The sequence below is a fragment of the Cronobacter dublinensis subsp. dublinensis LMG 23823 genome (assembly GCF_001277235.1).
Lineage (GTDB): Bacteria > Pseudomonadota > Gammaproteobacteria > Enterobacterales > Enterobacteriaceae > Cronobacter > Cronobacter dublinensis.
This window is the reverse complement of record NZ_CP012266.1, coordinates 1204815-1320157: the sequence shown is the minus strand read 5'-3', so window position 1 is coordinate 1320157 and position 115343 is coordinate 1204815. Positions and strand designations below refer to the sequence as shown.

The 115343-nt window shown below is 56.8% G+C and carries 107 protein-coding genes and 1 tRNA gene (2 of these 108 cut by a window edge); 55 read left to right on the top strand and 53 right to left on the bottom strand.

The genetic code is table 11. From position 1 onward, the window contains the following. The 12 genes from holA to lipA all read left to right on the top strand — a co-directional run. Positions 1 to 997, top strand: partial view of a DNA polymerase III subunit delta gene (gene holA / locus AFK67_RS06025; protein WP_007710659.1) — the 3' portion only. The gene continues 35 nt to the left of window position 1, outside the view; the window shows 997 of its 1032 coding nt (coding positions 36-1032); its start codon lies off the left edge, out of view; the stop codon is at positions 995 to 997. Beyond that, entirely contained in the window at positions 990 to 1661 is a 672-nt protein-coding gene (nadD, locus tag AFK67_RS06020; RefSeq protein ID WP_007710662.1) for a nicotinate-nucleotide adenylyltransferase, read from the top strand. The genes holA and nadD overlap by 8 nt, the downstream gene beginning before the upstream one ends. A 239-nt stretch (positions 1662 to 1900) precedes the next feature. Next, complete coding sequence (rsfS, locus tag AFK67_RS06015; RefSeq protein ID WP_007710664.1) at positions 1901 to 2218, top strand: ribosome silencing factor; 318 nt, start codon at positions 1901 to 1903, stop codon at positions 2216 to 2218. A 3-nt stretch (positions 2219 to 2221) separates the two neighbouring features. After that, positions 2222 to 2689, top strand: coding sequence for a 23S rRNA (pseudouridine(1915)-N(3))-methyltransferase RlmH (gene rlmH / locus AFK67_RS06010; protein WP_007710667.1), 468 nt, complete (start codon positions 2222 to 2224; stop codon positions 2687 to 2689). Between the two features lie 26 nt (positions 2690 to 2715). Beyond that, complete coding sequence (mrdA, locus tag AFK67_RS06005) at positions 2716 to 4617, top strand: peptidoglycan DD-transpeptidase MrdA (protein WP_007710669.1); 1902 nt, start codon at positions 2716 to 2718, stop codon at positions 4615 to 4617. A gap of 1 nt (position 4618) precedes the next feature. Beyond that, the gene (mrdB, locus tag AFK67_RS06000) at positions 4619 to 5731 is read left to right on the top strand and encodes a peptidoglycan glycosyltransferase MrdB (protein ID WP_007756038.1); all 1113 of its coding nucleotides are present in this window, start codon (positions 4619 to 4621) and stop codon (positions 5729 to 5731) included. 10 nt (positions 5732 to 5741) lie between these two features. After that, entirely contained in the window at positions 5742 to 6926 is a 1185-nt protein-coding gene (gene rlpA, locus AFK67_RS05995) for an endolytic peptidoglycan transglycosylase RlpA (protein WP_038884016.1), read from the top strand. Between the two features lie 143 nt (positions 6927 to 7069). Continuing rightward, a complete protein-coding gene (dacA, locus tag AFK67_RS05990; protein ID WP_032966265.1) occupies positions 7070 to 8284 on the top strand; it encodes a D-alanyl-D-alanine carboxypeptidase DacA in 1215 nt (404 codons plus the stop codon). 104 nt (positions 8285 to 8388) lie between these two features. Then, positions 8389 to 8652, top strand: coding sequence for a DUF493 family protein YbeD (ybeD, locus tag AFK67_RS05985; protein ID WP_007710678.1), 264 nt, complete (start codon positions 8389 to 8391; stop codon positions 8650 to 8652). A 78-nt stretch (positions 8653 to 8730) separates the two neighbouring features. Beyond that, complete coding sequence (gene lipB, locus AFK67_RS05980) at positions 8731 to 9372, top strand: lipoyl(octanoyl) transferase LipB (RefSeq protein ID WP_007710680.1); 642 nt, start codon at positions 8731 to 8733, stop codon at positions 9370 to 9372. A gap of 320 nt (positions 9373 to 9692) precedes the next feature. Beyond that, entirely contained in the window at positions 9693 to 10688 is a 996-nt protein-coding gene (locus tag AFK67_RS05975; protein ID WP_007710683.1) for a YbeF family transcriptional regulator, read from the top strand. A 191-nt stretch (positions 10689 to 10879) separates the two neighbouring features. Further along, complete coding sequence (gene lipA, locus AFK67_RS05970) at positions 10880 to 11845, top strand: lipoyl synthase (protein WP_038884019.1); 966 nt, start codon at positions 10880 to 10882, stop codon at positions 11843 to 11845. Positions 11846 to 11935: 90 nt separating this feature from the next. Here the strand turns inward: lipA and tatE are convergent, their stop codons facing one another. Both tatE and AFK67_RS05960 read right to left on the bottom strand, forming a co-directional pair. Further along, complete coding sequence (gene tatE, locus AFK67_RS05965) at positions 11936 to 12139, bottom strand: twin-arginine translocase subunit TatE (RefSeq protein WP_007756030.1); 204 nt, start codon at positions 12137 to 12139, stop codon at positions 11936 to 11938. A 124-nt stretch (positions 12140 to 12263) separates the two neighbouring features. After that, positions 12264 to 13052 carry a deaminated glutathione amidase gene (locus tag AFK67_RS05960; RefSeq protein ID WP_007710688.1) on the bottom strand — a complete coding sequence of 263 codons (789 nt, stop codon included), beginning with the start codon at positions 13050 to 13052 and terminating at the stop codon, positions 12264 to 12266. Positions 13053 to 13138: 86 nt separating this feature from the next. Between AFK67_RS05960 and crcB the strand changes: the two genes are divergently transcribed. Beyond that, positions 13139 to 13522: a fluoride efflux transporter CrcB gene (crcB, locus tag AFK67_RS05955; protein WP_007710690.1), complete on the top strand. Its 384-nt coding sequence runs from the start codon at positions 13139 to 13141 to the stop codon at positions 13520 to 13522. Between the two features lie 251 nt (positions 13523 to 13773). Here crcB and cspE read toward each other — a convergent pair whose 3' ends face one another. Together cspE and pagP are read right to left on the bottom strand one after the other, a co-directional pair. Further along, complete coding sequence (gene cspE / locus AFK67_RS05950) at positions 13774 to 13983, bottom strand: transcription antiterminator/RNA stability regulator CspE (RefSeq protein ID WP_002439184.1); 210 nt, start codon at positions 13981 to 13983, stop codon at positions 13774 to 13776. A 190-nt stretch (positions 13984 to 14173) separates the two neighbouring features. Further along, positions 14174 to 14752: a lipid IV(A) palmitoyltransferase PagP gene (gene pagP, locus AFK67_RS05945; RefSeq protein ID WP_007710693.1), complete on the bottom strand. Its 579-nt coding sequence runs from the start codon at positions 14750 to 14752 to the stop codon at positions 14174 to 14176. 488 nt (positions 14753 to 15240) lie between these two features. Between pagP and dcuC the strand changes: the two genes are divergently transcribed. After that, a complete protein-coding gene (gene dcuC / locus AFK67_RS05940; RefSeq protein ID WP_032966267.1) occupies positions 15241 to 16602 on the top strand; it encodes an anaerobic C4-dicarboxylate transporter DcuC in 1362 nt (453 codons plus the stop codon). A 107-nt stretch (positions 16603 to 16709) separates the two neighbouring features. Beyond that, positions 16710 to 17516, top strand: a complete 807-nt coding sequence (rna, locus tag AFK67_RS05935) for a ribonuclease I (protein ID WP_007710697.1) — start codon at positions 16710 to 16712, stop codon at positions 17514 to 17516. Positions 17517 to 17535: 19 nt separating this feature from the next. Here rna and AFK67_RS05930 read toward each other — a convergent pair whose 3' ends face one another. From AFK67_RS05930 to AFK67_RS05900, 7 genes are all read right to left on the bottom strand, one after another. Beyond that, positions 17536 to 17820, bottom strand: a complete 285-nt coding sequence (locus AFK67_RS05930) for a hypothetical protein (protein ID WP_007710699.1) — start codon at positions 17818 to 17820, stop codon at positions 17536 to 17538. Between the two features lie 77 nt (positions 17821 to 17897). Continuing rightward, positions 17898 to 19574, bottom strand: coding sequence for a glycoside hydrolase family 13 protein (locus tag AFK67_RS05925; protein ID WP_007710701.1), 1677 nt, complete (start codon positions 19572 to 19574; stop codon positions 17898 to 17900). Continuing rightward, positions 19574 to 21232, bottom strand: a complete 1659-nt coding sequence (locus tag AFK67_RS05920; protein ID WP_007710702.1) for a glycoside hydrolase family 13 protein — start codon at positions 21230 to 21232, stop codon at positions 19574 to 19576. Before AFK67_RS05920 ends, AFK67_RS05925 begins: the two co-directional genes overlap by 1 nt. A gap of 9 nt (positions 21233 to 21241) precedes the next feature. Further along, positions 21242 to 22354: an ABC transporter ATP-binding protein gene (locus AFK67_RS05915; protein ID WP_007710704.1), complete on the bottom strand. Its 1113-nt coding sequence runs from the start codon at positions 22352 to 22354 to the stop codon at positions 21242 to 21244. A 3-nt stretch (positions 22355 to 22357) separates the two neighbouring features. Next, entirely contained in the window at positions 22358 to 23203 is an 846-nt protein-coding gene (locus AFK67_RS05910; protein ID WP_007710706.1) for a carbohydrate ABC transporter permease, read from the bottom strand. Further along, positions 23203 to 24156: a carbohydrate ABC transporter permease gene (locus AFK67_RS05905; protein WP_007710708.1), complete on the bottom strand. Its 954-nt coding sequence runs from the start codon at positions 24154 to 24156 to the stop codon at positions 23203 to 23205. Before AFK67_RS05905 ends, AFK67_RS05910 begins: the two co-directional genes overlap by 1 nt. A gap of 189 nt (positions 24157 to 24345) precedes the next feature. Continuing rightward, the gene (locus AFK67_RS05900; protein ID WP_007710711.1) at positions 24346 to 25611 is read right to left on the bottom strand and encodes an ABC transporter substrate-binding protein; all 1266 of its coding nucleotides are present in this window, start codon (positions 25609 to 25611) and stop codon (positions 24346 to 24348) included. A 397-nt stretch (positions 25612 to 26008) separates the two neighbouring features. Here AFK67_RS05900 and AFK67_RS05895 point away from each other — a divergent pair, with 397 nt between their 5' ends. After that, the gene (locus tag AFK67_RS05895; RefSeq protein WP_007710715.1) at positions 26009 to 27385 is read left to right on the top strand and encodes a GntP family permease; all 1377 of its coding nucleotides are present in this window, start codon (positions 26009 to 26011) and stop codon (positions 27383 to 27385) included. Between the two features lie 151 nt (positions 27386 to 27536). Next, a complete protein-coding gene (gene rnk, locus AFK67_RS05890) occupies positions 27537 to 27947 on the top strand; it encodes a nucleoside diphosphate kinase regulator (protein ID WP_007710717.1) in 411 nt (136 codons plus the stop codon). 63 nt (positions 27948 to 28010) lie between these two features. Here the strand turns inward: rnk and AFK67_RS05885 are convergent, their stop codons facing one another. Further along, positions 28011 to 29243: a zinc-dependent alcohol dehydrogenase gene (locus tag AFK67_RS05885; protein WP_007710721.1), complete on the bottom strand. Its 1233-nt coding sequence runs from the start codon at positions 29241 to 29243 to the stop codon at positions 28011 to 28013. 242 nt (positions 29244 to 29485) lie between these two features. On the opposite strand from AFK67_RS05885, the gene uspG reads away from it, so the two are divergent. Continuing rightward, positions 29486 to 29914, top strand: coding sequence for a universal stress protein UspG (gene uspG / locus AFK67_RS05880; protein ID WP_007710729.1), 429 nt, complete (start codon positions 29486 to 29488; stop codon positions 29912 to 29914). Positions 29915 to 30108: 194 nt separating this feature from the next. On the opposite strand, the gene ahpF is transcribed toward uspG, so the two are convergent. Together ahpF and ahpC are read right to left on the bottom strand one after the other, a co-directional pair. Then, positions 30109 to 31674 carry an alkyl hydroperoxide reductase subunit F gene (gene ahpF, locus AFK67_RS05875; RefSeq protein WP_038884023.1) on the bottom strand — a complete coding sequence of 522 codons (1566 nt, stop codon included), beginning with the start codon at positions 31672 to 31674 and terminating at the stop codon, positions 30109 to 30111. 260 nt (positions 31675 to 31934) lie between these two features. After that, a complete protein-coding gene (gene ahpC, locus AFK67_RS05870) occupies positions 31935 to 32498 on the bottom strand; it encodes an alkyl hydroperoxide reductase subunit C (protein ID WP_007732542.1) in 564 nt (187 codons plus the stop codon). Between the two features lie 576 nt (positions 32499 to 33074). On the opposite strand from ahpC, the gene citR reads away from it, so the two are divergent. Beyond that, a complete protein-coding gene (gene citR, locus AFK67_RS05865; RefSeq protein ID WP_007732548.1) occupies positions 33075 to 34037 on the top strand; it encodes a DNA-binding transcriptional repressor CitR in 963 nt (320 codons plus the stop codon). Here the strand turns inward: citR and AFK67_RS05860 are convergent. Next, the gene (locus AFK67_RS05860; RefSeq protein WP_007732551.1) at positions 34032 to 35192 is read right to left on the bottom strand and encodes a pyridoxal phosphate-dependent aminotransferase; all 1161 of its coding nucleotides are present in this window, start codon (positions 35190 to 35192) and stop codon (positions 34032 to 34034) included. The genes citR and AFK67_RS05860 overlap by 6 nt on opposite strands. Before the next feature lie 135 nt (positions 35193 to 35327). Here AFK67_RS05860 and AFK67_RS05855 point away from each other — a divergent pair, with 135 nt between their 5' ends. The 3 genes from AFK67_RS05855 to AFK67_RS05845 are packed head-to-tail and all read left to right on the top strand — an operon-like array spanning position 35328 to position 37167. Further along, positions 35328 to 35942, top strand: a complete 615-nt coding sequence (locus tag AFK67_RS05855; RefSeq protein ID WP_007732553.1) for a methylthioribulose 1-phosphate dehydratase — start codon at positions 35328 to 35330, stop codon at positions 35940 to 35942. Continuing rightward, positions 35939 to 36628 (top strand): acireductone synthase, encoded by a 690-nt coding sequence (gene mtnC / locus AFK67_RS05850; protein WP_007732555.1) that lies wholly within the window; start codon positions 35939 to 35941, stop codon positions 36626 to 36628. The genes AFK67_RS05855 and mtnC overlap by 4 nt, the downstream gene beginning before the upstream one ends. Beyond that, the gene (locus tag AFK67_RS05845) at positions 36625 to 37167 is read left to right on the top strand and encodes a 1,2-dihydroxy-3-keto-5-methylthiopentene dioxygenase (RefSeq protein ID WP_007732556.1); all 543 of its coding nucleotides are present in this window, start codon (positions 36625 to 36627) and stop codon (positions 37165 to 37167) included. The genes mtnC and AFK67_RS05845 overlap by 4 nt, the downstream gene beginning before the upstream one ends. A 133-nt stretch (positions 37168 to 37300) precedes the next feature. Here AFK67_RS05845 and AFK67_RS05840 read toward each other — a convergent pair whose 3' ends face one another. From AFK67_RS05840 to fes, 3 genes are read right to left on the bottom strand one after another with little or no spacing between them, the layout of a single operon-like run. Further along, positions 37301 to 41206, bottom strand: coding sequence for an enterobactin synthase subunit F (locus AFK67_RS05840; protein WP_007732557.1), 3906 nt, complete (start codon positions 41204 to 41206; stop codon positions 37301 to 37303). Position 41207: 1 nt separating this feature from the next. Then, a complete protein-coding gene (locus AFK67_RS05835) occupies positions 41208 to 41429 on the bottom strand; it encodes an MbtH family NRPS accessory protein (protein WP_007732558.1) in 222 nt (73 codons plus the stop codon). Positions 41430 to 41444: 15 nt separating this feature from the next. After that, positions 41445 to 42674, bottom strand: coding sequence for an enterochelin esterase (fes, locus tag AFK67_RS05830; RefSeq protein WP_007732559.1), 1230 nt, complete (start codon positions 42672 to 42674; stop codon positions 41445 to 41447). Positions 42675 to 42954: 280 nt separating this feature from the next. Between fes and AFK67_RS05825 the strand changes: the two genes are divergently transcribed. Together AFK67_RS05825 and entD are read left to right on the top strand one after the other, a co-directional pair. Next, positions 42955 to 45228, top strand: coding sequence for a TonB-dependent siderophore receptor (locus AFK67_RS05825; protein WP_007732561.1), 2274 nt, complete (start codon positions 42955 to 42957; stop codon positions 45226 to 45228). Positions 45229 to 45263: 35 nt separating this feature from the next. After that, complete coding sequence (gene entD, locus AFK67_RS05820) at positions 45264 to 45923, top strand: enterobactin synthase subunit EntD (RefSeq protein WP_007732563.1); 660 nt, start codon at positions 45264 to 45266, stop codon at positions 45921 to 45923. Here the strand turns inward: entD and AFK67_RS05815 are convergent. Continuing rightward, on the bottom strand, positions 45920 to 46624 hold the full coding sequence (locus tag AFK67_RS05815; RefSeq protein ID WP_038873598.1) for a GNAT family N-acetyltransferase: 705 nt from the start codon (positions 46622 to 46624) through the stop codon (positions 45920 to 45922). The two genes, entD and AFK67_RS05815, sit on opposite strands and share 4 nt — an antisense overlap. Positions 46625 to 46810: 186 nt before the next feature. On the opposite strand from AFK67_RS05815, the gene AFK67_RS05810 reads away from it, so the two are divergent. Beyond that, positions 46811 to 47926 carry a YbdK family carboxylate-amine ligase gene (locus AFK67_RS05810; protein ID WP_038884026.1) on the top strand — a complete coding sequence of 372 codons (1116 nt, stop codon included), beginning with the start codon at positions 46811 to 46813 and terminating at the stop codon, positions 47924 to 47926. A gap of 252 nt (positions 47927 to 48178) precedes the next feature. After that, on the top strand, positions 48179 to 50086 hold the full coding sequence (locus tag AFK67_RS05805) for a methyl-accepting chemotaxis protein (protein ID WP_007732569.1): 1908 nt from the start codon (positions 48179 to 48181) through the stop codon (positions 50084 to 50086). Positions 50087 to 50561: 475 nt separating this feature from the next. Here the strand turns inward: AFK67_RS05805 and AFK67_RS05800 are convergent, their stop codons facing one another. From AFK67_RS05800 to tssH, 18 genes are all read right to left on the bottom strand, one after another. Further along, positions 50562 to 51044 (bottom strand): type VI secretion system baseplate subunit TssE, encoded by a 483-nt coding sequence (locus tag AFK67_RS05800; protein WP_007732570.1) that lies wholly within the window; start codon positions 51042 to 51044, stop codon positions 50562 to 50564. Positions 51045 to 51053: 9 nt separating this feature from the next. Continuing rightward, on the bottom strand, positions 51054 to 51848 hold the full coding sequence (locus tag AFK67_RS05795; protein ID WP_007732571.1) for a type VI secretion system accessory protein TagJ: 795 nt from the start codon (positions 51846 to 51848) through the stop codon (positions 51054 to 51056). Positions 51849 to 51867: 19 nt separating this feature from the next. Further along, positions 51868 to 52668: a TagK domain-containing protein gene (locus AFK67_RS05790; RefSeq protein WP_038884029.1), complete on the bottom strand. Its 801-nt coding sequence runs from the start codon at positions 52666 to 52668 to the stop codon at positions 51868 to 51870. 5 nt (positions 52669 to 52673) lie between these two features. Next, entirely contained in the window at positions 52674 to 52934 is a 261-nt protein-coding gene (locus AFK67_RS21595) for a PAAR domain-containing protein (RefSeq protein ID WP_007732577.1), read from the bottom strand. 66 nt (positions 52935 to 53000) lie between these two features. Continuing rightward, positions 53001 to 55619: a type VI secretion system Vgr family protein gene (locus AFK67_RS05785; RefSeq protein WP_144421356.1), complete on the bottom strand. Its 2619-nt coding sequence runs from the start codon at positions 55617 to 55619 to the stop codon at positions 53001 to 53003. A 34-nt stretch (positions 55620 to 55653) separates the two neighbouring features. Beyond that, positions 55654 to 56313, bottom strand: a complete 660-nt coding sequence (locus AFK67_RS05780) for a hypothetical protein (protein WP_235047921.1) — start codon at positions 56311 to 56313, stop codon at positions 55654 to 55656. Continuing rightward, positions 56276 to 60067, bottom strand: coding sequence for a type VI secretion system membrane subunit TssM (tssM, locus tag AFK67_RS05775; RefSeq protein ID WP_007728477.1), 3792 nt, complete (start codon positions 60065 to 60067; stop codon positions 56276 to 56278). The genes AFK67_RS05780 and tssM overlap by 38 nt, the downstream gene beginning before the upstream one ends. A 62-nt stretch (positions 60068 to 60129) precedes the next feature. Next, positions 60130 to 61500: a type VI secretion system protein TssL, long form gene (gene tssL / locus AFK67_RS05770; protein ID WP_007728480.1), complete on the bottom strand. Its 1371-nt coding sequence runs from the start codon at positions 61498 to 61500 to the stop codon at positions 60130 to 60132. Next, entirely contained in the window at positions 61500 to 62846 is a 1347-nt protein-coding gene (gene tssK / locus AFK67_RS05765; RefSeq protein ID WP_038884031.1) for a type VI secretion system baseplate subunit TssK, read from the bottom strand. Before tssK ends, tssL begins: the two co-directional genes overlap by 1 nt. Beyond that, entirely contained in the window at positions 62833 to 63411 is a 579-nt protein-coding gene (gene tssJ / locus AFK67_RS05760) for a type VI secretion system lipoprotein TssJ (RefSeq protein WP_007728485.1), read from the bottom strand. The genes tssK and tssJ overlap by 14 nt, the downstream gene beginning before the upstream one ends. Positions 63412 to 63532: 121 nt before the next feature. Beyond that, positions 63533 to 64018, bottom strand: coding sequence for an Hcp family type VI secretion system effector (locus tag AFK67_RS05755; RefSeq protein ID WP_007728488.1), 486 nt, complete (start codon positions 64016 to 64018; stop codon positions 63533 to 63535). Positions 64019 to 64177: 159 nt separating this feature from the next. After that, complete coding sequence (gene tssC / locus AFK67_RS05750) at positions 64178 to 65680, bottom strand: type VI secretion system contractile sheath large subunit (RefSeq protein ID WP_007728489.1); 1503 nt, start codon at positions 65678 to 65680, stop codon at positions 64178 to 64180. Positions 65681 to 65696: 16 nt separating this feature from the next. Beyond that, complete coding sequence (gene tssB, locus AFK67_RS05745) at positions 65697 to 66227, bottom strand: type VI secretion system contractile sheath small subunit (protein WP_007728496.1); 531 nt, start codon at positions 66225 to 66227, stop codon at positions 65697 to 65699. A 93-nt stretch (positions 66228 to 66320) separates the two neighbouring features. Beyond that, a complete protein-coding gene (locus AFK67_RS05740) occupies positions 66321 to 66857 on the bottom strand; it encodes a fimbrial protein (protein ID WP_265182482.1) in 537 nt (178 codons plus the stop codon). A gap of 44 nt (positions 66858 to 66901) precedes the next feature. Beyond that, on the bottom strand, positions 66902 to 69511 hold the full coding sequence (locus tag AFK67_RS21590; protein ID WP_007728501.1) for a fimbria/pilus outer membrane usher protein: 2610 nt from the start codon (positions 69509 to 69511) through the stop codon (positions 66902 to 66904). An 87-nt stretch (positions 69512 to 69598) separates the two neighbouring features. After that, a complete protein-coding gene (locus tag AFK67_RS05730) occupies positions 69599 to 70357 on the bottom strand; it encodes a fimbrial biogenesis chaperone (RefSeq protein ID WP_038884034.1) in 759 nt (252 codons plus the stop codon). Positions 70358 to 70440: 83 nt separating this feature from the next. Then, positions 70441 to 70971 carry a fimbrial protein gene (locus AFK67_RS05725; protein ID WP_007728506.1) on the bottom strand — a complete coding sequence of 177 codons (531 nt, stop codon included), beginning with the start codon at positions 70969 to 70971 and terminating at the stop codon, positions 70441 to 70443. Positions 70972 to 71034: 63 nt separating this feature from the next. Beyond that, complete coding sequence (tssH, locus tag AFK67_RS05720; RefSeq protein ID WP_038884036.1) at positions 71035 to 73728, bottom strand: type VI secretion system ATPase TssH; 2694 nt, start codon at positions 73726 to 73728, stop codon at positions 71035 to 71037. A gap of 517 nt (positions 73729 to 74245) precedes the next feature. On the opposite strand from tssH, the gene tssF reads away from it, so the two are divergent. From tssF to AFK67_RS05680, 8 genes are all read left to right on the top strand, one after another. Continuing rightward, positions 74246 to 76126 carry a type VI secretion system baseplate subunit TssF gene (tssF, locus tag AFK67_RS05715; RefSeq protein ID WP_007728512.1) on the top strand — a complete coding sequence of 627 codons (1881 nt, stop codon included), beginning with the start codon at positions 74246 to 74248 and terminating at the stop codon, positions 76124 to 76126. Further along, positions 76126 to 77154 (top strand): type VI secretion system baseplate subunit TssG, encoded by a 1029-nt coding sequence (gene tssG, locus AFK67_RS05710; protein WP_032967513.1) that lies wholly within the window; start codon positions 76126 to 76128, stop codon positions 77152 to 77154. The genes tssF and tssG overlap by 1 nt, the downstream gene beginning before the upstream one ends. Before the next feature lie 61 nt (positions 77155 to 77215). Beyond that, complete coding sequence (locus AFK67_RS05705; RefSeq protein WP_007728517.1) at positions 77216 to 78262, top strand: type VI secretion system protein TssA; 1047 nt, start codon at positions 77216 to 77218, stop codon at positions 78260 to 78262. Between the two features lie 3 nt (positions 78263 to 78265). Continuing rightward, complete coding sequence (locus tag AFK67_RS05700) at positions 78266 to 79261, top strand: fimbrial protein (RefSeq protein WP_007728520.1); 996 nt, start codon at positions 78266 to 78268, stop codon at positions 79259 to 79261. A gap of 11 nt (positions 79262 to 79272) precedes the next feature. After that, a complete protein-coding gene (locus tag AFK67_RS05695) occupies positions 79273 to 80613 on the top strand; it encodes a GlcNAc-transferase family protein (protein WP_038884039.1) in 1341 nt (446 codons plus the stop codon). Between the two features lie 23 nt (positions 80614 to 80636). Continuing rightward, positions 80637 to 81206, top strand: a complete 570-nt coding sequence (locus AFK67_RS05690) for a DotU family type IV/VI secretion system protein (RefSeq protein WP_235047922.1) — start codon at positions 80637 to 80639, stop codon at positions 81204 to 81206. Beyond that, the gene (locus AFK67_RS05685; RefSeq protein ID WP_007728534.1) at positions 81207 to 82808 is read left to right on the top strand and encodes an OmpA family protein; all 1602 of its coding nucleotides are present in this window, start codon (positions 81207 to 81209) and stop codon (positions 82806 to 82808) included. Next, the gene (locus AFK67_RS05680; protein WP_007728535.1) at positions 82805 to 83290 is read left to right on the top strand and encodes a DcrB-related protein; all 486 of its coding nucleotides are present in this window, start codon (positions 82805 to 82807) and stop codon (positions 83288 to 83290) included. Before AFK67_RS05685 ends, AFK67_RS05680 begins: the two co-directional genes overlap by 4 nt. 72 nt (positions 83291 to 83362) lie before the next feature. On the opposite strand, the gene AFK67_RS05675 is transcribed toward AFK67_RS05680, so the two are convergent. The 7 genes from AFK67_RS05675 to AFK67_RS05645 form a co-directional block, all read right to left on the bottom strand. Continuing rightward, a complete protein-coding gene (locus AFK67_RS05675; protein ID WP_007728537.1) occupies positions 83363 to 83896 on the bottom strand; it encodes a rhodanese family protein in 534 nt (177 codons plus the stop codon). Between the two features lies 1 nt (position 83897). Then, positions 83898 to 84203: an ArsR/SmtB family transcription factor gene (locus tag AFK67_RS05670; RefSeq protein WP_038884042.1), complete on the bottom strand. Its 306-nt coding sequence runs from the start codon at positions 84201 to 84203 to the stop codon at positions 83898 to 83900. Positions 84204 to 84581: 378 nt separating this feature from the next. After that, entirely contained in the window at positions 84582 to 85676 is a 1095-nt protein-coding gene (locus tag AFK67_RS05665) for a monoamine oxidase (protein WP_007712970.1), read from the bottom strand. Next, the gene (locus AFK67_RS05660; RefSeq protein WP_234015169.1) at positions 85673 to 86362 is read right to left on the bottom strand and encodes a cupin domain-containing protein; all 690 of its coding nucleotides are present in this window, start codon (positions 86360 to 86362) and stop codon (positions 85673 to 85675) included. Before AFK67_RS05660 ends, AFK67_RS05665 begins: the two co-directional genes overlap by 4 nt. Before the next feature lie 35 nt (positions 86363 to 86397). Beyond that, complete coding sequence (locus AFK67_RS05655; RefSeq protein ID WP_007712977.1) at positions 86398 to 86742, bottom strand: carboxymuconolactone decarboxylase family protein; 345 nt, start codon at positions 86740 to 86742, stop codon at positions 86398 to 86400. Positions 86743 to 86778: 36 nt separating this feature from the next. After that, positions 86779 to 87060, bottom strand: coding sequence for a hypothetical protein (locus tag AFK67_RS05650; protein ID WP_007712980.1), 282 nt, complete (start codon positions 87058 to 87060; stop codon positions 86779 to 86781). A 215-nt stretch (positions 87061 to 87275) separates the two neighbouring features. Beyond that, positions 87276 to 88190, bottom strand: coding sequence for a LysR substrate-binding domain-containing protein (locus AFK67_RS05645; RefSeq protein WP_007712984.1), 915 nt, complete (start codon positions 88188 to 88190; stop codon positions 87276 to 87278). Positions 88191 to 88366: 176 nt separating this feature from the next. Here AFK67_RS05645 and AFK67_RS05640 point away from each other — a divergent pair, with 176 nt between their 5' ends. The 8 genes from AFK67_RS05640 (at position 88367) to leuA (ending at position 96058) form a co-directional block, all read left to right on the top strand. Next, positions 88367 to 89143, top strand: a complete 777-nt coding sequence (locus tag AFK67_RS05640; protein ID WP_007712986.1) for an SDR family NAD(P)-dependent oxidoreductase — start codon at positions 88367 to 88369, stop codon at positions 89141 to 89143. A 45-nt stretch (positions 89144 to 89188) separates the two neighbouring features. Then, positions 89189 to 89671, top strand: coding sequence for an OsmC family protein (locus AFK67_RS05635; RefSeq protein WP_032966496.1), 483 nt, complete (start codon positions 89189 to 89191; stop codon positions 89669 to 89671). A gap of 36 nt (positions 89672 to 89707) precedes the next feature. Next, positions 89708 to 90226 carry a carboxymuconolactone decarboxylase family protein gene (locus tag AFK67_RS05630; protein WP_007712990.1) on the top strand — a complete coding sequence of 173 codons (519 nt, stop codon included), beginning with the start codon at positions 89708 to 89710 and terminating at the stop codon, positions 90224 to 90226. 27 nt (positions 90227 to 90253) lie between these two features. Beyond that, positions 90254 to 91282, top strand: coding sequence for a zinc-binding dehydrogenase (locus AFK67_RS05625; protein WP_007712994.1), 1029 nt, complete (start codon positions 90254 to 90256; stop codon positions 91280 to 91282). Positions 91283 to 91286: 4 nt separating this feature from the next. Next, the gene (locus AFK67_RS05620) at positions 91287 to 92492 is read left to right on the top strand and encodes an MFS transporter (RefSeq protein WP_007712998.1); all 1206 of its coding nucleotides are present in this window, start codon (positions 91287 to 91289) and stop codon (positions 92490 to 92492) included. 336 nt (positions 92493 to 92828) lie between these two features. Beyond that, a complete protein-coding gene (locus AFK67_RS05615) occupies positions 92829 to 93647 on the top strand; it encodes an AraC family transcriptional regulator (RefSeq protein ID WP_032966498.1) in 819 nt (272 codons plus the stop codon). Between the two features lie 75 nt (positions 93648 to 93722). After that, positions 93723 to 94085 carry a cupin domain-containing protein gene (locus AFK67_RS05610; protein WP_007713005.1) on the top strand — a complete coding sequence of 121 codons (363 nt, stop codon included), beginning with the start codon at positions 93723 to 93725 and terminating at the stop codon, positions 94083 to 94085. A gap of 302 nt (positions 94086 to 94387) precedes the next feature. After that, a complete protein-coding gene (leuA, locus tag AFK67_RS05605) occupies positions 94388 to 96058 on the top strand; it encodes a 2-isopropylmalate synthase (protein WP_007713008.1) in 1671 nt (556 codons plus the stop codon). Here the strand turns inward: leuA and AFK67_RS05600 are convergent. After that, positions 96048 to 96827 (bottom strand): AraC family transcriptional regulator, encoded by a 780-nt coding sequence (locus AFK67_RS05600; protein WP_193352261.1) that lies wholly within the window; start codon positions 96825 to 96827, stop codon positions 96048 to 96050. The genes leuA and AFK67_RS05600 overlap by 11 nt on opposite strands. A 391-nt stretch (positions 96828 to 97218) precedes the next feature. On the opposite strand from AFK67_RS05600, the gene AFK67_RS05595 reads away from it, so the two are divergent. Both AFK67_RS05595 and AFK67_RS05590 read left to right on the top strand, forming a co-directional pair. Further along, positions 97219 to 98412, top strand: coding sequence for an MFS transporter (locus AFK67_RS05595; protein ID WP_032966509.1), 1194 nt, complete (start codon positions 97219 to 97221; stop codon positions 98410 to 98412). Between the two features lie 67 nt (positions 98413 to 98479). After that, positions 98480 to 98833, top strand: coding sequence for a DUF1304 domain-containing protein (locus tag AFK67_RS05590; protein ID WP_007713016.1), 354 nt, complete (start codon positions 98480 to 98482; stop codon positions 98831 to 98833). A gap of 22 nt (positions 98834 to 98855) precedes the next feature. Here AFK67_RS05590 and AFK67_RS05585 read toward each other — a convergent pair whose 3' ends face one another. Then, a complete protein-coding gene (locus AFK67_RS05585; RefSeq protein WP_007713019.1) occupies positions 98856 to 99332 on the bottom strand; it encodes an RES family NAD+ phosphorylase in 477 nt (158 codons plus the stop codon). A gap of 119 nt (positions 99333 to 99451) precedes the next feature. Between AFK67_RS05585 and AFK67_RS05580 the strand changes: the two genes are divergently transcribed. After that, complete coding sequence (locus AFK67_RS05580) at positions 99452 to 100084, top strand: glutathione S-transferase family protein (protein ID WP_007713021.1); 633 nt, start codon at positions 99452 to 99454, stop codon at positions 100082 to 100084. A gap of 90 nt (positions 100085 to 100174) precedes the next feature. Here AFK67_RS05580 and AFK67_RS05575 read toward each other — a convergent pair whose 3' ends face one another. After that, positions 100175 to 100558, bottom strand: coding sequence for a winged helix-turn-helix transcriptional regulator (locus tag AFK67_RS05575; protein ID WP_007713023.1), 384 nt, complete (start codon positions 100556 to 100558; stop codon positions 100175 to 100177). Positions 100559 to 100660: 102 nt separating this feature from the next. Here AFK67_RS05575 and AFK67_RS05570 point away from each other — a divergent pair, with 102 nt between their 5' ends. Both AFK67_RS05570 and AFK67_RS05565 read left to right on the top strand, forming a co-directional pair. Then, entirely contained in the window at positions 100661 to 101389 is a 729-nt protein-coding gene (locus tag AFK67_RS05570) for an SDR family NAD(P)-dependent oxidoreductase (protein WP_007713025.1), read from the top strand. A 147-nt stretch (positions 101390 to 101536) separates the two neighbouring features. Next, on the top strand, positions 101537 to 102325 hold the full coding sequence (locus AFK67_RS05565) for a phosphotransferase family protein (protein ID WP_038884044.1): 789 nt from the start codon (positions 101537 to 101539) through the stop codon (positions 102323 to 102325). A gap of 87 nt (positions 102326 to 102412) precedes the next feature. Here AFK67_RS05565 and AFK67_RS05560 read toward each other — a convergent pair. Next, a tRNA-Arg gene (locus tag AFK67_RS05560) sits at positions 102413 to 102489 on the bottom strand. Positions 102490 to 102696: 207 nt separating this feature from the next. Here AFK67_RS05560 and folD point away from each other — a divergent pair. The 4 genes from folD to malI all read left to right on the top strand — a co-directional run bounded on the left by folD (position 102697) and on the right by malI (position 106634). Continuing rightward, the gene (folD, locus tag AFK67_RS05555) at positions 102697 to 103563 is read left to right on the top strand and encodes a bifunctional methylenetetrahydrofolate dehydrogenase/methenyltetrahydrofolate cyclohydrolase FolD (protein ID WP_007713031.1); all 867 of its coding nucleotides are present in this window, start codon (positions 102697 to 102699) and stop codon (positions 103561 to 103563) included. A gap of 1 nt (position 103564) precedes the next feature. Beyond that, complete coding sequence (ybcJ, locus tag AFK67_RS05550) at positions 103565 to 103777, top strand: ribosome-associated protein YbcJ (protein WP_007713033.1); 213 nt, start codon at positions 103565 to 103567, stop codon at positions 103775 to 103777. Between the two features lie 278 nt (positions 103778 to 104055). Further along, positions 104056 to 105555 (top strand): PTS transporter subunit EIIC, encoded by a 1500-nt coding sequence (locus AFK67_RS05545; RefSeq protein WP_007713036.1) that lies wholly within the window; start codon positions 104056 to 104058, stop codon positions 105553 to 105555. 62 nt (positions 105556 to 105617) lie between these two features. Beyond that, positions 105618 to 106634 (top strand): Mal regulon transcriptional regulator MalI, encoded by a 1017-nt coding sequence (malI, locus tag AFK67_RS05540; protein WP_007710319.1) that lies wholly within the window; start codon positions 105618 to 105620, stop codon positions 106632 to 106634. A gap of 218 nt (positions 106635 to 106852) precedes the next feature. Here the strand turns inward: malI and cysS are convergent, their stop codons facing one another. Further along, complete coding sequence (gene cysS / locus AFK67_RS05535) at positions 106853 to 108238, bottom strand: cysteine--tRNA ligase (protein WP_007710315.1); 1386 nt, start codon at positions 108236 to 108238, stop codon at positions 106853 to 106855. 177 nt (positions 108239 to 108415) lie between these two features. On the opposite strand from cysS, the gene ppiB reads away from it, so the two are divergent. The 4 genes from ppiB to purK all read left to right on the top strand — a co-directional run bounded on the left by ppiB (position 108416) and on the right by purK (position 111342). Beyond that, on the top strand, positions 108416 to 108910 hold the full coding sequence (ppiB, locus tag AFK67_RS05530) for a peptidylprolyl isomerase B (protein ID WP_007710313.1): 495 nt from the start codon (positions 108416 to 108418) through the stop codon (positions 108908 to 108910). 3 nt (positions 108911 to 108913) lie between these two features. Then, a complete protein-coding gene (gene lpxH, locus AFK67_RS05525) occupies positions 108914 to 109636 on the top strand; it encodes a UDP-2,3-diacylglucosamine diphosphatase (RefSeq protein WP_007710310.1) in 723 nt (240 codons plus the stop codon). A 132-nt stretch (positions 109637 to 109768) separates the two neighbouring features. Beyond that, a complete protein-coding gene (purE, locus tag AFK67_RS05520; protein ID WP_007710308.1) occupies positions 109769 to 110278 on the top strand; it encodes a 5-(carboxyamino)imidazole ribonucleotide mutase in 510 nt (169 codons plus the stop codon). After that, positions 110275 to 111342, top strand: a complete 1068-nt coding sequence (purK, locus tag AFK67_RS05515; protein WP_007710306.1) for a 5-(carboxyamino)imidazole ribonucleotide synthase — start codon at positions 110275 to 110277, stop codon at positions 111340 to 111342. The genes purE and purK overlap by 4 nt, the downstream gene beginning before the upstream one ends. 134 nt (positions 111343 to 111476) lie before the next feature. Here the strand turns inward: purK and AFK67_RS05510 are convergent, their stop codons facing one another. The 4 genes from AFK67_RS05510 to sfbB all read right to left on the bottom strand — a co-directional run. After that, positions 111477 to 112622 (bottom strand): trans-sulfuration enzyme family protein, encoded by a 1146-nt coding sequence (locus tag AFK67_RS05510; RefSeq protein WP_038884046.1) that lies wholly within the window; start codon positions 112620 to 112622, stop codon positions 111477 to 111479. Positions 112623 to 112633: 11 nt separating this feature from the next. Then, complete coding sequence (locus AFK67_RS05505) at positions 112634 to 114004, bottom strand: pyridoxal-phosphate dependent enzyme (RefSeq protein WP_007710301.1); 1371 nt, start codon at positions 114002 to 114004, stop codon at positions 112634 to 112636. Between the two features lie 333 nt (positions 114005 to 114337). Further along, positions 114338 to 114997 carry a methionine ABC transporter permease gene (locus AFK67_RS05500; RefSeq protein WP_007710294.1) on the bottom strand — a complete coding sequence of 220 codons (660 nt, stop codon included), beginning with the start codon at positions 114995 to 114997 and terminating at the stop codon, positions 114338 to 114340. Continuing rightward, on the bottom strand, positions 114990 to 115343 hold the 3' end of the coding sequence (sfbB, locus tag AFK67_RS05495; RefSeq protein WP_007710291.1) for a virulence-associated ABC transporter ATP-binding protein SfbB. It continues 660 nt past the right edge of the window; only the last 354 of its 1014 coding nucleotides appear in the window; its start codon lies off the right edge, out of view; it ends in the stop codon at positions 114990 to 114992. Before sfbB ends, AFK67_RS05500 begins: the two co-directional genes overlap by 8 nt.

Genomic DNA, 115343 nt, shown 5'->3' with positions numbered 1-115343 from the left:
GCTCAATGAAGGGCTGCGCGCGGCCTATTTAGTGCTCGGTAACGATCCGCTGCTGCTCCAGGAGAGTCAGGACGCTATTCAGCATCAGGCGCAAACGCAGGGGTTTGACGAGCATCACCGTTTTATCATTGATGTCAGCACCGACTGGCAGGCTATATTTTCACTCTGTCAGGCGATGAGCCTGTTCGCGAGCCGCCAGACGCTGCTGCTGGCGCTGCCGGAAAACGGCCCTAACGCCGCTATCAATGAACAACTCGCCACGCTGGTCAGCCTGTTGCATGACGATCTCCTGCTGATCGTGCGCGGAAATAAACTCACCAAAGCCCAGGAAAACGCCGCGTGGTATACCGCACTCGCCGACCGCGCCGTGCAGGTTACCTGCCAGACGCCGGAGCAGGCGCAGCTGCCGCGCTGGGTCGCCAACCGGGCGAAACAGATGAACTTGCAACTCGACGATGCCGCTAACCAGCTGCTCTGCTATTGCTATGAAGGCAACCTGCTGGCGCTGGCGCAGGCGCTTGAACGCTTGTCGTTAATCTGGCCGGACGGCAAACTCACGCTGCCGCGCGTCGAGCAGGCGGTCAATGACGCCGCGCACTTTACTCCCTTTCACTGGGTCGACGCGCTGCTGGCGGGCAAAAGCAAACGCGCGCTGCATATTTTGCAACAGCTGCGGCTCGAAGGCGCCGAACCGGTGATTCTGCTGCGCACGCTGCAGCGTGAATTGCTGACGCTGGTGACACTAAAGCGCCAGTCGGCAACGACGCCGCTGCGCGCGCTGTTCGATCAGCATCGCGTCTGGCAGAACCGCCGCCCGCTGCTTGGCGAAGCGCTGTCGCGCCTGACTGATGACCGGCTGTGGCAGGCCGTGCGCCTGCTGACGCAGTGCGAAATCACGCTTAAACAGGATTACGGCCAGAACGTCTGGCCGGAACTGGAGAGCCTCTCTCTGGTGCTGTGCCATAAGGCGCTGGCGGAGGTGTTTATCGATGGCTGATAGCATCCCGACGCTCAGGGCCTGGTATGGCGGCACGTTCGACCCTATTCACTACGGTCATCTGCGCGCCGTGGAGGCGCTGGCGAAAGAAGCGAAGCTCACCCAGGTGACAATGCTGCCAAACAACGTGCCGCCGCATCGCCTGCAGCCGGGCGCCAGTAGCGCCCAGCGCAGAGAAATGGTCGAACTGGCGATTGCCGGTCACCCGCTCTTTCGCCTCGACGCTCGCGAGCTGCAACGTCCGACGCCGTCATGGACCAGCGAAACGATGGCGCAGCTGCGCCAGGAAGCCGGGCCGGACGCGCCGCTGGCGTTTATTATCGGCCAGGATTCCTTGCTGACGCTGCGTACCTGGCACCGCTACGAAGATTTGCTGGCGTGCTGTCACCTGCTGGTCTGCCGCCGTCCGGGTTATCCGGTCGAAATGAAAACCGAAGAAGACCGCCGCTGGTTGTCGGCGCGTCTCGCAGCGCACGCCGATGAGCTTCATCGGCAGCCCGCCGGGAAAATCTATCTTGCCGACACCCCGCTCTACCCCATTTCCGCCACCGACATTCGCGCGCGTCTGGCGCAACGGCAGCCGTGCGACGATCTGCTGCCGCCTGTGGTGCTCGACTACATTCATCGTCACGGGCTCTACCGCTCGCCGCCGGACGCGCGCTGAGCCGATTGCGGTTCAGGCATTGACACAACGGGCGATACTGTTATCCTCCGCTGCCAGATATTTCCCGCCGCCAGCCGCCTTTCTGAAATTGTTTTACAAAAATGGCGATGCAAACTCTTGCCTGCGGTGGGATGATAGCCCACTTCTGAGCGCAGCCTGCCCTATCGGGCGCTGTCTCGTATCGGTCATTCGATGGCGCATCCGGCGTCATCCGAGGTTCACATTCCCAGGGGGAAAACTTGCAGGGTAAAGCACTCCAGGATTTTGTCATTGATAAAATTGACGATCTTAAAGGCCAGGATATCATCGCCATTGATGTTAAAGGCAAATCCAGCATCACCGACTGTATGATCATCTGCACCGGCACCTCCAGCCGTCACGTGATGTCTATCGCCGATCATGTTGTCCAGGAATCCCGCGCCGCAGGCATGATGCCGCTTGGCGTAGAAGGCGAAAACGCCGCCGACTGGATCGTGGTCGATCTCGGCGATGTGATGGTGCACGTCATGCAGGAAGAGAGCCGTCGCCTGTATGAGCTGGAAAAGCTCTGGAGCTAAGGCGTGAAGCTTCAGCTGGTCGCCGTTGGCACAAAAATGCCCGACTGGGTGCAGACGGGTTTCAGCGAGTACCTGCGCCGCTTCCCGAAAGATATGCCGTTCGAACTCATTGAGATCCCGGCGGGAAAACGCGGCAAAAACGCCGACATCAAACGTATTCTGGATAAAGAAGGCGAAATGATGCTGGCGGCGGCGGGGAAAAACCGCATCGTTACGCTGGATATTCCGGGACGCCCGTGGGATACGCCGCAGCTGGCCCGCGAGCTTGAGCGCTGGAAACAGGACGGCCGCGACGTAAGCCTGCTGATAGGCGGGCCTGAAGGGCTGTCCGATGCGTGCAAAGCGGCGGCGGAACAGAGCTGGTCGCTTTCCACGCTGACCCTGCCCCATCCGCTGGTGCGGGTGATTGTCGCGGAGAGCCTCTACCGCGCCTGGAGCATCACCACCAATCACCCGTATCATCGTGAATAATCACCATCAGGTAAGTTAAGCAGCGGATGAAACTAAAGGATTCCTTTCGTGACTATACGGCTGAGTCCGCGCTCTTTGTGCGTCGGGCGCTGGTCGCCTTTGCCGGCATCCTGGTGCTGACCGGGATCCTGGTTGTTAATCTCTACCATTTACAGATCCTGCGTTTTAACGATTACCAGACCCGCTCCAACGAAAACCGCATCAAACTGGTGCCCATCCCGCCAAGCCGCGGGATTATCTACGATCGCAACGGCACCCCGCTCGCCCTGAACCGCACTATCTACCAGATTGAAATGATGCCTGAAAAGGTCGACAGCGTGCAGGATACGCTGGAGGGGCTGCGCTCGGTGGTCGATCTCACCGATGACGACATCGCGAATTTCAAAAAAGAGCGCGCGCGCTCGCACCGTTTTACCTCTATCCCCGTGAAAACCAACCTGACGGAAGTGCAGGTGGCGCGCTTCGCGGTGAATCAGTACCGTTTCCCCGGCGTGGAAGTCAAAGGCTATAAGCGTCGCTACTATCCTTATGGCGCGGCGCTGACCCATGTTATCGGCTATGTGTCGAAGATTAACGATAAAGACGTTGAGCGTCTTGATAAAGACGGCAAGCTCGCCAACTACGCCGCCACGCACGATATCGGCAAGCTCGGCATTGAGCGCTATTACGAAGATGTCCTGCATGGTCAGACCGGTTATGAAGAAGTTGAAGTCAACAACCGCGGGCGCGTGATCCGCCAGCTTAAAGAAGTGCCCCCGCAGGCGGGCCACGACATCTACCTGACGCTCGACCTCAAGCTGCAAACCTATATCGAAACGCTGCTGCAGGGCAGCCGCGCCGCCGTCGTGGTGACCGACCCGCGCAGCGGCGGCATTCTGGCGATGGTGTCGATGCCGAGCTACAACCCTAACCTGTTTGTGGACGGCATCTCCAGCAAGGATTACTCCGGGCTGCTTAACGATCCGAACACGCCGCTGATTAACCGCGCCACCCAGGGCGTCTATCCACCCGCGTCGACGGTCAAGCCTTACGTCGCGGTGTCTGCCTTAAGCGCGGGCGTGATTAACCGCAACACGTCGCTGTTCGACCCCGGCTGGTGGCAGTTACCTGGCTCCGAGAAGCGCTACCGCGACTGGAAAAAGTGGGGGCACGGACGGCTTAACGTCACCAAATCGCTGGAAGAGTCGGCGGATACCTTCTTCTACCAGGTGGCTTACGACATGGGCATCGACCGGCTCTCCGAGTGGATGCGCAAATTCGGTTACGGCAGCATGACGGGCATCGACCTCTCCGAAGAGCGCTCCGGCAACATGCCGACCCGAGAATGGAAAATGAAGCGTTTTAAAAAGCCGTGGTATCAGGGCGACACCATTCCGGTGGGCATCGGCCAGGGCTACTGGACCGCGACGCCGGTGCAGATGAACAAAGCCATGATGATTTTGATTAACGACGGCGTAGTCAAAGTGCCGCACCTGCTGATGACGACCGTGGTCAACGGCCAGAAGGTGCCGTGGAAACAGCCGGAACAGCCGCCGGTGGGCGACATCCACTCCGGCTACTGGGAAATCGCCAAAGACGGCATGTATGGCGTCGCCAACCGCGCCAACGGCACGGGGCATAAATATTTTGCCGGCGCGCCGTATAAAATCGCCGCGAAATCCGGTACTGCGCAGGTCTTCGGGCTGAAAGCCAACGAGACCTATAACGCGCACCGCATCGCCGAACGCCTGCGCGACCACAAGCTGATGACCGCGTTCGCGCCTTACGATAAACCGCAGGTGGCGGTGGCGATGATCCTGGAAAACGGCGGCGCGGGACCGGCGGTGGGCACCATCATGCGTCAGATCCTCGACCACATCATGCTCGGGGATAACAACACCGAACTGCCGACGGAAAACCCCGCCACCGCGGCGGCGGAGGATCGATAAGATGACCGACAATCCGAATAAAAAGTCGCTGTGGGATAAAATTCACCTCGACCCAACCTTTATGCTGATTATTCTCGCGCTCTGTTTTTACAGCGCGATGGTTATCTGGAGCGCCAGCGGCCAGGATATCGGCATGATGGAGCGCAAGATAGGCCAGATAATGATGGGCTTCGTCATTATGATCGTGCTGGCGCAGATCCCGCCGCGCGTTTATGAAGGCTGGGCGCCCTATCTCTATATCGTCTGTATTATTTTACTGGTGGCGGTGGACGCCTTCGGGGCTATCTCGAAAGGCGCGCAGCGCTGGCTCGATCTCGGCGTGGTGCGCTTTCAGCCCTCGGAAATCGCCAAAATCGCGGTGCCATTGATGGTGGCGCGCTTTATCAACCGTGACGTCTGCCCGCCAACGCTTAAAAACACCGGCATCGCGCTGGTGCTGATTTTCATGCCGACGCTACTGGTCGCCGCGCAGCCTGACCTCGGTACCTCGATTCTGATTGCCGCCTCCGGCCTGTTCGTGCTGTTTCTCTCAGGCCTGAGCTGGCGCGTGATAGGCGTCGCGGTGCTGTTGATTGCCGCGTTTGTACCCATCCTCTGGTTTTTCCTGATGCATGACTATCAGCGCCAGCGCGTCATGATGCTGCTCGATCCGGAGAGTGACCCGCTGGGCGCGGGCTATCATATTATTCAGTCGAAAATCGCTATTGGCTCCGGCGGCCTGCGCGGCAAGGGCTGGCTGCACGGCACCCAGTCGCAGCTGGAGTTCCTGCCAGAGCGCCATACCGACTTTATCTTCGCGGTACTCGCCGAAGAGCTCGGGTTGGTGGGCGTGCTGGTTCTACTCGCGCTCTATGTGCTGCTGATTATGCGCGGATTGTGGATAGCGGCTCGCGCCCAGACGACCTTCGGGCGCGTCATGGCGGGCGGCCTGATGCTGATTCTGTTTGTTTATGTGTTTGTGAATATTGGTATGGTGAGTGGTATCTTACCGGTGGTGGGCGTTCCGCTGCCGCTGGTCAGCTACGGAGGGTCCGCCCTGATCGTACTCATGGCAGGGTTTGGTATCGTCATGTCGATCCATACCCACAGGAAAATGTTGTCGAAGAGCGTATAAGAGGTGCGCAATGCGTAAGCAGTGGATTGGCGTCTGCATCGCCGCGGGGTTATTAACCGCATGCGGCGTGAATAACGAAGGGCAACAACAGGCGAGCGTGGCGCCACAACAGCCGGTCTGCAACGGTCCCGTCGTTGAGATAAGCGGCGCGGAGCCTCGCTACGAGCAACCTAACCCTTCCGTGAACAGCGATTACGAGCGCGACGGTAAGCGTTACAGCATCGTTCAGGATCTCTCGCGTTTCAGCCAGGCGGGGCTCGCGGCGATTTACGATGCCGAGCCGGACAGCAACCTGACCGCCTCGGGCGAACCGTTCGACCCGATGCAGCTCACCGCCGCACACCCGACGCTGCCGGTGCCGAGCTATGCGCGTATCACTAACCTCGCTAACGGCCGCATGATTGTAGTGCGCATTAACGACCGCGGCCCTTACGGTAACGACCGCGTGATTTCGCTCTCACGCGCGGCGGCGGACAGGCTCAATACGTCAAATAACACCAAAGTGCGTATCGATCCTATTATTGTCGCGCCGGACGGCTCGCTCTCCGGCCCTGGCATGGCCTGTACGACCGTCGCGAAGCAGACTTACGCGCTCCCGGCGCGTCCTGACTTAAGCGGCGGCCTCGGCAGCGTCTCTTCGGCGCCACAACCGGCGGCACCGCAGGGCGACATCCGCCCGGTGAGCAACGACTCGCTGCAAAGCGATGACACCACCGGCGCGCCGGTAAAAAGCGGCGGCTTTTTAGGCGCCCCGACGACGCTCGCCTCGGGCGTGCTGGAAACCGCAACGCCGGAAGCCGCGCCTGCCGCGACGACAGCGCAACCCGCTGTCGCAAGCGCGGACGCGCAACCGGCCGCGGCACCGACACAGTTCGCCGCCCCCGCTACCCGTAATGCGCCGGTGACCGCGCCGGGCTCCGTGCAGGGCAGCGTCGCGCCCGCCGCCAGTGCACCGGCTACTGCCGCGGCAGGCAACTATGTCGTGCAGGTCGGCGCCGTGAGCGACGCTACGCGCGCCGGGCAGTGGCAGCAGAAGCTGAGCCAGCAGTTTTCCGTACCAGGGCGCGTCAGCCAGAACGGCGCGGTCTATCGCGTTCAGTTAGGGCCGTTCGCCAGCAAATCGCAGGCCGCCTCGCTCCAGCAGCGTCTGCAAAGCGAAGCGCAGGTACAATCTTTCATTACTGTCGCCCAGTAAACGCAGGCCGGGCTGGCCTGCCGCTTTGTCAGTTACGGTAAAGACCGTTAACAAATCATGCGCAAAGTCGGATGCCAGCCCATAAGGCATTTGCTATAGTAGGGCACTTTTTTTCACTCATCACGGATGTCGTTGTTCAGACCATGAAGACCACTTTCTCCGTTCGTTTTATGCAGCGTCTCGCCGTTAGTACGGCGCTTTCTGTCGCAGCCCTCTCCTCCGCCGCTCATGCCGACGACCTTAATATCAAAACGATGATTCCAGGCGTGCCGCAGATCGACGCGGAAGCCTATATCCTCATCGATTACAACTCAGGGAAAGTGCTGGCAGAACAGAACGCTGACGCACGCCGCGATCCGGCGAGCCTGACCAAAATGATGACCAGCTACGTCATCGGCCAGGCGATGAAAGCGGGCAAATTTAAAGAGTCCGACCTGGTGACTATCGGCAACGACGCCTGGGCGACCGGCAACCCGGTGTTCAAAGGCTCTTCTCTGATGTTCCTGAAGCCTGGCATGCAGGTGCCGGTATCACAGCTTATCCGCGGCATTAACTTGCAGTCCGGCAACGACGCCTGCGTAGCGATGGCCGACTACGTCGCCGGCAGCCAGGACGCGTTTGTGGGTCTGATGAACAGCTACGTTACCGCGCTGGGCCTGAAAAACACCCACTTCCAGACCGTTCACGGCCTGGACGCTGACGGGCAGTACAGCTCCGCGCGCGACATGGCGCTGATTGGCCAGGCGCTCATCCGTGACGTGCCGAACGAATACTCTATCTACCGGGAAAAAGAGTTCACCTTTAACGGTATCCGCCAGACCAACCGTAACGGCCTGCTGTGGGATAACAGTCTGAACGTGGACGGCATCAAAACCGGTCATACCGACAAAGCGGGTTATAACCTGGTCGCTTCTGCGACTGAAGGCCAGATGCGCCTGATTTCCGCCGTGATGGGCGGGCGCACCTTCAAAGGCCGTGAAGCCGAGAGCAAAAAACTGCTGACCTGGGGCTTCCGCTTCTTCGAAACCGTGAATCCGCTGAAAGCCGGCAAAGAGTTCGCCTCTGAGCCTGCCTGGTTTGGCGACAACGACCGCGCGTCACTGGGCGTCGATAAAGACATCTATCTGACCATCCCGCGCGGGCGCATGAAAGATCTTAAAGCGAGCTACGTGCTGAACACGTCCGAGCTGCACGCGCCGCTCGCGAAAAACCAGGTGGTGGGTACGATTAACTTCCAGCTGGACGGCAAAACCATCGAGCAGCGCCCGCTGGTTGTGCTGGAAGAGATTCAGGAAGGCAATTTCTTCGGTCGCATCATCGACTATATCAAACTGATGTTCCACCACTGGTTTGGTTAATTGCTGACCACTTGAAAGCCTGACTTTCATCCCCATATACTAAGCATCAATCCAACTCCCGCCCCGGCGGGAGTTATTATTTTTTACGTAACGCTGGAGCTGACATGAAAACCAAACTTAACGAGCTGCTTGAGTTCCCGACCCCCTTTACTTACAAAGTGATGGGCCTGGCGAAGCCTGAGTTGGTCGATCTGGTCGTCGAGGTTGTGCAGCGCCATGCACCGGGCGACTACACGCCGCAGGTAAAACCGAGCAGCAAAGGCAACTACCATTCCGTTTCGATAACCATCAATGCGACGCATATCGAGCAGGTGGAAACGCTCTATGAAGAGCTCGGCAATATCGAAATCGTGCGTATGGTGCTGTGATCCCCGTTACCCGGCCGCGTCCGGGTAACTTCTCTTCGTGATATACTCCCCGCACCTTCTCTCTTCGGAGACGCCGTTTTGCTGCAGGAAAAAATCATCATTCGCCAGATGGGGCTTCAGCCTTATGAACCCGTCTCGCAGGCGATGCATCAGTTTACCGATGAACGCGAAGACACTACGCCGGATGAGATCTGGCTGGTCGAACATACCCCCGTATTTACCCAGGGGCAGGCCGGTAAGGCAGAACATGTGCTGATGCCTGGCGACATTCCCGTTATCCAGAGCGATCGCGGCGGCCAGGTGACGTACCACGGGCCAGGTCAGCAGGTGATGTATGTGCTGCTGGATCTCAGACGCCGCAAGCTCGGCGTGCGCGAGCTGGTGACGCTGCTGGAACAGACCGTGGTGAATACGCTTGCCGAATTTGCGATTGACGCATACCCTCGCCCGGACGCGCCAGGCGTTTATGTGGACGGCAAAAAAATCTGCTCACTGGGGCTGCGTATTCGTAAAGGCTGCTCTTTTCACGGCCTTGCACTCAATATTAATATGGATTTAGGCCCGTTTTTACGTATTAATCCTTGCGGGTATGCGGGGATGGAAATGACCCAGGTTAGCGCCCTTTCTGCTGGTGCGCAGCTGGAAGCGATACAGCCCCGACTGGTGCATCACTTTTTAGCGCTACTTAATAATCCCCCGGCGGAATATATCAGCGCTTAAGACTTTACCCGTTCGCCGCCCTTCTTGTGGCGGCCTTTAATCGTTATGCAATTTGCCGCTTTACATTCCATAACGGATTATTTATTTTCTCTGCGCCTGAATAGATTTTCCTTAATCTCATCAATAGATTAACGGTACGAGAAGATAAGCGGGATTTATCTGAAAACGCCACCCGCCCCTTTGCCGTCCATGTAAAGTCCTGTTCACTTTATGCGGGTAAGATGCCCTGAGCGTTTTATTGTCGGCTAAGGGACCTGTTCACAGTTATTATAAATAGAACCTCTCTATTATTTGATTTATCTATACAGTTGGAGCGTAGCGTGGAATTGAACCATCCCCCTGAAAAACCTTCAGCCAAACAGGAAGATGACAGTAGACCGCAAATATTCCAGACTCTGCGAAATATCGATCTTAACCTGCTGACGATTTTCGAAGCCGTATACGTGCATAAAGGCATCGTCAACGCGGCCAGAGTACTGAACCTGACGCCATCGGCCATCAGCCAGTCTATTCAGAAGCTGCGCCTGATATTTCCCGATCCGTTGTTTATTCGTAAGGGGCAAGGGGTCACGCCGACCGCGTATGCCACCCACATGCACGAATATATCAGCCAGGGGCTGGAATCTATTCTCGGCGCGCTGGATTTACAGGGCGAGCATGAAAAACAGCGCACCATTACTATCGCCACGTCCGCGTCGCTGGGCGCGCTGGTGATCCCACAGATTTATCAGCAGATCCGCAAGGTAAATCCACACTTACAAATCCGCAACGTCCCGCTGCAGGATACCGAAACGCAGCTGAGCCAGTTCCAGACCGATTTGGTGGTCGACAGCGGCTCATGGTCGTCGCGCACGCTCAGCACGCATCTGCTGTTTAAGGATCGCGTAGCGGTAGTCTGCCGTCGCGGCCATCCGTGCAGCCGCACCGGAGAGCCCGTCACGTCTGAAGATCTGCAAACCTGGGAGCACACCTTTATTATGCTTCCGGGCGGCATGGTCAACGGCGTGCGCAAGCAAATCAATACGTTACTGCCAGATCGAAACGTTTCGTTCAGCAGTTACAACATGGTCACCATCGCCTCGATTATCGGCAGCAGCGATTTAATCGGCTTTATGCCCGCACGTATATTCGCGTTATTTAAAGACAGCTTTGGGCTTATTGAAGTGGAAAGCGATGTCGTTATTAAAGAAACTATAGACATTTCATTGCATTACAATAAATTCAGCCTGCGCGATCCGGTGGTGCAGAATGTGATTGAAGCGATTGTGGATGGCTTTGCCAGCAAAGCGGTTTCTGCGCACGCGTCGCCCTCTTAACGGGCGGCGGTTTAAGGGCACTAAATAACAACTATTTTACAAATTCTTCGGCAATTCGGGTGCCCTCAGGCTGATTCTGTGTGTCAGTAATGTTATACTGCGTGCCGTTAATTCAAAAATAGTTGATAAATACAACATTAGCTTGAATTTAAACGCTTTCCTTCGTTATCCGCAACTGGAACACGCACGCTATGAGTAAACCCATTGTGATGGAACGCGGTGTGAAATACCGCGATGCCGATAAAATGGCCCTTATCCCGGTTAAGAATGTGGCGACAGAGCGCGAGGCTTTGTTAAGAAAGCCGGAGTGGATGAAAATCAAACTCCCTGCCGACTCGAGCCGCATTCAGGGTATCAAAGCGGCGATGCGCAAAAATGGCCTTCACTCCGTCTGTGAAGAAGCCTCCTGCCCGAACCTTGCGGAGTGTTTCAACCACGGCACCGCGACCTTTATGATCCTCGGCGCTATCTGCACCCGTCGTTGCCCGTTCTGCGATGTGGCCCATGGTCGCCCGGTCGCGCCGGACGCCAACGAACCGCAGAAGCTCGCGCAAACCATCGCCGATATGGCGCTGCGTTATGTCGTTATCACCTCGGTGGATCGCGATGACCTGCGTGACGGCGGCGCTCAGCACTTTGCGGACTGCATTACCGCTATCCGTGAAAAGAGCCCGACCATCAAAATCGAGACGCTGGTACCCGATTTCCGCGGCCGTATGGACAGAGCGCTGGAGATTCTTACCGCCACGCCGCCGGACGTGTTTAACCACAACCTCGAAAACGTGCCGCGTCTTTATCGTCAGGTGCGCCCCGGCGCTGACTATGCCTGGTCACTGAAGCTGCTGGAGCGTTTTAAAGAAGCGCACCCGGAGATCCCGACGAAATCCGGTCTGATGGTTGGCCTTGGCGAAACCAACGCGGAAATCATCGAAGTGATGCGCGATCTGCGCGCGCACGGCGTCACCATGCTGACGCTGGGCCAGTATCTGCAGCCGAGCCGTCATCATCTGCCGGTGAAGCGTTACGTAAGCCCGGATGAGTTTGAAGAGATGAAAGCGGAAGCGCTGGCGATGGGCTTTACCCACGCCGCCTGCGGCCCGTTCGTGCGTTCGTCCTACCACGCCGATCTTCAGGCGAAAGGCGAAGAAGTCAAATAAGCGCGTAACATTTGGTTACCGTCGGGCATCCGCCCATAAAAAAACCGGCCTCTGATGAGCCGGTTTTTTTTATGCCGCAAGGGCCGGTATTTACTCTTTGTGAGACAGACGTTCCGCAGGAGCGTCGGTCGCAGCAGGCGTTTTCGCGCTGGACTCGTCGTCGTTCATCGCTTTCTTAAAGCCTTTAATTGCCGCGCCCAGGTCTCCCCCAAGCGTGCGCAGTTTTTTGGTACCAAACAGCAGAACAACCAGTGCGGCGATCACGAGCAGCTTGGTAATACTAATTTCACCCATACTTACCTTCTTAGAAAATCTGGCCGGACGGCCATCTCAAAGACCGCACTTATTAACGGTCATTTCAGCCCGACACACAATAGCAATCTGTAACGAGATGAATCAAGCGCTGGATAAAAAAACATCAAAATAAGTGTGGCGCAGCGAAACGGCGGTTTTTAAGCACCGGTAGTTGCTCACGCACCTGCGCCACCCGCTGGCGTGAAACCTCGGCGAAAAGCAGATCCGGCCCTTCCGCCGCCGCCGCGAGCGTCACGCCCAGGGGGTCCACGACGCGGCTCTGGCCGATATTGCGGTTGCCGCACTCGCCGCTCGCGACGATATAACAGGTGGTATCCAGCGCTCTCGCCGCGAGCAGCGTGGCCCAGTGATGCTCTTTAAGCGGGCCGCGAACCCAGGCCGCCGGCAGCGCCAGCAGTTCCGCGCCCGCAAGCGCCAGGCTCAGGGCCATCTCCGGGAAGCGTAAGTCGTAACAGGTCATCAGCCCTACCTTTATGCCAGCCACGTCGATAAGCGGCGGCAACGTATCGCCCGCGTCCACCAGACGCGACTCCTGCACCGCGAAAGCATCATAGAGATGGAGCTTCTGGTATTGCGCGATAATCTCGCCTCCTCGCAGCGCGATAAGCGTATTGGCTGCTCGCCCCTCGCGGGTGGGGATATGCAGCGTCAGAAGCGTCGTGAGGCTGTTTCTGGCGCTCTCCTCGCGCAGTTGACTGACATACTCGCCCTCCAGCGCCTGGGCCGATTTAACCGACAGATCCGGGTCGTTATCGCTGCGCGCCAGCAGCGCCTCCGGCAATACCAGCAGCGCGGCATCCTGACGGGCCGCACTCGCCATTAGCGTCACGCAGGTCAATGCATTTTCCTGCCAGTCAGGGGTGACCGCAAACTGTCCCACGGCGATTTTCATCTTCGCCCTCCTCCCGTTACGGTAGCCAGCGCGCCGCGGCTGGCGGTAAACTATTCGCCTTACCAATAACATAATGGCGAACGCCCATGTTGAAAATTATGCTCGCGGTTTTTCTCGGCGGCGGCACCGGCAGCGTGCTGCGCTGGTGGCTTGGCCTGCGTCTCAACCCGGTGCACCACGCGATCCCGCTTGGCACGCTGACCGCCAACCTGGCCGGTGCGTTTATCATCGGTGCCGGGCTCGCCTGGTTTAACCGGATGACGCATCTGGACCCAATGTGGAAGCTCCTCATCACCACCGGCCTGTGCGGCGGCCTGACGACCTTTTCGACCTTTTCCGCCGAAGTGGTGTTTTTACTGCAGGAAGGCCGTCTCGGCTGGGCGGGGCTTAACGTGGCGCTGAACCTGCTGGGGTCGTTTATGATGACAGCGCTCGCATTCTGGCTTTTTTCTTCAGTGAGCGTGCGCTGAGCGGCGCCTCGTTAATGTTAGCTTAATTTTTCTCTGCCACTATCGCCCTGTCTTCTGTATGCGGAGGGGCTTATGAAAGCGCAAATGATGAGCTGGCTTGCGGTGTTATTCAGCGTTCTGGTGGTCGGGTTTTTCCTGAAGAGCTTTCTGTTTTACTAAGCAAATATCGAACAACCATCAAATCATCATCAAACAACAGGCATAAAAAAACCCGCTGATTAAGCGGGTTTTGAAATTCTTGCTGTTTGTAATTACAGAGCGATTACGTTAGCAGCAGAAGGGCCTTTGGCACCGTTAGTGATTTCGAACTCTACACGCTGACCTTCAGCCAGAGTTTTGAAACCATTGCTCTGGATCGCAGAGAAGTGTACGAACACGTCTTTGCTGCCATCTTCCGGAGTAATGAAACCGAATCCTTTGGATTCATTAAACCACTTAACGTTACCTTTAATCTTAGACATCAAAATTACCTTTACATGAAAAATCGACACAAATGCTGTGTCGGATATCAGTACATCAATTGTGGTGGCTTTTGTCCAGTCGAACTTTTAGAAAAAGTGATAAAAGTCGCGAACTTTTTTTGCCGTTGGGCTTGTGAGCCTTGTCTTCTCTGGCTTAGCGCATTTTCTTATGTATGAAAATATTTTGCGCTTAAAACTGCAACCGCAGCCAGGCGAAGTAAACGTTTCCGTTGTTGTAGGTGCCGGGGATGTAAGTCATCTGGAACGTCGCCGGACCGTAACCCACAGACGCCAGCGGCAGCACCAGCGGAATCGGGATGTAATCCCAGTTGTCGCGCGCCGTCACGCCAAGCGTATAACCCAGTCCGACATGAAACGCGTCGTCTGGCAGCGGGCGCCACGTCGCCTCCCAGCCATATCCGGCGATGGGCTCCCATTTGTTATAGGAATCTTTAAACGCCATCACGTACAGGCCGTGCCAGTTGCCTTTTTCGTCCCAGCGCGACTTGCCGATACCCGCGCCCCATGGACGCTCGTTATACCGATCGGTTTTCTCTTTGTCGTAGGCGAAGCGGGCATGCCAGGTAATGGCGGGCACATAGAGATCCACATGCTGCGGCTCGCTCCAGGTTTCGGCGATGTTATCACCGAGAACCGACGCCCACGCCTTCACGGTGTGGGGCGCTTCCAGCGCGGAGGCCTTGAGGGGAAACACAATCTGGCAGAAAAACAAAAAAATAGTCAGGAAGGTTTTATTAACTACGGTCACGTCTTAATTACCACTGTTAGTATGAAGCCATATTCTGAGCGATCGTGCCTCAATGAAGACTTAACCAGATGCCGGTTAATTCCGAAAGCGAGCCCGCAGGCGTGCCATGCACGGTTTTTTCAGACGCTTCCCACCACAAAACCTAATTGCAGGCCGCCAGCGCCCGCCAAAAACCCTCCGTTTCTTTATTTTTGAACGCGCCATAATAATGCTTGCCAATAATCGCGATGCGCGCCATTCCCTAACGCAAATTCCACATTGCACGCGCCTGGCACATTTTCAGGCATCACTGTTAACGCACGGCCTCGCGCAACCCATTAATTTAATGAGCTTTTATTTTCCTTGCTTGCGCCTTCGCCACTAGCAGAAGGTTTATTGATATGTATCAGATAACGCTCAGCGTAATTAAGGCACATTCCCCCGCATCTCGCCTGGGCCATACGCGTCGCGTCACCAGGTTATTTTCCGGTCGCTCAACAGAGGCAATTATGGGAACAATTCTGGAACTCCTCACAGGAGCCGTGGTTATTGTGGGAGTCGCGCGTTATATCATTAAAGGTTATTCCGCCACCGGCGTGCTTTTTGTTGGCGGCCTGCTGCTGTTAATCATTAGCGCGCTAATGGGTCACGCGATATTACCGGCAAAAGAAACCAGCACCGGTTATGCCATCAGCGATATTTTTGAATACATTAAGATTCTGCTGATGAGCCGCGGCGGCGATCTTGGCATGATGATTATGATGCTCTGCGGTTTTGCAGCCTATATGACGCACACCGGCGCGAACGATATGGTTGTGAAGCTCGCCTCGCGTCCGCTGCGTTATATCAACTCGCCGTATCTGCTGATGATTGCGGCCTATTTCGTGGCCTGCCTGATGTCGCTTGCCGTTTCTTCCGCCACCGGCCTTGGCGTGCTGCTGATGGCGACGCTGTTCCCGGTCATGGTTAACGTTGGCATCAGCCGCGGCGCGGCGGCGGCCATCTGCGCTTCACCGGCGGCGATTATTCTCTCCCCCACCTCCGGCGATGTGGTGCTGGCCGCCCAGGCCTCTGAGATGCCGCTTATCGATTTCGCCTTTAAGACTACGCTGCCTATCTCCATCGCCGCGATTATCAGCATGGCTATCGCGCACTACTTCTGGCAGCGCTGGCTGGATAAAAAAGAGCACGTCAGCCATGAAATGCTCGACGTCAACGAGATCAAAACCAACGCGCCCGCGTTTTACGCCATCCTGCCGTTCAGCCCCATCATCGGCGTGCTGATTTTCGACGGCAAATGGGGTCCGCAGTTGCATATCATCACCATTCTCGTTATCTGCATCGTGCTTACCGCGCTCATCGAGTTCATCCGCAGTTTTGACAGCAAAAAAGTCTTTGCCGGGCTGGAAGTCGCTTACCGGGGTATGGCGGACGCTTTCGCGGGCGTCGTCATCCTGCTGGTCGCCGCCGGGGTTTTCGCCCAGGGCCTCAGCACCATCGGCTTTATTCAAAGCCTCATCTCCGTCGCCACCTCGTTCGGCTCCGCCAGCATTATTCTGATGCTGGTGCTGGTGACGCTTACCATGCTTGCCGCGATGACTACCGGCTCCGGCAACGCGCCGTTCTATGCCTTTGTGGAGATGATCCCGAAGCTTGCCCACAGCGCGGGCATCAACCCGGCCTATCTGACTATCCCGATGCTGCAAGCCTCTAACCTGGGCCGCACGCTGTCGCCGGTGTCGGGCGTCGTGGTCGCGGTCGCCGGGATGGCGCAGATCTCGCCGTTTGAGGTCGTGAAACGCACCTCAGTACCGGTGCTGGTAGGATTAATCGTCGTGATTCTCGCCACGCAGCTGCTGGTAGCGGCATAATCGTCTGCCCTTAAGCGGAATCAGTCCGAAAAGCGCCCTCGCGGCGCTTTTTTTATGGTTAAATGACACATCTTTGTCATTTATCCCGTCGATTTCGGACCCATACCATGGTTAACAGGAAAGTTTTACTCGCCGCAGGCACGCTGCTGGCGATGGCCGCGACGACCGCCGCCGCGCAGCCGCTGGAAGCGAAGCAGTATGGCGATTTCGATCGCTACGTGCTGGCGCTCTCATGGCAGACCGGTTTTTGCCAGAGCATGCATGAGCGTCAGCGCGACGAGCCCGCCGAATGCGCGCTGCAAAAAGAAGAAAACGATAAACGCAACTACCTGACGGTACACGGCCTGTGGCCTGATCTGCCGAAATCCATCGCCGCGCGCGGCGTCGACGCTAAGCGCTGGATGCGTTTTGGCTGCGCCACGCGTCCCGTCCCGAATATGCCGCTCGCCCGCGCCGACAAAAAATGCCAGGCGGCGGAAACCGGTTTGTCGCTGGAAACCGCGGAAAAACTGAGCGAGACCATGCCCGGCGCGGGTGGCGACTCCTGCCTTGAGCGCTACGAATATGCCAAACACGGCGTCTGCTTCGGCTTCGATCCCGACGCCTATTTCGGCACGATGGTGCGCATGAACAACGAGATCAAGCAGAGCCCGCTCGGCGCGTTTCTGGCGGCTAACTACGGCAAAGCGGTCAGCCGTCAGGCGTTTGACACCGCCGTCGCCAAAGCCTTTGGCCGCCAGAGCGTGCGGGCGGTGAAGCTCACCTGTAACGGCAACCCGGCTTATCTTACCGAGATGCAGATTTCACTTAATGCCGCGCAAATCAACGCGCCGCTTCGCGCCGACGCATTCGCTCCCCAACCGCATCCGGGCAACTGCGGGAAAAACTTTATCCTGGATACCGTCGGGTATTAAGGTGCTCGCGCGGGCGCGTTTATTCGTTGCGCTCGCGCCATTCGCGGATCATCTGCGCCGTCACCTCGCGTTTGTAACACACCGGCGAATAGCCTCCCTCACGGCTCCAGGCGCTGCGCCCGCCACAGGCCCGGCCGTTACGCATCGTGTTGTACGGACACGGACAGTTGCCGGGATAATCGGCGATGGATTCCTGAATAATCTGCTCTTTGACCTGATCGTCGCTTAACGCCGCCAGCGCCGGGGAGACCTGCCACACGGCCAGTAACGCCAGCGCGGCCACAACGGTTTTACGTATCATCATTGACGTCCATGAAAAAAATCGCGCCATTGTGGCGCGATCTGTCTTCCAAAAAACACGGTTACGTCACAGGCGAGGCGTCAGGTCGCCGCTTTATACACCCGCGCCTCCCAGGCTTTCAGGCGATGCCCCTCCTGGGCCTCGCTGAAATTGGCGAGCACGCAGGTAGCCCCCTCAAGCGACAGCGCCTGCGCATCCCATTCAGCGGCTTTGCCGGAGAGATTACAGAGCACCACCACGCGCTCCCCGCCCAGCGTGCGGGCATAGGCGTAGATCTGCTCGTGCTCGTTAAGCAGCGGCTCGTAGCGCCCGTAAATCAGCGCCGGTTCGCGCTTGCGCAGATGGATCATCTGCCGGTAAAAGTTGAGCACCGAATGTGGGTCGTGCTGCTGACTTTCGACGTTGATCATCTCGTAGTTCGGGTTCACTTTCAGCCACGGCTCATGGGTGCTGAAACCGGCATACGGCGAGGCGTCCCACTGCATCGGCGTGCGCGAGTTATCGCGCCCGGTGCGCGTCAGGAATTCGACAATCTCCTCTTCGCTCATGCCCTGATCTCGCAGGTCGCGTGCTTTGTTGTGCGCGGAGACATCGTCGAAGTCATCAAGGCTCGCAAACCGCGTATTGGTCATCCCAATCTCCTGGCCCTGATAGATAAACGGCGTGCCCTGCATCAGAAAATACATCGCCGCGATGCAGGTCGCGCTCTCGCGCCAGTGGCGTTCGGTATCGCCCCAGCGCGAGACCACCCGCGTCACGTCGTGGTTTTCCACATACAGCGCATTCCAGCCCTTACCTTCCAGCGCCTGCTGCCAGCCGGTGAAGATGTTACGCAGCACGGCTGGCGTCGGGCGCAGGCCCGCCTGCGGCTCCCAGAGCCTGACATGCTCGAACTGAAACACCATATTAAGCCGCCCGCGATTCTCGCCCACCCACTCTTCCGCGTGGTGCGCATCCAGCCCGTTCATCTCGCCCACCGTCACGATGTCATAGTGGTTAAAAACGTTGCGGCAGATGTCGTCCACATAATCCAGCAGACCGTCATAGTTAAGGTGCGACACCATCGATGGCGCATAGGGCAGTTTATCCGGGTTCGGCACGTCGCTGAGCGTCGGCTCTTTTTTCATGTGCGCGATGGCGTCGATGCGAAACCCGTCTATGCCCTTATCAAGCCACCAGCGCATCATGTCGTAGACGGCGGCGCGCATCTCGTGGTTTTCCCAGTTGAGATCCGGCTGTCGGCTGCTGAACAGGTGCATGAAATATTGCCCCGTCGCCGGGTCGTGCTTCCAGGCCGAGCCGCTAAAAATCGACTCCCAGTTATTCGGCTCGGCGCCATTTTTGCCGTCGCGCCAGATATACCAGTCGCGTTTCGGGTTATCTTTCGAGGCACGCGACTCCAGAAACCACGGGTGTTCATCCGAGGTGTGGTTAACGACGAGATCGAGAATAAGCCGCATGCCGCGCTGGTGTACCCCTTCCAGCAGCCGGTCAAAATCGGCCATCGTGCCAAATTCCGCCATGATCCCCTGATAGTCGCTGATGTCGTAGCCGTTATCGTCGTTGGGCGACGGATACATCGGGCAGATCCAGATAAGATCGATGCCGAGATCTTTCAGGTAGTCGAGTTTTTCGATAATCCCGTTCAGATCGCCAATGCCGTCGCCGTTACTGTCTTTAAAGCTGCGCGGATAAATCTGGTAGGCCGTCGCCTCTTTCCACCAGCGGCCTTTTACCGGCGTCGTTGCTTCAATCATTACCCCTCCTGATGACGAATTAACAGCGCGAAAGATTCATAAGGCTGCAGCTCAAGGCTCACGGCGAGCTGGTCGCGCGGCGCGTAGTTGCTGATAAGGCATTCGCCATGCCACGCCTGCATCGCTTCCGGGATGGGCAACGTGAGGTGATTGCCAAAAAAGTTGTTAATCACCAGCAGCGTGTCGCCCTCGTAGCGGCGCACCCAGGCGAACACTTCAGGATGTTCGGCAAATAGCATCTGGTAATCGCCATAAACCAGAATCGTGTGCTGTTTACGCAGCGCCACCAGCTTTTGATAGTGCCAGAGGATGGAGTCGGGCTCGGCCAGCGCCTGGGCGACGTTTATCTCGCGATAGTTCGGGTTAACGCCAAGCCACGGCATGCCGGTAGAAAACCCGCCGTGCGGGCTGTCGTCCCACTGCATCGGGGTGCGGGCGTTGTCGCGCCCGTTGGCGTAGATGCCGGTCATCATCTCGTCGTGCGTCAGGCCGCCTGCGATAAGCTCGCGATAAAAGTTCAGGCTCTCGATGTCGCGGTACTCGTCGATGGTGGAGTAACGCACGTTGGTCATGCCAATCTCTTCACCCTGATAGATATAGGGCGTACCGCGCAGGCAGTGGAGCGCGGTGGCGAGCATTTTGGCGGAGACGTCGCGGAATTCGCCGTCGTCGCCGAATTTCGACACGGCGCGCGGCAGGTCATGGTTGCTCCAGAACAGCGAATTCCAGCCGCGGTCGGCGAGCGCCGTTTGCCATTTGTCGATAACCGCTTTAAAGCGCGGCAGCTCGAACGGCTTACTGCGCCACTTACCGGCTTTCTCATCCCAGGTCTGCTTAATGTGTTCGAACTGAAACACCATCGACAACTCCTGACGCGCCGGGTCGCTGTAGAGCAGCGCGTCTTCCGGCGTGGCGCTCCAGGCTTCGCCCACGGTCAGCGCGTCGCGCGGGCCGAAGGTGGCCTCGTTCATCTGGCGCAGCAGCACATGCAGGTTTTTACCGTTCGCCATGATCTGCCGGTCGACCTCTTTACCGATAAGATCGATAACGTCCATACGAAAACCGCCGATGCCTTTATCAAGCCAGCGGTTCATCATGGCGTGGATCTCCTCCTGCACGCGCGGGTTTTCCCAGTTAAGATCGGGCTGGCGCACGGAAAACTGATGCAGATAATACTCGCCGCTCGCCTCGTCATACGCCCAGCCGCTGCCGCCGAAGTGGGAGCGATAGTCGTTGGGCGGGCCGCCGTCCGGCGCCGGTTTGCGCCAGATGTAAAAATCGCGGTACGGGTTATCTTTGCCCTTTTTCGCTTCGATAAACCACGGATGTTCATCGGAGGTGTGGTTCACCACGAGATCCATCAGGATATAGATATCGCGCGCTTTCGCCTCCTGAATGAGCTGCTCCATTTCGGCCATCGTGCCGAACTCGGCGGCGATATCGTCGTAGTCGGAGATATCGTAGCCGTTGTCGTCCATCGGGGATTTGTACACCGGCGAGAGCCAGATAAGGTTGATGCCAAGCTGTTGCAGATAGTCGAGTTTGCTGATGATCCCGGCCAGGTCACCCACGCCGTCGCCGTTGGCGTCCATAAAGCTGCGCGGGTAGATCTGGTAGACCACCGCGTTGTGCCACCACTTCTTGTCGATTGCTTTCATCACGCTCCCTTAGTGCTGGTTTTTCGGGCCGCTGAGCCGTACAAACGCCCTGCCCGCGCTGTCGAAAAGATAACAGTGTTCCGGTGGGAGTTTCAGGCCCAGATGGTGCTCCGGCCGTATCTCCAGCCTCTCAGTATGGCGCATGACCAGCGGTTCTGCGCCATAACCGCCGTTAACGTAAATCAGGGTCTCATTGCCCATGTGCTCGACAAACAGCACCTCGCCTTCCACATCCGCTTTGGCAAGCGTCATGATCTCCACATGCTCCGGGCGAATGCCAAGCTGCACCGCGTCGCCCTCGTGCCCCGCCGCCTGCACCGGCAGCGTCAGGCGCAGGCCGTTCTCCAGCTCCACTTCGCAGGCGTGTTCCATAATGCGCAGTATTTTGCCGGGAATGAGGTTCATCTTCGGCGAGCCGATAAACTGCGCCACAAAGACATTGGCGGGTGAGTCGTAAAGCGCAAGCGGCGTGCCGACCTGTTCAATCTGGCCCTGGTTGAGCACCACAATGCGATCGGCAAGCGTCATGGCCTCCACCTGATCGTGCGTGACGTACAAAATGGTGGCGTGAATGCGCTTATGCAGCGCGGCAATCTCCATGCGCATCTGCACGCGCAGCGAGGCGTCGAGATTCGAGAGCGGCTCGTCGAAGAGAAACAGGCTCGGCTCACGCACAATCGCCCGGCCTATCGCCACGCGCTGGCGCTGGCCGCCGGAGAGATCTTTCGGGCGGCGATCCAGCAGATGCTCCAGCTGTAGAATCCGCGCGCTCTCGCGCACCCGTTCGTCGATAGCCTTTTCAGGCACTTTCGCCATTTCGAGCGCGAAGGCCATATTCTGGTACACGGTCATATGCGGGTAGAGCGCGTAAGACTGGAACACCATGCCGATGCCGCGCTCCGAGGGCGAGTCGTCGTTCACCCGCAGATCGTCGATATACATATCGCCGTCGGTTATCTCCTCAAGCCCTGCGACAAGGCGCAGGAGCGTCGACTTGCCGCAGCCGGACGGGCCGACCACCACCACAAACTCCCCGCTGTTGATCTGCAAATCGAGCGGCTTTATCACCTCGGCATGGGAGCCGTAGCGTTTCTGCACTTTTTCTAACCGGAGTTGCGCCATGATTTACCCCTTAATCGCCCCGCTGGTGAGCCCGCTGACGATGCGTTTCTGGAAGATAAGTACCAGCACAATAATGGGCAGCGTCACCACCACCGACGCGGCCATAATGCTTCCCCACGGCAGCTCATAGCTCGACGCGCCGCTGAACATGCTGATGGCGACCGGCACGGTGCGCTTGTCGCCGGAGATAATAAACGTCAGCGCGAACATGAATTCATTCCAGGCGCCAATAAACGCCAGCAGCCCGGTTGTGACCAGCGCGGGCGCCAGTACCGGCGCGAACACGCGGCGAATAATGGTGCCGGTTGTCGCGCCATCGACGATAGCGGCCTCTTCAAGCTCCACTGGAATTGACTTCATAAAGGTCGTCAGCACCCAGACGGTGAAGGGCAGCGAAAACGTCGTGTAGGAGATAACCAGCGCGCCGAGCGAATCATACAGCCCGAGGAAGCGCACCAGTTCGAACATGCCGGTCAGCACCGCCACCTGTGGAAACATCGAGACGCACAGGATAGTGAACAGCAGCACGCGACGCCCGCGAAACGGCACGCGCGCCAGCGCGAACGCGGCGGTCACCGACACCAGCAGACAGAGCCCCACCGTCACCACCGCCACCAGCACGGAATTAAGCAGGCTGCGGGCGATGCCATTATCCACCAGTGCGACCACATAGTTATCCCAGTGCCAGCCGGTCGGGAAATAGGACGGGGTAAACAGCTCCTGGCCTGCGCGCAGCGAAGTGATAATGGCGTAGTAGAAGGGAAAAACGCAGAACAGACAGGCCATCAGCGCGCCGATAAAAATCACCGCTTTATGCCCCGCCCTGCGCTGCCAGCGCGTGATTTTCATCAGCTCTTCTCCTTGTCGTTTAAGCGCGCGACGCGGATAAAGCAGGCCGCGATGCCCGCCACCATCATAAACACCAGCACCGATGCCGCAGAGCCCATACCCATATCCTGATAGGAAACAATCTGCTCGCGGGCATAGCCGGAAATCGACATCGTCGCCTCGCTGTTCGAGGTCAGCACGTAGATGAGGTCAAAAATGCGCATCGAATCCATCACGCGGAAAATCAGCGCTACCACCAGAGCGGGCATAATGAGCGGCAGCGTAATGCGCTTAAAGCGCTGCCACGGGCTCGCACCGTCCACTTTCGCCGCCTCGTAGAGATCGCCCGGAATCAACTGTAGCGCCGCCAGCAACATCAGCGCCATAAACGGCGTGGTTTTCCAGACATCGGCGATCACCACCGCCCACATGGAGAGCGATGGCTCGGCAATCCAGGCGAGGTGCGACGGCAGGCCGATTTTGCCGAGCAGATCGTTTACCACGCCATACTGATCGTGGAACATCCAGCCCCACATTTTGGCGCTGACGATAGTCGGGATCGCCCACGGAATGAGAATAGCGGTGCGCACCAGCCCCTGACCGCGAAATTTCTCGTTCATTAGCAGGGCCAGCAGCATGCCGAGCAGCAGCTCCAGCGCCACCGAGGTGAAGGTAAACCACAGCGTGTTGCCCACCGCCTGCCACCAGAGCGGGTCGCTCAGCACGCCGATGCTGACGCCATCCTGACGCGCAAAATAGTTAGCGACGCCGACCATCTGGTATTCCTGCGGCGCGTCGAGCATGGCGTTGGTGAAGCTGAACCAGATAGTGCGGGCAAGCGGCCAGCCCGCCGCCAGCGCCAGCAGGAGCAGCGAGGGCAGCACCAGCCCCCACGCCACGCGGCGGCGGCGCTGATGCCAGGAGACCTTGTGCCGCCGGGCTGCCGGCGGCTGCGTAAGGCTATCGGATTTCATAAGCGCTCCGTTAAGCATGTTGACGGATACCATCATGTTGCCGCGCCCCCCGGCGGGCGAGCCTCGGGGTTAGCGCCGCACGGCGGGTGCGCGCTGCTTACCCACCCTACAAAAACAGCGTGTCGCACGTCATTGGTAGGGCGGGTAACCGTAGCGCCCCCGCCATCTACACCTCGCCCCACAGGCCCCTTACCGCCAGCCGGTTCCCTTCGCGCGGGTCAACCGTTTTTGCAGGTCTGCTGTCGCTTTCTTGCCGTCCTCTTTGCCGTTCAACACGCTAAACGTCACGTTAAATACCGCGTTCGACACCCGCGGATATTGCGCTTTCGCCACCGTCGCCGGGCGCGGCACCGCCTGAGCGAAGATATCGCGGAACTGGGTCAGCTCCGGGGCCAGCGCCAGCACGTCTTTGTTCTCATACAGCGCAACGCGGGTTGGCGCGTGGCCGAGGATTTTCAGACGGGTAATTTGCGAATCGTCATCGCTTAAGATTTTCAGCAGCGCGATCGCGGCTTGCGGGTTTTTGGTATTGGCGTTAATCGACCATTGCCAGCCGCCGAGCGTCGTCGCCTGACGCCCCTCCGGCCCGGCAGGCAGTTGCATCACGCCCACCTTGCCTTTCAGCGGGCTGTCATCCGCCTGCGACAGCTGCCAGACGTAAGGCCAGTTGCGCATAAACAGCGCGTCGCCGTTCTGGAACACGGTGCGCGACTCCTCTTCTTTGTAGCCCAGCACGCCCTTCGGCGTTATCTTGCCCATCCAGCCCCGCGCCATATCCAGCGCCTGCGCCGCTTTCGGGTTATTGATGGTCACGTTCCCTTTTTCGTCGATAAACGTGCCGCCGCCGTAAGAATCAATCCACTCCAGCGCGTTACAGGTCAGCCCTTCATAGGATTTGCCCTGGAAGATATAGCCCCAGAAATTTTTACGCCCCGCCTTACGCTCTTCCGCCTGGATTTTGGTGGCGATACGCGTCATCTCTTCCCAGGTTTTCGGCGGCTGCTCGTGGTATTTCTCCAGCAAATCTTTGCGGTAGAACAGCACGCCGGTGTCGATATATGACGGCACCGCTTTCAGACGCCCGTTCACGGTGTTGTTCTTCCAGGGCCCCGGGAAAAATTCTTTTTCCATGCCGCCCATGGCGTCGGTGAGATCGAGCGTCTGCTTATCCAGCAGGCCAATCCAGATGGTATCGGACTGAAACACATCCACCGCTTTTTCATCTTTGGCGGCGAACAGCTGTTGCAGCAGCGCCAGCTTTTCATCGGAAGCGGCCGGGAATTCGATAAATTCGAGCTGGTTACCGGTCTGCTTCTCAAAGCGTTCTTTGATGTACTGGCAGTACTGCTTGCCGCCTGGCGAGACGGGACATTCCATGCGCAGGGTATCGGCAAATGCGAAATGGCTGGTGCCCGCCAGCGCAACGGTCAGAAACGTGAAGGTGAGCTTTTTCATGATGTCCTCTTATGCACTGATGGGGTCCGGCGGCGTTGCGCCGCCGTATACAGCGCGATGTACGGCAAATCATCACGATCCTAAGCTAGTTAACGGCAAGCCAAATCGACAACTTCGCGGCCACTTCACGACAAAAAAGCTCGATATAGCCAACAAATCTGGCGATTTGCTGAAAAAAGTGCCTTGTAAAATTTGACAGATTCGCGAGGCGATATATGCGGAGGAAGACGAAAAGCCCGCCTCACGCGGGAGTTTGACGGTGATCTCAAAATGTTAATAAATATGACAACCCCTGTTTACAACCCTCCGCATGTTACCAGTATCATGTTACCGGTATCAGTGAGAAAACCGCCGACCAGGCTACGGTTTCACTGTACCCATGTTGAGGACAATAACGATGACAGAAACCACTTATGCTTATGGCGCTGGTACGCTGCTGGGCATTGCCGCCTGCGCCGTCGTGCTGCTGCTGGTACTTATCATGCGCTTTAAAGTGCATGCTTTTCTTGCTCTTACCCTGGTCAGTATTGTTGTGGCGCTGTTGACCAAAGTGCCGTTTGATAAAGTCGTGCCGACGCTGCTGACCGGTTTCGGCAGTACGCTTGCAGGCGTCGCGCTGCTGGTGGGAATTGGCGCGATGATAGGTCGCCTGCTGGAAGTGTCAGGCGGCGCAAAAGTCCTTGCCGACACGCTGATTAATAAATTCGGCGAACACCGCGCGCCGTTCGCGCTGGGCGTCGCCTCGCTGCTGTTCGGCTTCCCTATCTTCTTCGACGCCGGTCTGGTGGTGATGCTGCCTATCATCTTCAGCGTGGCGAAACGCTTTGGCGGCTCGACGCTGAAATACGCCTTCCCGGCGGCAGGCGCGTTTGCGGCCATGCATGCGCTGGTGCCGCCGCATCCGGGCCCGGTCGCCGCCAGCGAACTGCTGGGCGCCAATATTGGCCTGCTGGTGATCGTGGGTCTGATTATCGCGATCCCCACCTGGTATTTCGGCGGCTATCTGTACGGTCAGTACGCCGGTAAGAAATTCGATATCAAACTGCCCTCGTCTTTCCTTGGCGAAGTGGAAGCGGACCCGACACATCGCCCGCCGTCCTTCGGCATGGTACTGACCATTCTGCTGCTGCCGCTGATGCTTATCTTCCTCGATACGGGCCTTAACACCGCCAAAGTGCTGGGCTGGGTCAGCGCCGATAACAGCGTGGTGAATTTCCTGCGTATGCTCGGCAAAACCCCGGTTGCGCTGCTCATCACCGTGTTTTTCGCGCTGATGGTGTTTAGCCGCAACCACAGCCGTCAGCACCTGGAGAAAATCTGCGACGGCGCGCTCGGGCCTATCTGCGGGATTATTCTCGTGACAGGCGCGGGCGGCATGTTCGGCGGCGTACTGCGCGCCAGCGGCATCGGCGACGCGCTGGCGGGCGTGCTCTCGGACACCGGCATGCCGGTTATCCTGGCGGCATTTGTTATCGCTACCGCGCTGCGCGTGGCGCAGGGCTCGGCCACGGTCGCGCTCACCACCACCGCCGCGCTGGTCGCGCCGATGGTGCAGGCGACGCCGGGCTTAAGCCAGTTCGACCTCTGCTTTATCGTTATCGCTATCGCGGGCGGCGCGACCGTGCTCTCGCACGTTAACGACTCCGGCTTCTGGCTGGTGGGCCGTTTCCTTGAGATGGACGAGAAAACGACGCTGAAAACCTGGACCGTGATGGAAACCCTGCTGGGCACTATCGCCTTCCTGCTGGCGGCGGTGGGGAGCATCCTGCTTTAAGCCCCGTTTCGTGACCCAGGTCACTTCAAACGGCGCGCAAGGCTGAGTATCATCCCCTGACGCGGACCCTCATCGTTTTGACGGTGAGGGTTTTTCTTTGGACGCTTGTTAGCGGCGAAACGCCGCCTGATTCAACGACATGGAGTGAGAAATGTCCCGACCTGCCCTTATCATCAACGAACTCGATGCCGAACGTCTCGATAGCCTGCTGGAGCAGCCCGCGTTCGCGCGCCTGCCGGTCGCCGACGCGCTGAACGATGAGCTGGATCGCGCCCGGATGGTCAGCCCGCAGGCGATGCCGCAGGATGTGGTGACGATGAACAGCCGGGTGAAATTCCGCGATCTGGCGAGCGGGGAAACGTACGAGCGCCAGTTGGTCTACCCGCAGCTCGCGGGCAGCAGCGATGAAGCGCTGTCGGTAATGGCCCCGGTCGGCGCGGCGCTGCTGGGGCTGCGCGTAGGCGACGCCATCCGCTGGCCACTGCCGGACGGCAGCGAAACCCATATCGAAGTGCTGGAACTGCTTTACCAGCCGGAAGCGGCGGGCGAATACCATCGCTAAGCCCGCTGTGCGGCAAAAAATAAGAGGATGCTGCGGCATCCTCTTTCTGTTTATGCGCCCGTTCTACGGCTGCAACGGCGCATTCATCAGCGCAGTGACTTTATCGCGCGCCGCCTCCGGCGTCGCCGCTCCCGGCACCAGAATCACCTTGCGGCACTCCTCTTCGCGCTTCTCGAAAATCTTGTAGCCGCGCGCGGCGTCTTCCAGCGGCAGATAGTGCGTCACGATCTCCTCCGGCGTCAGCAGCCCCTGCTCGATAAGCGGCAGCAGCTCCGGCAGGAACGCGTGCACATGCGTTTGGCCCATTTTAAAGCTGATGCCCTTATCAAACGCATCGCCAAAGAGGAAGCCGTGAATAAAGCCCGCGTAAACGCCCGGCACGCTCACCACGCCACCGCGACGCACCGCCGCGATGCACTGACGCAGCGCTTTGCCGCTGCTGCCTTCGATTTTGAGATTCGACAGCACGGTTTCGGTAAGGCTGCCTTTGGCCTCGAAGCCGACCGCATCGATGACCGCGTCCACGCCGCGGTTGCCCGGCGTGTTTTCGATAATAAACGCCGCCGGATCGTCGTTGTCATCGAAGTTAATCGGGATAACCCCGTAACGTTCTTTAGCGAAGGCGAGCCGATAGTCGTTATGATCGACCATAAAAATCTGCTCGGCGCCCATCAGCCGCGCGCAGGCCGCGCTCAGAAGCCCCACCGGTCCCGCGCCGTAAATCGCTACCTGAGAGCCCTTCTGCACCTGGCCGTTTTTCACCGCCTGCCAGGCGGTCGGCAGGATGTCGGAAAGAAACAGCGCTTTGTCATCGGAGAGTACCGGCGGCACCTTGAACGGCCCGACGTTCCCCTTCGGCACGCGGACATACTCCGCCTGCCCGCCCGGAATGCCGCCGTAGAGGTGGCTGTAGCCGAACAGCGCCGCGGGTGCCGGGATCTGCTTTTTATTCAACGCCGCGCCGGTGCCTTTGTTGGTGGTTTCACAGGCGGAATATTGCTGCAGCTTGCAGAAAAAACACTCCCCGCAGGCGATAACGAACGGGATCACCACGCGGTCGCCTTTGCGAATATCTTTTACCGCGCTGCCGGTTTCCACCACTTCCCCCATAAATTCATGGCCGAAAATGTCGCCGTGATGCACCTGCGGGATTTTGCCGCGATAGAGGTGTAAGTCGGAACCGCAAATCGCAGTGGCCGTGACGCGCAGAATAATGTCGTCCTGCGCCTCAATAATCGGGTCCGGGACATTCTCAACTTTAACGTTATGCGGCCCGTGGTAGGTTAACGCCTTCATTACGACCTCCTGGCAGAGAGTAAAAAGAGACAGGTTCCAGTGCGAATGTTCATCTGGTCTACACCAAGGGTAGACCGGATGGGCCATCAGCCTCGCGATAAGCCTTAAGCCGGGCGGCTTTGAGAGTTTTCCTGGCTAACGATGCTGCGTAAAAAAGGACAAATTTGTCGGGCGTATAAAATTATCCGTGCTGAAATTGTGGTTTTATGCAGGCGTTGATAACCGCTAACGGAGGAGTGACGATGTACAACACTATTCTGATGCCTGTTGATGTATTTGAAATGGAACTGAGCGACAAAGCGATTGCCCACGCGGAGTTTCTGGCTCAGCAGTCAGGGATTATTCATCTGCTGCATGTTTTGCCGGGCTCGGCCAACCTGAGCCTCCACCGCTTCGCCGCCGATATCCGCCGGTTTGAAGAGCATCTCGAAGCCGAGGCGAACGCGCGTCTGCAAACCCTGAAGCACCATTTCACCCTGCCGGAAGACCGCCTGCACAGCCATATCCGGTTCGGCAGCGTGCGCGATGAAGTCAACGCGATGGCGAAAGAGCTAAGCGCCGACGTGGTAGTGATCGGCTCGCGCGATCCGTCAATCAGCACCCACCTGTTAGGCTCAAACGCTTCAAGCGTCGTGCGGCACGCCCATGTGCCGGTTTTTGTGGTGCGATAACGTCAGTCGCATAAATTGCGGGTGATCTGGGCATAAATGGCGGGTGCGCTGGCACTCAGCATTACGGTTGCAAACGTTGTAGGGCAGGTAAGCAACGCGCGCCCGCCAGTGACTACACCGCTGCCCACCCAATCCGCCAATAAAAAAGCCGCCCTTGTGGGCGGCTTTTGCGCAGGTGTCTTACTTTCTTATTCTTACGCGGTTTTGGTGCGAATCAGATAATCAAAGGCGCTCAGCGACGCTTTCGCGCCTTCGCCGGTGGCGATGATAATCTGTTTGTACGGCACGGTGGTGCAGTCGCCGGCCGCGAATACGCCTTTCACGCTGGTTTCGCATTTGGCGTCGATGATAATTTCGCCCATGCGGTTACGCTCGATAGCGCCTTCAAGCCAGGTGGTGTTCGGCAGCAGACCAATCTGCACGAAGATCCCTGCCACTTCCAGATGCTTCACGGAGCCGGTGACGCGATCCTGGTAATCCAGACCGGTCAGCCTCGTGCCGTCGCCTTTCACTTCGGTAGTCATCGCGTTCAGAATGATGTCGACGTTTTTCAGGCTGCGCAGTTTATCCTGCAATACCTGGTCGGCTTTCATGTCAGGTGCGAACTCCAGCAGGGTCACGTGCTCAACGATACCCGCAAGATCAATCGCCGCTTCCACGCCGGAGTTACCGCCGCCGATCACCGCCACGCGTTTGCCTTTAAACAGCGGGCCGTCGCAGTGCGGGCAGTAGGTCACGCCTTTGGTGCGATACTGATCTTCGCCCGGCACGCCCATGTTGCGCCATTTCGCGCCGGTCGCCACGATCACGCTGCGCGCTTTCAGCACCGCGCCGGAGGCGGTTTGGATCTGATGCAGGCCGCCTTCGGTCGCCGCCGGGATAAGCTTCGTCGCGCTCTGGGTGTCGATAACGTCTACATCGTAGTCGTCCACGTGCGCTTTCAGCGCGCCCGCCAGTTTCTGGCCTTCGGTTTTCGGCACGGAGATGTAGTTTTCGATATCCACGGTGTCGAGCACCTGGCCGCCGAAACGCTCACCCATCAGGCCGGTACGAATGCCTTTACGCGCGGAGTATACCGCCGCCGCCGCGCCCGCCGGGCCGGAGCCGACAATCAGCACGTCGTAGGCGTCACGCTGGTTCAGCTCTTCCGCCGCGCGTTTTTCCGCGCCGGTGTCCACTTTCGCCACGATTTCCGCAAGGGTCATACGGCCAGAGCCAAACTCCACGCCGTTCATAAAGACTGCCGGAACACCCATCACATTGCGCTCGGTGATTTCATTCTGGAACACCGCGCCATCAATAGCCGTGTGCTTGATGCGCGGGTTCAGTACCGCCATCAGGTTCAGCGCCTGCACGACATCCGGGCAGTTGTGGCAGGAGAGCGAGTAGTAGGTTTCGAACTCAAAATCGCCATCCAGATCGCGGATCTGCTCAAGCAGCGACTGCGCTTCTTTCGACGGATGACCGCCGGTCCAGAGCAGCGCCAGCACCAGCGAGGTGAACTCGTGGCCGAGCGGCGAACCCGCAAAGCTCGGACCCTGAGTAGAGCCTGGGTTGGTGATTAAAAATGAAGGTTTACGCGCTGCGAGGCTGTTGTCTTCCCGGAAAGAGACTTTGTCAGACAGCTCAGCGATTTCCGTCAGCAGTTCTTTGATCTCTGCTGATTTCGCGCTGTCATCCAGCGTGGCCACTAACTCAACAGGTTTTGTCAGACGCTCAAGATAGGCCTTGAGCTGGGTTTTCATGTTTGTGTCGAGCATAATTTTCTCCTGAGCTTACGCTTCCTCATTTAAGCCGCCTCGAACAGGCCGCGCCGCGTTGCAACTTAAATGAGAGCGCGTAAAAGCGTTTTCAAAAAAACGGGTGCAGAACTGCACCCGTGATAATGCCTGTATTTTTCGAAGGATTTTTGTTGCAGAGCAAGGCGGCGAACTCTTAAGTCCCCGGGAGCTTACAAAAGTAAGTGACCGGGGCGCGAGAGTGATGCCAGCACAGCTATGCAGCAAAAGCCGAAGAAAAATTAGATTTTGCCAACCAGGTCCAGAGACGGCGCCAGAGTCGCATCGCCTTCTTTCCACTTAGCCGGGCAAACTTCGCCTGGGTGGGAAGCAACATACTGCGCCGCTTTGATTTTACGCAGCAGGTCAGACGCGTCGCGGCCGATGCCTTCAGCAGTAATTTCGATAGCCTGGATAATGCCCTGCGGGTCAACGATGAACGTACCGCGGTCAGCCAGACCTTCGTCTTCACGCATGATTTCGAAGTTACGGGTCAGGGCGCCAGTCGGGTCGCCGATCATCGCGTATTTGATTTTCGCGATGGTGTCGGAGCTGCTGTGCCACGCTTTGTGGGTGAAGTGGGTGTCGGTAGAAACGGAGTAAACGTCTACGCCCAGTTTCTGCAGCTCGTCGTGATGGTCAGCCACGTCGCCCAGTTCGGTCGGGCATACGAAGGTAAAGTCAGCCGGATAGAAGAAGAATACGCTCCAGCGGCCTTCCGTGTTTTTCTCGGTAACTTCGATGAACTCACCGTTTTTGAACGCCATGTTTTTGAAAGGTTTGATTTTGGTATTAATCAAGGACATCTATACTTCCTCCGTGTTTTCGATGGGACGTAAGGTATCGAATTTTAGCAACCCGGGCCAATGCGTTTGCGTTATCAAATCAATAAGTGATAGCTAACAACACGTTCGGGACAACCTTATGAACGTTTCACCCCAACGGGCGAAAAATAAAAAAGCCACCTGAACGGGCGGCCTGAGTCGCTGAGATACCCGCAGGTAACGTCAGAGCCAGCGTGCTGGCAAAAGCGCTGCGCCGCAGGTGCGACACAGGCATTCCTGCGATTAGAACACTCTCGTGCTCTAAGGGCAACGCAGGCGAAGATTATTCCCGTCTATGGCTCTGATAGGCATAGCTTAACAAAAGACAACGTGCCATGCGTGTTGACGACGGGTGACTGAACGCCTTGTACCGGCAGGCTTTTCTTACCGTTACGCGCAGGAAAACTATGCGCCCCGTCGCCGCCCCGCTTCTGTGAAGGCGGCTTCGTTTTTCAGATTACGACCCGCCCCGAATGCACAAAAAACATATTCCTTATCTATTATTTACAGAGAATGCATAAACCATAAAAAACCCTTTCGTCTCGTTGCGAGGCTGTCATGGCAAATTTGCAGGATTTGAAAAAGTTCGACCTCAATCTTCTGGTTATCTTTGAATGCATTTATCTGCATCGCAGCGTCAGCAAGGCGGCTGAAGCGCTGTTTCTCACGCCCTCGGCGATAAGCCAGTCGTTGCAGCGCCTGCGCAACCAGCTTAACGACCCGCTGTTTGTCCGCTCCGGCAAAGGCATCACGCCCACCACCGTCGGCACCAACCTGCATCATTATCTCGAAGACAACCTCAATCAGCTTGAGCAGACCATCAACATGATGCAGGGTGCGCCGCTGCGTAAAAACTTCGTGCTCTACTGCCCGCCGTCGCTGGCTGCGGATCATCTGCCGGAGTTAGTGAGCGCGTTTCGCGAGCATTACGATTTCGAGCTGGAGCATTACGACACCACGCTTGCCAGCGAAACCGCAGAAGACTTACTGGCCTATCGCAAGGCGGATTTGATAATCGGCATGACCCCCATCGTCAGCCATTCGGTGATTTGCAAACACTGCTTTAGCGAGGAGACGGTACTGGTGTGCAGCGAGAACCATCCGCGGCTGGGGGAGCGTGCCGACGCGGCCGCGCTGGCGCAGGAGAAATTTACGCTGTTTAACGGCACCGAAGAGGGCCAGAAGCATTTCCATGTGAAGTCTTCCGAGCTTATCGGCGAACGGCAAATCGCGTTTACCAGCAATTCGCCGTCGTCGATCATGGCGGTGATTGGCAAAACCGATTTTGTCGGCATTCTGCCTGCCTCCACCCTGCGCCGCTATCGCTCGGTCTTTCGGTTGCGGCCGGTGGCGCTGAACATCGACCTGCCGCAGATAGACTACTACCTTATCTATAACCGCTCATCGTTAACCAATGCGTCGTTCGTGAGCTTTGTATCGCGCATCGAACAGCACTTTCTGCACGATGTGCCCGCCGCGCTCAAACAGGACGCGGTGTCTCCGGATCAGCCAACCCTATAGCCGCGCCAGCCGCTCCGCCGCGGCGAGCAGCGTCGCCTCCTGTTTGGCGAAGCACAACCGGATGAGTTTGTGCGGGAACGGCGCGTCGCAAAACACTGACAGCGGAATGGCGGCGACGCCCGCCTCGATGGTCAGCCATTCACAGAAGCTGACGTCGTCCAGCGACGAGATGGCGCTGTAATCCGCCAGCAAAAAGTAGGTGCCTTCGCAGGGTAAAATCTTAAGGCGGCTCGCGGCGAGGGCCTCGATAAAGGTGTCGCGCCGCGCCCGGTAAAAGTCGGGCAACGTCAGATAGTGCGACGGCTCGGCGCGCAGCATATCCGCCAGCGCCAGCTGTGCCGGGGTATTGACTGAGAACGTCAGATACTGATGCACTTTGCGGATCTCGGCGCTAAGCGCTGCGGGCGCCACGCAGTACCCCACTTTCCAGCCGGTCATATGATAGGTTTTACCAAACGACGACACCGCTATCGCCCGCTCACGCAGCTGCGGATGCGCCAGCACGCTGGCGTGCCCCTCTTCGGCAAAACAGATGTGCTCATAGACTTCATCGCTCAGCACGTAGATTTCACGCTCCGCAATCGCCGCCCAGAGCGCCGCGAAATCCGCCTTGCGCCAGACCGTCGCGGACGGATTATGCGGCGTATTAAGGATAACCAGCCGGGTCTTTTCGCTTAAATGTTCAGCGAACCGCTGCCAGTCGACGCGAAAGTCAGGCGGCGTCAGCGCGATGCGCTTTAACACACCGCCGCAGAGCGCCACCGCAGGCGCGTAGCTGTCGTAGCTCGGGTCAAAGCAAATCACTTCATCGCCAGGGCGCACCAGCGCGGTGATAGCGGCGTAGAGCGCCTCGGTGGCCCCTGACGTGACGGTCACGTCAAGGCTGGCGTCCGGGCGATGGCCGTAGAGCGCCTCGGTTTTATCGGCAATCGCCTCACGCAGCGCCTGCACGCCGGTCATCGGCGCGTACTGATTTGCGCCCGCCGCGACGTGGTGCGCCAGCCGCTCCTGCAAATAGCGCGGGCCGTCGAAATCGGGGAACCCTTGCGACAGGTTAATCGCCTGGTGTTCCTGCGCCAGCGCGCTCATGCGGGTGAAAATGGTCGTGCCCAGCGCGGGCAGCTTGCTTTCTGGCGTCAAAGGGGAGTGGCTCATCACGGCTGATCCTTTCGCTCGGTCTGTGTTGTTATGGTGTTGTCTTTGTGTTGCCGACACTATAACACGATGCTACTCTCTGGCAATCAAGACGCTTAGACGTCTAAACGCTAACGATATGCCTGCGGGGATGCGATGAGTAAAGAGAGCCAACTGGAGCAACTGGTGGCGGCCTGCCACTGGGTAGGCGCGAAGGGCTGGGCGCCCGCCACCGGCGGCAATATGTCGCTGCGTGAGGACGCACGCTGGTGCTGGCTGAGCGAGTCAGGCAAAGATAAAGGCAGCCTGACGCCGGAGGACTTTTTGCAGGTGGAGATCGCCACCTCGCGCGCGCCATCTGGCCGTAAACCCTCCGCCGAAACCGGCCTGCATACCCTGATTTACCGCCTCTTTCCTGACGCGAATTGCGTGCTGCACGTGCATACCGTTAACGCGACGGTGCTCTCCCGCGTGGAGAAAAGCGACGCGTTGCGCCTTACGGGTTATGAGATGCAGAAATCGCTCGCCGGACAAACCACCCATCTTGATAACGTGCCTGTTGCCATTTTCGATAACGATCAGGATATTGGTGCTCTGGCGGAGCGCATTGCGCAGTATCACCGCCAGTTTCCGCTGCGCTACGGGTTTCTGCTGCGCGGCCACGGGCTGACCTGCTGGGGGGAAGATGTCGTGCAAGCGCGTCGCCATCTGGAGGGGCTCGAATTCCTGTTTGAATGTGAAATGCAGCGACGCCTGCTGGAGAAAGCATGATCCGCGCCATTGTTACCGATATTGAAGGCACCACGACCGATATCCGCTTCGTTCATAACGTTCTGTTTCCGTATGCGCGCGAGCGCCTGGAGCGCTTTATCCGCTCGGGCGAACACCGCGAACCGGTAAATCTGCTGCTCAACGAACTGCGCGGCGAGATCCACCAGCCGGCGGCCTCGGTCGATCAGCTGCTGGAAACCCTCTTCAAATTTATGGATGAAGACAGCAAATCCCCGGCGCTGAAATCCATTCAGGGCCATATCTGGCGCGAAGGCTACGTGAACGGCGACTTCACCGGTCACCTTTACCCGGACGTCGTGCCCGCGATGCGCCGCTGGAGCGATCAGGATATCGATATTTATATCTACTCTTCCGGCTCCGTCCCGGCGCAAAAACTGCTGTTCAGTCACAGTGACGAAGGCGATGTTTCGGGCCTGCTGAGCGGCTTTTTCGACACCCACGTCGGCGCCAAACGTCAGCCGTCGTCGTACCGTAATATCTCCATGAAAACCGGCGTGCCGGTGCATCAGATGCTGTTTCTCTCAGATGTCCGCGAGGAGCTTGACGCCGCGCGCGAGTCGGGCTGGAAAACCATTCAGCTGATTCGCGGCGAGCCGGACCCGCAAAGCACCCACCGCCAGGTTTCCAGTTTCGATGACATCCACCCGGAGCAGATCCCGACATGAGCGCATTGACGATTTTTGCCGATAACGACGCCCGCGAACCGCTGTGGCAGAGCACCGATGCGCAGGCGATTCGCGAACAGCTTAACGCCCAGGGCGTGCGGTTCGAACGCTGGCAGGCCGACCGCGATCTCGGCGATAACCCGACGCCGGAGGCGGTGCTGACCGCCTACCAGCACGCCATTGACCGTCTGGTGGCGGAAAAAGGCTATCAGAGCTGGGATGTGATCAGCATGCGGGCCGATAACCCGCAAAAAGAGGCGATGCGCGGCAAATTTCTCAATGAACATACCCACGGCGAAGACGAAGTGCGGTTTTTCGTTGAAGGCGCAGGGCTGTTTTGCCTGCACATCGGCGATAAGGTCTACCAGGTGTTGTGCGAGAAAAACGATTTAATCTCGGTGCCTGCCGGGACGCCGCACTGGTTTGATATGGGCTCGCAGCCGCATTTTACGGCGATCCGTATTTTCGATAATCCCGAAGGATGGATTGCGAATTTCACCGGCAGCCCGATAGCCGAAGGATACCCACGCCTCGCGTAACCGCGAGGTTTTAAGGGTGGCGCGAGGTGTGGGTGATGAGCGATGTGGCTGGCGGGTGCGCTAACGCTTACCCGCCCTACGATAAAACCCGGCTTCTTTTCCAGGGCGGGTAAGCGAAGCGCACCCGCCGCCCCTACCCCAGTCTCTCCCGCAACAACGGGCCAATCACCTCGAACGCCTGCGGGGAAATAATCTCTACGTGCGCGCAGTCGACATAATGCACCTCCAGCGCGCGCGTCCAGGGCGCCCAGGCGTCCAGCGGGTTGAGGCCTGGCGTCACGGTCCGCTCGGCGACAAACAGCGTTGCCTCGCCGTCAAAGCGCGTGCTGCGCGCGGTAGAGAGCAGCCGCACCGCGTCGGCGTAATTCCCCTCAATGGTCTCAAACAGCCTCGTCGGGCCCTGCCCCTGCTGCGCGCTGACAAACGCCGCCCGCTCGCGTTCGATCTCCGCCAGCACGGCCGGGTCGAGTTCCTGCCCGTCCTTTTCCTGCCAGTTCTGGGTTTCCGGCGGCCAGGTGTCGAGCAGGCCGAGGAACGCGACCTCTTCGCCCGCCGCCCTTAAACGCGCGGCGACGCCGTGCGCAAGGGTGCCGCCGAGCGAATAGCCGAACAGCCAGTACGGCCCGTGCGGCTGTAACTGTCTAAGCGTCGCGAGATGGCGCTCGCACAGTTCATCAACCGACGCACACTGCTGCATCGGGCCGTCCGGGCGCGGCGACTGAATACCCGTAATCGCCCAGCGCGGCGATAACCAGCGCTGCAACACGCTAAACTGCCAGGCGAAGCCCGACGCCGGGTGGAAACAGTACAGCGTCGGCCCGGTGCCATCGCGCAGCGGCAGCACTGCCTCAAAACCCGCCTGCGCGTCGCTCCCCCCTGCGTTAACCTGCGCCGCGAGTTTCTCCACCGTCGGCGCGATCATCACCTGCCCGACCGTCACCGGGCGCGCCAGCTCGCGCGTGAGCAGCGCCGCCAGCCGCATCGCCAGCAGCGAATGGCCGCCGAGCGCAAAGAAATCAGCCTGCGAGTCGGTCACCTCTACGCCCAGAAGCTGCGAAAACGCGCGGGCGATGGCCGTTTCCACGCCCGGCGCCGCCTGCCTGCCCGCCGCGCGGGCGGTAAGCTGCGGCAGCGGCAGCGCTTTGCGATCCAGCTTGCCGTTGGCGCTGAGCGGCAGCGCAGGGAGCTGGATAAGCGTCACCGGCACCATATGCGCGGGCAGACGCTCGCTTAAACACGCGCGCAGCGCCGCGACATCCAGCGCCTCGCCGGAGGTGGAGACGACATACCCCACCAGCTGACGCGCATCGCCGCCCGCCTGGGCGTTCTCATTCAGCACACAGGCATGCGTCACCGCCTGCGCCACGTCCGGCAGGCTTTGCATGACGCGGTCAATCTCGCCAGGCTCGATGCGCTGGCCGCGAATTTTCAGCTGATCGTCGCTGCGCCCGAGGTACTCCACCGCGCCGTCCGTGAGCCAGCGCGCCACGTCACCGGTGCGGTACATCCGCTCGCCGGGCGCGAACGGATCGGCGATAAAGCGGCTGGCGGTCAGATCCGGGCGACCCAGATACCCTTGCGCCAGCTGAATGCCGGTAAGATAGAGATCGCCCGCCATGCCCGGCGGCACCGGACGCATGGCGCTGTCCAGAATGCGCAGGCCGGTATTCCAGACCGGGAAGCCGATGGGCACGCTCGGGCCCGCGACCTTTGCCAGCGTTTCGCCGAAGGCCGGATACCAGCTCACGTCCACCGCCGCTTCCGTCGGGCCGTAGAGATTATGCAGCGGGACGGCGGTCAGGCGTTCCCACTCGCGGCATAATTCGGTCGGCAGCGCTTCGCCGCTGCAGAACACCTGGCGCAGCGACGCGCAGGCGTCAACGGCCTGCGGCGTGGCGAGCGCGCCGACAAACGCCGCCAGCATTGAGGGCACAAAGTGCGTCGTCGTCACGCGCCAGCGCGCAAACAGCGCCTGCAAGGCCTGCGGGTCGCGATGCGCCTCAGGCGGCGCCATCACCAGCCGCGCGCCAACGATGAGCGGCCAGAAAAACTCCCATACCGAAACGTCAAAACTGCACGGCGTTTTTTGCAGCACCACGTCATCCCCGCCGAGCGGATAGTGGCTTTGCATCCATAGCAGTCGGTTGACGATGGCGGTCTGGCCGACCATCACGCCCTTTGGGCGTCCGGTGGAGCCGGAGGTGAAAATGACATACGCGGTGTGCGACGGGTGCGAACGCGCGAGCGACTGCGGCGCGCTAACGGCAAGCGGCGCGTCATAGCTGAACACCGGCAGATCCAGGCCAGCAAAACGCCCTTGCTCCTGCGCGGCGGTGATCAGCATGGCCGGGCGCGCGTCCTCCAGCATCATGTGCAGACGGTCGTCCGGATAACCGGTGTCAAGCGGCAGCCAGGCGGCCCCCGCCTCGACGATAGCCTGCAATGCCAGCGACAAAAAGACCGAACGCGGCAGCGCGACGGCCACCACATCGCCCGGTTTCACGCCGCGCTGCACCAGTTCTGCGGCGAGGGTAAGCACCTGCTCGCGCATTTCCCGGTAGGTAAATGCGTAATGGTCATCCGCCAGCGCAGCGGCCTGGGGCGTCGCCTGCGCCTGTTTCTCCAGCAGGCTGCTGAGCGTCTCCTGCGGCAGTTGCATGGCGGTCTGGTTGACGCGCGCTATCAGCGCGTAGTCTTCTTCGCCCAGCAGATCCGCCTGCGCGCACAAAAGCCCGGGATTTGCCGCGAACTGCGCCAGCAGGCGCGGCAGGCGGGCGAGCTGGCGTTCAATCTGCGCGGCATCGTAGCGCTGCTGGTTGGCGAGCAGCTCCAGCGTTACGCCACCCTGCTCGTCCACATACAGGGCGATTTCGAGATCTTTTACCGGCCCTGAGGCAAGCTGGTGTGTAACGCCTTCGACGCCGTCAAAATCGAGCCGGTAATCAAACATTTTCAGGTTAAGCACCGGGCCGAACAACGGTGTCTGCTGCGCGACGTTGCCGCTGTCGCGCAGCACCTGCTCGGCGTCATAGCGCTGATGACGGCGCAGCGTTTTGAGCGTCTTTGCAAAGGCGGCGGCGAACTGCGCCAGCGTCTGCGACGGATCAATACGCACCGGACAGGGCAGCACGTTCAGCACCGGGCCGGTGGCGCACAGCGCGGCGGAGCCGATGCGGCGCATGAAGATGAAACCGGCGCTGTAGTCGTTACGCCCGCTAAGGCGGCCAAGCCACAGCGCCACCAGCGCCAGTGCCACATCGGGTGCGGCGAGCCCGCCGCTACTGGCCATGAGCGCGGCGAAATGCACCTCGTCAAAACGCAGCGAACGGCGGATAAGCGCGGTGGTAGAGGATTGCCCACTCAGCGGTTTATCAGAAAGCGTCGCCGGCGGCGGCAGTTCACGCACCTGCTGCGCCCAGAAGGCGGCGTCGCGCGCGCAGGCGTCCGACGACTGATAGCGTGCGTATTCCTCCACCACCTCGTTAAAAGCGACAAACGGCGACGGGCCGGGGTCTTCGCCGCGATGCCAGCTGCGGTAAATATCGGCGATACGGCGGGTAATGGCGGTAAAACTGAAGCCATCGACCACTAAATGATGATAGCGCTGATACCAGAACCAGCGCGTGTCACCCACGCGCAACAACTGGTGATGCGCCAGCGACTGGCCGCTCGCGACGCGTAAATCCTGCTCCAGATCGGCGCGCATCCGCGTCAGCGCCGCCGCCTGCGGGTCGGCTTCATGGCGCACATCAATAATCGCGGGCGTCTCAAACGTCAGGCCAGGATCGAGGCGCTGGGTGACAATGCCGTCGCGCTCGTCAAAGCGCATGCGCAGCGTGTCGGCCTCCATCATGCCCGCGACGATAGCGCGCGCCAGCAGCGGCGCATCGGGCGCGCCGTTCAGCTCCACATAGTGCGCCACGCTCCAGGCGTTGACCTGGTCGGAGAGTTTTTCGGCCATCCAGATGCCAGGCTGCGCCGCTACCAGCGGCAGCGAGGCGGCGGCGGGTGTGGCCGGTGTCAGGGAGAGATCCGTCACGTTAACCTCGCTTGTCGATGGCACGGGCGAAATAGCCCGGCTGAAGCGCCGCGCCATAGGGTGCGAGTAATTCCTCGCAGGCCTGCGCGCTTTGCGGCGCCACCACCACGCGCCAGCCCGGCGGCAGCGCGCACGCCTGCGGCCAGAGGCTTACCTGCTGTTGGTCATTTTCGAGCAGCCAGAAGCGGCCCTGCGGGTTATCGAAGGGATTGCTGAATTCCATACGTCACTCCTGTCGTTAAAAACGCGCCGGGGCATGAAGGCCGCCCCACAGCGCGGCCAGCCCGTCGGTGAGCCCGCCACGCCAGCAAAGCGCATCGTGTCCGCCGTCAACCTGACGCCAGAAAAGCGGCTGCTGTGTCTGTTGCAGTAAGGAAACCAGGCGCTGACTGGTCTGCAAAATAAGCGGCTCGTGAAGGCCCGCCTCAAGAAAAATGCGCAGCGGACGCGGGTCAAGCCGCCCTGCGGCGAGCGCGTCCACCAGCCAGCCGTCGCCGTTCGCGTCGCGTTTCGGCCACCAGAACGAACCGGACTGGCTTAGCACGCAGCCGAAACGCTGCGGCCAGTGGAGCCCCGCATAGAGCGCCGACAGCCCGCCGAAGCTCTGCCCGGCGACGACGGTAGTCTGCGGGTCTTCGCGCCATGCCGTTTTGGCGCGCGCCAGCGGCAGCAGTTCCTCCCACAGTGCCTCCCAGAAGGCGGCATTGCAGGGCAACTCTTCGCTTCGGTGCGCGGTATCAATCACATCCACCAGCAGATAAACGGCAGGCGGCAGCACGCCGCGCTCGGTCAGCCGCTGGAGCGCGGGCCAGACCGGCTGGCTGTTCGCCCAGAACTGACCGTCGAGCAAAATAGCGAGTGGGCGGGTCTCGGGGGCGTCATCGCCACCGGTGGTAAAAAGCCAGACGCGACGCTCGTTGCCGAGCCGGTCGCTGCGCCAGAGAAATTCCTCGGCGGGCGTATATGCCACCTCGCCCTCCTCCCAGCCCGGCTGCGCAGGCGCGCCCGGCAGATGCAGCGCGCTGACCGGATGCCCGCGACCGCCCCGCCAGTGGTGCGGGTTGAGCGGGTCGGGCCGCGCCTGCGGCAGAAGTTTGCGCCAGCCTTCGCGCAGCGCCTGGCGCGCGGGCGCGTCGCTGAAGGCTTCAGGGGCGAAATCATCGGTTTTTGTCGAGGGGATAAAACAGTAGCTGCCGCGCCAGCGTTCGCTGAGCGACACGCGCCAGTACCATGCATCGGTGCCCGGCAGGCGCGTCATAGACTGCGGCGCGGAGGGTTTGTGGTGATCGGTGATGCCGGTGAGGTAGATCCAGACCCGCTGCACATCAGAGGTGGTTTCATCGCCGGCGGGATCGCGCCACCAGAACGTGACGGCGCATTTCCCGTGCTGCGCGCCGGAAATCTCCGGCACGCCGTGCGCCTGTTTTTCCTGCCACCAGGCTTCACTTCCCGCTGCGTGCTCCGCCACCGTCTAACCCTCCGCTAATTTTGATAAATATCATGAATTTAAAGAACGCATGATAATTTGATGATAATATTATTGATAATTATTTGCATTTGCAATAGCGTAATGGCGCGCTGTGGGAAGCGCGTCTTTCACGTTAAAAACATTAACCGACCAGGCCACTGCGCATTGCCGTTCCGGGATGAGCGGTGTGTTGCGTCAGGCGAGCCGGGTCATTCCATGCTGCGCCCTGCCCCGTTGGGGAAGGACTTTCGGGCCGCAGTTGAAAACTGCAGGATACAAGATGAATAAAAAGCTCCCCCTCTCTCTGGCGATGCTGATAATCCCTGGGATGTATGGCGTTGCGTTGCCTGCCTGGGCGCAGGACAGCACCACCGCCGTGGATAGCAAGGCCGCGCAAACCGACGACACGATCGTGGTCACCGCCGCGCAGCAAAACCTTCAGGCGCCGGGTGTTTCTACCATTACCGCCGACGAAATTCGCAAAAACCCGCCCGCGCGCGACGTGTCGGAAATCATCCGCACCATGCCTGGCGTCAACCTGACCGGCAACTCCACCAGCGGCCAGCGCGGCAATAACCGCCAGATAGACATTCGCGGCATGGGCCCGGAAAACACGCTGATCCTGATAGACGGCAAACCGGTGAGCAGCCGCAACTCGGTGCGTCAGGGCTGGCGCGGCGAGCGCGACAGCCGCGGTGATACCGCCTGGGTGCCGCCGGAGATGATTGAGCGCATTGAAGTGCTACGCGGCCCTGCCGCGGCGCGCTACGGCAACGGCGCGGCGGGCGGCGTGGTGAATATCATCACCAAACGCAGCAGCAACGAGTGGCACGGCGCGTGGGACAGCTATTTCGACGTGCCGGAGCATAAAGCCGAAGGCGCCACCAAACGCACCAACTTCAGCCTGACCGGGCCACTTGGCGACAGCGTCAGCTTCCGCCTTTACGGCAATCTGGCGAAAACCCAGGCGGACGCGCAGGACATCAACGCCGGGCATGAGTCGCTGCGCACCGGCAACTACGCCGATACGCTGCCCGCCGGGCGCGAAGGAGTGGTGAATAAAGACATTAATGGCCAGGTCCGCTGGGAATTCGCCCCGATGCAGGCGCTGGAGTTTGAAGCGGGCTACAGCCGCCAGGGCAACCTCTACGCGGGCGACACCCAGAACACCAACAACGACAACAACTCCAGTGGCCTGGTGAAGAAATACTACGGCAAGGAGACCAACCGTCTTTACCGCCAGAACTACGCGGTCACCTGGACCGGCGGCTGGGATAACGGCGTCACCACCAACACTTACGCCCAGTATGAGCACACCCGCAACTCGCGTCTGGGCGAAGGCTTAACGGGCGGTCTGGAAGGGTTATTCAACAGCGAGAAGTTCTCCGATATCAACCTGAGCGACGTGCTGCTGCACAGCGAAGTGAGCATTCCGTTCGACTGGCTGGTGAATCAGAACCTGACCGTCGGCACCGAGTGGAATCAGCAGCGCCTGAAAGACGGCACCTCTACCGCCCAGGCGCTGACCGGCTCGACCAGCGGCGGCGCGATCCCGGGCGTCGACACCACGGGCCGCAGCCCGTACGCCAAAGCGGAAATCTTCTCGCTGTTCGCGGAAGACAACATGCAGCTGACCGACAGCACCACGCTAACCCCGTCGCTGCGCTTCGATCATCATAGTATCGTTGGCAACAACTGGAGCCCGGCGCTGAACCTCACCCAGGCGCTGACCGACACGCTGACCCTGAAAATGGGCATCGCCCGCGCCTATAAAGCGCCGAGCCTGTATCAGACCAACGACAACTACATCCTCTACAGCCGCGGCCAGGGCTGCTACGCCAGCGCCACCAACGTCGGCTGCTACCTGATGGGCAATGACGATCTCAAGGCCGAAACCAGCGTCAATAAAGAGATTGGCCTGGAGTACAAACAGGATGGCTATCAGGCGGGCCTGACGTGGTTCCGTAACGACTATCACGACAAAATCGAGGCGGGCTATTCACGCGTCACCGCTGTCAGCAACAAAACGGATCTCTACCAGTGGGAGAACGTGCCGAAAGCCGTGGTTGAAGGGCTGGAAGGCACGCTGAACCTGCCGGTGACCGACACCGTACAGTGGAGCAACAACCTGACCTGGATGTTACAGAGTAAGAACAAAACCACCGGCGATCGCCTGTCGATCATTCCGGAGTTTACGCTGAACTCGACGCTGAGCTGGCAGGTGCGCGACGATGTGTCGCTGCAAAGCACCTTCACCTGGTATGGTCGTCAGAAACCGAAAATGTATAACTACAAGGGCGAGCGCGTGACCGACAGCAGCACCAACGAAGTGAGCCCTTACAGCATCGTCGGCCTGAGCGGCACCTGGGATGTCACTAAAAACGTCAGCCTGACGGCGGGCGTCGATAATGTCCTCGACAAACGTCACTGGCGCGCCGGTAACGCCCAGACCACGGGTAACGCCAAAACCAACGCCTGGATGTACGGCGCCGGGGCGGAAACCTATAACGAATCGGGCCGCACCTGGTTCATGGGCATCAACACCCACTTCTGATGACCACGGCGGGAGGCGACTCCCGCCCGTTTTCTATGCAGACCACACTCACGCTATTACACATCGCCGGACACCACGTCTGGCGCGTCGATTTCTCCCCGCAGACCTTGCAGCCGGACGACCTGCTCTGGCTGCCGCACCACACGATGCTTGCCAACGCCGTCGTGCGGCGTCAGGCGGAACATCTGGCGGGCCGCGAGGCGGCCGTGGCGGCGTTGCGTGCCGCAGGCGCAAAGCCGTGCGTGCCCGGCATCGGCGCGCACCGCGAGCCATGCTGGCCCGCCGGGTTTACCGGCAGCATCACGCACACGGGCCAGCAGGCCTGGGCGACGGTTATCGCCACCCCCGGCAGTATCGGGATCGACGTTGAAACGCTGATGGACGCCCCAATGGCTGACGAGCTGGCGCCAGGCATTATCGACGCCCGGGAGCGCGCGCGGCTTGAACGCGCGCCCCTGCCCTTCGCCTGCGCCCTGACGCTCGCGTTTTCCGCGAAAGAGAGCCTCTTTAAAGCACTGTTTCCGAGAGTGCGCGACAGGTTCGGCTTTGACAGCGCGCACGTCGTTGCGCTGAGTGAAAACCGGCTGACGCTGCGCCTTGCCTGCGCGCTCGGCCCCTTCCCGCCGGGGCACTGTTTTACCCTGCACTGGCAGCAGGACGCGCAGCAGATCCTGACGCTCCTGCGCGTCGCTTAAGGCGCGCGAAAGTGGCTTAACGGCTGCTTCTGTACGCCATCGGCGGTGAAATTCTCCGGCGCAAGCCAGGCGCGGAGCGCCGCATCCGCCTGCGGCCATTCGCCGTCCAGCAGGGAAAACCACTCGGAATCGCGGTTGCGTCCCTTGCGCACCATCATCTGGCGCAGATGTCCCTCATATGTAAACCCGAGCCGTTCGGCGGCGCGGCGCGAGGCGGTGTTCATCGAATCGCATTTCCACTCCACCCGGCGAAAGCCGCGCGCGAAGGCGTCACGCATCAGAAGCCACAGCGCCTCGGTGCCGGTCACGCGGTTTTTCATGCGTGGCGACCAGGTGACGTGACCGATTTCCACCACGCCGTTGGTTTTATCGATACGCATAAAGCAGACCAGCCCCACCGCCTCGCCACGGGCGTTATCGATGACGGCAAACGGCACCAGCGACGGGTCCATCACTTTCTGCGTGATCCACTCGTGGCACTGCGCGACGGTAGCGGGACGATCGCTTGCAAGCCAGGTCCAGTCGCGATCGTCAGGCGCCTCCTGATACGCCGCGAACAGTGGCGCGGCATGGGCGTCTGCGTTAAGCGGCGCAAGCGTGCAGTAGCGGCCTTCTATCGTCACGCGCTCCGGCATGCGGGCGCCCTGCCAGTCTGGTAGCGGCGCGCCTACCTGCTGGTCGTAATGGTTGTAATGAGCCACGTCTTCTCCTCCCGGTGTGTTGTTAATAAAAAGTTATATCAGCCGCGCCGGGCGGAAGATAGCCATTGATTTACGGGGGAAAACGCGCGCACGAACTCAGTGTTATCCGAGCCGCTTAAGCGCAACTGAATGATTTTGCGTGACTATACTTGGAGCAACACCCTTTGACTGATAAGAGAGCTTCTCATGCCGCTCAAACCGTTTGCCGCATCCGAACCCTACACCCTGGGCGTTGAGCTGGAGCTCCAGGTCGTCAGCCCGCCCGGCTATAACTTAAGCCAGGAATCGTCAACGCTGATAAGCGCGCTGGAAAGCCGCGTGAACGCAGGTGAGGTGAAACACGACATTACCGAAAGCATGCTGGAAATCGCGACGGGCGTCTGTCGCGACATCAACCAGGCGGCGGCCGAGTTCGCGGCGTTGCAGCGTGAAATTCTGGCCTGCGCCCAGCAGCATCATTTAATTATCAGCGGCGGCGGCACGCACCCGTTCCAGAAGTGGCAGCGTCAGGAGGTGTGCGCCAGCGAGCGTTACGCTCGCACGCTGGAGCTGTTCGGCTATCTCATCAAACAGGCAACGGTGTTTGGTCAGCATGTGCATGTCGGCTGTCGCACCGGCGAGGAGGCCATTTACCTGATGCATGGCCTTTCCCGCTTCGTGCCGCATTTTGTTGCGCTCTCGGCGTCCTCGCCCTATATGCAGGGCTCGGATACCGGTTTCGCCTCCTCACGACTGAATATTTTCTCGGCCTTTCCGGACAATGGCCCTGCTCCCTTCGCCGCCGACTGGACGCAGTTTGAGAAAATGTACGCGCGCCTCGAAGGCACGCGCGTGGTGCAGTCGATAAAAGATCTCCATTGGGATATTCGTCCGAGTCCCGGTTTTGGCACGGTGGAGGTGCGCGTCATGGATACGCCGCTGACGCTTGAGCGCGCCATTAATATCGCCGGGTTTATTCAGGCGCTCTCCCACTGGCTGTTAGACGCGCGGCCCTATAAACATAAGGCTGAGGATTACCTGATTTACCGGTTTAATCGTTTCCAGGCCTGCCGCTACGGGCTCGACGGGATGCTCACGGATGTCTGTACCGGCGAACAGCGCACCATCGGCGAGGATATCCTGCGCCTGCTCGATACGCTGGAGCGCTACGCCCGCCCGCTGAACGCCGACAGCGCGCTGGAGGCCATTCACCGTTATGTGAAAAACAACGACAGCGATGTCCACCGCATCCGCGAATTTACCGCCGACGGCGGCTCGCTCTCCGAACTGGTGCGCCTGCATGGCGACATCTGGGCCGCCTGAGAACACCCAGGGCCCTTCTGGTTAGCGGTATTAATCAAAAAAAGGCGGCCACCTGCCCCTGAAAACCGGCGATGTATTGCCGGTTTTCACCTATTGCTGAAAAAATAATTCCCCCTTTATTATTCTGGATCATCAGAATAACTCTTTTTAGTTATTTTATTGCCTGAAGCGCAGCGCCAGCGATTAAAGCTCGTTATTTAAGTTACCGATAAAAAATATATCCATTTTTATCGCAATACAGGAATGACGCTTATGTCATGGATATATCGCATCTCTATGAAAACCAAATTAGCCATTGCGCTTTTGCCATTATTAATCGCGCTACTCTGGCTGGCAGGCGCTGGCATGCTGGCGCGCATTGATACCGAACGGCAGATGCGGAATGTCGAAGAAGTGACGCGCCTAGCGAAAAGCGCCGGCGATGTGGTGCATGAACTGCAAAAAGAACGCGGCCTGAGCGCTGGGTATCTCGGCAGCAAAGGCGCGCAGTTTAACAACGAGCTTACCGCGCAGCGCAGCCATACTGATGACGCGCTGAAGGCGTTCGACGCCGCCATGAACGGCACTGATGCCGGGAGCTTAAAAGGCAGCGTCGGCGAGGCGATCCGCGCCTTCCAGCAGCGCGTGTCGATGCTTGACGAGACGCGCCAGCAGATAACCGCGCTGTCTATTCCCGCCCCCCAGGGCGTGGCGTTTTACACCGATACTATCAGCACCGTACTTGAGCTGGTGGGCCGCAGCACGCACTTAAGCCATGCAGGCGTGATAGTGAACCAGATGGTGGTGTATTACAGCCTGATCAGCATGAAAGAACAGGCGGGCGTCGAACGCGCGCTGCTCTCCGGCATTTTCTTCGCCGACCATTTTAGCGACGGCCAGTTGCCGCGGCTCAGTGAAGTTGTCGGTAAACAGCAGGCGCTGCTTGCCGCCTCGCGCCAGCTTTCTGACGCAGATGGCGTGAAGCGCATTGATGAAACGCTCGCGCTTCCGTCGGCCACCCGCGCGCTGGCGCTGCGCCAGACCGCCTTTGAGCACGCCGCGAACGGCGGTTTCGGCGTCTCGCCGGGCAGCTGGTTTGAAGCGCAGACGCAGCGCATCGATACCCTGCGCACGCTGGAGAATGCCGCCTCTGCGCAGCTTCTGCGCACCGCAGGCGAACTCGCGAGCGACGCCCGCGCCGGGTGGCAGCGCTTCCTGGTCATTACCCTGCTGGCGCTTATCGTGGCGATGAGTTTCGCCGTAGTGGTCGCGCGCAGTATTCATCGTCAGCTGCACGCCACGTTAACCGCCATCGACGGTATGCAGGGCGACTTAACTCGTCGTCTGGACGTGCCGGGCAGTGACGAGCTCTCTGCCCTCAACCGCGCCTATAACCGCGCCATTGAGGATATCCAGCAGATCGTCGCGCAGATAAAATCCGGCGCCGTAGTGCTGCGCCACGCCAGCGCCGGGATCGCCGCAGGTAATCAGGATCTGGCGCAGCGCACCGATGAACAGGCGGCCTCGCTCGTGGAAACCGCCGCCAGTATGGAGCAGATAACCACCGTCATCACCCAGACCGCCGACAACGCCACCGAGGCGGAGCGCCTGACGCTGATGATGGAAGAAGAGATGCAGAGCGCGAGCACCGTGGCGCACGCGGCCCGCCAGAGCATGGCGGATATTCAGGCCTCCAGCGAGCAGATCTCACGGATTGTCGGCTCAATTGACGATATCTCTTTCCAGACCAACCTGCTGGCGCTCAACGCCGCCGTGGAAGCGGCGCGGGCGGGCGAACTGGGCCGCGGCTTTGCCGTGGTCGCCTCCGAAGTGCGCACGCTGTCGCAGCGCTGCGCCCGCGAGGCCGGACTGATTCGCGAACTGGTCGCCAATAATATGGCGAAAATCGGCGAAGGCGTGGAGCATGTGGACGCCTCGGGCCACGCGCTGGACGCGGCCGTCGCGAACACCGCCCGGATGCGCACGTTCATCAGCGATATCGCCCGCGCCGCGGCTGAGCAGTCGCTCGGCGTGTCGCAGGTGCATGAGGCGCTGAACCAGCTTGAACAGGTGACGCAGCAGAACGCCTCGCTGGTGTCCGAAGCCGCGACCGCCAGCCAGACGCTTGATAACCAGTCGGAGGCGATGTCGCTGCTGGTTAACCGGTTTGTGGTGGCGTAACGAATAACGCTGTCGCGTTATTACCACTACGAAATATAGGGGGGATTGCTGGCGAGTGCCTACCATTGCTTGCGTCGCCAGCGATATCCCTTTAGTATGCGTGCCACCTGGCAACAGGTTTAAGCCGCTACTCATAAGCGGCTTTTTTATTATTTACATTAAAGCTACACCATTGGGACTCGTCGCCTTTATGGCTACATTGATTATAACGTCCCGCCATTAATTAAAATGACTAACACAGCCTCTGAGCACTCCGGGAGAGTGAGAAAATGGAATATAGTTTTGGTGCGAAATATTTTCTTGTTTCGCTGTTAGTAGCCTTGGTCGCCGCTTTATTGATTTTATTTAAGGTTGCGATTTAATTATTTGCCTTATGGTCCCCCTCGTAAATACCGCCAGAAGGCATTATTGATATTTCCTTTACGCAGATTATCTGGCCGCAATAAAAAAGAGGCGTTGCGCCTCTTTTCATTTGTTATGACGCCGTCAGCGTCGTCTTTTCCGTTTCCGTATCGTAAGTGGCGTTAATCATTAGCTCCAGAGGCTCCGGCTGCCAGTAAAGCAGCCCGGCGATTTCAAACGGCAGCGTCGTGCCCGATGCCTTCTGGCGCTTCGGACGTACTACCAGCGACTGTGGGATCAAGCGCGGTTCGAAACGCAGCAGGGCGTTGCGGATAGCCTGTTCGACAATCGTCCAGCTGTGCGGCGTGGCGTATTTACCGGTCAGCGGCGCGAGGCCGTGATTTATCACCGAGCCCGCCACCGCAGGATGGCGGACCGGATCGATCAGCGCTTCAATATTGGTGTTGTTCAGCAGCACGTCAATATCCCGCAATACCAGCTGTCGGTAGCGCCGGGCGCTGATAAAGCTCGCCTCGGGCGCCTCCTGCCGCACTTTGGGCTCTTCATCGAGCAGCCTGTCCAGAAGCACTGGCGCGAACGGTTTTTTTCGCTCCATCGCCACACCTTAACAAAACCGGAGGGTCTGAAGCGCGGGCAGTGCATACTCGGCATTGTCGGTTATCAGCATCTTTCTGCCGCGTCCGAGCCAGAGCGAATCGGAAACGTGTTGCCAGTCGGTCAGACTGCCGAGTTTCGTTTCCTGCGTCGCGTCCGGCGTCAGCGGGTAACGGGCGGGGATATAACCCTGAAACTGCCCGCTTTCCAGCGTCACGCTGGCAGGCAGCCAGAGCAGATCCAGCAGGTCGACCGGGCGCCTGACCCTTAGCTCGCGCAGCGCCGCAAACGGCACCCAGCGATAGCCGCCCGCGCAGATAATCTCGCACACCGGCCCAAGCCGCCCGTCGCTGTCGGCTATCCAGCTAAACGACGCCACATCATCGCCTTCACCTGCCGTGAGCGGCGCCTGACCGAATGCCTGCTGGCGAAGGCTTTCAGCGCCCGCTTCATCGCCTGCCGCGTAACGCTGGTTCGCTTCATGCAGCAGCGCGACCCATTCCGGCATTTGCGCCTCCAGCCCGGCGGGCGCGATGTCACCGGCCAGCACGCGGGCGCGTAATATTTCACTCATCACCAGGCTTTTATACAGCTCGACGCGCTTCGTATATTCCGGATCGAGCTGTTTTAATGTTTCGAGCTGCGCCAGCGCCTTATTCCAGTCGCCTTCAATGCAATAAAACTTAAATAACAGTTCGCGCGCGGCGCTATTATCAGGCTGCGCTTTTACACGTGCCGTTGCCTCGGCTAAACGGGTTTCAAAAGAAGCTGTGTTAAGTAACTCTTTAAGCGTTATTTCCGCCATTTTGTCGTCCTTGTGGGTGTTATAAAAGACTGTCCAGGTCCGGTTGGTGGAATTCCCGAACCGTCAGGGCAGGAAGCCGTGCGTGTTCTTGTACCGCGAGGTATTCCGGCGCCACGATTTTCATGACGTCATAACGCGGCTCGTCAAATAAGCCGGGGTCCGCCTCCAGCCCGGACAGCGCCTCGCAGGCCTGTGCGATAAGCGCCGATGAGCCGAGGATGCACTCCGTCAGCGTTTTATCTTTTGTCTGCTCGCGAAGCTGCGTGAAATCCGATGGCGCATACTTCAGCCGCGTCCGCTGCGCCACCGGCGGATGCGCGGCTTCACGGCTCTGCTCGCCCCATGCCAGGAAGCGCTTATACTCTTTTTCCAGGCTTTTAAGGATGTCGTCGTCCATCGGATTGGCGGCGCGATCCCCGTTAAAAGACCGCCAGTCGACATAGCCTGCGCTGCGCGCCAGTAAGGCATCCACCTCCCGTACCGCCCAGTCGCTGGTATCGTTTGTCAACCAGGCGGCCTCTGTGCCTTTCGCCATCGCAACCTGCAACGCGAACCGGCCCGCCTGCAAGGCGAGGCCGTAGCGCAGTGGATAAGCCTGCCCCGGCGCCAGGCTCTCGCCGCCAGCAAGACAGACATAGTCTGTACCGAACAGCGTCATAACAGGCTGCGCGCCCCGTAAAGAAAAGCACAGCCCGTTCGCCATGTCGGCATCACCCGACCTCCTCAACTCGCCGCAATCAAGGTCGAGCCAGGCTTCATCATGGTGTTCGTTAAGCGCTATCTCTGCGCCGTTTTCAGGCCAGATAAACCGAATGCGCATAGTGCTTACCCAATCAGCACATTGCCGGAACCGCTGGAAATCGCGGCGCCGCACCCTGTTGAGTCGCCGAGGCGGGCCGCCGGGTTGCCATTAATAAACACCGAACCCGAGCCGGACGAGACGGCTGACGACCCGTGCAGGGAACAGCTTGCACTACTCGCGCCCTGCATGGCCGCCGGCGCGCCATTGATAAATACATTTCCGGATCCATTGGAAACGGAACCGCCGTGACTGATGGCATCTCCTGCCCTTGCTGCGTTTTGCATACTTTCTCCTTAGCGAAGGTAACGCTGACGGCCTGCCCGCCAGCATGAAGTCCACCGGCGTCCTTATCAGGGCGGCGACGTTTGCGTGTCTGTCGGCGTCTCGGTCGGCGTCTCGGTCGGCGTATCCGTTGGCGTATCGGTCGGCGTATCCGTTGGCGTATCGGTCGGCGTATCCGTCGGCGTGTCGGTCGGCGTGTCCGTCGGCGTATCCGTTGGCGTATCCGTTGGCGTATCGGTCGGCGTATCCGTCGGCGTGTCCGTCGGCGTATCGGTCGGCGTGTCGGTCGGCGTATCGGTCGGCGTATCGGTCGGCGTATCGGTCGGCGTATCCGTCGGCGTGTCGGTCGGCGTATCTGTCGGCGTATCCGTCGGCGTGTCGGTCGGCGTATCTGTCGGCGTGTCGGTCGGCGTATCTGTCGGCGTGTCGGTCGGCGTATCCGTTGGCGTATTGGTCGGCGTGTCGGTCGGCGTATCCGTTGGCGTGTCGGTCGGCGTATCCGTTGGCGTATCCGTCGGAGTCGGTACTGGAATGGGGATTGGGATTGGGATTGGGATCGGCAGCACCGGTAGCGGCAGCGGTAAGACCATGATGCCCATTAACGGCATAAGACCCGCCAGGCTTGCCAGTGCACCCATACCCCCGCCGCCGCCATTACCGCTGGAGCAGCCGCAGTCGCCAGGGTTAATTTGTACCTGGCCACCCTGGATCACTACTTTACTGCTGCCGATAATTTTGATGGTGTCTGCGGTAAGCGTCAGCACACCGCCAGCACTTAACGACATCGCTCCGCCCGCCGCGACGGTGGCGGCACCGCCTGCCGCCACCTGCCACGCGCCGCCAACCGAAGTGCCGCTATACCCGCCGACGTTCGTTAAATCTGCCCCGCCGACATTTAACGAGTTTGCGCCACCGATGTGATGCGCCTGCGCACCGCCCACCATTACCTCGCGCGTTAACCCGACCTGCATGAAAGCGCCGAGGCCAATCAGTTTGCTGCAGGTGCCGAGAATTTTTTTAACGTAATTCGCGCCGACGAACACATCACGGTTCAGGCCGACGGAGAGTTTTGAATTCTCGCCGATCGTCTGGGTTTCATTTTTTTTCGTCAGGCGATCCATATTCCGCTCAGCCTGTTCCCAGTACTGTTCAAGGCCGGGTTTATCCTCAAAGCGGATGCCGTTGAAATTGGTGCGCCCGCCGCCAATGGTACGGCTGACCAGCCCGCTTTGCGTCGCGTTACCAGGTAGATCCCAGGGCGGCATGGTGATGTTGTTATAAAGACTGCCGATGATGAGCGGCCGGTCAGGGTCGCCATTAATAAAATCGACAATCACTTCATGCCCGATGCGGGGAATATAAATACCGCCAAAGTTATTTCCCGCCCACGCCTGGCTGACGCGCAGCCAGCAGGAGTCCGACTCACGGTTTTTACCGTAGCGATCCCAGACGAAGCGAACTTTCACCCGGCCATATTTATCCGTCCAGACCTCTTCGCCCGGCGGGCCGACGACGATGGCGGTTTGCGGCCCACGCGTGCGGGGCCGCGGTGTTTGCAGTGGATGACGATAGATTTTGCTGGTTGGCTGTACGAGGAAGCGACAATGCCAGCGATAATCTTCATAGCCGCTGACCTGCGCGTTATCCTCCACCTCCAGATGACTTGAGATAACAAGATATTCCCGGTTCGCTTTATCGACCGGGTAGCCGCTTAAAACAAAATTACAGCCGCAGACCACATCTCTGATCTCGCCTTCGCCCACCGCGCGCGACCCGAGCGCGCCGCGCTCTTCCATCCGCACGCGCGCCAGTTGCTCACCAATGCCCGGCTGCACGTAGTCGCCGGGCCAGTGATACATTTCCATCTGGTTAAAACTGGTATTGCGCGGCTTGCTGTCAAGCGCCAGGATATCCGCGCGCGACTTCGTAAAATCATAATCGTTGGTGACCCAGCGCCCGGTGGTAATCGTTTCCTGGGCGGTAAACTGCGAAATATACTCTTCACCCGCTTTCGGCGTTTCGGGTAAATAATGCAGAACATGATATGCCGCGCTGTCAACGCGCTTATGCGCGCCCACATGGTCGACCAGAATTAACTTATGCTTTTCGTCCTTATGCTCAAAAAACCAGTAAATCCCCCACTCTTCCATTAAGCGCTCAATAAAGCTGAAATCCGTCTCGCCATACTGGACCTGAAAATCGAGGGACGGATACGTGCCGGTCAACCGTTTTTCCGCAGGAAAAGGGTAATCCGCCAGCACCTCGTCAATAATTTCCACAACATTTTTATTCTGGAATATTTTGAAATCGGACGTGAGTGTCGCCAGATAAAGCCAGGGGCGAATTTCTATTTCAAACATCGCCTGATTCGCATCACGTCCGGTATAGCGGGCGCGCTCGACGAGGCCTGAAATTTCACGACGGCCGCGGCCAATCCCCTGCTGCTCGTCCAGTCCGTTGCCGTCAAGCTCCATCGTCACCGTCATTTCTTTACCGACCAGCGCCTTATAATCGATATTTGACGCCGCCTGCCAGGGAATGGCGGGGTTCGCAGGTGTTTTCGCGGTGATGGTGTAGGTATATAACGTCGAAAGCGCTTCCTCTCCGGATAATTTAGAAAGAACCAAAGCAGGTTCGCCGGAAAGATAAGGCATGGCCGAACTGCTTAAATGCGTTGTACGCGACATAGTGGCACCTGATATTGACTGTATAACGCAACGGCTATTTCGCCGTTGCAACCCTGTTATGTGTTATTGCTATCCGCTGCGAGTCGATATATTTACCGTGTCTGCTTTGTCTCCAGATCCAGATAGTATTTTCCTGATTAATACATGCCGGCCATTCCCGCCACGGCATGGTCTCTACGCCAGCCTCAGGCCCGAGGCGATAATCCGCCGCGCAGTTTTCCATCAGCAGCGCCGGGGCGCGTTGCCCGAACCGCCACGGCGGGTTCACCCACCAGCGCACCCAGCCAGGCGCCAGCGACAACCGCAACGCCTGCATCCACTGGCGCACCGCCGCACGCTCCCCGATGCGCTGTTGCTTGCCGGCCAGCAGGCACAGGATCCGCATCTGCCAGAAGGCAAGGCTCTGCACGGGGCGCGCGTGTTGCAGCAGCGCCGGTCGATTAAGACGACAGCAGAGCGCTTCCAGGGTAGCGTCGCCCTGACGATTTGTGCCGGGCAAAAATGCGCCCAGATACAGCCGCTGCCGGAACGCCAGCGCAAAGCACCACGGGTAGTCGTGAACGCCGGGCGCGCCTGAAAGCGGCATCAGCGCGGGCACCACCTGCGTTGCCAGCAGTGATACCAGCTCGCGCTGCGTTCTCGTGCGGCGGCATCGTTCATCGAGCCTGATGAGGCGAACGGGACGTCTCATCATTGCCACCTCCCTTGTGCCAGGCTGCGGGCGGGCACGTGAAGCGCTTTAAGAGATCGGGCACGAAGCGCCCTGCCCAGTTCAGGCCCGTCACTTCGAAATCGACACGGCGCTTATTAAGAAAAAAGGTCAGGATCGTTTTCCCGTCGGCCGTCTGGCGGACCTCGCTTGCTTTATCCACCCAGCGCAGCAGCGACCACGGGCCTTCCAGCGAGAGCTCCGATGCCGCCTCCTTTTGCGCAGGGCGAGCTGAAAGGAGTATCTGATTCGCCGAGCCCCCGCCGGGCCAGTGGAAAAACAGCGGCGTCACCGGACCGTGAGAGTATTCGCTCGCCGCCTCGTTAAACCGCATTTGCAGACGAGTGATGGAAGGGTCCATGTACACCACGGCTACCGAGAGATCGAGCGCGACTTTTCTGCCGTTTTCGCCCTGGAATAAGGCGCTGCGAATAGCCGCACCCTGCTCAAATAAGTCGAGACCTTCGCCCTGCGCGCGCCCTTTGTAACGCCACGGGCTCGCCGTGCTGTCTACGCTGTCGGCCAGATGCGCCTGAAAATAGGTGTCCAGCGCGCCGCCTGCGCCAAAGAAACGTTCGAACTGGTTGAGGCTGACCTCCTGCTCGCTTTCGCTCAGCGGATAGTGTCCCTCAATGCCGCTGCGGCAGAGTTCACCAGGCCCGGTCTCGATAGCGGCCTGCTGCTGGTTCGTCATCTCCCCTTCCACTTTTTGAAACGAGTTATTCAGCAGCGGCGCGATAACGTTTTTCAGCGGCGCGGGCCAGGTATCCGATTCCACCGCCAGACGCCTCGCGGCATCCGACAGCGCGGGCGGATCGCCGTTTTGCAAGGCGTTGTCATACATCACGAAGAGCGTGTATTGATCGTTAAGCAGGCCGATGATCCGGTTAAATGCCGAGCCCGGCATGGCGCTGACGGTGCCTGTTTTGGCGTCCGGCAGCGGGCTGCCGCTGTAAAACTCCCGCAGCGCGGCGAAACGGTTATCGACCCGCTCCTGCAACAGGCGCCGCTCCTGAAAAGCCAGCGTGGCGTTCGCCCTTTTTGCATCGCTCAGCAGCGCGCTGCGGTTGGTGAGATTGAGCGTTGCGGCGAGATCCGGCCCATTCGCGGTGAGCGTGGTGTGCTTTACCGCCTCACGCACGAGGCTTACCAGCGGCGAATTGGCCGCCACCAGCGTACGCAGCATAAAGATGTTCGCCGTCATGCCCGCCGTTTGCGGCGTATCGACAGGCAGGAGCTTTACCCCGGATAACAGTCGCTCCCAGTAACCGGCATATTCATCCAGATAACGCCCCAGCACGTCATTTCTCAGTATCAGCGGGTTAATCGTGCTGCCATTGTCATTACCCATGACCCAGCGGTCTTCCTGAAACGCGCCGGTTAGCAGCAGCGACAGTTTTTTTTTAACCACCTGGTGATACCCCGCCTGCGTGTAAAGCCCCGGGATGCCGCTTGCCAGCAGCGTGGGGTCATCAAGCGTAAAGACGTGAGCCGAGGCATCGCCTGCCAACTGGTCGAGCGTAAGGTTTGGCGGCGCATCGTCCTCCAGTCGCGCGCGTAAGCGGCTCCAGAGTCTTGTGGTCAACGTGGTTTGTGCGAGCCGCTTACGCGCGTCCCTGACGAGCTCTTCATCCCGTGGCTGGCCGAAACGCCGCCATTCCGGTTGTGAGAACAGCGCGTTCAGATGCCCCGTGAAAATCTCTTTTTCTTCAAATGCAGTGATTTTCCCGTTTTCACTCCAGGCGTGCGTAATGCTGTCAACGAGATAGTCGAGATCGAAGCGCTCCTGCCCGGTCAGCATCAGGTAACGCTTCAGGGCGTCGTAAAGTTGCGCCGGATTGTCTTCCTGAAGTGCGCGCTGTAGCGTCTCGGTCGCCTCGCGTTCAATCATCGGGAACAGCAGACGCTGCAGGAAATAGTGATAGAGCGTGTCAGCCTGCTGCGACACCGCGCTTGCGGTATAAAGGCCGTAGCGCCAGTCGGCCCCGGGCGCGTCAATCATAAGGCCCGGATAGGCCGCGAGATCGCGGGACGAATTAAGCAGCGCCGGCAATAGCGGCAGGTCGCGCGTTCTGACCCAGGCGTTAACGTCGCGCTGTAACCGCTCGGCATGCTGCCCGATAACCGTCAGATAGTCGCTGTTTAGCGCATAACTCGTCAGAAACCCTCTGATGAGAATCACGCACAGCGTGATGCAGGCGAGGTGACCCAGCAGATTCTGGAAGCGATATTTCGACTGCGCGCGCAGGTTATAGCGCACCAGCCCGGCGTCCCTGATGATGATGTCCGCAAACAGCCGCCGTAAAAAGTAGCGTTTGCCCCAGACCACGTCAGCGCCGGGGCGATCTTCTTCCGGCGTCGGCTCAGGCAGACAAGCGCAAGAGCCGAGCTCAGCGCGTGCGACATAGTTGCGCCATTTCTGCACCAGCGTCGTGCTGTTGCGAAGCGTTACGTTCTCCGGCTGGCAACTACTGGTGAAATAGACGCCGCGCAGCGTGCTGTAAAACTGCGTTTCGTCATAGCGTGAGGCGAAGAAAATGGGCCTGACCAGCTCGGCAACGCCCTGCGCCAGTAATCGGAAATCCTGCGGAACGGCGTACATTTTTTTCCTGTCCGCTACGGCGTATTCCTCCTGATGGCGGATGCTCACCGCGTTACGTAACCGGTTTTCCAGCAGCCGCAGCTCCTGCTCAATGTCGCCGCCCGGTGTGGATTTGCCTTTGCGGATGTCGCCCCAGGGAAACGTTACGCCCCAGACCTGTTCGCGCTCCTGGGCAGTTAAATGACGAAACCAGGCGTCGAAACCGGTCAGTTCATCTATCTTCGTGACCAGCAGATAAACAGGGAAACGCGCCCCGAGCGTTGCTCGTAAGTCATCAAGACGAGCGCGCAGCGTGGCGGCAAGCGCCAGCCGCTGCGTCTGGGAAAGGCTAAGGATATCGCTTGCGGAAAACGTAATAAGCGCGCCATTAATGCCGGTCGCCGGACGGTATTTGTGAATCGCCTGCAGTAATCCCTGCCACTCCTGACGGTTATCTTCCGCCGCGGTGACATATTTGCCTGACGTATCGATAAAAATGGCGTCATTAGCGAAAAAGCATTCGCAACTGGCAGTCGGCGGATTTTCGCGGGCGACGCGGCTTAGCTGTTCGGGTAGCGGAAACTCCTGCCCAGAGGAGAGGATCAGCGAGGTTTTCCCGGCGCTCGCCGGGCCAAGCACCAGGTAACAGGGCTGGGCGTCACGCAGATGGCGCCCGACAAAAAAGCGGCGCCAGCCATACTTCTGCTGGTAGATCCGCTGGCTGTATTTCTGGGCGTCCCGGATGATGCGTGCAACGTCTGAGATCCCAGGCACATGCACGGACGCTTTTCTGCGAAACCGGATTTTTTCAATCCACGTCGGGTTATTCAGAACGAAAAGCAAAAACCGCCAGGCCGCGTACAGCAGCACGAGCGCGAGAATGATCGCGATAGCCGTCAGGCGGATCGCCGCGCTTTGTAGCGGATAACGCTCCCCGATAAGGAAAAAAGGTCCGGCAACCCAGATCAAGGCGCAGCCGGTTAACGCGCCGGGCAGGCATAAGGGAATGCCATACCAGAAGGCGACAAACCATAACAGCGCGAGCACGATAAACAGGAGCCGCGAGCCCATCGCCGCAAACGGACGCGCCTCGCCAAAACCGACAAACGGTCCGAGATAACCTATCGCGCAGGCCACCAGCACAAAACAGGCGGCCATCAGAAGGAATGTTAAAGACCGACCGGAAAATAACCGATTCAAAAAAGCCATTGTCGTTCTCGTTAATAAGTCACAAAAATTTCAACGCGTCGGTTTTGCGAACGTCCCTGCGCATCGTTATTACTGGCAACCGGCTGCGTATCGCCAGCGCCCTTTAGCGAAATCTTTTCAGGCGCGATCCCTTGCGCCACGAAGTACGTCGCCACATCCGCCGCCCGCTTTTCTGAAAGCGCCTGGTTATTCGCAAACGCGCCGCTGCGTACGGGGGTGGAATCGGTATGGCCAACAATCACGACCGTGCCGTTGACCCGTCGCACTTCTGTCGCGACGCGACGGATAATGTCCACCCGCTCCGGCCTGACGCTGGCAGACCCGACGGAAAACATGACGTCGCCATGAAAGACAACCCGGCTTTCCCGCTGCGACTCGTCCACACTCACCCAGTTGCGCGCAATTTCCTCTTTAAGCAAGACCGCCAGCCGCAGGCGCGCAGGCGGCCGCGGTTCGGTGATTTGAAAATGCTGCATCGCGAGAAGCTGCTGCCTGAAAAGCTCCTGCGGCACCGAGAGAAAGTATTTGCAGCCCAGAAACAGCGCGGCGGCCAGCAGAGCGCAAATCGCCAGAGAGACCCGCACTGGAATAAAGAGAAAACGCCGGCGCTTCGCATGGCTGTCGCAATAGGCGTGCGGAGAAAGCGCCGGCGGCAGCGTCTCGCGTGCGCTTTGAATCAGCGTTAGCAGCCGCTGGCGAATGCGCGTCAGCTGCCTTTCGCCATCCTCAACGATGCTGTAACGCCCTTCAAACCCGAGCCCGAGGATATGCAGCATGATTTCGAGCACATCCGGAAATTCATGTGGGCTGACAGAGAGCCGCCCCACCAGCAGGAAAAACTTGTTCCCACCATCGTTGTCGCCTTCAAAATGGTTGAGCAGGTTGCTTTGCGACCAGCCAGCCTGAATCCCCCATGCCGTGGCATGCGCCGCTTCATCCAGCGCGGTACACAGGCAATAGCGCACGATGGCCATTTTTTTCCACGGAATATCCGCTTCGTCACAGACAACGCCAAAGAGGGTTATTTCGTTTTTCAATACCTCTTTTAGCAACGCCACTTCACGCGTCGCCTCAATCTGTTCGGGCATTTCACTGAGCGCGCGTAACAGCGGTTGGGCCGCTTCCAGCAACGGTATTTCCGCGCCCCGCACCTTCGCGACGCGTTGCTGAATACTTTCGCCTTTCAGATGCGCGTCATAGTGCAGCGGCGGTGCGGTTTCCGGCTCGCCGCTAAAAGGATCGGTGAACGCGCCTGTCGATCCCAACAGGCTGCCCTGCTCATCCATCAAAAATTTACCTAATGCCTGAAGGCTCGGTTCGTCATCTCCTGGCGCGACGTTTTGATTATTGATGCCGGGCGTTAACGCATCGATTGTGCTCATCAGTCCCTGATTCCCCACAGTTCCATTTTGAGCCCCGGAAATTCACCGGCTACATGCATGGCCAGCGCGCCGGAAACCGCAATGGCGTCCCAGAACGCGCCGCTTTTCAGCAATTCGAAATAGACATGACCCGCGTTATACGGGATCTGCCGCGGCGGCACCGGAAGCGCCATCAGCTCAAGGCCCGGCAGGTGCGAGCGCACCAGTTCATGCAGCTGTTGAGGGGCACTGATTTTTGCCTGCGCCGAGAAGTGTTGTTGTAAAACATCCGCCGGCAATTGCGCATTCACCGCCAGCACCAGATTTGAGAATGAACGCAGTTCGCCCGGCAGCACCGCCGCGCTCCATACGCCATTCCCTTTGGCATGCAGAGGGATAATTTGTCCGGCGCGAATGAGGATCTGGTTCAGCAGTTCATGAACATCGTCGACCAGCGGCCGCAGGCTGGGATAGAGCCGCGCATGGTCATAACCCGGCGCGGGGCGCGGCCGACGCGTTTTGGTGCGAATAAACGTAGAGAGTTCGCCCGCGAATTTCGCCAGCTCCTGATATACCAGGATCGGAGGGAGTTCCGGTACGTGTCGCAGATGGTCAAGCACAGGTTCATATTTGTTGAAAATTTGCAGCAACAGATAGTCGACGATTTCAGCGCTGGCGCTGGCTTTACCGTCGCTGTTCGAGAGCCTGCTCGCCAGCATTTCCGCACGTAATTTAACGAGCCCGTTAAGGTGAGTTATCCATTCGTTCAGTAACGGGTTTGCTGAACAGCATGTGACCGGAGGAATATAATCTTCCTGATGTAATAAGACGCTGCCGTCAGGCTGAATCGCGCGAATACGGGCCAGCGGCAGGCCAATCCAGGACTCGGTCATTTCGCTTTCAGGCACCAGCATCAGGCGTAACCGCCCCAGCTGGACGGGTTTTGGTCCCTGGCGAATGGCGTTAGCGTCAGGCAGCGCGGTTTCAAACGCGCAAAAACGCGCCAGCGAACTGGCGTCATGCTCGTCAAAAATGGTCTCATCGCTGTTTTCAAGACGTAACGGCACGGCCAGAAACAGCAATTTACCTAAGTGTTCCGGGCGGATGGTCAAAGGCTCAGGAGGCGTCACATGCTCCGGGATATCGAAAGGCGTGCCGTCCGGGAATACGCCGCTGCTGGAATGCAGAACCAGCTTGCCATAGGCGAGCGCTTCCTTATCAATCGTGTAATGCGAAAAACCCCAGAAAAAGGGCGTCGTCGTGGCGGCACGCTTGTGCGCGTAATACTCCAGATAACGCTCCTGCTGCTGAAAAAGTTGCGGGCGTAAAAACAGGCCTTCACTCCAGATGACTTTATTCGTTCTCACGATCCAATCCATTGATAGTTATTTGTAATTTATCGAAAGCAATATCTACGCGTTGCGGCGCCGGGTCGGGTTTCCAGGGCCAGAATTTCTGATACCAGGCAGGTGACGACGTCTCAGGAATGCGCAAGGCTTCACTCCATCGCGCTTTTTCAATATCCCGATAGGCCGCCACAATACCGAGAGCATGCGTCGTATTATCCGCCTGCACCGTAACGCGCCGTTTTTCATTGGGCCGCAAAATACCCTCATAAACTTTTTGCATCTGCGCTTGTAATTCTGGATCGGGCGTCTGCATCAGCGTCAGATAACCGGCATCCAGAAACGCTTCATCCGTATTTAACTTATAAATAGTGACCTTCAGCGGACTCGCAATACCTCGCGCATTGGGATTCACCTTCGCGCCGGCGCTTAAATTCAGCACCCATTGATTAGCGTTCGCTTCTGGCGGCACAGAATGACAGGCGGTCACCAGACACATTATCAGCATCAGGATAAATGTCTGCGCAGCTGCTTTACCTGTACGGGAAACAGCGCCTCTTAACCAGGCAATTAAACCAGTTGTCATTCGAAATAACTCATTAATTCAGGCAATTTCACTTTCCAGCCATGCTTTATTACGTAATGAATACTGTTCGGTAAAAACTTGCCGTCATATAACGGCAAGTTTTCTTTCACCCTCTGGCTAATTAGCCGTGCAGGTTTGCTTTAACGTCATAGCTTGCTGAAATAACGCCCGCTTTCTGACCTTCCGCATTCTGCATGACGTAATCTTCCGTCATCTTCGTGAAGGCGAAACGTACCGATTCACGCGGACGCGTTTCATCTTCCAGCGAACCCATAACATCCACGCCGGTAATGATGACGTCGGTAAATTTAATCAGCAGATATTCCAGCGGATCGCCGCCTGCTTTACGAATAACAAACTGAATGTTTTTAATATGTTTACCGGTCAGACAGTAGCTCACGAGGTTCGGCGTCGCTTTATCCACATAGTGCTCAAAGCAGAAGTCGGCTACGGTCGCTTTACCGGAGCCACCGCCTGAGCCGCTATGCATGTTAGAGTGCTGAGCGACACTCCAGTGCCATGCCAGAACCTGAATTTCATTTTTATGAGTGGCATCTAATGATTCCCCTTCGATGCCATCAATTTTAATAAACATATCCTGTGCCATATCATTCCTCTTGAGCACGGTTATCTACACATGGCGAATAACGCCACCTTAAAAACAGACAATGGTCTCCCATAACAAGAAGTCACTGCCTGTTTTCTTTTTTTGTAATATTACGTATTACAAAATTTTGCTAAGCCTTTATTGTCCAGAAAAATAAGATCAGGCTACGTGTTTCAAAGAAGGGAGTTTTGCGACCATACGCAATGAAACCGTCAAGCCCTCAAGCTGGAAATGGGGACGTAAAAAGAATTTCGCCTGGTAATAGCCCGGATTCCCTTCAACATCTTCTACAATCACTTCAGCTGCGGCGAGCGGTCGACGCGATTTGGTTTCAATCGATGAGTTAGACGGATCGGCATCGACATAATTCATGATCCAGTCATTTAACCAGCGCTGCATATCATCGCGTTCTTTGAATGTCCCAATTTTATCGCGAACGATACATTTGAGATAATGCGCAAAACGAGAGCAGGCAAACATATAAGGCAGGCGTGCGGATAAATTCGCATTCGCCGTGGCGTCGGGATCATAATATTCGGCAGGTTTCTGCAATGACTGCGCGCCAATAAACGCAGCGTAATCCGTATTTTTACGGTGCACCAGCGGAATGAAGCCATTTTTTGCGAGCTCGGCTTCACGGCGGTCTGAAATAGCAATTTCGGTCGGACATTTCATATCAATGCCGCCATCATCCGTCGGGAAGGTGTGGCACGGCAGTCCTTCTACCACACCGCCGCTTTCAACACCGCGAATCAGGGTACACCAGCCATACTCTTTGAATGAACGGTTAATATTCACTGCCATGGCATAGGCGGCATTCGACCAGACATATTTGGAATGATCGGCGCCATCGGTGGTTTCTTCAAAATGAAACTCATCGACAGGGTTGGTCCGGATGCCGTAAGGCAGGCGCGCCAAAAAGCGCGGCATCGCAAGGCCGATATAGCGAGAATCTTCCGCCAGTCGCAGCGAATTCCAGGCCGCATACTCAAGATTTTGCGTAAAAATCTTGGTGAGGTCGCGTGGGTTCGAAAGCTCCTGCCACGATTCCATTTGCAGAACAGACGGAGAAGCGCCCGTAATAAACGGCACATGGGCAGACGCCGCCACCTTAGCGATAGAGGCCAGCAAATCGACATCCGGCGCGGTATGATCAAAATAATAATCTGCGACCAGACATCCGTAAGGCTCACCGCCCAGTTGCCCGTACTCTTCTTCGTAGATCTTTTTAAACAGAGGGCTCTGATCCCACGCGACGCCTTTATAACGCTTCATGGTACGCCGCAAGTCGCCCTTAGAAATATCAAGGAACCGGAGCTTTAACTTTTCGTCCGTTTCGGTATTCGTCACCAGGTAATGCAAACCACGCCAGGCGCTTTCAAGCGACTGGAACTCTGCATGGTGTAAAACGAGGTTAATTTGCTCAGAGAGCTTCCGGTCAATTTCCGCAATGATAGATGCAATGCACTTATAAGCATCATCGGATAGCGTGACTGCATTGACGAGCGCCTGTTCCGCCAGCGTTTTCACAGCCCCTTCGACCGCAGCACGTGTCTGATCTGAACGCGGTTTAAATTCCTTTGCCAGAAGCACGTTGAAATCATCGACTTCAACGGTTTGTGCCTGAGCATGATGCGATTGTTGTATCTTGGACGTGGACATATTCCGTTATCTCCGCTTACTCTTCTTGCGCGATTTCAGTTGATGCTTGTTGTGGCTTCGGTGTGGATGCCAATGTTTTCATCAGCGCTTTATCGTTAAGTAATTTCATGACGAGCTCTTCAGCTCCCGCTTTACCATCCATATACGTCTGCAGCGTGGCTAACTGTGTACGCGCCTCCAGTAGCTGCGCCAGCGGCTCTACTTTCTTCGCTATTGCATCCGGCGAGAAGTCATCCATACTTTCAAAAGAAATATCAACCATCAGTTGTCCTTCCCCTGAAAGCGTATTTGGGACGCAAATAGCGACCCGCGGCTTCATTGCTTTCATACGCTCATCGAAATTGTCGATATCAATATCGAGGAACTTCCTGTCAGCAACAGCAGGTAAAGGTTCAAGAGGCTTACCGGATAAGTCAGCCAGTACGCCCATAACAAAAGGCAACTCAATTTTTTTCTCACTGCCATAAATTTCCACGTCGTACTCGATCTGTACGCGCGGCGCCCGGTTTCTTGCAATAAACTTTTGAGAGCTACTTTTACTTACCATATGTACCTTCATCCCTATCCGGTGAACAGTAATAACAACATCCCAGCATTTACACACAGTATTTCTGCACTTACAGCCGTGGAGTAAATGCTGTTATTTATAGACTAAATCTATATTTGCGATTGTGCTTATCTCGCCTGAGGTCACAGTATGGTCACCTGTCGCATAATAGGCCGCAATGTAATAGTGCGTAATATCTTCGCCAGTCGCAGGGATAACATAAGATTGCGCACTACCATCATCATTAATTATCATCTGTGTGCCGTCTGTTTTACGCAAACGTACCTGAACATTCTCGCTATAACCACTTCCTGCATCATTGATAAGATTGCCGGTGTTGTTATCAGAATAACCACTATCATTCACAAAGCTTAACATTACCGTTTTATCAACCGGGCAGTGCTTAAGCGTAATCGAAAACTGCTGACTCCCAGCCTCATTCCCCGCTTTTTGTAAAACGTTAGTTGAGAGCGTGGGCAGCGTAATGGTCTCTGATGATGACGCATTGTTAATGCTCACATCACATGTCTCTTCCATATATTTACCTTTGAAAGAAACCGTGATCCTACAATCATCGGTATTAACGCATCGTTCCGCAAAGCATAACCCTGTATAACAGAGAGCAAACATCGCCAACATTATGCGTGATATCAAACATCTTATTCTGTATGACATTATTGCGGGATACATGTCACCTCCATCTGCACGATTTGCCCATCGGGTAAATCATGTAAAGACTGCTTAGCGTTACTCGTCTTCACCAGGCATCTGTTTTTGTTTTCATTCCACACGGTATAAAGGCGATGCGTTTCTGGATCCCATCCACGCACAAACGCCATGCCGCCCTGACCGATAATGCTTTGAGGCACATTTTTATCGTCGACGATTTGTGCGCCAATGGGTAAAAACTGCCCGGCGATATCTTTCACGATAAGGATCATCGGACGCCCTACCAGAGTTTTCATATCAACAACAATCGCCGAACCCATACGCGGCACCACGGTTTTTTGGTTTTCCAGCACATCAACGGTATCTGGCAATCCTTTGTAATCGACAGAGACAATATTCTCCTGATAGGGCGTCAGGGATGGAACAATTGCATAGCCTGCACTATCTATTTTTGCACCATGTCCGTTATAGACTCGTGCGCCTTCGGCTCCCGGCACGCCAATAATCGCAAACGGATAATCGCCAATAGATGGTCCCGCAGTGATCCCGCCTTTATGAGCGACAAGGCTTCCATTTGCCGTAGCTGATATCTGCCGCGCTGAGCGATTACTCATGGAGGCCGTCGCCGAGAACTGACCTGCCGGAGAGTCATAGCTCATATTCCCGCGAAGTTGCTCTTCACTGGGCATATCGTCATTTTTACTTACAGTAGTACCGATTCCGTAATTAATTTCATTTTGTGCCCCCTGACTGCCTGTCGCATTTAGCTGCCACAAGGAATCTCCGGAATCGCTGTGCGTCATGGTGGAGTACAGTGAGTTAAAGAGCGGTTTCTCGTTCGTTCCTCGCCCTAAAGGAACATTAATCGTCACCATATAGGTGTCGTCATAATTATCATCTTCGTCTCGTGTTCTCATGGCGCTTAAAGTCCATGAGAAATAACGCTGGGTCTGCGTCCATGAAATAGAATATTGCTTAGAGGCCGCTTTGTTGTCCCAGTAACGGTAAATGCTGGCGCTGAGATTGATAAAGCTTCCAGCCCAAAGAGACTGCGAAATATTCGCTGTCAGACGTTGCCGGGTACGATAATCGCTCGCGTTATAATTTTCATCATCTCCATAGCGCGCAATACTGGCTTCCCTAAAGCTATAAAAACCTTTAGATGAATAACGATAGGCAGCCAGTGTGAGGTTAGTATCAGTAGGGCTAACATATTTTGTCAAACCTATTTTGAAACTATTACCGCTCGATTCTTTTGAGCCGGCCAGATCGCTTTTCGCATGGGTAATATCCATTGAAATACCGCCTATTGGCGTATTGACAGCATGACCCACAGCCATCGAATAATAATGACCAGAGATCTGAAACCCTGTGTACACTGAATAATTACTTGCCAGACCATAATGATAAACGCTTTGAAAAACGGTTGGTTCATTATGAACGGCATCATCTTTTAGCTTTCCTATTGAGATAGCAAAACGCGAAACCGCTTTATGTAAAAGCATGGGTGGCGCTGAAAAAGGGATATTCTGAATACGCTGACGCCCGTCTGACTCGATAATCGTCATTTCCAGATCGCCACCATAGCCCATAGCGCCAATATCGGTAATTTCAAACGCCCCCGGAGGCACGACGGTTTCATAAATCGTCTGACCTCGCTGGGTGATCTTTACTCTGGCGTTGGTATCTGCAATACCGCGAACCACCGGCGTATAGTTACGTAAACTTTCAGGTAGCATTCGGTCATCAGATTCCAGCTGCCCCCCCCTGATGTTATAGCTGTCAAAGAGATCGCCTGAGGTGTTGGAGTCCCCCAGAGTCATCTGGCTTTTTATAGGGGTAATATCAGTTTGCGCGTATCCCGCCAGGTTCTGCGTACGCATGCTTTTATCATTGCTCCAGTCGGAGTTAATACGCTTACGTAAACGCCAGCCATGAAAGTTAAATCCCGTTAACAGACCAAGATTACCCTGCCAGGAATCGCCTCCCGTCCCCTTGTTTTCATTCTGAAAAAGTCGATAAAAGCTCCCGCTATAATCAACAAAACCTGCAGTACTGCCTGCATCCCAGCGGCTGGGATCGATATAGCCTCGCGGTTGCGGCAGTAAGTTAATCTGTGGCACATCAAGCGCAAGCTCAAAATCCGCCGAGTTATAATTGATCTGGCTTTTGGGGATCAGCTCATCAAAACGATAACAGCGGGGATCCTCAAGTTGCTGTTTCGGTATCTTTTTCTCAAGACGAAGACCTATTTCTGCCAGCTGTTTCAGAGTTAAGCAAGGTCGGGCATTTCTTTCTGCTGCATATTGCTCAAACCGGACATCATGCTGTCCGCGATTTTGCCCGTTCAAAATAAGAGTGATTTTGTAAATACCCGGCGTTACCGGATTACCTTCCGCGTATCGGGAAATATCAAATTTCTTCCCATGTATAAATGCCTGATTAAAATCAACAGACTGTGGCCCTGCTACAGCATCATTATCTTTCGCCGCCGAATTAAATGCTATTAGGGTTGAAATAGCCGTTATGGTTAAATTAACCAAGGGCTTTAATAAAAAAGAACTGTTTTTTAATAATGGGAGTGTACGCACCCTGTAAAAAAAATAATTTTTCATAAGTTAAGCCTCTCCCAACCCTTTTTAGCTCCTGGGTCATGCAGGAGCCTGAAGAGAACACAGCAAGTTTATTTTAAGCGCTATTTTTTATTTTTCAGAAAGTGTTGGTTTTTTATTATCAGCTGACTTGAGTGTTTTCATCACAGACGCACCATAGTCGTTTAATAACCAGTAGTTTACAGATTTTATTGTGAGCGGAGCTGTCCATTTTTTTTCAGGATAAAATTTCCGCGTAGCTCCTGGTGCGACCATATCCATAATAAGAGGGATCTTGCCACTTTGTGTATTAATGACTGCCGTATCAAAAGAGAAAAAATAAGGTGTCGGATTCGTCACTTCTACACCGATACCTTTTACATTATCGCTGATTATCTGCCAGCGAAGTTTGTCAGTGTTCTCTTCACTGTTACTGCTCAACATTTTCGGCCTAAAAAATATTTTAATCCTGGTACGAAAAGCTAATTCCAGACGATTTTTCTTTGCGTTGCCAGCAGGCGCAGGTGGGATTTCAAGCATATTGAACCAGTACACCGATTCACGATCCTGCGGTAAAGTCATGCCATTATAAATAAGACGTACACTTTGCCCTCTTCCTTGCTCTACACGGTATACCGGAGGCGTTACGAGAAAAGGTATTTTAACAGCATTGAGATCGGCATCTGCTTTTCCATCATCGACCCATACCTGAACTAATGCAGGCTGATTCCCTTTATTATTAGTACGAACGCTAATATCTTTCTCGTCGCCAGGAAATATGATTCGTGTGCCGCTAATCGTCATTGATGCCGTACACGTGGATATTCCACATAAAAAGACAGCCATTACCTTTAAGGAGTGAAAAGACATAGCAAAACCTTTATTATTTATAATTGCCGCAGCACAAAGACATTTGCTGGCAACCCGCAGTACGGGTTGCCATATATTCAAAATCAGGGATAACTTAAGGTGTAGTTTACTTTTGCAGTTACATCGCCAGGTTCAGTTGCCGCTGTCGCGTAATAGCCGCCAACATAGCTCATCGTCGCCGTCTGATCAGACTGAACATCAAACGCCTTACCAGTACCACCAACAGGAATGACAGTTGAGTCTATGTTATACAGACGTACCTCGACATTTTTTGCAGCGCCGGTCGTAGCCGCATTCGTCAGGTTGCCCGTGACCGGGTTAAAGCCTGTAGAATCAAGTGCCTCAAAATGCGCAGCCACTTTCTTAATCGCATCCGGGCAGTTTACCGCTTTGATTGTAAAGGTGGTGGTGCCTCCTTCATCTGCGGCTTTAGCAAGCGTCTGGGTAGAAAGAGTCGGCAGAGTTACCGTTTTATCAACATCGTTAGTATCAATTTCACAAGTTTCAGCAATCAATTTTCCATTAAATGTTACCGTTCCTTGTGACACGGCCTGGGCATAACCCGAGATCAGCCCGAGCGCCAGTGCGCAGTATGCAAAATTTATTTTACGCATAATAATCCTTCATTATTTCAATTAATACTTTCGAAAACGAACCATCCATGTATGGTCCCCCAGTTACTGCATGTCATTAACTTGTTCAGCAGCGTCATCCATGATATCAGGTTCGATCAGGAGACATCCTTTATCTGTTGTAATCACTACGCCCATAAGACTTGCTTTACGAGCGCTATCCATAATTACCCTCCCTATTTGCGGGATAATGTTTTGCTCAATGAATCGAATTAATACACGTGCGCCTGTTTCGGCTACGTGACATTGCCCGACGACATAATCAATTACGTTGTTATCATATTTGAGCATTAAGTTATGATTTTCGCTCAGTCGCTTAGCCACACGTTTAAGCTGCATTTCAACGATAAAAGCCAGTGCGCTATCTTTCAAAGGCAGATACGGAATGACCGTTAGCCTGCCAAGAAATGCAGCCGGAAATGCATTTAACAACTCCGCCTGAATTATTTTTAGCAAACTTTCTTCATCGGGCGCAGTGTCCTCATCGCGACATACTGAAATTATTTTATCGCTACCAACATTGCTGGTGAGAAGTATTATGGTATTTCGGAAATCGATCAGTCGGCCTTCGCCATCCTCCATGCGGCCTTTATCAAAAACCTGGAAAAAGAGCTCATGCACATCAGAATGCGCCTTTTCTATTTCGTCCAACAAAATAACGCTATAAGGTTTACGGCGAACAGCCTCTGTTAATATTCCACCTTCGCCATAACCAACGTACCCTGGCGGGGAACCTTTTAAGGCCGAGACGGTATGCGCTTCCTGATATTCACTCATATTGATAGTGATAAGGTTATGCTCACCACCATACATATTTTCAGCGATCGCCAGCGCCGTTTCCGTTTTCCCTGTGCCTGATGGCCCGGTGAGCATAAAGACCCCTGTAGGACGACAAGGATCTGCAAGCCCCGCACGCGCGGTTAAAATCCGCTCGCTAATTTGTTTCAGCGCACAGGGCTGCCCCGTGACGCGTTCTGCAAGGCGAACGGGAAGCTCCCTGACAACATTCATCTCGTCCTGAAGCATCTGACCGACGGGAATACCCGTCCATTCGCTGACAATAGCAGCAACAACTTCCGCGCTAACTTCCGCATGAACCATTGTATATTCATGACGAATATTACGTAGCTGAGCTTCCGCCTCTAAAAGCGTTTGTTTCAGAATCGCTTTTTCGTCAAGATCGGCGTCGGTTTCAGTACTCAGCATCTGCAGCTTCGCCCTGATAGCGACAATATCACTGACAATCGTTTTTTCTTCAAGCCAGCGCGACTCCAGCGTATGCACCTCTTTATCGCACTGACCAATCACGCTCTTCAATACGTCAATAGACGCATCGTCGCTTTTACCAAACGCATAGGCTTTTTCTGCAAGCATAAGTTGTCTGCCTGCAGAGTCAGCACGATATTTTAAATCCTGTAAGGCCTGGGGTGGCGCGTATTGCCCCACTGCAACCCTTGCGCAAGCGGTATCCAGTAAACTGATAGCTTTATCAGGTAACTGGCGTGCAGGAATATAGCGATGGGAGAGTTTTACGGCTGCGCACAATGCTTCATCCTGAATCCAGACGTTATGGTGAGTTTCAAGTACCGACACCAGGCCACGCAGCATGGCTGTCGCACTCTCCTCATCAGGCTCTTCAATCTGCAAAACCTGGAAACGACGCGTAAGCGCAGGATCTTTTTCAATATGCCTTTTAAATTCGCTCCACGTTGTTGCACCGATAGTCCGAACCAGACCGCGCGCTAATGCAGGCTTCAGCAAGTTTGCCGCATCGCCAGTACCCGCAGCGTTACCCGCCCCGACCAGGTTATGTATTTCATCAATAAATAAGATGACAGGCTGTTCCGAAGCCATCGCTTCTTCCAGCACGGCTTTCAGGCGGGCTTCGAATTCGCCTTTCATACTGGCACCCGCTGAAAGCGCAACGATATCTAAAGCCAGTAAACGCACATCACAAAGAGAAGGCGGTACGTCGCCATTAATAATGGCGCACGCCAGTCCTTCCACCACAGCGGTTTTACCAACACCGGCATCACCTGTAAGCAACGGATTGTTTTGCCGCCTGCGTAACAGAATATCGATCATTGTGCCGATCTCGCGCTCTCGCCCTAATACCGGATCGATTTTTCCTTCTCTGGCCAGTGCGGTCAGATCGGTTGCATATTGAGCAAGGCTCCCGCCGCTTTGAAGTTTAATGGCACCACTGGCCTCACCCGGAATAGCTTCCTGACCGCCAGTGAATATATCTGATTCACTTTCCTGTGATTCAGGTGAATGCTGAGTAATATAGTCAAAATCCCGGCTGAGTTGTTCGAGAATAACTTTCTCAAGAGGAGCTGCAATTGCCAGCAAAGCGCGGCGTAACTCCACCGTCGTCAGAATTGCCATTAATAAATGGCCGCTTCTGATTTTATTTTCGCAACGATCGAGACTGGTATATACCCAGGCGCGTTCAATAGCGAGTTCGATCAGATATGAAAAATCTGAGACCGTAGTAGCTCCGCCAGGCAAACGATCCAGTGCAGAAGCTAAGGCACGGTCAAGACCTTGGCTATCAACATTGAAATAGCGTGCAATATGTTTTAAATCGCTTTCTTCCTGGCGCCACAATTGATTAAGCCAGTGAACCAGTTCGACATAAGGATTACCGCGTAACTTACAAAAGGTTGTAGCGCTTTCAATACTTCTGAAAAGCGTTGCATTCAGCTTTGAGAAAAGATTCTTCCTTGAGATAGTCACGTCATGCCTTCCCTTAACATGGATTCTGGAAAGACTATTGTCTGCTTTCCAGATTACTTGCGTTATTTTTTTAGAAAATAGGAAAAAAACATCAAAAGATAAACATCAAAATCTGTTACTGGAATCATTTAAGAATAGAGCCCAAGGCATCCTCCCAAAATCTGGGAGCTGATGGACATAACCATATGTTTGTATTTATTTTAATTAAAAGGGACATCTTACCAAATTCTCTTGCCCGTCTTATGGATTGAGAAGCACATATTGCCATGACATACTTTCGCAGGATAAAAGAGAGGCATTCGGCAGCCAGAAAAAGCAACAAAAATGCATTAATGGAACTTTAATTATAAAAATGATGAATAGTCACTGAATGATTTGCCTTCTCTGCCCACTAAGATGAAATGAGGTTATTGCCGGCTCCTGAGAAAAGCTACGCCTGTTTTAGCCGGAAAATCACAGCAAGGCGGTTAGAATATTGAACAACCACTTGACCATTTATGTTTAATCAGGACGGGAAATGGATAATAAATTTCTTGACTATTACAACAAAGAACTCACCTACATGAGGGAAATGGCCCAGGATTTCGCCATACGTCATCCTAAGATTGCCGCACGCCTGGGGATGCATGGCATTGAAATTGCAGACCCTTATGTAGAGCGCCTGATTGAAGCGTTTTGTTTTATGTCCGCCCGTATGCAAATCAAACTGGATGCGGAATTTCCTCTCTTTACCCAACGCTTACTGGATATTATTTACCCCAATTATACCTCTCCGGTGCCGTCCATGGGCGTGGTTCAGTTGAAGCCGGACTTTAAAGAGGGCGATCTCACTCAGGGTTATAAGGTTGCGCGTCAAAGCGCTTTCTATACGCCAATCGCACCTGGTGAAGCGACACGTTGCGAATTTCGCAGCGGTCATGAGGTCACTTTATGGCCGCTTGAAATCGCTGAGGCCCGTCTGACGTCGTTACCGCCAGATATTCCCTCGTCCGCCAAATTCCATTTCCCCCTTCAGCGGCTCAAGGGTGCACTGCGTATAAAATTGAAGCTGCATGAAGAACTGCACTTTTCGCAGCTGGACGGGCTTGATCAATTACCCATTTATATCGATGGCGATGAACGCGTGGTTTCTCACATCTTTGAGCTTATCCATACAGCGCATGTCGCCATGCTGGTCCGGGGGCAATCTGACGCAGGAACTGAAGATACGCTGATTGCGCAGTCACCGTTAGCCTTTGCAGGTCTGAATCCTGAACAAGGATTACTGCCCTTTCAATGGAATATTTTTCATGGGCATAACCTGCTCCTGGAGTATTTTGCCTGCCGCCAGCGCTTTTACTTTTTTACCCTGACACAGCTAAGTAAAGGCCTGAAGAATATCGACAGTAATGAAGCTGAGATTATCATCCTGCTGGATAATGCTCCGCAGGATTTAGTCGGTCACATTACAGCCTCACGGTTCCTGCTGTTTTGTACGCCCGTTGTTAATCTGTTTCCTAAACATATGGATAAGATTGAGGTCAACAGGGCGTTAAATGAATTTCATGTTGTGGCCGATCGCAGCCGGCCGCTGGATTATGAGGTTTTTTCGATTAGTAAGGTTGTTGGGCAGCAAGCTGAGACCAGCAATGAGGTCATTTTTAATCCTCTGTTCCAGACTCGTCATTACCATAATGGCAACGCCGGACGCTATTTTTCTCTGACGAGGCGCTCAAGGACGCTTGAAAAAAACGTTCGTAAATATGAAACGCGCACGCCTTATCGCGGGACCGAAGTTTTTATCTCGCTGGTTGACCAGCACGAAGCGCCATATAGCGACGCAATCCGCTATTTATCTATAGATGCACTGGTCACCAATCGCGATCTTCCGGCGTTACTTTCACGCACGGGCAGTTTTAATCTGACCATGACGGATGCGGCACCGGTTGAGGGTGCCAGATTCGTTTGCGCGCCCTCCGTCCCGCAACCGCCTTTCGCCAAAGATGAGTCCGCCTGGCGCCTGATACGTCAGCTCAGTTTTAACTATCAACCTCTGGCGGATATGCATCACAGCCCTGGCGGGGAAGCGCTGCGCAAGATGCTGCGTTTATTTGTCAGTCACTCCGATCATGAAGCCAATACGCAAATTGATGCACTGGTAGGTTGTAAAAGCGAACCGGTCATTCGTCGCTTACCCGATGATGGCTTGCTTATCTATGGCAGAGGCGTGCGTTGCACGCTGACAGTTGATGAAAATGGTTTCTCAGGAATAAGCCCTTATCTTTTCGGGCTCATCATGGAAAATTATATTGCCCGGCACGCTGCTATTAATGTTTTCACGGAGACGGAACTGGTGTCTATGCAGCGCGGACGCATTACCTGCTGGAAAGCGCGCCCCGGAAGGAGAGGTGTACTGTGATGACGCAGGAAAAAACACTTGCCTCGCCGCTCCCCACCCGGCTTCATGGCTGGTGCAATAGCGATACGCCCTGGCAATCGGGGTTCATCAGTACGCTGCGCGCCATCGCGGCCAGAACGCCTAATCTGCCAGCAATTGGCCATGCCGAGCTGCCTTCTCAGGAAGCCTTTCGTATTGGACAACGTGCTTATATGGCATTCGCGCCTCGCGAAATCGCCCGAATGGACTGGCGTGATGGCAAATTGCAGATGCAAATTTTTGGGCCAGGCATATGGGGTGCTCAGGGCGCCATGCCGCTGCATTTTACCGAGCTGGTTTATAGCCGCATTGAGAATCACGATTACGCTCTCGCCGATTTTGTTGATCTCTTTCATCACCGGGCGCTCTCGCATTTCTTCCGCGCCTGGTTTATTTCGCAGGATACGGCGACGCTTGACAGAACCGATGATGAAAAGTTCGCCTTCTATATTGCCAGCCTCGCGGGTCTCGACAGTCATGAAATCGCCACATCTTGCCTGCCTGCTCATGCCCGTCTGACCTCCTGCGCGCACCTGATACGTGAAGCGCGAAATCCTGACGGGCTGCTGGGCGCCATTCAGGATTACTTTCAGGTACCGATCAATATTAAAGAGTTTGTAGGCCAATGGATTGTACTGGATAGCCGTGATCAGACACAGCTGGGGAGCAGTGAAGCCGCAATGTTGCTTGGCCAGGGTGCGATTCTTGGCGAGACGGTGCTCGATCGTCAGCATAAATTTCAACTCATTCTGGGGCCGCTCAGTATTGAACAATATCTGCGTTTTAGTCCATGGGGACAGGATTTGCCGGTTATCAAGGAATGGGTGCGCAACTTTGTTGGCTTCGAATACGCATGGGAAGTGCAGCTGCTTCTTAAAGCGCAGGATGTGCCCCATGCCTCGCTGGATGGTACTCATCAGCTCGGTTACGCCAGCTGGCTTGAAAGAGAAGAGTCAATTAAACCGGTCTATGGCATGTGTTTTGAGCCAGAAATAAATCAACGCAGCTAAAAGTGCTGGCTGCTACTGAAAAGGCATTCAGCGTGTTATCGCGCAGTAAAGGATAAGCATAATGGACGCTACACCTGTGAAAGTTTCTGAATATTATCAATCGCTCGCAGAGCCTTTGGCAGGCGCGCTGCCCTGCGGCGTCAATCTGGAATATGACCCCGATTTTATAATGCTGCAATCCCGGCTGCAGCCAAGGCTTGATGCGGAATACGGCCATTTTACCGAGGCTGCTGAGCCAGTGAACTGGGCAGAAACCGAGCGCGACTGCTTTACTCTTTTTCAACGCAGCAAAGACATCAGGTTAATGATTATTCTGATGCGCTGCCGGCTGCGACAAATTGGCCTGATGGCGGTAGAAGAAGGGTTAATTGCCCTTTTTGCTTTACTTAAGCGTTGGCCAGACGATATTCATCCTCAGCTTTATGACGAAGGTGAATTCGATCCTCTAATGCGGATCAATGCACTTAACGATCTCGAAGATATTCACGGTTTTATTGGTGACCTGCGCAATCAACTTTTACCTAAAGCGGCCGGTACGCAAATTACGCTAAAGGTATTTGAAAAATCGCATGCCGTCCCGCGTGAAAGCGATGCGTTACCCGAAATAATGCTATCTGCGATGCGCCATGAATGGCGGGAACAGAATGAACCGACAATTCATTCTTTACAGCTGGCGAAGCACTGGCTTGATCAAATTAAAAGCTTACTGCCACAGCATGCCGGTGTTGATTTACCGGATTTCCCCAGCCTGAGCCAACTTTTGAAATTTTTTATCGCGCCCGATATGCAGGCTATGCCAGAGGTAGGGCCCAGCAATGAAAGCACGCCTGCGGAGACTGGCGAAGAAAGCGCAGCAACGGAGGTCATTACCGCCACAGAAACGCCAGCGATAGCAACATCTGCGGGGCAATTGCGCGACATTAACAGCCGGGCTGAGGCGCTTTCCCGCCTTAAGGAAATTCGCAGTTGGTTTATTAAGGCTGAACCGAGCAGTCCGGTAATACCGCTGCTGGCTTTTACTGAAAGAACCATCGGCATGCATTTTAATGCGCTACTGAAATTCATCCCTGCGGAATTGATCGCGCTGCTGGAAGCAGAAAAGGAATAAAGCATGAAAACGCCTATTTTCATGGGTGCGCTGCTCGTCGTCGCTGCAACCCAAACCCAAGCCTGTGAGCCAGATCTGAGCGACGGCGTTGGGCCTACCACGCTCTCTATTCCTTCGCAACGCTTTCAAATTGATGCGGATGCCCCGGTCAGCACGACAGTCCCGGTTTTCAGTTACGATTCGTCTGTGCAGGGCACACAGATTTCGTATATTAACTGTCTAAAAGGCACGCCGTACGGTAAAAGCCCTTATAATCTCGGCGCGCAGGATACCAGCACGAAACTTTATCCCACATCCATCCCCGGTATTGGTATTAAACTGCGCTGGAATAACTCCGCCGCTTTCGGGGATTTTCCTTCCGAAGGCGCGATGAGTTTTACCACGCCCACCGGGCGATTTATTTATTCCGCCGGCTCTTATTTCCGTGTTGAACTGTATAAAACACAACAGCGCCTCTCCTTAAAAAACCCCGATGGCGATATCGTTTTACCGCCCGGTGATATTGCTTATGACTGGGTTGAAATGAACAGCCTCAGCAATTATGCCCAGAAACTTAACATTGGACAGATAACCGTCGTCAGCACGCCATCCTGTACGTTCAATAATAATAAAATCGTGGATTTTGGTCTGGTCACCTCAGCTGACCTGGCGGCGGGAGGTATTGAAAAGGATCTTTCATTTGATATCACCTGCCAGTCTGACTACGGTAACTATTCTGCAACGGCAGCGATTTCAACCAACACGCCATCTACTGATAAAAAATACATTCAGGTAAAAGATGCGGTGGGCAACAGCGACAGAATGGGCATCGAAATCAGAAATGGTCAGGGTCAACAGATGCTCCTGGATGGCAGCACCAGCGAACTTCTGACAAATGTCACTTCCAACACGCCTGCCGCCTTTCACTGGAAAGCGAATCTCAAACCGACTGCCGGGGTTCTTCACCCGGCTAACGGCGATTTTTCCGCGGAAGCTGAAATTATCCTTCAGGTTAAATAATGGCTTGCTCAATGAACCGAACCACGCCTTCATCCCTCTTCGTCAGTATCGCCAGCTACCGCGACCCGGAGCTTATTCCGACACTCAAGGATATGCTAAAAATGGCAGCCAACCCGCAGCGGCTCCATATTACGGTGTGCTGGCAGGATAATAATGATATTACACCATTCCTTGACCAGGGCTTTACCGTTGCGTTTGTTGAAGATCATGAGAGCGGCGCCTTGTATAAACTCAGTTTCGCCGGTGCGATTATTGAGGTGATCAGCCTGCATTATTATACGAGCCAGGGGGCCTGCTGGGCGCGCCATATGGCTGAAACCCGTTTCGAAGACGAAGATTATTTCCTGCAGGTCGACTCCCATTGTCGCTTTATTGAACACTGGGATGAGGAGATGATTAATACGGTTGAACAATTACGCTCAATGAGCCCCAAACCGGTCTTATCCACCTATCCCCCGCCCTACGATCCCGATAATACCGAAGAGAGAAAACGCTATATCAGCAGGCTTATCTTTCGGGAATTTACGCCACAAGGCATTGTGATGCTTTCATCACGCCCGGTAACGCCAGCATCCCCGCTACGCTGCGGGTACCTGGCGGGCGGTTTTATTTTTGCGCAGGGAAGCTTTGTCAGGGAAGTGCCGAACGATCCGCAGATCTTTTTCGCGGGCGAAGAGATAGCCATGGCTGCACGCGCCTGGACCAGCGGATACGATATTTACTGCCCGCATAAAATATTGCTCTGGCATTTTTATGGCCGCCGACAACACCCGAAAGTCTGGGGCGATCACAGCAATGAGGCTAAGGCCACCGGCAGCGTTAAGATGGCATGGTGGGAGCGCGACAATATTGCTAAGCAGCGTGTGCGAACGTTGCTGGGTCTTGAAGCGCAGCCCTGCGAGATGGGGCGATATGGGCTCGGTACTGTGCGCGATTTTCCTTCTTTTGAGAAGGCGATCGGCGTTAATTTCCGCGAGCGCGCCGTTCATCCCGATGTGACTGGCGTAAATAAAGTGAGCTTTTTCGCAGAGGATAATTCTGGCGCGTCACAGAACGATAATGCGTTTATTTATCCCTACCGGAAAGTAATGAAGATCCCCGCTTCAGAACTGGATTATCAGCGTACGGATATTGCCTGGTGGCACCTCGGCGTTTATGACGAGACGAATACGCTGCTTTACCGACAGGATCTGACGCCCGAGTCACTAAAAAAACAGGTGACGCTCATCGAAGATCAGCTGGAAATCATCGTTGAATTTACTTCTCCTTCCGCTGTTGCACCGGCATCCGTACGTTTGTCGCCGTTTAGTCAAAGCGAAGGCTGGGGCGAGGTAGTGCAGAAACCATGGTAACGTGCGACGCGCTGTTTGAAAAAATGATCGCCACCGCCATTTTACTCTCGATGGACGGCATTATTCCTTCATTTTCCGGATTAAAACTCAGGCTGACAAATACGCTGGATCAGCTCTGTCATTCGCTTCTGACCGCCGGCGCACCGGAAGATGATGTCGACAGATTATGTAAAATCCTCTGCGCAGGTATTGATGCGTGCGCCCGTACAACGCTTGCCCGGCAACAACTAAGCTGGGAAGGTCATGCGCTGACTCACCATTATTATGGTTATGAAGAGACCTCTTCCGGCGTTGCTGAGCCGCTGGCGTCTCTGCTGCAGAACACGCATTTTCACTTTCATCTTTACGCAGAGCAGCTTCTGTTCTTGCTGTCCCCGCTTTTCCCGCAGGATAGCGCCTTACAGTCATTGTGGACGCAGGGCCGCGCGTCTTCAGCACCCCCCGACATTACCCGCGTCCTGCAGAATCAGGCCCCGCCCTGTAATGGCAATCAGCACCGCAGAAAAATGCTTTCCGTAACGGGCATTGGCTTAATAACCACTCTGGCCGGGCTATGGTTCTGGTGCGTGAACACGCTAAGCAGGCTGTATTAAATGGGTTTAGGGTATTCAGGCATCGTTCACGTGCTGACGGGTATTGTCGCGTTAGCCGCGTTTAGCGCCACGCTGGTGATAACAGGCAACGCCGCGCTGAATAACGCCTGCGCGGGCGCGGCGCTGATAGCAGGTCTGCTTTTTATCAGCCAGCGCGTCGCACGCGCCAGTAAGCAGACCTCTTCCCCTCCCGCCGCGAATCGCGAGCTGGTGATATTTATTGTCGGCCCGTTTGCAGCACACTGGTTTACCCGCTCTGGTATCGGCGCAGAATTGAGAGCAGAGCAGCAAACCCTCTGGTTGCTGGCAGCGACGGCCGAAGAGTTGCAGGCCCGCCTTAAGCCGGTGCAACTCAGGCACCCGCAAGCCGATATCCGCTTGTGGCTCCCGCTGCTACCCGATGGCTATGAAGAGGCTACGTTAATCGCAGAACAGCTGGATGCCTGGCAGCGTTCGATGGCCTCCTGTTGCTGGCCACAGGCCTTCCCGTGCTGCGTGACGTTTTACGCGAGGCTCAGCAATACCGACGCAGTATACTGGGCCGGTTTATCCGCTATCACGCCCTGGTCGGACACGCAGGCACCAGACCCTTTCGAACCGCTGGAAGCCGCCTTTACCGCCATGCAAACGGCGCAAGAGATCACCGCGCGCCAGCGAGGCATCATGGGTCAACGCCTGTTGCGCTGGGCAGAGGCCACTTCGCTTAACGCCGTGCTACTGTCGTTTATGGCGCACCCGGCGCTGCGTCTGAGCGGTATTGTTGTGGCTGACGATGGCAAAGGTTTCACGCGACACGGTGCGTGGGCGCGCTGGCTTGAAACTCAGTATGGCGTGCTACCGCCGCTCTCTCCCGCCCTGCTTTTGCCGCCGCTTCCTGAAGCGCTGGAAGCGCCCCGCTTTTTACCGGTACGTCAAAAAACGGCCCGCGCCGTAGGCCTTCTTCTGAGCGGCGCGGCGTTTATTCTGCTCGCGGCCTCGTTACTGAGCGCGTTCTGGAATGCCCGCGCGCAGATCCGGCAGACGACCTCACTTATCGAAAACCTCAGGGCTGTCGAGCCCTGGAACGTGAACGCACAGCGCGCAACGCTTAGCACGATTGAGGCGCAGCATCAGCGGCTCGCACGGTGCGCCGTCTCGCCGCAACTGACGAACTGGGGCTTATCCCCCTGCGCCCGGCTGGCGCGTGAGACGCAGGCGGTCATCGAACGTTACCGGGACCTGCCTTATTTCAGCTCGCAGGCGCCCTTATCGCTCTTTTCTTCCGGGAGCGCCCGCCTGCGTGCGCATAGCCCGGCGGCGCTGGCGCCGTTGCTGGCGCTCATCAGACAGCACCCCGCCCGACATTTTCTGATAATCGGGCATTCAGATAACACCGGCAGCACCGAGGTGAATCGTCAGCTTTCACTGGAGCGGGCTGTCGCCGTGCGCGAATGGTTGATGAAAGAGGCCTCGCTGCCCGCTACGCAATTCGCTATTTACGGTCTCGGCGACAGTATGCCAGTCGCCGGCAACGATACTGAAACCGGTAAAGCGCTTAACCGGCGGGTTGAAGTCATCGCTTTACCCGTCGACCCTGCCCAAAATAAGGAAATTCAACAATGAGTAATAAAGTGCAGCACTATTCACTTTATGAGGGGACGTTTCTGACCACCGCGCCGGTGCTCGACAGAAGTGTGAATATTCTCATGTTCCGCGATCCGGATAATCAGGAATATAACGTGATAATCAATCGCGCGACGCTCGATGAAGAGCAGACGCCAGAAGCATTTTGCGAATCGCAAATGGAGATTTTGCGCCATCAACTGCCCGGCTTTCAGCTCGAAGGGAAATTGCTGCGCCATGAAACTGGCCCGTCAAAATTGCCCGTAGTGCAAATCGCGAACCGCTATTTGCAGGAAGGGAAAACCATCCGCCAGGTGCAAACCATTATTCAGCTGCCGTATCACATCGTCACTAACCCGACGCGCCGTGAAGTCCTGATTTTCACCCTCTATTCTGAAACGGACTTTACGGAATTTCAGCGCAAACACTACGTGCAGATAATTAACAGCGTGAATCCGAACGCGTCCGCGCTGGCGCAATAATTCCCGCCTGAGCAATAACAGAAAGTGGGGCGCGCCCTCACTTTCTGTTTCAGGTATTACGCGCAACTGCGCCTACGCGGCGCGCTTATTCCACGGCATCGCCGCCAGTAATTTCGCCATACCGCACCAGCTCGTCACCCCGGCAACCAGCAGCCCGGCCCCGACAACGCCCGGAATAATATAAAAACCCGTCGCAAGCGTTGCGCCAGCAAGCGTGCCGCTCAATGCCAGTGTGCCCGCGACGATGTGCACCTGCCGCATCAGCGGTAATGGCTGGCGGCGATCGGTGATAACCGGGTAACCGGCAGCTTTCCAGGCGTTAATCCCGCCCTGCATGATTAGCGCGTTGGCCGGACGGACCGCGGCGATAAGCGGGTCTTTGGCTTTTTCGGTGCGCATCCCGCTCTGGCAGTGAAAAATGACCGTATCGGTCTCGCGCAGCGGCGCGTCGTTAAAACCACCTGGATAGCTATTTTCAGGCGACACCACACGAGCCCCGGAAATATGCTCGCGTCGCCATTCGTCATGGCCTCTGATATCCATCAGGATGGCACCGCGCTCGACAAGCGCCTTTGCTTCGGCAGGGGTGATAAAAACAGACGGCATATTATTCTCCCGGACAAAAAATATTTTTCAGCGTATGCACCACGGCGACGACCGCCTCATTTTTAATGTGATAGCGGATAAACCGGGCCTCCCGCACGCCTTCGATAAGCCCTTCGGTTTTCATGCGGGCCAGATGCTGAGACGTGGCGGAGGCACTGAGGCCGCTCATTTTGCACAGCTCGCCCGCTTCGGTACCGGGTTTGTCGATCAACATGCATAAAATCAACAAGCGCTGCGGGTGGCTCAGCGTTTTCAGTAGCGCGGCCGCGTTATCCGCCTGTTGTTGTAACAAATTCAGATCGGTCATATGAGAATAGTTTAGTATTTCCTAAATTTAGAAAATACTAAACTATTAGCCGGTACGCAACCGCCGCGTAAAATCAGCAGATGCCCTCCGGCTGGCACGCGATGCAAAAGCTGACGTCGCTCTGTTCACTGCGGTGCTTGAGAATAAAAAAGAGTGGATTTATGAAGGTACGCGCGGCCTGCATTCTTACTTTTAGAATTTTCCCCCCGGTTAACCCCGCGCGATGTTATCAGGGGGTCTCCGAGAGTCCGCCTGATGCCCGAAGCGGACGTTTCAGAAGCCAGCTGTTTCCAATAACAGACGTATTATCGAACCGGAAACTCATGTTTTTTAATAACCCCTCTCCGGTTCGAAAGGCTACAAACCATTTTCACGGGGTTATTTCTGTTGTAACCAGCGCTGAACGCCCGTTAATGCTGAGTCAATTGCGCCTGCCAGATAGCCCGAGAATTGCGGCGACCATTCACTGGCGATACCTGTCATCTCGCCAGACCACTCTCCTCTGGCGGGGAGTTGCTCAGGCATTGCGTGCCCGACTTCCTGCAGGAGATCAAATTCCGTTGCAGTAAACGGATCGGCCGCCCAGTCTTTTAAATACTCAGCCTCGGGCTCTGCTGCATCCTGCCCAAACAAGCGTACGAGCTGCTCCCGGCAAAGGCTTTTGAGAACAGCTTCGCTGACTGTCCATCTTGATTTTGCCGGTATGCCAATAAAACCAAAAATCGCCGTTTTGCCTGAATCTGGCTCGGATACATCGTGGATCTCAACCATTGGCCCTACGCGGCTTCCTGCATTCCCTGAAAGCTGCCGCTCATGCAATAAGTCTGTTTTATATACAGCGACATATTTTGCATGGGGAGCCATCCATGTCGGGATTTTCCGCCAGTTCGACAGCACCTGTTCCGGCATCGCCGGTATGAATTCTATTTTCGCTGCCAAAGCAGGAGGCAGAGCGAGGAAGACATGCTCACCGGAAAATACGGCTTTTTTACTGCTTTCGGACCGGGTATGGACCTGCACTTCCTTGCCAGCCCGGGAAACCGCCACCACCTGATGGCCGGTTTTAATCTTCTCAGCCGGGATCTGACTTTTAAGTGCCGCCGTCAGCGCCTGCATCCCTCCCTTCAGCCTGAAAGACGCCGGGGAACTCTCCAATGCCGGGTAGCGTTCGGGGGGCGAATCCAGCTGGCGTTCGTAAAGCATGTCACCCGGGCGGCCATGCGCGATTACCGGAAGGTTAAGCCGCTCAATCAGTTGCGCGAAGCCCGGTTGAATATCTGGCCAGAACCACGCTGCCCCCATATCTACATGAATGCCAGCGGAGGTGCCCGCCAGTTCCAGGCCTGACAGCACGCGCCCGCCGGTTCTGTCACGAGCCTCAAGGATCACATAATCAACACCCGCTTTTTCAAGCAGCGTGGCGGCATAAAGGCCGCTTATGCCCGCGCCAATGATAACCGCGCTCTGCTTCATAATGTCGCTCCGGTCAGGGTTGTCGGGCTGAGATGTCCCGTTTTCAGATAAAAAAGTGCGCCAGAGGCGGTGGCCATCAGAGCAGGCATATCGCCCGGTGGAAACCGCAGCCAGCTTCCTGCCCCATAGCAACCTTCCGGCGCATGGAGTTCCCCCTGCAGAAGAAGGATTTCTGCTCCGCCAACAAGCGGCGCACAGAAGATCCGCTCGCCCGGGGCAAGCTTCTGAAGCAGCACGGTTTCCAGGGGGCCGGAGAATAACGGGCAGATTTGCCTTTGCGGCTTACCATGCCAGTTAGCTGCCTCCTGAGTATTTATCCTGACCGGCTGGCGCTCATCGGCAGACATCTGGCGCAGCTTGACGAAAATAGTTGTGCCGTCGCGACTTGAGGGTTGGTGAGAAGAACCGTCCGGACTGCGCAGGTACCAGCCGGCAGGGTGATCTACACCGTTTTCGGTAAAAGTCCCCTCGAGCACCAGAATCTCCTCTCCGCCGGGATGGCTGTGTGCGGAAAATTCGGATCCGGGCGCATACCTGACAAGGCTGGTTGCGCGGGCCTGCTCGCGACCAATCCGGTCAAGCATCACGCGCTCAACGCCGGGCTGGGGAGAAGGTACCCACTGATAATCATCCGGGGTGACGATCGCACGCTGCGAAAAATCAGAATTCAGTAACATCATGGTCATTGATTAGACGGCCCCGCAGGGGGCCGTCTGCAGGCCTATTTGTTCGGAAGATTATCGTACACATCCAGGGCTCGCGCGGTATATGTCAGCGCTGCGCCGGTATTCAGGTTAATGGCAACGGCCAGCGCTTCGGCGATCTCTTCACGCGTGGCACCGTGCTTGACCGCAGCGTCCACGTGTACGGCCAGGCAACCGTCACAGCGGGTGGTGACAGCCACGGCCAGTGCAATAAGTTCATGGGTTTTAGGATCGAGGTGCTTGTTTTCTGACGCCCCTTTATCCATCTGCTGAAAGCCTTTCATAAACTCTGGCTGCAGTTTGGCAAATTTGCCGATGGTGGCGAGCAGGCCACTGCGATATTCATTCCAGTTTAAGAACATTGAAAACTCCGGTTGTTGTTTGTCTCAGAAAAGCCATTACATGACGTCGAAAATACGCACGTCAGGCGCGCTGTTTAAATACGGTTTTAAACCGGCTACGACATCCTGCGTGAACAGTGGGCTGTTTAGGTATGCCTGCGCCTGCGCCACGGTCGTAAAACCGTGTAACACCTGGACATCCTCGTCACGGACAAGCAGCTCTTTAGAGGTGGCACCCTCGATGGTGGTCAGAAACGGGGTTTTGTATTTCTGGTATACCCTCGCGGCTGCCGCACGGTTTTCATTACTGATATCCAGGGTGATTTGCAGATAAGCCATCGTTCTCTCCTTCGCTCAGGGTTGAGGTAACAGGCCCGGTTAAAAACCCGGCCTGTATTACCTTTCGTTGAGGGCGATTATCAGAAAGCCAGACAGCTTCAACAAATCAGATAATCTTGCGAAGCAGAGAAGAAATTCTATGTCGCAGTTTGTGGTGGGGAAAACATTACCCTCCCGGCGTGATTGCCGGGGCAGCGGAATACCTGAGAGGGCCGTTATGAACAGTCCGAGACGACATCCTGAAGAAGCCAGTCGTGGAAAACCTTTACTTCATCACGCATGACTTTTTGCTGCGGGGTGACGAGATAATAGGACCACTTAAGCGGCCACCGATGGTCCGGATGAAGCTGGGCCAGCTGTCCGGTTTCGATAAGCTTTTTCACCAGAGCGTAGCGGACAATAGCCACGCCCCTGCCGCTCAGGGCCGACAGGATCACCGCTGAGGTGGAGTTGATATGCAGCCCGCTTTCCAGTGCTTCGGGGGCACCGACCGCCATCAGCACATCATTCCATGACGGAAAATCCGCCCCCGGATGGGGCGTGTCATCGTAAATGAGTTTTTGCCTGGCGAGCCATTCACTGCAGGCTATTTTCCCGGACGGCACCATGTGGGGACTGCAGACCAGTACCGCTTCCTCATCCATCAGCCAGGTTTTATTCACGCCTGGCCAGTCGCCCTGGCCGCAGCGAATACCGATATCCGCCTCGCCATGCGACACGTCCATCAGCTTTTCCGTGACGTTAAGCCGCAGATCGATATTTTCGTGCGTTTCCGAAAACCGGTTCAGGCGATCCATAAGCCAGTTCATCATCAGTACCTGCGACGCCGTCACCACCACCACTGAGCGCGACCGGCGACCACGAAGCTTGTTTAATCCGGTTTCCAGTTTGTCGAGCCCTTGCGAGATGTCCTGCAGTGCCTCCTGCGCTTCGTCAACCAGCGTCAGCCGCTCTTTTCCTGAGCGGGTGCGGTGAAGAAGCGGATGGCCGACCAAGTCTTCCAGCGAGCGTACCAGCTGGCCTACTGCGGCGGGCGTAACGCCCAGCTCCTGAGCCGCGCCGGTAAAGCTGCCATGCCTGGCAGTGGCTTCAAAAGCGTGCAGCCATTTAAGTCGGTTTAGCGATCGCATTGGGATTATCCTGATTCATTCTTTTCCTCAGTATACGCCAGCGAGAAAGATTTTCTTTCCTGAGTCGCAATTTCTTCTCAGTCGTCAATCAGGGGCCCGGGTGGCATTCTGATTTCACACGATGAGGAGCACGGCTTTTCATCAATGACAACCATATGAATTCAAAGAGGTTAGCGATGAACGCATCTTTTGCCGGTAAAAAACTGTTAGTGGTCGGCGGTACAAGCGGTATGGGCTTCGAAACAGCGAAGCTGGTTCTGAAAAACGGTGGCAGCGTTGTGCTGGTTGGCAATCGTCAGGACAAAGCCGAGCAGGCCCGCCAGGCGCTGGCTGCAGACGGTCAGGTTTCCATCATCGTTGCCGACCTGATGAAAGAAGAAGGTATGCAGCACGTGGTAAATACCATTAATGCCGAACACAAAGATATCAGCCTGCTGGTCAATGCGGCTGGCGTATTTTTCCCGAAACCGTTCACCGAACATGAAGCGTCAGACTATGACATGTACATGAACATTAACCGCGCGACGTTCTTTATTACCCGTGACGTGGTGCGCAATATGGTCGAGGCCGGTATCAAAGGCTCTATCGTTAATATCGGCTCCATGTGGGCACAGCAGGCCATCGGTGCCACACCGTCTTCCGCTTACTCAATGGCAAAAGCGGGTCTGCACGCGCTGACCAAAAACCTGGCCATTGAGCTGGGTGAAAAAGGGATCCGCGTGAATGCGGTGTCTCCGGCCGTTGTTCACACGCCGATTTACGAAGGCTTCATTCCGAAAGACGACGTGAAGGACGTAATGAACAGCTTTGACAGCTTCCACCCGATCGGCCGCGTGGGTACCCCGGTCGATATCGCGGAAACCGTTGCTTTCCTGCTTTCTGACAAGACTGGCTGGGTCACCGGCGCTATCTGGGATATCGATGGTGGCGTGATGGCTGGCCGTAACGCCTGATGACCATGCCGCACGCGCTTACCCGCGTGCGGCACTGGAGTAATTATGCAAATCCAGACCGCGCATTATGACCTTGTCACCTCGTGGCAGGGGGGCATGGCCAGCCGGACGCTCTGCCAGTCCTTTTCCGCAGATAACGCTCCGCCTGCCCTGCAACGTCATGTTATCGATTCCGATGAACCGGTTTCGCTGGGTGGCGAAGGGCTGGCTCCTGACCCCCAGGAGCTGATGCTCGCTGCGTTCAATGCCTGCATGATGGCCGCCTTTATTCTCGAAGCCAGGGCTGAAGGTCTCGCCCTTACGCATCTTGAAATACACACTGACGGGCACCTTCCGAAGGGTATACCGGCCTCCCGAGACAAATCTGCAGAGGATGCTTCCGGCAGGCTTGTGTATGTCATCCATGTACGCGGTGGCGGCACGGTGCATCAGTTTGAAGGGGTGCATCAGCGGGTGATTGACTCCTCTCTGAACCGGTGGTTACTGGCGCAGAATATGCTGATCGAAGGTGACTTAATACTGAGCTGATGCGGCTGGATTATTGTGTTCAACAGGAAAAATGATATGACCACACCAAGAGTAACTCCCTGGCAGGATGAAGAGCCCGTTGACGCCGATCTTCTCAACGCGATAAAGGCCCGCCGGCCCGGCGGAAAACTGATAGATATTGACCGGGTATTACTGAAGAGTGCCACCCTGGCCACGGGCTGGAACGAACTGATGGTACGGGTACGTCAGGAATTTTCACTCAGCCTTGAATACCGGGAACTGATCATGCTGCGCGTTGCCTGGCTGAATAAAGCAGAATTTGAATGGAACGTGCACTACCCTGCCTATCTGGATGCAGGCGGAACGGCTGAAAAAGCGCAAGCCCTGCGGTTATCCTCCGCGCCACACGTCTTCAATGACACCGAAACGTTGCTGATACATCTTACGGACCAGTCCACCCGGAACGTCGTGGTTGAGGAGAACGTCATCGGGGCGCTGAAAAGCCTGTTAGGTGATAAAGAGACCGTGGAAGCGGTTGCCACTGTCGCCGCCTATAACATGGTGTCCCGTTTTCTTGTCGCCCTTGCCATCTGACAACCCCAAATTTTTCCGGTGCAATTTATGAATAACAAATATCGCGCTATGCAGATCGTTGCCCCCGGGGTGCTGGAAATGACAGAGCGGCCAATACCCGCTCCCGGCCCGGATGAGGTGCTCATCAGAATTGAAGCATGCGGCGTATGCGGTGCCGATCTCCGGGACGCGGAAAAAGCGCCGCAGGCGGGCCAGCCCGGCCGTATACCGGGACATGAAATTGTCGGGTTTATTGCCCGGAAGGGGAACAGGGTACCCGATATCTGGCAAACCGGTCAGCGGGTGGGCGTTGGGCGCCTGGGGGGATACTGTCAGCACTGCAAACCCTGCCGCAGCGGGCTATTTCATCTCTGTGAAAACCAGCTTACGCCAGGACTCAGCTGTGATGGCGGCTACGCAGAGTACGTCGTCATACGGCACACCGCGTTGATAGCCATCCCCTCCGCGCTTTCTTCCATACATGCCGCGCCGATCCTTTGCGCCGGTACCGCAACCTTCAACGCGCTGCGTAATTCAGGCGCAAGAGCGGGCGACAGAGTCGCGGTTCTCGGAATGGGTGGCCTTGGCCATATGGCCGTTCAGTACGCCCGTAAAATGGGGTTTGAGGTGACGGTGGTGGCGCGAGGTAGCGAAAAAGAACGCGCGGCCATTGAGCTGGGTGCGCATCGCTACATCGATACACTTAAGGAAAACGCATCAGAACGTCTGAAAAAGGACGGCGGTGTGGATTTTATTGTGGCAACGGCACCGGCTTCAGAAACGGTATCAGCCCTTCTGTCCGCCCTGGCCCCCCGAGGAAAAGCGATCCTGCTGGGTACCGGACAAACGCCGCTGCAGGTCACGCCGGGTATGATGATCGGCCCTGAACGCACCCTGACAGGATCTTTCGTCAGCACACCTGCACAAACCGAGCTCGCGCTGCAGTTCAGCCACCTCTTTCAGACGTTGCCCGTCACAGAGCTGCTGCCCTTTGAAAAGGCAAATGAGGCGCTCAGCAGACTGAAACAGGGCCTGGCGCGATACCGGATAGTGCTCACCATGAATCAGGATAATTAATCCCATGTCCGCAGAACATTTCCTGCCCGTAGCAGACCAGAAAAATAATATTATCCGCCTGTCTGCCGCACAGGCTCTCGCCGGTGCTAACTCTGTGGTTTTTTATGCCACAGGCGCAATTGTGGGTAACGCACTGGCTCCCAGTAGTTCGCTGGCCACACTTCCCATCACCATGTTTGTTCTGGGGATGGCGGCCTGTATTCTGCCGTTAGGTTCACTGGCGCGGACAAATGGTCGTAATGCCGCCTTTATGGTCGGCACCGGGGCGGGCGTCATTACCGGACTGACGGCTGCTCTGGCCGTCTTCATCGGCTCATTCATACTGTTTTGCATCGCTGCATTTATGGGCGGTGCGTATGCGGCGGTCGCGCTCAGCTTTCGTTTTGCCGCAACGGATGGCGTTACGCCCGAACGCCGGGCCCGGGCCCTGTCGCTGGTAATGGGAGGCGGAGTGATAGCTGGCGTGGTTGGCCCTATGCTGGTCTCCGGAACGATGCACCTCTGGCCGCCTCATACCTTCGCCGTCACGTTCCTCGCCCAGGCGCTCGTGGCCGTCATTTCGGCATTCATACTCAAAGGCGTGAAGACCACAGAACCTGCCGGCACGATAAAAACGGGTGGACGCCCTTTGCGCGAAATTGTCCGTCAGCCAGGGTTTGCCAGAACCGTGTTTAGCGGTGCGGTAACCTATATGGTGATGAACTTCCTGATGACGGCTGCACCACTCTCGATGCACATACATGGCATTTCTCAGCAGGCTTCCAATCTCGGTATCCAGTGGCATGTTATTGCCATGTACGGTCCGGGCTTTTTCACCGGCAAATTAATTAACCGCTTTGGCGCCATGCGTATCGCCGCTGCGGGTCTGCTTATCATGGCATGCTCTGTGCTGGCCGGACTCAGTGGAACTGATATTTTTCACTACTGGCTGTCGCTGATTTTGCTGGGTCTTGGCTGGAATTTTGGCTTCACCGGCGCATCGGCGAAGATCATTGAATATCACCGTCCCGAAGAGAAAACCCAGGTACAGTCCCTGAACGATTTTGTGGTGTTTGGGGTGATGATTGTAGGGTCTTTTTCGTCAGGAGCCCTGCTCAGTCTCTATGGCTGGAACGCCGTCCTGTGGGGCTCCCTTGTTCCCGTCGGGCTTGCCCTTTTAGGTGTTGTTAACGAGTTGCGGGCAAAAAAGCAGGATAAATTAAGCTCCTGACGTAGTTTTCTATGCTGCATGGTAGCGGGTTATGTTGATGTGACAAGTATATAAAGCCCAAAATTAGCGAGAATCATTTTGGGCATACTTGTTGATGCTCACTGCCCCCCATGATCTCTTTAATGTCCGCTTTTCGCTCAAAGCGGACATCTGTGCAGAGGTTACATTCTTATTGCCAATAGGCTCAGAGGGAACAGGGTTGCTGGCCGTTTTTTGAGGCGGCAGACAAAACGATTCTGACATAGTTGAGACCTGCGCATTCATCGGGTTCTTTCAAAAGCGAGCCCAGTAAGGGTATGTTGGGAACTCACCTTACACGGGACACAGGTTTTACACATGTCGACTGCACAAGCGAATAAAGACTGGGTCAAAGTTACTCACACGCCGGGGAAAATAGAACGCCTGGAGGCCTACTTCGGCGGGTATGGTTATGAACCCCATCGGCATGATACCTATGCTATCGGCAGGACACTGTCAGGAGTGCAAAGCTTTCGTTATCGCGACAGTAAACAACACAGTTTACCCGGTGGGACAATGGTCCTGCATCCGGATGAAATTCATGATGGAGAGGCCGGAACGACAGAGGGATTTCAGTACCGGATGCTTTATATCGAGCCTGCGTTAATTCAGAAAATGTTGGGCGGAAAACCATTACCCTTTATTCCCGGGGGACTCTCATCTGATCCCCGGCTCTTCGCCGCTACCGCGCCACTATTAAAAGCGTCGGAAGATCCTATTGATGCGCTTGAGGAGGAGGATGCGCTTTACTGTCTTGCCATGACCCTGGCAGTCGTGGGAGGACAACGGTTTCGTCGATGCCTGGTGGATTACCAGTCTGCAGAGCGTGCGCGCGAATATATCCATTCTGAATTCAGCCAGAACATTACGCTGGAAACCTTATCCTCCGTCTGCGGTAAAGATCGCTGGAGCCTGAACCGGGATTTTCGGACACTTTTCGGCACGAGTCCTTATCGCTATGTAACAATGCGCCGTCTCGCATACTGCAGACATTTGATTCAGACAGGTCTGTCACTGGCGGAATCTGCTTTAGAGGCAGGATTCTCCGATCAAAGCCATATGACGCGGCAGTTCATAAAAGCATACGGTATTTCACCGGGCCGCTGGCAAACCTTTATTCAACAACGCCGAACGTGAGTTGCACGATCGTTCAAGACCAGGACGGCGGCGTTTTTTATCCTCGACGTTTCTTAAACATTAAGGAATGTCATCATGTATTTCCCGGTAAATCTGGAACAGAAATTCTCTCTTTTCGACGCTCACTGGCAGCCAAAAGTCATCGCGCAGATGAACGATTACCAATTTAAAATCGTGAAAATAGCGGGTGACTTTATCTGGCACTCGCATCCTGAAACCGACGAAGCCTTTATCGTCATAGAGGGGGTATTACGTATTGATTTTCGCGACGGGCATGTCCTCGTCAATCCCGGTGAAATGTATGTTGTGCCAAAAGGTGTTGAACATAAAACCTCAGCCGCGACGACGGTAAAAATGATGATGATTGAACCTTGCGGCGTCCTGAATACCGGACATGAAGGTGGGGACCGCACCGCAGAAAACGATATCTGGATCTAACGTGGTGTGATTTCAAACCAGCCGGTCGGGCTGGTTTGAAAGATTAGAACATACCGCTGCACCGGTATTCCTCCGCGCTCATTATACGCTTGTAGGCACGCCTTTCTCTTATAACTGTTCCTGAACCTGCTCACTGGCAGCGTCGTGCCAGGAGCACCTCCACCATTCCGCGTAACAGGCTAACGAAGCACAAATCCCTGCTTCACAGTTGTCATTTTTGAATAAACAGTTGTCACCTTCTGATGAGTTTTGGGGACGATTTCGCTCGACACTGGGGCATCTTTGTTAAAGAGGAACCCGCTATGTTGAAAAATCCGTCACTCAAATATCAGGCGCATCCTCCTGTCAATCTGACTGACAGGCAATGGCCGGATAACACGTTGACCCATCCCCCACGCTGGCTTTCTACGGATTTACGCGACGGTAATCAGTCGCTTGCTGAGCCCATGGATAACGCCCGGAAAATGAAATTCTGGGATCTGTTAATAGCGTGTGGTTTTCGTGAAATCGAGGTCGCGTTTCCCTCTGCTTCACAAACCGATTTTGATTTTGTTCGGGCACTCATTGAAGGTAACCGCATTCCAAAGGATGTGAACATTCAGGTTTTAACTCAGGCAAGAGAGGATTTGATTAGGCGGACATTTGAATCATTGCAGGGAGTTCGTCAGGCGACCATTCATTTATACAATGCAACGGCGCCCCTTTTCAGGGAAATCGTCTTTCGTCAGACACGGGATGAAATTGTTCAGCTTGCCATCGACGCGACCAGGCACATCCGTCGGTTATGCGATGAGGCGCCGGGAACCGACTGGACTTTCCAGTATTCTCCGGAAACCTTCTGCTTTACCGAGCCTGATTTTGCCTTGCAGATTTGTGAGGCCGTGGCAGAGGTCTGGGAGCCAGATGCGTCTCGTCCCATGATTATCAACCTTCCTGCGACGGTTGAGGTCAGCATGCCGAATGTATACGCCGATCAGATAGAATATTTTTGCCGCCATTTTTCGCGCCGCCAGCAGGTTTGTATAAGCGTTCATCCACACAACGATCGTGGAACAGGCATTGCCTGTGCTGAGCTTGCGCTGCTGGCTGGCGCCGATCGCGTTGAAGGCTGCCTGTTTGGAAACGGAGAGCGTACCGGCAATGCTGATTTAGTGACGCTGGCGCTGAATCTTTATACGCAGGGTATCTCACCCGAACTTGACTTCAGCCAGATGAAAAAGGTGGTTGAAGTGGTGGAGGAATGTAATCAGTTGCCTGTTGCGCCGCGTCACCCCTACGCCGGCGAACTGGTTTTTACGGCGTTTTCCGGATCCCATCAGGACGCCATCAAGAAAGGGTTTGCCGCACGCCAGGGCACATCGGATTCTTTATGGAGAATTCCCTATCTGCCTCTCGATCCGGCAGATATCGGTTGCAGCTATGAAGCGGTTATCCGTGTGAACAGCCAGTCTGGTAAAAGCGGTGCGGCCTGGCTGCTCGAGCAAAATCATAACCTTATCCTGCCCCGTCCGCTTCAGCAGGCATTTAGCCTTCTTGTGCAAAAAGAGGCGGAACGTGGAGAGAAAGAATTGTCGCAAATGGCTGTCTGGAACCTGTTTCGTCAGGCGTATGGCATTGTTGACGCGCCACCGCTTCGTTTGAAAGAGTATGTCTGCAACAATCAGTCTGACCAGCGTACAGTGCTTTCTGCTGAACTCATATGCCAGGGTAAAAAGCTGAGCCTGACGGGAGAGGGAAATGGTTTCCTTTCAGCGGCGCTTACAGCGCTTTGTCGGCAGTGGAAAACAGAGCTCGAAATAGTGAGTTATCAGGAGCATACACTTGGCAAACGCAGCGACAGTCGCTCCGTCGCTTATGTGTGCTGCCAGGACCGCACGGGGAGATGCGCATGGGGAGTCAGTATTGACAGCGACATTACCCGTGCCTCTCTGCAGGCGATGCTAAACGCTGCGGCGGATTTCATCACTTGCTAAAGTAATCGCTGGGCGGCATTCCCATGACCCGCCGGAACATCACGCTGAACGCGCCGGGGCTGGCATAACCTGAATCCAGCGCCACCCGCGTTATTTGCTCGCCCTGCGCCAGGCGCGTCAGGGCGTGCAGAAGACGTGCTCGCCGAACCCACTCGCTGAACTGCATGCCAGTTTGCTGGTAAAAATGGCGGTTGAGCGTACGTCCGCTGGCGTTGATTTTTACGGCTGCCTGTTCAATTGACCATGTCTCATGTGGTGCATCGCGAACGGCCTGGCATAGCCGTTTCAGTCGCTCTGAGACCGGCTCTGGCAGGTGAAACGCAAGCGTGTCCATCACGCGAATTTCATCAAGTATCAGTTCGTAAACACGTTCAGCCCGGCTTCCGGGCGTGTAGTCCGCAGGAAGCGTCAACGCGCAGATAATCAGCTCCCGCAACAGGTCACTCACGCCAACAACCTGACAAGTGGCGGGCATATCAGCCCGAGCCAGCGGCTCTACAAAAAGCACCCTCGCCTTAACATCCCCTGTGATATGAAGCGCATGCGGGATTTTTGCCGGTATCCATACTCCGCGTGAAGGAGGGACTATCCACAACCCGAGCCGGGTCTCAACGCGAATAACACCACTCAGCGTATGAATAAGTTGAGCACAGTTGTGCGTATGCCAGTCTTCATGTTCGCCGTGCCTGTAGTCATGTGCATAGGGAATAACTGACCGGCCTGAAAAATCGAAGTCGCTTTGTCTGGTCACGTAATAGATATCGCTCATTCACTCATAAAGAGTCATTCAAACTCTCTTTCGACGCACAGCCTTCATCGCCACTCTCTGGCATTCTGTATTGAATGGCTTGCGATGTAACAGGCATATAGCGCCTACCCGCTCACGACACTAACATTATTTTAACGCCGGGCCCCTGCATTATGAACACCTGTGCCCGCTTTTTGCTCAAACTGGCTCGTCTTGAAATACTCTTCTGTCTTACAGCCTCTCAAACTAAGCGTTGCTCGCCGCAGGTTTTTTGGCGTCGGATACAACCGTTCGCTCGTTTCATTTAGTTACTTTTGCCTTGTGTGACTTTTTTCAATGCCGCCATAATGCATTGATAACAAGATGATAACGTCGTCTCAGGTCACCACCTTTTGCAGGGAGAAGAATGAAGATGCTGCGATCGCTACAGGCGCTCTGCCTGATGAGCTTTTTTCTGGCGGATGTGCGTGATGGGCTCGGCCCTTTTCTCGGCATTTATCTCACTCAACAGCACTGGCGACCGGATGATATTGGGTTCGTGATGACCGCAGGCGGGATCGCGGCGCTGCTGGCAACGGTGCCCGCCGGGATTATGATCGACGCCACACGCAAAAAGCGCCTGCTGCTGCTCGCCTGCTGCGCGCTGGTCACGCTGGCGACGCTCATGCTCTGGTACAGCACCCGTTACAGCATTGCGATGATTTCGCAGATTGTGTCCGGGCTGGTCGCCGCGCTGATTGGCCCGCTGTTGGCGGGGATCACGCTGGGCCTGACCGGCCAGCGCGGCTTCACGCGGCAGATGGGCCGCAACGAGGCCTTCAACCACGGCGGCAATATGGTGGCGGCCGTGCTGGCAGGCGGCGCGATGTGGCTGTGGGGCATCGGCGCGGTTTTTGTTCTGATGACGGGCATGGCGGTTTTCACCGCGCTTAGCGTACTGGCGATCCGCGAACAGGATATCGATCATGACGTGGCGCGCGGCCTTGAAACCGGCGATAAGGCGCAGGCGGTGCCGCAGCTGTCAGTGCTGATGCGCCATCCGGTGCTGCTGACGACCGGCATCACGCTGCTGCTGTTTCACCTCGGCAACGCCGCGCTGCTGCCCATGCTCAGCATGCGCGTGGCCGCTACCGGCAGCAGCCTGTGGAGCCCTGGGCTCTACGCGGCGGCGACGGTAGTGATTTCGCAATGCGTGATGATCCCGGTCGCCCTTCTGACCTCCTCGCAGGCGCAGCGCTATGGCTACCGGCGGCTTATCCTGATTGCGCTTATTGTACTGCCGGTACGCGCTGCGCTTGCCGCCAGTTTTGCCGGGCCGTTATCCGTTATTCCGGTGCAAATTCTGGATGGTGTCGCCGCCGGGATCCTGGGCGTGGCGGTGCCTGGCTATATCGTTAACGCGCTGCGCGGGTCCGGGCATATCAACGCCGGTCAGAGCGTGATTATGCTGATGCAGGGCGCGGGCGCCGCGTTCAGCCCGGCGCTGGCGGGCAGTATCGTCGCGCACTCGTCATGGCGCGTGGCGTTTGCGACGCTCGGGGTGGTGGCGCTTGCGGCATTAATCGTCTGGTGGCGCGCGGCCGGGCGGGTATCAGCGATGGCATAAGGGCCACCGCAGACCGGCGGCTCAGTATATACTGTTGATATTGCGTTCTTCTTTGTGAGAGTGGCTCATGATCGCTTCCGTTCTTATCGCGCTTGTCGCCGTCATACACGTCTATATTCTCGTGCTTGAGATGGTTTTGTGGGACACGAAAACAGGCCGCAAGGCCTTTAATCTCAGCGCTGATTTCGCCCGCGACAGCCGGGTGCTGGCCGCCAATCAGGGGCTGTATAACGGTTTTTTAGCGGCGGGATTGTTCTGGGGGCTGTGGCTGGGCGACGGCGGTTTCCAGTTCAAACTGTTCTTTCTGGTGTGCGTGCTGATTGCAGGCCTGTTTGGCGCAGTCACCGCCAGCAGGAAAATTCTTTATGTGCAGGCGCTGCCCGCGCTGCTGGCGTTGATTGCGCTGTGGATGGGGCTGTAACGGCGCAGGTCGCGCCTGTGCCTCATTCAATAATACTGACCTGCGCCTGGCTGTTCTCCCAGGAGAACAGCACGAGATGCCAGAGCCCCGGCGCTTTGCGGGAAGGGTCGATTAATCCATTAAAACCCAGTGATTCCAGACGCTCGCGAACCTTCCATGACCGGGGAATGCCGCCCTCGTTGACGATCTCCTGCCACGGCGCCACCGCGTCGTGAAGATCAATGCCTGCGGCAAGAAGCGCCTGCGCATCACGCAGGTCAAAAATCTTCTCTGCCACCACGCGAACTTTAATCATTTCAAGGCTCGCTCTGTTATCGCGATGCGCCCGCATGGCGGCATCGACGCCCTCCGGCGAAGAACTCAGGTACAGCGTAGGTTGATCGGGCCCTGAATATCGTCCCGCCGCCCTGGAGCCGGATAACGCCAACGCCCGATACGCAGGATCGATTGCCCGATAAAAAACGCCGTTAATACGGTTATGAAAACGGGTGATATCCATCATTCCTCAGCAATACCTATTCTGGATGTCTGGTCTGGATAGTAGTGACCTGGCGCTTTATTAATGGCAAGTCGGAATGCTCTGCTACTCTCAGAGAATATCGTTTACGGGAAAAAATCATGACGTACAAACTTTACGGTACGGCACATTCAGGCTCTGCCGCCATTGAGATGGCGCTTAAGGCATGTGGGGTAGAATACACGCTGTTAAAGGCCAGTTCGTGGGAACAGGACAGCGATATTAACGGATTACGCGCGCTGAATCCGTTAGTGCAAATACCCACGTTAGTGCTTCCTGATAATTCCGTGATGACCGAAAGCGCAGCCATGATGATTTATCTCGGTATGGAATATCCTCATTCCGGGCTGCTGTCTGCAGATGCGCGGGTGCGGGCTCAGCAATTACGCGGGCTGGTTTATATCGGCGCTAATTGCTATGCCTCGGTGGGAATAATTGATTATCCCGAACGCTGGCTGCCCGGCGGGTCTGAAGAGCAAAACAAGCAGCTGGCAAAGGGCGCCCTGCAAAAACTTTATCAGCAGTGGGATATATTCAGTGACCTGTTTTATGGTTCACAGGCCTGGTGCCCGCAAAACCCTGGCGGGCTCGAAATGCTGGCTTGTGTCGTCTCAAGATGGAGCCGGACGCGTGAACATCTGAGCCAGTCACGGGCCGCTTTCTGTGCCTCCCTGACCGACACCGAAACACAGCCTGGGATCCGCGAGGTCATCACTACGCACTGGGAAACATAACGGGCGAGCACCGTGCAGCCCCGCCGTTAAGTCTCTCGCACCGCGGGTGGCGGTGATTTCATGCGCACATTCGCTACTGTGCCGCCCCCCTTATACCGCTTCATCGGCAGCAAGCCGCTCGTCGTAAGCCACCTGCGCCTGCGCAATGGCCCCACCCTGTTCTCTGGCCCAGCTTACCAGTGCCACAAAAGGTTCCTGCAAGGTCCGCCCCAGCGGCGTGATCGCATACTCGACCGCCACGGGTGAGGAGGCAATCACGCGGCGGCTGACCAGACCGTTGCGCTCAAGGCGGCGCAGCGCTTCGGTCAGCGCTTTATGCGTGATCGGATCCAGCCTGCGTTTTATGGCGTTAAAGCGGGCGGGTTGGGTGCACAGTACGGTCAGAATCAAGACCGACCACTTGTTTGCCACCTGTTCCAGAACCGGGCGCGTGCTGTTGATTTCTGCCAGCTGGGCAGCGATATCCGTGGACATGAGGTTACCTTTTCTATATCTGATGTACATCAGGTGCGTAATTGACCCTAAATATACAAAATGTATCATCTGGCTTCTACCCCCCCACTCTCTGGAGTAGCCATGTTGAAACTTGAAGGAAAGACCGTGCTGGTGACAGGCGGCAACAGCGGTATCGGGCTTGCGATCGCGCGCCGTTTTGTGCAGGAAGGCGCGCATGTCTTCATCACGGGCCGACGCGAAGCGCAGCTGGCAGAAGCGGTTGCCGCCATCGGCGGTAAGATTGACGCGATCACCTGCGATCTCACCAGGACCGACGACCTTGACCGATTATTCGATACCCTTAAGGCCAGCGCCGTACGCCTGGACATTCTGGTGTATTCCTCTGGCATCTCCGAGCCTGCGAGCCTGGAAGAGACCACCGGGGAGCATCTTGACCGCGCCTTCGGGCTCAACGTGCGCGCCATGGTGTTAACGGCGCAGCACGCGGTCCGGCATATGAATGATGGCGGCGCCATTGTGTTGTTGGGCTCGATTGCAGGCGCGATGGCTAACGCCGGTTATGGTACCTATTCCGCCACCAAAGCCGCGGTACGCTCGTATGCCCGCACCTGGAGCGCGGAACTGGCGCCGCGAGGCATCCGGGTGAATACGCTCAGTCCCGGCCCCACGGATACGCCGATGTTTGACAAGGTCAGTGACGACTTCAGACAAATGATGAACGCGCGCATACCGGCAGGGCGTTTAGGAAACCCCGACGAAGTGGCCGCCGCCGCCCTGTTCCTCGCCTCGGATGAAAGCCTGTACGTGAGCGGCACGGAGCTTATCATCGATGGCGGTATGACCGCGTAAAGACCATTCCCTGTGGCGGCCGCGCTGGCCGCCGCGTAGCGACCGCAGAAAGCGCCGGCGCGAGCAAAGCTACAACGGGCGCCCTTCGCGCCACGCCCCCGTTTGTATTACTCTAAAACCCGCCTGCTACTTCGTGAGAGAGAACGCATGTCCACCGGCGATTTATCCAGAATGGGTGCCGCAGCAGTGGTGTTGAATACCCGCGACAGCCATCATCACTATATTGAAAAATGCCCTGTTGGCGACGTGGAATACCATTTTTATCATGACGCTGCGGCGGCGCTTAATCAGGCGGGCATTGCGACGCCAGCGCTGTTATCCGCGGATGCGACCCGGCGCGCATTGAGACTGGAGTATATTCCTCACCCCGTTGACCAGGCTGCTTTCGCCAGTGATGACGCCCTCGCCATGCTGGCGCGGCTGCATCGTTACCCTGCCCATTCTGCATGGCGCTACCACACGCACGCCTGGTCAGAGGCCGCGCTTGAAAAATCGCTGTCGCTCCTTGCGTTGCCAGCAAACAGTGCGCAGCAGCTACGGCGCTTTCAGCAGCATAGTGACGAGTTGTTTGGCTACCTGAGTCTGGTGTCCGGTGACAGCAATGCCGGCAACTGGGGAAGGCGTGAAAACGGTGATGTGGTGCTTTTCGACTGGGAGCGGTTTGGAAAAGGCAGTCCTGCTATCGATCTGGCTCCGCTGATAAAGGGAATGGGGACGAAGCAAGCAATGCTGAGCCTGGCTGAACGCTACGGCCAGATAGCGCGTCATCACAATCCACCGGCATTAGCCAGAGAGATAGCCATTGCCAAAGCCTGGATTGTCACCGAAGTCATCGTGCTTCTTGATGAGCGGCAAAAGGCAGAGTTTCCGCTGTATCGCGACTGGTACAGAGCACATCTTCCCGACTGGTTAGCAACCAGCATCACCATGCTGTGAAAAGGCATACCGGAACAGAGTGTCCCAAATTTGTCGCATGGGCAAAATCAGGAAATGAACAACAAAGGGGAAGTCATTGAAAAATAATGGCGCGCCCTGCAGGACTCGAACCTGCGACCCACGGCTTAGAAGGCCGTTGCTCTATCCAGCTGAGCTAAGGGCGCCTCGCGAAGAGGCGTTTCACCGTTTGCCTGCGGCAGCGGTGTGAAACGCCTGGAATTATACGGTCAGTACCAGGTGAGTCAATGGCTTTCGAACCGCCTGCTGGACAATTGAGCGAAAGACATAAACGAAAACTGACATCCCCGCGCGCTTCTGACAGAATATCCTCATCCCCTCTTCTTTTGATTACAGACGGAATCTTCTCTCTGATGGCAGCAAAGATTATTGACGGTAAAACGATTGCGCAGCAGGTGCGGCTTGAAGTTGCCGAAAAAGTGAAAGCGCGCGTGGCGGTCGGAAAACGCGCCCCGGGGCTTGCGGTCGTGCTGGTTGGCGCGAACCCCGCATCGCAAATTTATGTCGGCAGCAAACGTAAGGCGTGTGAGGAAGTGGGCTTTGTTTCCCGCTCTTACGATCTGCCTGAAACCACCAGCGAAGCCGAGCTGCTGGCGCTTATCGACGAACTGAATGCCGACGCCGCTATCGACGGTATTCTGGTTCAGCTGCCGCTGCCGGCGGGCATCGATAACGTGAAAGTGCTGGAGCGCATCGCGCCGGATAAAGACGTGGACGGTTTTCACCCGTATAACGTCGGCCGTCTGTGCCAGCGCGCCCCGCGTCTGCGTCCGTGCACCCCGCGCGGCATCGTGACGCTGCTTGAGCGCTACAATATCGACACCTACGGGCTGAACGCCGTGGTGATCGGCGCGTCCAATATCGTTGGCCGTCCGATGAGCATGGAGCTGCTGCTCGCGGGCTGCACCACCACCGTGACCCATCGCTTCACCAAAAACCTGCGTCAGCATGTCGAAAATGCCGATCTGCTGATCGTCGCGGTCGGCAAGCCGGGCTTTATTCCGGGCGAGTGGATCAAAGAAGGCGCCATCGTGATTGATGTTGGCATTAACCGTCTGGAAAACGGCAAGGTGGTCGGCGACGTGGTGTTTGAAGACGCCGCAGAGCGCGCCGGTTACATCACGCCGGTGCCAGGCGGCGTTGGCCCGATGACGGTCGCCACGCTTATCCAGAATACGCTGCAGGCGTGTGTTGAATACCATGACGGCGAGGAGGCATAACATGGCAACATTTTCTTTAGGTAAACACCCTCACGTCGAACTGTGCGACCTGCTGAAGCTCGAAGGCTGGAGCGAGAGCGGCGCGCAGGCGAAAATCTTCATCGCCGAAGGTCTGGTGACCGTGGATGGCGCGGTGGAAACCCGCAAGCGCTGCAAAATCGTCGCCGGTCAGACCGTCAGCTTTGACGGTCAGAGCGTCACCGTCACCGCGTAACGCCCAACGCCCTCTCCTCGCAGGGGGCGTGATATTTCCCCGTCCAGAATTTTTTCTTATCGCCCTGACCTGCACTGATGCCGCGCGTGCACGCGCTCACTGCCCGGCCCGTTTTCCAACCAACTTCAAAGAATCAGCAAATCTTCTGGCGGAACGTTAAATAGATGTTGCGCGCTGATACCCCGATCCCACAGCATAAGTAGAACGTTCTACTAGAACGTTCTACTTACTATAAAACAGGGCGCAAAAGCCCGGCTGTTCCTATCGGGGGGATCGGTATGAGTCTTATAACAGGTGTCGTTAAATCGCTGTCAAAGTTATCCATGATAGGCCGCGCGCTGATGCTGCCTATTTCGCTGTTGCCCGCCGCCGGTCTGCTGCTGGCGTTTGGCGATAAATTCCATCTGCCGCTGATGATGAATGCAGGCGGGGTGATTTTCGATAACCTGCCGTTGCTGTTCGCTATCGGCTCCGCCGTCGGTCTGGCGTCGGAATCGGGCATCGCGGCGCTCTCCGCCGCCGTCTCGGTGTTTATTATCAACATCACCATCAGCACGCAGCTTGGCATCACGCCGGAAATGGCGGCGAGCGGCGGCAAATACGCGATGGTGGTCGGCATCCCGACGCTCCAGATGGGCGTGTTCGGCGGGCTGATTTCCGGCATTCTCGCGGCGTGGTGCTACAACCGTTTCCACACGCTGCAACTGCCTGAGTTTCTGGGATTTTTCTCCGGCAAGCGGTTTGTGGCTATCGCCGCGGCGTTTCTCTCTTTCCTGCTCGGGCTGGCGCTGCCGTATGTCTGGCAGCACATCCAGGCGGGCATCGACGCGCTGTCGGTTATCGTGAATGGCGATAACCAGGCGGCCTCGACCTTTATCTTCGGGCTGGTAGAGCGCGCGCTGATCCCGCTGGGCCTGCACCATATCTGGTATCCGTCGTTCTGGTATTCGTTTGGCGACTACACCACGCAGACCGGGCAGGTTATCCACGGCGACCAGACCATCTGGTTCAAAATGCTGGAAGAAGGCGTGAAAAGCTTCAGCAGCGACACCTATCAGAACGCCGGTAAATTCATGCAGGGCGAGTTCCCGCTGATGCTGTTCGCGCTGCCGGCGGCGTGTCTTGCGATGTATCACGAAGCCAGCACGAAGAATAAGAAAATTGCCTCCGGCATTCTTTTCTCGGCCGCGCTGACCTGTTTTCTGACGGGGATCACGGAGCCGGTGGAATTTACCTTTATTTTTGTCGCGCCGGTACTGTATGTATTTAACGCCATCATGGCGGGGCTTGCGTATATGTGCATGTATTTGCTGGACGCGCATATCGCCAAATCGTTCTCCGCCGGGCTTATCGATTACATTTCATTCGGGATCCTGCCATCCTTTAACGGCTATCAGACCCACTACCTGAACGCGGTGATCGTCGGTATTCCGATGGCGGTGATGTACTACTTCACCTTCCGCTTTGTTATCCGTCGCTTTGACGTGAAAACGCCGGGCCGCGTGGAAATTACCGCGAACGTGGATGACAAAACCGATGCCGAACTGGCGGGCAATATCGTCGGTCTGCTGGGCGGTAAAGAGAACATTACCAGCGTCGGCGCCTGCATCACCCGTCTGCGTCTTGAAGTCTCCCGCCCGGAACTGGTCGACAGAGACGGGCTGAACGGCCTCGGCGCACGCGGCGTGGTATTTGTGGGCGATAACGGTATTCAGGTGATTTTCGGCGCGCGCGCGCAATTTATCGCGCAAAATATGTCAGGCATGACGGGGAAATAACGCCCGCGCGGGCCTGGCGCCAGGCCCGCGACCGCTGGCGATAAAAGGATAAATCAGGGCAGATGAAAAAGGTCAGCATTATCGATGTGGCGCGTCATGCGGGCGTGTCGGTGTCCACGGTCTCGCTGGTATTGCGCCAGAAGGGAAAAATCTCCGCCGCGACCATCGAAAAAGTGCATGCCGCCATTGAGACGCTGGGCTATGTGCATAACGTCGCCGCCGCCAACCTGCGCGGTAAAACCTCCAACCTGATTGGTCTGGTGGTGGACGACCTCAACGATCCGTTCTCCACCCGTGTCACGGCGAGCCTGGTACAGGCGCTGGAGGCGCAGGGCTATATGGTGTTCCTCACCCAGCCGGGCCGCGATACGGGGCGGCTGGAAGCCTGTTTTGTCTCGTTTATCCGCCAGGGCGTGGCGGGCGTCGTTTACCTGACCGCCGACTCCGGCCACCGCACGCTGCCTGCGCCGGTCGCGCAGAGTTCGCTGCCGGTCGTGGTGGTGTCGCAGTCGCCGGTTGAGGAAAAGCTCAACAGCGTGGTGCGCGACAACCGCCAGGCGGGCGGGCTCGCCACGCGCTATCTGATTGAGCGCGGCCATCGCAATATCGCCTATATCGGTGGTACGCCAGAGTGTCTGATTCGCCAGGAGCGGTTGCTCGGCTACCGCGCCGCGCTCTCGCAATACGGTCTCGCCTGGCGCGACGAATTCGCGCCCGCCTGCGCCGAAGAGACGCTTGCGGTCAGCCAGACGGTGCGTCAACTGCTGGAAGCGAACAATAAGATAACCGCGCTGTTATGCCACTCGCCGCATGCGATTATCGGCTGCCTTGAGGCGATTCATCAGGTGGGCCGCACCGTCGGGAAAGATGTGTTTCTGACGCAGCAGGTGTCGCTGGTGGGCTTTGAGGACATGATGCATGTGAACCTCACCTCACCGTCTTTCACCTACGTTTCGTCCGCCAGCGAAGAGACCGGGCGACAGGCGGCGGGGCTTATCGTGCGGCTTATTCACGAGCCAGGCCTGCCCGCGCAGCGCATTACGCTCTCCGGCCAGCTTGTCGTGCGCGGCTCTGCGTGAAGGGTGATGTCGTCTGACGGATGGCGGGTGCGCTGCGCTTACCCGCCCTACATGGTGACGTAATGGTTTTTCTGGCGGGTGCGCTTACCCGCCCGACAAAGTTACCCGCCCTGTCATTGCGCTGACGTCGTTGCGTAGGGCAGGTAAGCGCAGCGCACCTGCCGAAAATGCCCACGCTGAATCATGCGCATAAAAAAAGCGGCTTTCGCCGCTTTTTCTTATTTACGCCGCCAGGTCGTACCCTGCGGGCCGTCTTCGAGAACAATGCCCATCTCGTTTAAGCGATCGCGCGCGGCGTCCGCCGCCGCCCAGTCTTTCGCTTTGCGCGCCTCCAGACGTTTAACGATCAGCGCTTCGATTTCCGCCACTTCATCGTCATTCGCCTGCGCGCCAGATTGCAGGAACTGCTCCGGGGCCTGCTCCAGCAGCCCCAGCACCGCCGCGAGCTTGCGCAGATGCGCCGCCAGCTGGTTCGCCGCGTGGCTGTCTTCGGTTTTGAGGCGGTTCACTTCACGCGCCATATCAAACAGCACTGAATAGGCTTCCGGCGTATTGAAATCGTCGTTCATCGCCTCGACAAAGCGCGCTTCGAACGCCTCGCCGCCCGCCGCCGCTACGCTGCTGTCAGTCCCGCGCAGCGCGGTGTAGAGACGCTCAAGGGAGGCGCGCGCCTGCTTTAAGTTCTCTTCGCTGTAGTTAAGCTGGCTGCGATAGTGGCCCGACATCAGGAAATAGCGCACCGTTTCCGCGTCGTAATGCTGCAGCACATCGCGCACGGTAAAGAAGTTGCCGAGCGATTTCGACATCTTCTCGCGATCGACCATCACCATCCCGGAGTGCATCCAGTAGTTAACGTATTCGCCGTCGTGCGCGCAGGTTGACTGGGCGATTTCATTCTCGTGGTGCGGGAACATCAGATCAGAGCCGCCGCCGTGGATATCGAAATGGCTGCCCAGCTGTTTGCAGTTCATCGCTGAGCACTCAATATGCCAGCCCGGACGGCCTTCGCCCCACGGCGACGGCCAGCTCGGCTCGCCCGGCTTGGACATCTTCCACAGCACAAAATCCATCGGATTGCGTTTGCTGTCGGCAACTTCAACGCGAGCGCCTGCCTGGAGCTGCTCCAGATCCTGGCGCGACAGCTTGCCGTAATCGGCGTCGCTCTCCACCGCGAACATCACATCGCCGTTGCCCGCGACATACGCATGACCGCGAGCAATCAGTTGTTCAACGATTTCGATGATTTCCGGAATATGCTGCGTCGCGCGCGGCTCACTTTCCGGGCGCAAAATATTCAGCGCATCAAAATCTTTGTGCATCTCGGCGACCATGCGGTCCACCAGCGCCACGAAGTCTTCGCCGTTCTCGTTCGCGCGTTTAATGATTTTGTCGTCAATATCGGTAATGTTGCGTACATATTTCAGCTTATAGCCGAGAAAACGCAGGTAGCGCGCCACAACGTCAAACGCGATAAATGTGCGACCGTGGCCGATGTGACAGAGGTCGTAAACGGTAATACCACACACGTACATGCCGACTTCCCCGGCATGGATAGGCTTGAATTCCTCTTTCTGGCGACTCATGGTATTGAAGATTTTTAACATCAGAAGTTTCCGTGTCAGTGTGTGGTAAGCGTATAAAACCCCTATATTACCCATAATTGAAAGCGCAAGCACCCCACTTTGCAAGGTGAAGCAAACGGTGAGTTATGCTATAACAGCCTCCTACTTGTGGCTTCTTGCAGAAGCCGAAGCACCACTGAAACAAAACAGGATGCAGACATGGTTACTTTTCACACCAATCACGGCGACATCGTAATCAAAACTTTTGATGACAAAGCGCCGGAAACGGTAAAAAACTTTCTGGAATACTGCCAGGAAGGTTTCTACGACAACACCATTTTCCATCGTGTTATCAACGGCTTTATGATTCAGGGCGGCGGCTTTGAGCCGGGCATGAAGCAGAAAAGCACCAAAGATCCTATCAAGAACGAAGCCAACAACGGCCTGAAAAACACCCGTGGCACGCTGGCGATGGCGCGCACGCAGGCGCCGCACTCCGCGACTGCCCAGTTCTTCATTAACGTGGCGGATAACGACTTCCTGAACTTCAGCGGCGAAAGCCTGCAGGGCTGGGGCTACTGCGTGTTCGCGGAAGTGGTCGAAGGCATGGACGTGGTTGATAAAATCAAAGGCGTTTCCACCGGCCGCAGCGGCATGCATCAGGACGTGCCGAAAGAAGACGTGATTATCGAGCGCGTGACCCTCAGCGAGTAATTCGTGGCAACGCTCTTTATTGCAGATCTTCATCTGTGCTCAGAAGAACCGGCGATCACCGCCGGTTTTCTGCGTTTTTTAGGCGGTGCAGCACGTGAGGCGGACGCGCTTTACATCCTGGGCGATCTCTTTGAAGCCTGGATTGGCGACGACGACCCCGAGCCGCTGCACCGCGACATTGCCGCCGGCATAAAGGCGCTCGTGGCAAGCGGCGTGCCCTGTTACTTCATTCACGGCAACCGCGATTTCCTGCTCGGTAAACGCTTCGCGCGCGAAAGCGGCATGCAGCTCCTGCCGGAAGAAAAAGTGCTGGAACTTTACGGCAGACGCGTACTGATTATGCATGGCGACACGCTCTGCACCGACGACGCGGGCTATCAGGCGTTTCGCGCCAAAGTCCACAAGCCGTGGCTGCAACGGCTGTTCCTTGCGCTCCCTCTGCGCATCCGCCGCCGCATCGCCGCCCGCATGCGCGCCGGCAGCAAAGCCTCCAACAGCCAGAAAGATCTCGCCATTATGGACGTCAACCCGCAGGCGGTGGTCGACGCGATGACGCGTCAGCGCGTGCAGTGGCTTATCCACGGTCATACCCACCGTCCCGCCGTCCATCGCCTTGAGGCCAACGGCAAACCTGCGCACCGCGTCGTGTTAGGTGCCTGGCACAGCGAAGGCTCGATGATAAAAGTCACGCCCGACGACGTGGAACTGATTGCCTTTCCGTTCTGATCCGCCCTGCCCTTTTTGCCCGGCGCGCGCCTACGCAACCGTTTTCCTTGCCCGATATCCGTGATATTCTCAAAGCCCTCGTAACGGCGACCCCGTTGATTTTGCCGCCTGACCACAGGAGTTTTGAGACGTATGTCCTCCAGCCACACCCCGGCGCGTATCGCCATCGTCATGGGTTCCAGAAGCGACTGGGCCACTATGCAGTTTGCCGCAGAAATCCTCGATGCTCTGGATGTTCCTCACCACGTTGAAGTGGTCTCCGCGCACCGCACGCCGGATAAGCTGTTTAGCTTCGCCGAAAGCGCGCAGGAGAACGGGTTTCAGGTGATTATCGCGGGCGCGGGCGGCGCGGCGCATCTGCCGGGCATGATTGCCGCGAAAACGCTGGTGCCGGTGCTGGGCGTGCCGGTGCAGAGCGCGGCATTAAGCGGACTGGACAGCCTCTACTCTATCGTACAGATGCCGCGCGGCATTCCGGTCGGCACGCTGGCTATCGGCAAAGCGGGCGCGGCTAACGCCGCGTTGCTGGCAGCCCAGATCCTGGCGCAGCACGACAGCGCCCTGCTGGCGCGCCTTGAGAACTGGCGCCAGAAGCAGACTGACGAGGTGCTGGAGAACCCGGACCCGCGGGGTGACGCATGAAACAGGTATGCGTGCTGGGTAACGGCCAGCTCGGCAGAATGCTCCGCCAGGCGGGCGAGCCGCTCGGCATTCGCGTCTGGCCGGTAGGGCTAGATGCCGATCCGCAGGCGGTGCCGTTCGCGCAGAGCGTTATCACCGCCGAAATAGAGCGCTGGCCGGAAACCGCCCTGACCCGCGAACTGGCGCGACACAACGCGTTTGTGAACCGCGACGTTTTCCCGCTTATCGCCGACCGCCTCACGCAGAAGCAGTTGCTCGATAAGCTCGCTCTCCCTACCGCGCCGTGGCAGCTGCTGGCTGACCGCAGCGAATGGCCGCAGGTGTTCAGCCGTCTTGGCGAGCTCGCCATTGTGAAGCGCCGCACCGGCGGCTATGACGGTCGCGGCCAGTGGCGTCTTCGCGAAAGCGACGCCGACACGCTGCCTGGCGAGTGCTACGGCGAATGCATCGTCGAGCAGGGCATTAATTTTTCTGGCGAGGTGTCGCTGGTGGGCGCGCGCGGCCACGACGGTAGCGCGGTCTTCTATCCGCTGACCCATAACCTGCATCAGGACGGCATTCTGCGCACCAGCGTGGCCTTCCCGCAGGCGAGCGCGACGCAGCAGAAGCAGGCCGAGACCATGCTGCGCGCCATTATGGATGAGCTTAATTACGTCGGCGTCATGGCGATGGAGTGTTTCGTCACGCCGCAGGGCCTGCTGATTAACGAGCTGGCGCCGCGCGTGCATAACAGCGGCCACTGGACGCAGAACGGCGCGTCCATCAGCCAGTTCGAGCTGCACCTGCGCGCCATCACCGGCCTGCCGCTGCCGCAGCCGGTGGTCAGCAGCCCGTCGGTGATGGTGAATCTGATTGGCAGCGATCTCAATTACGACTGGCTCAAGCTGCCGCTGGTGCATCTGCACTGGTACGACAAAGAGGTGCGCGAGGGCCGCAAGGTCGGCCACCTTAACCTCAGCGACAACGAGCCGGCGCTGATTGACGCCACGCTGGAGGCGCTCGCGCCGCTGCTGCCGCCCGAGTACGCCAGCGGCATCGCCTGGGCGCAGGCGCTGTTACGCTAAGAGAAAGGCACCCCAGTGGGTGCCTTTTTATTCTGTGTGAAGGTGGGTGCGCTGCGCTTACCCACCCTACAAAATCCCACAACGTTACGCCCGGCTCGTAGGGCGGGTAAGCGAAGCGCACCCGCCGCGCATCGTTACGCCCCTAACGCCTGCTCCAGGTCGGCAATCAGGTCGTCCGCTTCCTCGATCCCCACCGACAACCGGATCAACTGCGGCGTGATGCCGTTTGCGAGCCGCTGTTCAAGCGGAATCGAGGCGTGCGTCATGCTGAAAGGCTGGCTCACCAGGCTCTCGACGCCGCCCAGGCTTTCGGCGAGCGTGAAGAGCCGCAGCGTTTTAATCACCTGCGCCGCGCGCGCCTCGTCGCCGCGCACCACTATCGAAATCATCCCGCCTGAAAGCGCCATCTGGCGGCGCGCCAGCGTATGCTGCGGGTGGCTTTCCAGCCACGGGAAAAACACCTTCTCCACCTGCGGATGCTGCTCCAGCCGCTGCGCTATCTTCAGCGCATTCGCGCTGTGACGCTCCATACGCAGCGCCAGTGTGCGAATACCGCGCAGCGTCAGGAAGCTGCTGAACGGGTCGAGCACCCCGCCGACGGCGTTTTGCAGATACCCGAGCTGCTGTGCAAGCGCCGCGTTATCACCAACGACCGCCAGCCCCGCCACGACATCAGAATGACCGTTGAGGTATTTGGTGGCCGAATGCACCACGATATCAAACCCGAGCGTCAGCGGGCGGTGGATTGCCGGTGACGCAAAGGTATTATCCGCGACGCTGATAAGCCCGTGGCGGCGCGCGAGCCCGGCGATGGCTTCGAGATCCGCAAGCTTCAGCAGCGGATTGGTCGGCGTCTCCACCCAAATCATGCGCGTTTCCGGGCGGATCGCCGCCTCCAGCGCCGCGAGGTCATCCGGTTTCACCCACGAGACCGAGAGCCCGGCGGTGCGCTTGCGCACGTTTTCCAGCAGCCGGTAAGTGCCGCCGTAAACATCATCCACCGCCACGATGTGGCTCTCTTTATCGAGCAGCTCCAGCACCGTGGAGATCGCCGCCAGCCCGGAGGCGAACGCAAACCCCTGACTGCCCGCCTCCAGCTCGGCGATGGCGCGCTCCAGCGCATGGCGCGTCGGGTTGCCGCTGCGCGAATACTCATAGCCGGTATGCTCGCCGGGCGCGGGCTGCGCATAGGTGGAGGTAGCGTAAATCGGCGGCATCACCGCGCCGTGCTGGTCGTGATGCGCGCCGCTATGCACGCTAAGAGTGGCAAATTTATCCATGATAAAGCTCCTTATGATTCAAGCCGGTTGCGCCAGCGATTCAGGACATCGGTGCGGGTGATAAGACCAAGAAAGCGTGTGTCGTCGGTGATGACCGCCACCAGCCCGCGCGAGAACACCTCAAACAATTCGCGTTCGCTGGCGTGTTTATCGAGCGTCACCACCTCACGGTTCATAGCCGCGGAAACGGGGGTGAGAAAGCGCTGGCTGTCGCCCTGAATAAACGTCAGCAGATCCCATTCATCGACGATGCCCGCCACGCGGCCCTCCTCCAGCACCGGCAGCTGCGAAATGTCATAGAGCCGCATCCGGGCCAGCACGGTCGCCAGCGTGTCATCCGGCGCGGCGGTGACGGCGGCGCCTTCGTCATGGCGAAACGCGATGAAATCGCGCAGGTCGCCGGTCGCGGGCCGCGCCTGGAGCCCCTGCTGGCGCAGCCAGTCGTCATTGAACATTTTTGACAGGTATTTGTTGCCGCTGTCGCAGGCGAAGGTCACGACGCGCTTCGGCGTCGTCTGCGCGCGGCAGTAGCGCAGCGCGGCGGCAAGCAGCGTGCCGGTGGAAGAGCCCGCCAGCACGCCTTCGATTTTCAGCAGATCGCGCACGGTGCTGAACGCCTCGGCGTCAGTGACGCGTAACGCCTGCTTAACGCCCTCAATGTGCGCCAGCGGCGGAATAAAATCTTCGCCAATGCCTTCCACCAGCCACGATCCCGCCTCGTGATAACGCCCGGTCTCGACCTGATCGGCTAGGATCGATCCTACCGGATCGGCTAACACAAATTCCGTCTGCGGAGAATGTTGACGAAACCAGGCCTGCAATCCTCCAAGCGTGCCGCCGGAGCCGACGCCCACGACGATGACGTCAATGCGCCCGCCCGCCTGGTCAAAGAGTTCCGGCGCGGTCGTGGTTTCATGGGCGAGCGGGTTCGCCGGGTTATTAAACTGGTCGATGTAGAACGCGCCGGGCAGCTCATCGGCGAGGCGCTGCGCGTAATCCTGGTAATACGCCGGATGGCCCTTGTTAACGTCCGAGCGGGTGAGTCGCACGTCCACGCCGAGCGCACGCAGGTGATAAATCTTCTCGCGGCTCATTTTATCGGGCACCACCAGAATCAACCGGTAGCCTTTTTGCGCGGCGATCAGCGCCAGCCCAAGCCCGGTATTGCCCGCGGTGGCTTCGATTATCGTGCCGCCCGGCGCAAGCCGTCCCGCACGCTCGGCCTCGTTAATCATCGAGAGCGCCACACGGTCTTTAATAGAGCCGCCGGGGTTCTGGTTTTCCAGCTTCAGCAGCAGTTCGCACGGGCCGGTATCGAGCTTAGCGAGGCGCAGCAGCGGCGTCTGCCCGATGAGAGACATCACTGAATCAACTATCGACATGGTGGGTTTATCCATTAATCAAAGAACGGGCAAATGATAAGACTGCGTTTTTCGGCGGTTAAAGAACCCTTCGCGGCACGTTAGAACCAGATGGAATATTCTCTGCGGTTTCAGCAGTAAAGAAGGCGAGCGGTAAAGTCGTCCGGAAATATCGATGGCTGAACGACGGTTTTTTGGCGTAATTTTCAGCGTTTTTACGCGCACGCGCGCCCGGCTTTGCCGGTTTGCGTATTTGGATTGCCGGAATTTATCGAAGAGGAAAACGAGACGGAAGAAAAGAAAACGGCGCGCAGGAAGCCCGGCGCGCCGTGAAGATGAATACCACTGGCGTCATCAATGCCGATCGCGGCGGTCGGCGCGGTTCGCCAGCCAGTCGCCGAGCATTTGCACAACCTGCACCAGCACAATCAGCGCGATAACGGTCACGACCATCACCTCGGTTTCGTAGCGATAATAGCCGTAGCGAATCGCCAGATCCCCGACACCGCCGCCGCCGACAATCCCGGCCATCGCCGAATAGCCAATCAGACTGACCAGCGTTACCGTCAGGCCGCGCAGCAGGCCCGCGCTCGCCTCCGGCAGCAGCACCGTGCAGATGATACGCATCGGGCTTGCGCCAAACGCCTCCGCCGCCTCGATAATGCCGCGATCCACTTCGCGCAGCGCGCCATCCACCAGCCGCGCGTAAAACGCGATAGCCGCGACGGAGAGCGGCACCGACGCCGCCACCGGCCCGATAGTATTGCCGAGCAGCCACTGCGTCAGCGGCAGCAGCAACACCAGCAGGATAACAAACGGCACCGAGCGGATAATATTCACCAGCACCGAACCCACGACGTTAATGGCGCGGTTCTGCCAGAACAGATGGCGGTCGGTCACAAAGAGCAAAAAGCCGAGCGGCAGGCCGCCCACAATCGCCAGCAGCGTCGAAATGCCCAGCATCTGGAACGTTTCGCCAAATGCCAGCGTCAGGTCAGCGAGTAAATCATCCATGGATCACCTCCACCTGCGCCGTGCGGGCACGAATGTGCTCTACCGCCGCTTCAACCGCCGACGGGTTATCTTTCGCCGTCAGCTGCACCACTAAAATGCCGAGCGCGCGCTCGCCGATATACTCGATTTTGCCGTGCAGAATATTCACCGCCACGCCGAAATTAACCGCCACCTCCGACAGCACTGGCTGTTCGGCGGAGTCGCCGATAAAGAGGATCTTCAGCAGCGAGCCGTGCAGGTGCTCGCGCAGGCGCGAAGGCAGCGTCAGGTTCAGCGTGTGCGACACCAGCTGCTGCGTGAACGGATGCTGCGGGCGCGCGAAAATATCAAACACCTCGCCCTCTTC

What these genes read in the sequence shown, in the direction of transcription:
- nadD (WP_007710662.1), top strand. Translation starts at nt 990, where the DNA reads ATGGCTGATAGCATCCCGACGCTCAGGGCCTGGTATGGCGGCACGTTC.
- mrdA (WP_007710669.1), top strand. Translation starts at nt 2,716, where the DNA reads ATGAAACTAAAGGATTCCTTTCGTGACTATACGGCTGAGTCCGCGCTC.
- mrdB (WP_007756038.1), top strand. Translation starts at nt 4,619, where the DNA reads ATGACCGACAATCCGAATAAAAAGTCGCTGTGGGATAAAATTCACCTC.
- rlpA (WP_038884016.1), top strand. Translation starts at nt 5,742, where the DNA reads ATGCGTAAGCAGTGGATTGGCGTCTGCATCGCCGCGGGGTTATTAACC.
- dacA (WP_032966265.1), top strand. Translation starts at nt 7,070, where the DNA reads ATGAAGACCACTTTCTCCGTTCGTTTTATGCAGCGTCTCGCCGTTAGT.
- ybeD (WP_007710678.1), top strand. Translation starts at nt 8,389, where the DNA reads ATGAAAACCAAACTTAACGAGCTGCTTGAGTTCCCGACCCCCTTTACT.
- lipA (WP_038884019.1), top strand. Translation starts at nt 10,880, where the DNA reads ATGAGTAAACCCATTGTGATGGAACGCGGTGTGAAATACCGCGATGCC.
- tatE (WP_007756030.1), bottom strand. Translation starts at nt 12,139, where the DNA reads ATGGGTGAAATTAGTATTACCAAGCTGCTCGTGATCGCCGCACTGGTT.
- AFK67_RS05960 (WP_007710688.1), bottom strand. Translation starts at nt 13,052, where the DNA reads ATGAAAATCGCCGTGGGACAGTTTGCGGTCACCCCTGACTGGCAGGAA.
- crcB (WP_007710690.1), top strand. Translation starts at nt 13,139, where the DNA reads ATGTTGAAAATTATGCTCGCGGTTTTTCTCGGCGGCGGCACCGGCAGC.
- cspE (WP_002439184.1), bottom strand. Translation starts at nt 13,983, where the DNA reads ATGTCTAAGATTAAAGGTAACGTTAAGTGGTTTAATGAATCCAAAGGA.
- dcuC (WP_032966267.1), top strand. Translation starts at nt 15,241, where the DNA reads ATGGGAACAATTCTGGAACTCCTCACAGGAGCCGTGGTTATTGTGGGA.
- rna (WP_007710697.1), top strand. Translation starts at nt 16,710, where the DNA reads ATGGTTAACAGGAAAGTTTTACTCGCCGCAGGCACGCTGCTGGCGATG.
- AFK67_RS05930 (WP_007710699.1), bottom strand. Translation starts at nt 17,820, where the DNA reads ATGATGATACGTAAAACCGTTGTGGCCGCGCTGGCGTTACTGGCCGTG.
- AFK67_RS05925 (WP_007710701.1), bottom strand. Translation starts at nt 19,574, where the DNA reads ATGATTGAAGCAACGACGCCGGTAAAAGGCCGCTGGTGGAAAGAGGCG.
- AFK67_RS05920 (WP_007710702.1), bottom strand. Translation starts at nt 21,232, where the DNA reads ATGAAAGCAATCGACAAGAAGTGGTGGCACAACGCGGTGGTCTACCAG.
- AFK67_RS05915 (WP_007710704.1), bottom strand. Translation starts at nt 22,354, where the DNA reads ATGGCGCAACTCCGGTTAGAAAAAGTGCAGAAACGCTACGGCTCCCAT.
- AFK67_RS05910 (WP_007710706.1), bottom strand. Translation starts at nt 23,203, where the DNA reads ATGAAAATCACGCGCTGGCAGCGCAGGGCGGGGCATAAAGCGGTGATT.
- AFK67_RS05905 (WP_007710708.1), bottom strand. Translation starts at nt 24,156, where the DNA reads ATGAAATCCGATAGCCTTACGCAGCCGCCGGCAGCCCGGCGGCACAAG.
- AFK67_RS05900 (WP_007710711.1), bottom strand. Translation starts at nt 25,611, where the DNA reads ATGAAAAAGCTCACCTTCACGTTTCTGACCGTTGCGCTGGCGGGCACC.
- AFK67_RS05895 (WP_007710715.1), top strand. Translation starts at nt 26,009, where the DNA reads ATGACAGAAACCACTTATGCTTATGGCGCTGGTACGCTGCTGGGCATT.
- rnk (WP_007710717.1), top strand. Translation starts at nt 27,537, where the DNA reads ATGTCCCGACCTGCCCTTATCATCAACGAACTCGATGCCGAACGTCTC.
- AFK67_RS05885 (WP_007710721.1), bottom strand. Translation starts at nt 29,243, where the DNA reads ATGAAGGCGTTAACCTACCACGGGCCGCATAACGTTAAAGTTGAGAAT.
- uspG (WP_007710729.1), top strand. Translation starts at nt 29,486, where the DNA reads ATGTACAACACTATTCTGATGCCTGTTGATGTATTTGAAATGGAACTG.
- ahpF (WP_038884023.1), bottom strand. Translation starts at nt 31,674, where the DNA reads ATGCTCGACACAAACATGAAAACCCAGCTCAAGGCCTATCTTGAGCGT.
- ahpC (WP_007732542.1), bottom strand. Translation starts at nt 32,498, where the DNA reads ATGTCCTTGATTAATACCAAAATCAAACCTTTCAAAAACATGGCGTTC.
- citR (WP_007732548.1), top strand. Translation starts at nt 33,075, where the DNA reads ATGGCAAATTTGCAGGATTTGAAAAAGTTCGACCTCAATCTTCTGGTT.
- AFK67_RS05860 (WP_007732551.1), bottom strand. Translation starts at nt 35,192, where the DNA reads ATGAGCCACTCCCCTTTGACGCCAGAAAGCAAGCTGCCCGCGCTGGGC.
- AFK67_RS05855 (WP_007732553.1), top strand. Translation starts at nt 35,328, where the DNA reads ATGAGTAAAGAGAGCCAACTGGAGCAACTGGTGGCGGCCTGCCACTGG.
- mtnC (WP_007732555.1), top strand. Translation starts at nt 35,939, where the DNA reads ATGATCCGCGCCATTGTTACCGATATTGAAGGCACCACGACCGATATC.
- AFK67_RS05845 (WP_007732556.1), top strand. Translation starts at nt 36,625, where the DNA reads ATGAGCGCATTGACGATTTTTGCCGATAACGACGCCCGCGAACCGCTG.
- AFK67_RS05835 (WP_007732558.1), bottom strand. Translation starts at nt 41,429, where the DNA reads ATGGAATTCAGCAATCCCTTCGATAACCCGCAGGGCCGCTTCTGGCTG.
- AFK67_RS05825 (WP_007732561.1), top strand. Translation starts at nt 42,955, where the DNA reads ATGAATAAAAAGCTCCCCCTCTCTCTGGCGATGCTGATAATCCCTGGG.
- entD (WP_007732563.1), top strand. Translation starts at nt 45,264, where the DNA reads ATGCAGACCACACTCACGCTATTACACATCGCCGGACACCACGTCTGG.
- AFK67_RS05810 (WP_038884026.1), top strand. Translation starts at nt 46,811, where the DNA reads ATGCCGCTCAAACCGTTTGCCGCATCCGAACCCTACACCCTGGGCGTT.
- AFK67_RS05805 (WP_007732569.1), top strand. Translation starts at nt 48,179, where the DNA reads ATGTCATGGATATATCGCATCTCTATGAAAACCAAATTAGCCATTGCG.
- AFK67_RS05800 (WP_007732570.1), bottom strand. Translation starts at nt 51,044, where the DNA reads ATGGAGCGAAAAAAACCGTTCGCGCCAGTGCTTCTGGACAGGCTGCTC.
- AFK67_RS05795 (WP_007732571.1), bottom strand. Translation starts at nt 51,848, where the DNA reads ATGGCGGAAATAACGCTTAAAGAGTTACTTAACACAGCTTCTTTTGAA.
- AFK67_RS05790 (WP_038884029.1), bottom strand. Translation starts at nt 52,668, where the DNA reads ATGCGCATTCGGTTTATCTGGCCTGAAAACGGCGCAGAGATAGCGCTT.
- AFK67_RS21595 (WP_007732577.1), bottom strand. Translation starts at nt 52,934, where the DNA reads ATGCAAAACGCAGCAAGGGCAGGAGATGCCATCAGTCACGGCGGTTCC.
- AFK67_RS05785 (WP_144421356.1), bottom strand. Translation starts at nt 55,619, where the DNA reads ATGTCGCGTACAACGCATTTAAGCAGTTCGGCCATGCCTTATCTTTCC.
- AFK67_RS05780 (WP_235047921.1), bottom strand. Translation starts at nt 56,313, where the DNA reads ATGATGAGACGTCCCGTTCGCCTCATCAGGCTCGATGAACGATGCCGC.
- tssM (WP_007728477.1), bottom strand. Translation starts at nt 60,067, where the DNA reads ATGGCCGCCTGTTTTGTGCTGGTGGCCTGCGCGATAGGTTATCTCGGA.
- tssL (WP_007728480.1), bottom strand. Translation starts at nt 61,500, where the DNA reads ATGAGCACAATCGATGCGTTAACGCCCGGCATCAATAATCAAAACGTC.
- tssJ (WP_007728485.1), bottom strand. Translation starts at nt 63,411, where the DNA reads ATGACAACTGGTTTAATTGCCTGGTTAAGAGGCGCTGTTTCCCGTACA.
- AFK67_RS05755 (WP_007728488.1), bottom strand. Translation starts at nt 64,018, where the DNA reads ATGGCACAGGATATGTTTATTAAAATTGATGGCATCGAAGGGGAATCA.
- tssC (WP_007728489.1), bottom strand. Translation starts at nt 65,680, where the DNA reads ATGTCCACGTCCAAGATACAACAATCGCATCATGCTCAGGCACAAACC.
- tssB (WP_007728496.1), bottom strand. Translation starts at nt 66,227, where the DNA reads ATGGTAAGTAAAAGTAGCTCTCAAAAGTTTATTGCAAGAAACCGGGCG.
- AFK67_RS05740 (WP_265182482.1), bottom strand. Translation starts at nt 66,857, where the DNA reads ATGTTTGCTCTCTGTTATACAGGGTTATGCTTTGCGGAACGATGCGTT.
- AFK67_RS21590 (WP_007728501.1), bottom strand. Translation starts at nt 69,511, where the DNA reads ATGAAAAATTATTTTTTTTACAGGGTGCGTACACTCCCATTATTAAAA.
- AFK67_RS05730 (WP_038884034.1), bottom strand. Translation starts at nt 70,357, where the DNA reads ATGTCTTTTCACTCCTTAAAGGTAATGGCTGTCTTTTTATGTGGAATA.
- AFK67_RS05725 (WP_007728506.1), bottom strand. Translation starts at nt 70,971, where the DNA reads ATGCGTAAAATAAATTTTGCATACTGCGCACTGGCGCTCGGGCTGATC.
- tssF (WP_007728512.1), top strand. Translation starts at nt 74,246, where the DNA reads ATGGATAATAAATTTCTTGACTATTACAACAAAGAACTCACCTACATG.
- tssG (WP_032967513.1), top strand. Translation starts at nt 76,126, where the DNA reads ATGACGCAGGAAAAAACACTTGCCTCGCCGCTCCCCACCCGGCTTCAT.
- AFK67_RS05705 (WP_007728517.1), top strand. Translation starts at nt 77,216, where the DNA reads ATGGACGCTACACCTGTGAAAGTTTCTGAATATTATCAATCGCTCGCA.
- AFK67_RS05700 (WP_007728520.1), top strand. Translation starts at nt 78,266, where the DNA reads ATGAAAACGCCTATTTTCATGGGTGCGCTGCTCGTCGTCGCTGCAACC.
- AFK67_RS05695 (WP_038884039.1), top strand. Translation starts at nt 79,273, where the DNA reads ATGAACCGAACCACGCCTTCATCCCTCTTCGTCAGTATCGCCAGCTAC.
- AFK67_RS05690 (WP_235047922.1), top strand. Translation starts at nt 80,637, where the DNA reads ATGATCGCCACCGCCATTTTACTCTCGATGGACGGCATTATTCCTTCA.
- AFK67_RS05685 (WP_007728534.1), top strand. Translation starts at nt 81,207, where the DNA reads ATGGGTTTAGGGTATTCAGGCATCGTTCACGTGCTGACGGGTATTGTC.
- AFK67_RS05680 (WP_007728535.1), top strand. Translation starts at nt 82,805, where the DNA reads ATGAGTAATAAAGTGCAGCACTATTCACTTTATGAGGGGACGTTTCTG.
- AFK67_RS05675 (WP_007728537.1), bottom strand. Translation starts at nt 83,896, where the DNA reads ATGCCGTCTGTTTTTATCACCCCTGCCGAAGCAAAGGCGCTTGTCGAG.
- AFK67_RS05670 (WP_038884042.1), bottom strand. Translation starts at nt 84,203, where the DNA reads ATGACCGATCTGAATTTGTTACAACAACAGGCGGATAACGCGGCCGCG.
- AFK67_RS05665 (WP_007712970.1), bottom strand. Translation starts at nt 85,676, where the DNA reads ATGAAGCAGAGCGCGGTTATCATTGGCGCGGGCATAAGCGGCCTTTAT.
- AFK67_RS05660 (WP_234015169.1), bottom strand. Translation starts at nt 86,362, where the DNA reads ATGACCATGATGTTACTGAATTCTGATTTTTCGCAGCGTGCGATCGTC.
- AFK67_RS05655 (WP_007712977.1), bottom strand. Translation starts at nt 86,742, where the DNA reads ATGTTCTTAAACTGGAATGAATATCGCAGTGGCCTGCTCGCCACCATC.
- AFK67_RS05650 (WP_007712980.1), bottom strand. Translation starts at nt 87,060, where the DNA reads ATGGCTTATCTGCAAATCACCCTGGATATCAGTAATGAAAACCGTGCG.
- AFK67_RS05645 (WP_007712984.1), bottom strand. Translation starts at nt 88,190, where the DNA reads ATGCGATCGCTAAACCGACTTAAATGGCTGCACGCTTTTGAAGCCACT.
- AFK67_RS05640 (WP_007712986.1), top strand. Translation starts at nt 88,367, where the DNA reads ATGAACGCATCTTTTGCCGGTAAAAAACTGTTAGTGGTCGGCGGTACA.
- AFK67_RS05635 (WP_032966496.1), top strand. Translation starts at nt 89,189, where the DNA reads ATGCAAATCCAGACCGCGCATTATGACCTTGTCACCTCGTGGCAGGGG.
- AFK67_RS05630 (WP_007712990.1), top strand. Translation starts at nt 89,708, where the DNA reads ATGACCACACCAAGAGTAACTCCCTGGCAGGATGAAGAGCCCGTTGAC.
- AFK67_RS05625 (WP_007712994.1), top strand. Translation starts at nt 90,254, where the DNA reads ATGAATAACAAATATCGCGCTATGCAGATCGTTGCCCCCGGGGTGCTG.
- AFK67_RS05620 (WP_007712998.1), top strand. Translation starts at nt 91,287, where the DNA reads ATGTCCGCAGAACATTTCCTGCCCGTAGCAGACCAGAAAAATAATATT.
- AFK67_RS05615 (WP_032966498.1), top strand. Translation starts at nt 92,829, where the DNA reads ATGTCGACTGCACAAGCGAATAAAGACTGGGTCAAAGTTACTCACACG.
- AFK67_RS05610 (WP_007713005.1), top strand. Translation starts at nt 93,723, where the DNA reads ATGTATTTCCCGGTAAATCTGGAACAGAAATTCTCTCTTTTCGACGCT.
- leuA (WP_007713008.1), top strand. Translation starts at nt 94,388, where the DNA reads ATGTTGAAAAATCCGTCACTCAAATATCAGGCGCATCCTCCTGTCAAT.
- AFK67_RS05600 (WP_193352261.1), bottom strand. Translation starts at nt 96,827, where the DNA reads ATGAGCGATATCTATTACGTGACCAGACAAAGCGACTTCGATTTTTCA.
- AFK67_RS05595 (WP_032966509.1), top strand. Translation starts at nt 97,219, where the DNA reads ATGCTGCGATCGCTACAGGCGCTCTGCCTGATGAGCTTTTTTCTGGCG.
- AFK67_RS05590 (WP_007713016.1), top strand. Translation starts at nt 98,480, where the DNA reads ATGATCGCTTCCGTTCTTATCGCGCTTGTCGCCGTCATACACGTCTAT.
- AFK67_RS05585 (WP_007713019.1), bottom strand. Translation starts at nt 99,332, where the DNA reads ATGGATATCACCCGTTTTCATAACCGTATTAACGGCGTTTTTTATCGG.
- AFK67_RS05580 (WP_007713021.1), top strand. Translation starts at nt 99,452, where the DNA reads ATGACGTACAAACTTTACGGTACGGCACATTCAGGCTCTGCCGCCATT.
- AFK67_RS05575 (WP_007713023.1), bottom strand. Translation starts at nt 100,558, where the DNA reads ATGTCCACGGATATCGCTGCCCAGCTGGCAGAAATCAACAGCACGCGC.
- AFK67_RS05570 (WP_007713025.1), top strand. Translation starts at nt 100,661, where the DNA reads ATGTTGAAACTTGAAGGAAAGACCGTGCTGGTGACAGGCGGCAACAGC.
- AFK67_RS05565 (WP_038884044.1), top strand. Translation starts at nt 101,537, where the DNA reads ATGTCCACCGGCGATTTATCCAGAATGGGTGCCGCAGCAGTGGTGTTG.
- folD (WP_007713031.1), top strand. Translation starts at nt 102,697, where the DNA reads ATGGCAGCAAAGATTATTGACGGTAAAACGATTGCGCAGCAGGTGCGG.
- ybcJ (WP_007713033.1), top strand. Translation starts at nt 103,565, where the DNA reads ATGGCAACATTTTCTTTAGGTAAACACCCTCACGTCGAACTGTGCGAC.
- AFK67_RS05545 (WP_007713036.1), top strand. Translation starts at nt 104,056, where the DNA reads ATGAGTCTTATAACAGGTGTCGTTAAATCGCTGTCAAAGTTATCCATG.
- malI (WP_007710319.1), top strand. Translation starts at nt 105,618, where the DNA reads ATGAAAAAGGTCAGCATTATCGATGTGGCGCGTCATGCGGGCGTGTCG.
- cysS (WP_007710315.1), bottom strand. Translation starts at nt 108,238, where the DNA reads ATGTTAAAAATCTTCAATACCATGAGTCGCCAGAAAGAGGAATTCAAG.
- ppiB (WP_007710313.1), top strand. Translation starts at nt 108,416, where the DNA reads ATGGTTACTTTTCACACCAATCACGGCGACATCGTAATCAAAACTTTT.
- purE (WP_007710308.1), top strand. Translation starts at nt 109,769, where the DNA reads ATGTCCTCCAGCCACACCCCGGCGCGTATCGCCATCGTCATGGGTTCC.
- purK (WP_007710306.1), top strand. Translation starts at nt 110,275, where the DNA reads ATGAAACAGGTATGCGTGCTGGGTAACGGCCAGCTCGGCAGAATGCTC.
- AFK67_RS05510 (WP_038884046.1), bottom strand. Translation starts at nt 112,622, where the DNA reads ATGGATAAATTTGCCACTCTTAGCGTGCATAGCGGCGCGCATCACGAC.
- AFK67_RS05505 (WP_007710301.1), bottom strand. Translation starts at nt 114,004, where the DNA reads ATGTCGATAGTTGATTCAGTGATGTCTCTCATCGGGCAGACGCCGCTG.
- AFK67_RS05500 (WP_007710294.1), bottom strand. Translation starts at nt 114,997, where the DNA reads ATGGATGATTTACTCGCTGACCTGACGCTGGCATTTGGCGAAACGTTC.